Annotated in this window: 95 protein-coding genes; 49 read left to right on the top strand and 46 right to left on the bottom strand. The window is 47.6% G+C overall.

Annotated features, from left to right (window positions below):
• Nucleotides 1-95: 95 nt before the first annotated feature.
• From OXN25_09605 to OXN25_09590, 4 genes are all read right to left on the bottom strand, one after another.
• A complete protein-coding gene (locus tag OXN25_09605) occupies nucleotides 96-2,186 on the bottom strand; it encodes a dockerin type I domain-containing protein (GenBank protein MDE0425112.1) in 2,091 nt (696 codons plus the stop codon).
• Between the two features lie 188 nt (nucleotides 2,187-2,374).
• Nucleotides 2,375-3,091: a hypothetical protein gene (locus OXN25_09600; protein MDE0425111.1), complete on the bottom strand. Its 717-nt coding sequence runs from the start codon at nucleotides 3,089-3,091 to the stop codon at nucleotides 2,375-2,377.
• Between the two features lie 56 nt (nucleotides 3,092-3,147).
• Nucleotides 3,148-3,390 carry a DUF4926 domain-containing protein gene (locus OXN25_09595; protein MDE0425110.1) on the bottom strand — a complete coding sequence of 81 codons (243 nt, stop codon included), beginning with the start codon at nucleotides 3,388-3,390 and terminating at the stop codon, nucleotides 3,148-3,150.
• 103 nt (nucleotides 3,391-3,493) lie between these two features.
• Nucleotides 3,494-3,826 (bottom strand): hypothetical protein, encoded by a 333-nt coding sequence (locus tag OXN25_09590; protein MDE0425109.1) that lies wholly within the window; start codon nucleotides 3,824-3,826, stop codon nucleotides 3,494-3,496.
• 153 nt (nucleotides 3,827-3,979) lie between these two features.
• Here OXN25_09590 and OXN25_09585 point away from each other — a divergent pair, with 153 nt between their 5' ends.
• From OXN25_09585 to OXN25_09565, 5 genes are all read left to right on the top strand, one after another.
• Complete coding sequence (locus OXN25_09585) at nucleotides 3,980-5,050, top strand: M42 family metallopeptidase (GenBank protein MDE0425108.1); 1,071 nt, start codon at nucleotides 3,980-3,982, stop codon at nucleotides 5,048-5,050.
• 40 nt (nucleotides 5,051-5,090) lie between these two features.
• On the top strand, nucleotides 5,091-5,927 hold the full coding sequence (locus OXN25_09580) for a hypothetical protein (protein ID MDE0425107.1): 837 nt from the start codon (nucleotides 5,091-5,093) through the stop codon (nucleotides 5,925-5,927).
• 64 nt (nucleotides 5,928-5,991) lie between these two features.
• Nucleotides 5,992-6,975, top strand: coding sequence for an aldo/keto reductase (locus tag OXN25_09575; protein MDE0425106.1), 984 nt, complete (start codon nucleotides 5,992-5,994; stop codon nucleotides 6,973-6,975).
• Nucleotides 6,976-7,093: 118 nt separating this feature from the next.
• Nucleotides 7,094-7,966 (top strand): phytanoyl-CoA dioxygenase family protein, encoded by an 873-nt coding sequence (locus tag OXN25_09570; protein MDE0425105.1) that lies wholly within the window; start codon nucleotides 7,094-7,096, stop codon nucleotides 7,964-7,966.
• 150 nt (nucleotides 7,967-8,116) lie between these two features.
• Complete coding sequence (locus OXN25_09565) at nucleotides 8,117-8,941, top strand: phytanoyl-CoA dioxygenase family protein (GenBank protein MDE0425104.1); 825 nt, start codon at nucleotides 8,117-8,119, stop codon at nucleotides 8,939-8,941.
• Between the two features lie 100 nt (nucleotides 8,942-9,041).
• Here the strand turns inward: OXN25_09565 and OXN25_09560 are convergent, their stop codons facing one another.
• Nucleotides 9,042-10,649, bottom strand: coding sequence for an AAA-like domain-containing protein (locus OXN25_09560; GenBank protein MDE0425103.1), 1,608 nt, complete (start codon nucleotides 10,647-10,649; stop codon nucleotides 9,042-9,044).
• Nucleotides 10,650-10,937: 288 nt separating this feature from the next.
• Between OXN25_09560 and OXN25_09555 the strand changes: the two genes are divergently transcribed.
• The 4 genes from OXN25_09555 to OXN25_09540 all read left to right on the top strand — a co-directional run bounded on the left by OXN25_09555 (nucleotide 10,938) and on the right by OXN25_09540 (nucleotide 13,787).
• Entirely contained in the window at nucleotides 10,938-11,120 is a 183-nt protein-coding gene (locus OXN25_09555) for a DUF433 domain-containing protein (GenBank protein MDE0425102.1), read from the top strand.
• Nucleotides 11,117-11,617 (top strand): serine protease, encoded by a 501-nt coding sequence (locus OXN25_09550; GenBank protein ID MDE0425101.1) that lies wholly within the window; start codon nucleotides 11,117-11,119, stop codon nucleotides 11,615-11,617. The genes OXN25_09555 and OXN25_09550 overlap by 4 nt, the downstream gene beginning before the upstream one ends.
• 172 nt (nucleotides 11,618-11,789) lie before the next feature.
• Entirely contained in the window at nucleotides 11,790-12,734 is a 945-nt protein-coding gene (locus OXN25_09545; GenBank protein ID MDE0425100.1) for a tetratricopeptide repeat protein, read from the top strand.
• Between the two features lie 363 nt (nucleotides 12,735-13,097).
• A complete protein-coding gene (locus OXN25_09540; protein MDE0425099.1) occupies nucleotides 13,098-13,787 on the top strand; it encodes a sugar phosphate nucleotidyltransferase in 690 nt (229 codons plus the stop codon).
• On the opposite strand, the gene rsgA is transcribed toward OXN25_09540, so the two are convergent.
• The 4 genes from rsgA to uppS are packed head-to-tail and all read right to left on the bottom strand — an operon-like array spanning nucleotide 13,784 to nucleotide 17,536.
• Entirely contained in the window at nucleotides 13,784-14,740 is a 957-nt protein-coding gene (gene rsgA, locus OXN25_09535) for a ribosome small subunit-dependent GTPase A (GenBank protein ID MDE0425098.1), read from the bottom strand. The genes OXN25_09540 and rsgA overlap by 4 nt on opposite strands.
• Before the next feature lie 44 nt (nucleotides 14,741-14,784).
• Entirely contained in the window at nucleotides 14,785-15,552 is a 768-nt protein-coding gene (locus OXN25_09530) for a sugar phosphate isomerase/epimerase (GenBank protein ID MDE0425097.1), read from the bottom strand.
• Nucleotides 15,553-15,576: 24 nt separating this feature from the next.
• Entirely contained in the window at nucleotides 15,577-16,710 is a 1,134-nt protein-coding gene (locus tag OXN25_09525) for a trypsin-like peptidase domain-containing protein (protein MDE0425096.1), read from the bottom strand.
• A gap of 22 nt (nucleotides 16,711-16,732) precedes the next feature.
• Nucleotides 16,733-17,536 carry a polyprenyl diphosphate synthase gene (gene uppS, locus OXN25_09520; GenBank protein ID MDE0425095.1) on the bottom strand — a complete coding sequence of 268 codons (804 nt, stop codon included), beginning with the start codon at nucleotides 17,534-17,536 and terminating at the stop codon, nucleotides 16,733-16,735.
• A 323-nt stretch (nucleotides 17,537-17,859) separates the two neighbouring features.
• Here uppS and OXN25_09515 point away from each other — a divergent pair, with 323 nt between their 5' ends.
• Nucleotides 17,860-19,839 carry a hypothetical protein gene (locus OXN25_09515; protein MDE0425094.1) on the top strand — a complete coding sequence of 660 codons (1,980 nt, stop codon included), beginning with the start codon at nucleotides 17,860-17,862 and terminating at the stop codon, nucleotides 19,837-19,839.
• Nucleotides 19,840-19,871: 32 nt separating this feature from the next.
• Here OXN25_09515 and OXN25_09510 read toward each other — a convergent pair whose 3' ends face one another.
• The 9 genes from OXN25_09510 to OXN25_09470 form a co-directional block, all read right to left on the bottom strand.
• A complete protein-coding gene (locus OXN25_09510) occupies nucleotides 19,872-22,742 on the bottom strand; it encodes a cation transporting ATPase C-terminal domain-containing protein (GenBank protein MDE0425093.1) in 2,871 nt (956 codons plus the stop codon).
• Between the two features lie 132 nt (nucleotides 22,743-22,874).
• Nucleotides 22,875-23,828 carry a homoserine kinase gene (thrB, locus tag OXN25_09505; protein ID MDE0425092.1) on the bottom strand — a complete coding sequence of 318 codons (954 nt, stop codon included), beginning with the start codon at nucleotides 23,826-23,828 and terminating at the stop codon, nucleotides 22,875-22,877.
• A gap of 43 nt (nucleotides 23,829-23,871) precedes the next feature.
• Nucleotides 23,872-25,017 carry a pyridoxal phosphate-dependent aminotransferase gene (locus tag OXN25_09500; GenBank protein ID MDE0425091.1) on the bottom strand — a complete coding sequence of 382 codons (1,146 nt, stop codon included), beginning with the start codon at nucleotides 25,015-25,017 and terminating at the stop codon, nucleotides 23,872-23,874.
• A gap of 176 nt (nucleotides 25,018-25,193) precedes the next feature.
• On the bottom strand, nucleotides 25,194-26,291 hold the full coding sequence (locus OXN25_09495; protein ID MDE0425090.1) for a YCF48-related protein: 1,098 nt from the start codon (nucleotides 26,289-26,291) through the stop codon (nucleotides 25,194-25,196).
• A 331-nt stretch (nucleotides 26,292-26,622) separates the two neighbouring features.
• The gene (locus OXN25_09490) at nucleotides 26,623-27,984 is read right to left on the bottom strand and encodes a hypothetical protein (GenBank protein MDE0425089.1); all 1,362 of its coding nucleotides are present in this window, start codon (nucleotides 27,982-27,984) and stop codon (nucleotides 26,623-26,625) included.
• A 16-nt stretch (nucleotides 27,985-28,000) separates the two neighbouring features.
• Nucleotides 28,001-28,948, bottom strand: a complete 948-nt coding sequence (locus tag OXN25_09485) for a hypothetical protein (protein MDE0425088.1) — start codon at nucleotides 28,946-28,948, stop codon at nucleotides 28,001-28,003.
• A gap of 107 nt (nucleotides 28,949-29,055) precedes the next feature.
• The gene (locus OXN25_09480; GenBank protein MDE0425087.1) at nucleotides 29,056-29,718 is read right to left on the bottom strand and encodes a protein-L-isoaspartate(D-aspartate) O-methyltransferase; all 663 of its coding nucleotides are present in this window, start codon (nucleotides 29,716-29,718) and stop codon (nucleotides 29,056-29,058) included.
• A gap of 83 nt (nucleotides 29,719-29,801) precedes the next feature.
• Nucleotides 29,802-32,252 carry a signal peptide peptidase SppA gene (sppA, locus tag OXN25_09475; protein ID MDE0425086.1) on the bottom strand — a complete coding sequence of 817 codons (2,451 nt, stop codon included), beginning with the start codon at nucleotides 32,250-32,252 and terminating at the stop codon, nucleotides 29,802-29,804.
• Between the two features lie 231 nt (nucleotides 32,253-32,483).
• On the bottom strand, nucleotides 32,484-33,299 hold the full coding sequence (locus OXN25_09470; GenBank protein MDE0425085.1) for a phytanoyl-CoA dioxygenase family protein: 816 nt from the start codon (nucleotides 33,297-33,299) through the stop codon (nucleotides 32,484-32,486).
• A 252-nt stretch (nucleotides 33,300-33,551) separates the two neighbouring features.
• Between OXN25_09470 and OXN25_09465 the strand changes: the two genes are divergently transcribed.
• Nucleotides 33,552-34,580: a DUF3179 domain-containing protein gene (locus OXN25_09465; GenBank protein MDE0425084.1), complete on the top strand. Its 1,029-nt coding sequence runs from the start codon at nucleotides 33,552-33,554 to the stop codon at nucleotides 34,578-34,580.
• A 194-nt stretch (nucleotides 34,581-34,774) separates the two neighbouring features.
• On the opposite strand, the gene OXN25_09460 is transcribed toward OXN25_09465, so the two are convergent.
• The 6 genes from OXN25_09460 to OXN25_09435 form a co-directional block, all read right to left on the bottom strand.
• The gene (locus tag OXN25_09460) at nucleotides 34,775-35,536 is read right to left on the bottom strand and encodes an SDR family NAD(P)-dependent oxidoreductase (GenBank protein ID MDE0425083.1); all 762 of its coding nucleotides are present in this window, start codon (nucleotides 35,534-35,536) and stop codon (nucleotides 34,775-34,777) included.
• Between the two features lie 101 nt (nucleotides 35,537-35,637).
• Nucleotides 35,638-36,246, bottom strand: a complete 609-nt coding sequence (locus tag OXN25_09455; GenBank protein ID MDE0425082.1) for a hypothetical protein — start codon at nucleotides 36,244-36,246, stop codon at nucleotides 35,638-35,640.
• Between the two features lie 548 nt (nucleotides 36,247-36,794).
• Entirely contained in the window at nucleotides 36,795-37,553 is a 759-nt protein-coding gene (locus OXN25_09450) for an SDR family NAD(P)-dependent oxidoreductase (GenBank protein ID MDE0425081.1), read from the bottom strand.
• A 121-nt stretch (nucleotides 37,554-37,674) separates the two neighbouring features.
• Nucleotides 37,675-38,280 (bottom strand): hypothetical protein, encoded by a 606-nt coding sequence (locus OXN25_09445; GenBank protein ID MDE0425080.1) that lies wholly within the window; start codon nucleotides 38,278-38,280, stop codon nucleotides 37,675-37,677.
• A gap of 415 nt (nucleotides 38,281-38,695) precedes the next feature.
• Entirely contained in the window at nucleotides 38,696-39,436 is a 741-nt protein-coding gene (locus tag OXN25_09440) for a hypothetical protein (GenBank protein MDE0425079.1), read from the bottom strand.
• Nucleotides 39,437-39,449: 13 nt separating this feature from the next.
• The gene (locus tag OXN25_09435; protein ID MDE0425078.1) at nucleotides 39,450-40,097 is read right to left on the bottom strand and encodes a hypothetical protein; all 648 of its coding nucleotides are present in this window, start codon (nucleotides 40,095-40,097) and stop codon (nucleotides 39,450-39,452) included.
• A 358-nt stretch (nucleotides 40,098-40,455) separates the two neighbouring features.
• Between OXN25_09435 and OXN25_09430 the strand changes: the two genes are divergently transcribed.
• The 18 genes from OXN25_09430 to OXN25_09345 all read left to right on the top strand — a co-directional run bounded on the left by OXN25_09430 (nucleotide 40,456) and on the right by OXN25_09345 (nucleotide 57,436).
• Entirely contained in the window at nucleotides 40,456-41,526 is a 1,071-nt protein-coding gene (locus OXN25_09430; GenBank protein ID MDE0425077.1) for a sigma-54 dependent transcriptional regulator, read from the top strand.
• A gap of 168 nt (nucleotides 41,527-41,694) precedes the next feature.
• On the top strand, nucleotides 41,695-42,360 hold the full coding sequence (locus OXN25_09425) for an aldolase/citrate lyase family protein (GenBank protein MDE0425076.1): 666 nt from the start codon (nucleotides 41,695-41,697) through the stop codon (nucleotides 42,358-42,360).
• An 86-nt stretch (nucleotides 42,361-42,446) separates the two neighbouring features.
• Nucleotides 42,447-43,691 (top strand): Gfo/Idh/MocA family oxidoreductase, encoded by a 1,245-nt coding sequence (locus OXN25_09420; protein ID MDE0425075.1) that lies wholly within the window; start codon nucleotides 42,447-42,449, stop codon nucleotides 43,689-43,691.
• Nucleotides 43,692-43,825: 134 nt separating this feature from the next.
• Nucleotides 43,826-44,674, top strand: coding sequence for a xanthine dehydrogenase family protein subunit M (locus OXN25_09415; protein ID MDE0425074.1), 849 nt, complete (start codon nucleotides 43,826-43,828; stop codon nucleotides 44,672-44,674).
• A gap of 93 nt (nucleotides 44,675-44,767) precedes the next feature.
• Nucleotides 44,768-45,247, top strand: coding sequence for a (2Fe-2S)-binding protein (locus OXN25_09410; protein MDE0425073.1), 480 nt, complete (start codon nucleotides 44,768-44,770; stop codon nucleotides 45,245-45,247).
• A gap of 153 nt (nucleotides 45,248-45,400) precedes the next feature.
• Nucleotides 45,401-47,698 (top strand): xanthine dehydrogenase family protein molybdopterin-binding subunit, encoded by a 2,298-nt coding sequence (locus OXN25_09405; protein MDE0425072.1) that lies wholly within the window; start codon nucleotides 45,401-45,403, stop codon nucleotides 47,696-47,698.
• A gap of 235 nt (nucleotides 47,699-47,933) precedes the next feature.
• Nucleotides 47,934-49,046: an RNA-guided endonuclease TnpB family protein gene (locus OXN25_09400; GenBank protein ID MDE0425071.1), complete on the top strand. Its 1,113-nt coding sequence runs from the start codon at nucleotides 47,934-47,936 to the stop codon at nucleotides 49,044-49,046.
• A 294-nt stretch (nucleotides 49,047-49,340) separates the two neighbouring features.
• A complete protein-coding gene (locus OXN25_09395) occupies nucleotides 49,341-50,057 on the top strand; it encodes an alpha/beta fold hydrolase (protein ID MDE0425070.1) in 717 nt (238 codons plus the stop codon).
• Nucleotides 50,058-50,075: 18 nt separating this feature from the next.
• The gene (locus tag OXN25_09390) at nucleotides 50,076-51,206 is read left to right on the top strand and encodes an N-6 DNA methylase (protein ID MDE0425069.1); all 1,131 of its coding nucleotides are present in this window, start codon (nucleotides 50,076-50,078) and stop codon (nucleotides 51,204-51,206) included.
• 29 nt (nucleotides 51,207-51,235) lie between these two features.
• On the top strand, nucleotides 51,236-52,060 hold the full coding sequence (locus tag OXN25_09385) for a TIM barrel protein (GenBank protein ID MDE0425068.1): 825 nt from the start codon (nucleotides 51,236-51,238) through the stop codon (nucleotides 52,058-52,060).
• Between the two features lie 18 nt (nucleotides 52,061-52,078).
• On the top strand, nucleotides 52,079-52,309 hold the full coding sequence (locus OXN25_09380) for a hypothetical protein (protein MDE0425067.1): 231 nt from the start codon (nucleotides 52,079-52,081) through the stop codon (nucleotides 52,307-52,309).
• Nucleotides 52,306-52,569, top strand: a complete 264-nt coding sequence (locus OXN25_09375) for a hypothetical protein (GenBank protein ID MDE0425066.1) — start codon at nucleotides 52,306-52,308, stop codon at nucleotides 52,567-52,569. Before OXN25_09380 ends, OXN25_09375 begins: the two co-directional genes overlap by 4 nt.
• A gap of 83 nt (nucleotides 52,570-52,652) precedes the next feature.
• Nucleotides 52,653-53,450 (top strand): HEPN domain-containing protein, encoded by a 798-nt coding sequence (locus OXN25_09370; protein MDE0425065.1) that lies wholly within the window; start codon nucleotides 52,653-52,655, stop codon nucleotides 53,448-53,450.
• A gap of 24 nt (nucleotides 53,451-53,474) precedes the next feature.
• Nucleotides 53,475-54,317, top strand: a complete 843-nt coding sequence (locus tag OXN25_09365; protein MDE0425064.1) for a PmoA family protein — start codon at nucleotides 53,475-53,477, stop codon at nucleotides 54,315-54,317.
• A 284-nt stretch (nucleotides 54,318-54,601) separates the two neighbouring features.
• A complete protein-coding gene (locus OXN25_09360) occupies nucleotides 54,602-54,964 on the top strand; it encodes a hypothetical protein (GenBank protein ID MDE0425063.1) in 363 nt (120 codons plus the stop codon).
• Nucleotides 54,965-55,276: 312 nt separating this feature from the next.
• A complete protein-coding gene (locus OXN25_09355) occupies nucleotides 55,277-56,551 on the top strand; it encodes a sulfite oxidase (protein ID MDE0425062.1) in 1,275 nt (424 codons plus the stop codon).
• 90 nt (nucleotides 56,552-56,641) lie between these two features.
• A complete protein-coding gene (locus OXN25_09350; protein MDE0425061.1) occupies nucleotides 56,642-57,127 on the top strand; it encodes a metallophosphoesterase in 486 nt (161 codons plus the stop codon).
• Nucleotides 57,128-57,136: 9 nt separating this feature from the next.
• The gene (locus OXN25_09345; protein MDE0425060.1) at nucleotides 57,137-57,436 is read left to right on the top strand and encodes a hypothetical protein; all 300 of its coding nucleotides are present in this window, start codon (nucleotides 57,137-57,139) and stop codon (nucleotides 57,434-57,436) included.
• 17 nt (nucleotides 57,437-57,453) lie between these two features.
• Here OXN25_09345 and OXN25_09340 read toward each other — a convergent pair whose 3' ends face one another.
• The 8 genes from OXN25_09340 to OXN25_09305 form a co-directional block, all read right to left on the bottom strand.
• A complete protein-coding gene (locus OXN25_09340) occupies nucleotides 57,454-58,263 on the bottom strand; it encodes a hypothetical protein (protein MDE0425059.1) in 810 nt (269 codons plus the stop codon).
• 141 nt (nucleotides 58,264-58,404) lie between these two features.
• Complete coding sequence (locus OXN25_09335) at nucleotides 58,405-59,670, bottom strand: sulfatase-like hydrolase/transferase (GenBank protein ID MDE0425058.1); 1,266 nt, start codon at nucleotides 59,668-59,670, stop codon at nucleotides 58,405-58,407.
• A gap of 5 nt (nucleotides 59,671-59,675) precedes the next feature.
• Entirely contained in the window at nucleotides 59,676-61,031 is a 1,356-nt protein-coding gene (locus OXN25_09330) for a hypothetical protein (protein MDE0425057.1), read from the bottom strand.
• A 36-nt stretch (nucleotides 61,032-61,067) separates the two neighbouring features.
• Nucleotides 61,068-61,835: a sugar phosphate isomerase/epimerase gene (locus tag OXN25_09325; GenBank protein MDE0425056.1), complete on the bottom strand. Its 768-nt coding sequence runs from the start codon at nucleotides 61,833-61,835 to the stop codon at nucleotides 61,068-61,070.
• Between the two features lie 45 nt (nucleotides 61,836-61,880).
• Nucleotides 61,881-62,948, bottom strand: coding sequence for a VWA domain-containing protein (locus OXN25_09320; GenBank protein MDE0425055.1), 1,068 nt, complete (start codon nucleotides 62,946-62,948; stop codon nucleotides 61,881-61,883).
• Nucleotides 62,949-62,962: 14 nt separating this feature from the next.
• Entirely contained in the window at nucleotides 62,963-65,554 is a 2,592-nt protein-coding gene (locus OXN25_09315; protein MDE0425054.1) for a PEP-utilizing enzyme, read from the bottom strand.
• 185 nt (nucleotides 65,555-65,739) lie between these two features.
• Nucleotides 65,740-66,303 carry a hypothetical protein gene (locus OXN25_09310; GenBank protein ID MDE0425053.1) on the bottom strand — a complete coding sequence of 188 codons (564 nt, stop codon included), beginning with the start codon at nucleotides 66,301-66,303 and terminating at the stop codon, nucleotides 65,740-65,742.
• A gap of 496 nt (nucleotides 66,304-66,799) precedes the next feature.
• Entirely contained in the window at nucleotides 66,800-68,185 is a 1,386-nt protein-coding gene (locus OXN25_09305) for a hypothetical protein (GenBank protein MDE0425052.1), read from the bottom strand.
• Nucleotides 68,186-68,728: 543 nt separating this feature from the next.
• Here OXN25_09305 and OXN25_09300 point away from each other — a divergent pair.
• The 6 genes from OXN25_09300 to OXN25_09275 all read left to right on the top strand — a co-directional run bounded on the left by OXN25_09300 (nucleotide 68,729) and on the right by OXN25_09275 (nucleotide 77,411).
• Nucleotides 68,729-69,868 carry an aminotransferase class I/II-fold pyridoxal phosphate-dependent enzyme gene (locus OXN25_09300; protein ID MDE0425051.1) on the top strand — a complete coding sequence of 380 codons (1,140 nt, stop codon included), beginning with the start codon at nucleotides 68,729-68,731 and terminating at the stop codon, nucleotides 69,866-69,868.
• Nucleotides 69,869-69,940: 72 nt separating this feature from the next.
• Nucleotides 69,941-71,074, top strand: a complete 1,134-nt coding sequence (gene waaF, locus OXN25_09295) for a lipopolysaccharide heptosyltransferase II (protein MDE0425050.1) — start codon at nucleotides 69,941-69,943, stop codon at nucleotides 71,072-71,074.
• Between the two features lie 140 nt (nucleotides 71,075-71,214).
• Nucleotides 71,215-71,892 carry a hypothetical protein gene (locus OXN25_09290; GenBank protein ID MDE0425049.1) on the top strand — a complete coding sequence of 226 codons (678 nt, stop codon included), beginning with the start codon at nucleotides 71,215-71,217 and terminating at the stop codon, nucleotides 71,890-71,892.
• A 215-nt stretch (nucleotides 71,893-72,107) separates the two neighbouring features.
• Entirely contained in the window at nucleotides 72,108-73,586 is a 1,479-nt protein-coding gene (locus OXN25_09285) for a DUF4159 domain-containing protein (GenBank protein MDE0425048.1), read from the top strand.
• Nucleotides 73,587-73,754: 168 nt separating this feature from the next.
• Entirely contained in the window at nucleotides 73,755-74,579 is an 825-nt protein-coding gene (locus OXN25_09280) for a sugar phosphate isomerase/epimerase (protein ID MDE0425047.1), read from the top strand.
• 123 nt (nucleotides 74,580-74,702) lie between these two features.
• A complete protein-coding gene (locus OXN25_09275) occupies nucleotides 74,703-77,411 on the top strand; it encodes a PIG-L family deacetylase (protein ID MDE0425046.1) in 2,709 nt (902 codons plus the stop codon).
• Between the two features lie 35 nt (nucleotides 77,412-77,446).
• Here the strand turns inward: OXN25_09275 and OXN25_09270 are convergent, their stop codons facing one another.
• The 3 genes from OXN25_09270 to OXN25_09260 are packed head-to-tail and all read right to left on the bottom strand — an operon-like array spanning nucleotide 77,447 to nucleotide 80,594.
• Nucleotides 77,447-78,547 (bottom strand): Gfo/Idh/MocA family oxidoreductase, encoded by a 1,101-nt coding sequence (locus OXN25_09270; GenBank protein MDE0425045.1) that lies wholly within the window; start codon nucleotides 78,545-78,547, stop codon nucleotides 77,447-77,449.
• 41 nt (nucleotides 78,548-78,588) lie between these two features.
• Nucleotides 78,589-79,080, bottom strand: a complete 492-nt coding sequence (locus tag OXN25_09265) for a hypothetical protein (GenBank protein ID MDE0425044.1) — start codon at nucleotides 79,078-79,080, stop codon at nucleotides 78,589-78,591.
• Nucleotides 79,077-80,594, bottom strand: a complete 1,518-nt coding sequence (locus tag OXN25_09260) for an AAA family ATPase (protein MDE0425043.1) — start codon at nucleotides 80,592-80,594, stop codon at nucleotides 79,077-79,079. Before OXN25_09260 ends, OXN25_09265 begins: the two co-directional genes overlap by 4 nt.
• A gap of 552 nt (nucleotides 80,595-81,146) precedes the next feature.
• Between OXN25_09260 and OXN25_09255 the strand changes: the two genes are divergently transcribed.
• Nucleotides 81,147-85,949: a DEAD/DEAH box helicase family protein gene (locus tag OXN25_09255; GenBank protein ID MDE0425042.1), complete on the top strand. Its 4,803-nt coding sequence runs from the start codon at nucleotides 81,147-81,149 to the stop codon at nucleotides 85,947-85,949.
• A 104-nt stretch (nucleotides 85,950-86,053) separates the two neighbouring features.
• Here the strand turns inward: OXN25_09255 and OXN25_09250 are convergent, their stop codons facing one another.
• Nucleotides 86,054-86,983, bottom strand: a complete 930-nt coding sequence (locus OXN25_09250; GenBank protein MDE0425041.1) for a hypothetical protein — start codon at nucleotides 86,981-86,983, stop codon at nucleotides 86,054-86,056.
• A 273-nt stretch (nucleotides 86,984-87,256) separates the two neighbouring features.
• Nucleotides 87,257-87,964, bottom strand: a complete 708-nt coding sequence (locus OXN25_09245) for a hypothetical protein (GenBank protein ID MDE0425040.1) — start codon at nucleotides 87,962-87,964, stop codon at nucleotides 87,257-87,259.
• A 124-nt stretch (nucleotides 87,965-88,088) separates the two neighbouring features.
• On the opposite strand from OXN25_09245, the gene OXN25_09240 reads away from it, so the two are divergent.
• From OXN25_09240 to OXN25_09185, 12 genes are all read left to right on the top strand, one after another.
• On the top strand, nucleotides 88,089-88,511 hold the full coding sequence (locus OXN25_09240) for a hypothetical protein (protein MDE0425039.1): 423 nt from the start codon (nucleotides 88,089-88,091) through the stop codon (nucleotides 88,509-88,511).
• A 111-nt stretch (nucleotides 88,512-88,622) separates the two neighbouring features.
• Nucleotides 88,623-89,087, top strand: coding sequence for a hypothetical protein (locus OXN25_09235; GenBank protein MDE0425038.1), 465 nt, complete (start codon nucleotides 88,623-88,625; stop codon nucleotides 89,085-89,087).
• A 309-nt stretch (nucleotides 89,088-89,396) separates the two neighbouring features.
• Nucleotides 89,397-89,624 (top strand): hypothetical protein, encoded by a 228-nt coding sequence (locus tag OXN25_09230; GenBank protein ID MDE0425037.1) that lies wholly within the window; start codon nucleotides 89,397-89,399, stop codon nucleotides 89,622-89,624.
• A 932-nt stretch (nucleotides 89,625-90,556) separates the two neighbouring features.
• On the top strand, nucleotides 90,557-90,979 hold the full coding sequence (locus OXN25_09225) for a tetratricopeptide repeat protein (GenBank protein MDE0425036.1): 423 nt from the start codon (nucleotides 90,557-90,559) through the stop codon (nucleotides 90,977-90,979).
• 19 nt (nucleotides 90,980-90,998) lie between these two features.
• Complete coding sequence (locus OXN25_09220; protein ID MDE0425035.1) at nucleotides 90,999-91,709, top strand: hypothetical protein; 711 nt, start codon at nucleotides 90,999-91,001, stop codon at nucleotides 91,707-91,709.
• A 119-nt stretch (nucleotides 91,710-91,828) separates the two neighbouring features.
• Nucleotides 91,829-94,885, top strand: a complete 3,057-nt coding sequence (locus OXN25_09215) for a BamA/TamA family outer membrane protein (protein MDE0425034.1) — start codon at nucleotides 91,829-91,831, stop codon at nucleotides 94,883-94,885.
• Nucleotides 94,886-95,021: 136 nt separating this feature from the next.
• Complete coding sequence (locus OXN25_09210) at nucleotides 95,022-98,186, top strand: UPF0182 family protein (GenBank protein ID MDE0425033.1); 3,165 nt, start codon at nucleotides 95,022-95,024, stop codon at nucleotides 98,184-98,186.
• 89 nt (nucleotides 98,187-98,275) lie between these two features.
• Nucleotides 98,276-98,401, top strand: a complete 126-nt coding sequence (locus OXN25_09205) for a hypothetical protein (protein ID MDE0425032.1) — start codon at nucleotides 98,276-98,278, stop codon at nucleotides 98,399-98,401.
• Nucleotides 98,402-98,611: 210 nt separating this feature from the next.
• Nucleotides 98,612-99,679 carry a prephenate dehydratase gene (gene pheA, locus OXN25_09200; GenBank protein MDE0425031.1) on the top strand — a complete coding sequence of 356 codons (1,068 nt, stop codon included), beginning with the start codon at nucleotides 98,612-98,614 and terminating at the stop codon, nucleotides 99,677-99,679.
• Nucleotides 99,679-100,839: a tRNA epoxyqueuosine(34) reductase QueG gene (gene queG, locus OXN25_09195; GenBank protein MDE0425030.1), complete on the top strand. Its 1,161-nt coding sequence runs from the start codon at nucleotides 99,679-99,681 to the stop codon at nucleotides 100,837-100,839. The genes pheA and queG overlap by 1 nt, the downstream gene beginning before the upstream one ends.
• Nucleotides 100,832-101,452: a hypothetical protein gene (locus OXN25_09190; GenBank protein MDE0425029.1), complete on the top strand. Its 621-nt coding sequence runs from the start codon at nucleotides 100,832-100,834 to the stop codon at nucleotides 101,450-101,452. The genes queG and OXN25_09190 overlap by 8 nt, the downstream gene beginning before the upstream one ends.
• A gap of 179 nt (nucleotides 101,453-101,631) precedes the next feature.
• Nucleotides 101,632-104,409 (top strand): T9SS type A sorting domain-containing protein, encoded by a 2,778-nt coding sequence (locus tag OXN25_09185; protein ID MDE0425028.1) that lies wholly within the window; start codon nucleotides 101,632-101,634, stop codon nucleotides 104,407-104,409.
• Between the two features lie 71 nt (nucleotides 104,410-104,480).
• Here OXN25_09185 and OXN25_09180 read toward each other — a convergent pair whose 3' ends face one another.
• From OXN25_09180 to OXN25_09165, 4 genes are read right to left on the bottom strand one after another with little or no spacing between them, the layout of a single operon-like run.
• The gene (locus OXN25_09180; protein MDE0425027.1) at nucleotides 104,481-105,344 is read right to left on the bottom strand and encodes a phytanoyl-CoA dioxygenase family protein; all 864 of its coding nucleotides are present in this window, start codon (nucleotides 105,342-105,344) and stop codon (nucleotides 104,481-104,483) included.
• Between the two features lie 46 nt (nucleotides 105,345-105,390).
• The gene (locus OXN25_09175; GenBank protein ID MDE0425026.1) at nucleotides 105,391-106,494 is read right to left on the bottom strand and encodes a discoidin domain-containing protein; all 1,104 of its coding nucleotides are present in this window, start codon (nucleotides 106,492-106,494) and stop codon (nucleotides 105,391-105,393) included.
• A gap of 19 nt (nucleotides 106,495-106,513) precedes the next feature.
• Complete coding sequence (locus OXN25_09170; protein MDE0425025.1) at nucleotides 106,514-109,021, bottom strand: alpha-glucuronidase family glycosyl hydrolase; 2,508 nt, start codon at nucleotides 109,019-109,021, stop codon at nucleotides 106,514-106,516.
• Nucleotides 109,022-109,047: 26 nt separating this feature from the next.
• Nucleotides 109,048-109,782, bottom strand: coding sequence for a hypothetical protein (locus OXN25_09165; protein ID MDE0425024.1), 735 nt, complete (start codon nucleotides 109,780-109,782; stop codon nucleotides 109,048-109,050).
• Nucleotides 109,783-110,303: 521 nt separating this feature from the next.
• On the opposite strand from OXN25_09165, the gene OXN25_09160 reads away from it, so the two are divergent.
• Nucleotides 110,304-110,747, top strand: a complete 444-nt coding sequence (locus OXN25_09160) for a hypothetical protein (GenBank protein MDE0425023.1) — start codon at nucleotides 110,304-110,306, stop codon at nucleotides 110,745-110,747.
• 37 nt (nucleotides 110,748-110,784) lie between these two features.
• On the opposite strand, the gene OXN25_09155 is transcribed toward OXN25_09160, so the two are convergent.
• From OXN25_09155 to OXN25_09135, 5 genes are all read right to left on the bottom strand, one after another.
• The gene (locus OXN25_09155; protein MDE0425022.1) at nucleotides 110,785-111,525 is read right to left on the bottom strand and encodes a phage Gp37/Gp68 family protein; all 741 of its coding nucleotides are present in this window, start codon (nucleotides 111,523-111,525) and stop codon (nucleotides 110,785-110,787) included.
• Nucleotides 111,526-111,536: 11 nt separating this feature from the next.
• A complete protein-coding gene (locus OXN25_09150) occupies nucleotides 111,537-112,616 on the bottom strand; it encodes an amidohydrolase family protein (protein MDE0425021.1) in 1,080 nt (359 codons plus the stop codon).
• Between the two features lie 63 nt (nucleotides 112,617-112,679).
• On the bottom strand, nucleotides 112,680-113,732 hold the full coding sequence (locus tag OXN25_09145) for a hypothetical protein (protein ID MDE0425020.1): 1,053 nt from the start codon (nucleotides 113,730-113,732) through the stop codon (nucleotides 112,680-112,682).
• A gap of 110 nt (nucleotides 113,733-113,842) precedes the next feature.
• Complete coding sequence (locus tag OXN25_09140) at nucleotides 113,843-114,043, bottom strand: hypothetical protein (GenBank protein MDE0425019.1); 201 nt, start codon at nucleotides 114,041-114,043, stop codon at nucleotides 113,843-113,845.
• Between the two features lie 323 nt (nucleotides 114,044-114,366).
• Nucleotides 114,367-115,296 (bottom strand): serine hydrolase, encoded by a 930-nt coding sequence (locus OXN25_09135; protein ID MDE0425018.1) that lies wholly within the window; start codon nucleotides 115,294-115,296, stop codon nucleotides 114,367-114,369.
• Nucleotides 115,297-115,343: the final 47 nt, after the last annotated feature.

Below are 115,343 nucleotides of genomic sequence, written 5' to 3'. Positions count from 1 at the left end.
GTTTCGACCCCCGTGGGGCGTTGACCAGAGCGAAACTCAATCTGTTCGCCTACAGACCACCCTCCTCTTGTAGGAGCGAGCTGTGCTCGCGATTCTTAGAAACCACCGGCAACGCTCACGAGGTCTAAGATGTTGATAACACGATCACCATTAACATCTGCATGAATAGGATACCCAGATTTACCAATCGCTTCGGCAACGCTCACGAGGTCTAAGATGTTGATGACACCATCATCATTGACATCTCTGGGGTCATCAGGGTGCGTTGTGAAGCTCAGCGGATCGTATTCCCATAGCAGCACGATATCGTCAGCAGCACTCGCGAGGGTGTTGCCATCCGGCGAGAACGCTAAATCGACCACACGATTTCTATATGCATAAAGTCTCTGTAAATGCGCACCACTCTCGACATCCCAAAAGTCGATGTGACCGGAGAGATCCCCACTCACCAACACAGTGCCATCCGGCGAAAACGCCAGGCTCGCCACATCATTGAGATAGACATTTGGAATCGAACGTAACTCTGAAGGTGTATTGTCCCATGCATCGGTAGATGCCTTGCGTTTATCGAGAATCGTGCGTCGGAGTGTTCCACTTGTTGTCTCCCATAAACGTATGATGCTTTTATTGTCACCACTTGCGAGTATACGTCCATCGGGTGAAAAAGCGAGACTGAGAAGTTGAACTCCACTAGATCCAGTATCTAGGAAATGTAATTGTTCACCTGTTTGAACATCATAGATAAATATTGAGGTGAAACCTCCACCTGCCAGCATCCGACTATCTGGACTAAACGCCATCACTGAAATATGTACTGGGTGACCACTCGTTGGTGTCAGCGGCGTACTGAGTTCATGTACAAACCTACCAGTGTCAGTGTCCACAAGATGTATCCGACCGTCTCGGATGTCTGCGTAGATTTTCATGTCGGGAGAAAAGAGCACATCATAACCCGCATGAATCGTTCGCACCGGCAGCCGGGTATTGACATCCATAAAACTCACAGTGCCTCTCTTGCCGGGGAGTGCCAGGAGTCCATCGGGTGAAAATGCTATGCTCCCCAGCCCGTCCCCGCCAGGGAGTCGCCATAACAGTGTCTGTGTGTCAACATCCCATAATGTTGCCATCGTGGAATCCGTTGCAAGCGTTTCGCCATCCGGCGAAAATGCGATACTCGTAACATTGCGGGTATGTCCATCAATGACGGCGACAGGACGGGGGAAGGGAGAAACTGTGATGTGTGTAGGCCCTTCTTCAATGACGGTATTTCTATTGTGAATATCAAAAATACGGACCGTCCCCTCTTCACCAGCGATCGCAACGTGTCGTCCATCCGGCGAAAATGCGACATCACTAAATACATAAAGTGTGTCATAATCTCGACCCGGGTAGTTGATTAAACAACATATTACCTCGTAGCGGAATTCACCTGTATTGACGTTAAAAAAACGAAGCGAAACGGCCGGGTCTCCGTACGGGTTTTCCCACGCCGCAATCATATCGCTATTCGGAACGCGACGCCAGAGGGTCTCATCGGCATCCGCAAATGTGGGTGAATGGAAACTCGGTGTAGGGTATGCTATCATCTGATTTGTGCCATCCGCCTCTAAAAATGGGGGAGGAGCAGGCATAGGCGGGATTAACGGTTCGGCTGCGGCTATCGGGATATTTTCGAGATGCGCGCCGGTTTCTATATCATAGACATCTACAGACTTATCAAACCAATTCTGCATCATGACAGCTGTCTCATCAGCACTGAACCACAACCCTCCCTGAATACTAAAAGGCCTATCTGAAGTTGTACGGAATGTATACAAAAGTTGCCACGTCTGTGTATCCCACAGATAGGCAAGCCCTTCGTTGTCTACCCCTGAAAGCATCCGTTTGCTATCCGAACTGAATGCTACATCGTAAACTTGCCCTGGATGTCCTTCTAAAACGGAGACAGGTTCATGCGTTTCGGTTTCATAAATCCAGACAATGCCTGACCGTGTCGCAACAGCAAGATGCTTGTTATCCGGTGAGTATTGCATGCGGCTAACACCGCCTTTACCCAAATGCGCTTTCGCACCGATGGGCAGAGACAATTGTCCCGAACTTTGAGGTGTCGAAAATTGCGCAAATGCTGCTGTTGTGAAGTACACGCAGAAAGTTAGAACCAAACCTAAAATAAAAAAACGCTTCATAAGTTTTCCTTACGCAATAATAAGAATTTTCGTTTTACAATTCCTCTGTTTTTATGTGTCCGCCAAATATCTCACGCAGCACATTCGGCTCCGATATAAATGCCTCATCGATTATGTCATTAAACGTCTCGTCAGTGATTACCCACTCACGATCAGGATGCGTCCGCTCTAATTAGATTTGATACAAGTCATTCGCCAAGTGTGTTTTCATGTGCCTCGCCAAGAGCTGCGTTAAGTTCGCGTAGTTTCACGGCTACAGATGTTATTAAGGCATCAGGATCAGATCTATTCCACTTTAAATAGACGAAGAGGGTTTCAAGGCATATTTGCGTCAACTGACATCCTAATCTTGGATCGGGTTTACCGGGACTCAAGTCCGGTGCGTAGGAGTCGCCTTTTTGCGTAAGATAATATGAGCGGATATCATGCCACTCTCTATGAATGCAATCGGGGCCTTCCGGTGTGAGTAGATGCTTTTTAACTTTACCTTCCAGTTCTCGAAACATCTTTTGCTCGGATGGATACGAATCCGAAATGGAACTATAGTCGAACTGCTCGCTTGACATGATAAGAGCCTCCATGTTTCGCGCAACTTCAAGGATAGGAGCGGAAAAGAGGCGGGTGAGTTCAGGTTGGCCCCCACAAATCTGGATAAGCGCGCCTTCATATAATTTCGTGAGTTGCACCATATATCCCACAATTATTGCCTGGGGCTTGGCGTACCCTGTGTTAGCTGTTTCTGCATCCGGTGCTGCAGCAACACCTACCCTGAGCAGGTACAAACACCGGTTCATAACTTCTACAACGAATCTCATGAGCTCAGCGTTCGTCTTGGATTCAGCCGGCGGCGAATTGAACTCAATCCACGCTTCCATATTTGTAAGTTTCCGAATGATTTTATCCATATAATCCTCTACGATAGTTGATTTCAATCTGTGTGAGGCATTGACCAGAGCAAAACTCAATCCGCGATGAGTTGTGCAGGCGTAGAGTCGACCTGTGCCTGCATCGGTTCATGATGGAGAACCATCAGTTGTGAGGCACGAAACCCGAGGGATTCGTAGGTGCGACCGTCACGATCACTAAATTCAACTTCAAAAGCATCACCGTTTGACAGTATCTCAACGACTGTACCAACTTGCCCACGCCGCAGATTGAGTTCGGGCAAATCATGCGTGAGTGCTACGACATCAAAAAGTTTAATTTTCTTTTTAACGTTTTCTTGTTTTAGATGGTACTCAGGCAAATTTCCTATGTTCACAGCGTCCGCAAAAAATTTGGTTTTCACAGTCTATTTCCTCCGGGTGTTACAATGGATAAGCGGTTAGCAATCTGGGAGCATCTGAATCTGGATCAATAATCCAGCCACTCCGAATTATCGCGTGTCTATTTTTCCAAGTCAGTGGAAAATCAATTCTATAGCGTTGCCCATAGATGTCCTGTCGTCCTACTTGCGCCTCGCTTGTTTTGACTGCTTGTAACAAGATGTCGCGTAGGGCATCAGCATCATCAACAGTTATACCGAGTGCTAGATAAAATAGATGTGCTTTATGTTTACCCGTATCATTCTGAGAGTTGAGACAGTAATCCCGCAATTTACGAATGTCCACGATAGCACGTTCTGCATTCGGTATTTTCATGAAATTTGTTGTATAATGCCTACTAATTTCGTGTGAATATTAGAGTCTTTCTATATCTATTGTGCTTTCCGTAAGGCATTAAAAGTTGTCACAAAACATTAACCCTGCTATAATATTACGAAATTATAGCACAATTGCCAAAGGAATGCAATAATGGCTGAAACCTCAATTGAACTACTCAAATCATTGACACAGGCGGACGGAATCCCTGGTTACGAAACAGAAGTACGCGAGATTTTTCGAGAGGCGGTTTCCGATGTCGGTCCAATCGAAACCGACAAATTAGGAAGTATCTTCTGCACGCACACAGGCAATGCGGAACACCCTCGAATTCTGCTGGATTCTCATTTAGACGAGATCGGCTTTGTTGTGCAAAGCGTTACAGATGACGGATTCGTCAAGTTTCTACCACTCGGCGGATGGTGGGCACATACACTTTTAGCGCAACGCGTCACTATTACAACGAAGGTGGGTAAAGTGCCGGGAGTGGTCGGGTCTACACCACCGCATTTACTCTCAGGGTCGCGCGATAAAGTCTTAGACATGAAAGACCTTTTTATTGATATAGGGGCGGAGAATGAAGAGCAAGCGGCTGAAGAGTTTGGGGTGCTACCGGGCTGTCCGATCGCACCTTACGGACCTTTTATGCCCTTGAAAAATAGCAAATTGTTTTCTGCGAAAGCGTTTGATAATCGCGTCGGTGTTGCGATCGTTATTGAAGCACTTTTGAGGCTTGATGAACATCCGAACACCGTTATTGGCGCAGGAAGTGTGCAAGAAGAAGTCGGCTTGCGAGGGGCAAGGACGGTCGCGGCAAGTGTGGAACCCGATCTCGCAATCGTTCTTGAAGGCCCTCCTGCTGACGATACCCCGGGATTAAGCGTCGGTGCCTCACAAGGGAAACTCGGTGGTGGTGTGCAAATTCGGATCATTGATTCTTCAATGATTGTTAATCCGAAGTTGGCAGATTTTGTGATTGAGACGGCAAAGCGACACGAAATCCCGTATCAACTTGGGGTGCGTCAGTCCGGTGGGACAGACGGTGGCGCGATCCATCAATCCGGCAGAGGTGTACCATCCGTCGTGCTCGGTGTGCCGTCACGTTATATCCATAGCCATGTCTCGATTATTAACATCGATGACTACACCGCAGCGTTGGAATTGACGATGCATCTTGTACGTGAAATTGATACATCCGTTTCGGAGGGATTTCTGTTCGGTTAGGCGTGTTTTGTAAAGTGTTTTTTACTTGGAGGGCAAACCAGTGACAACCTTACCAAAAATCTCGTTTTGTAATCATCAAATCAGTAAATTAGTGATAGGGGATAATCCAATTTACGGTTATTCTCACTTCAATCAACTCCTTTCACAGCATCAGAAGGAATACCATACGCCAGAACGGGTCGTCGCAACGCTCAAACGCGCAGAGGAAGCGGGGATTAACGGTTGGCAGAATAGTTTGACCGAGCGTTCGCTTTCTGATCTGCAGCGTTACCGAAACGAAGGCGGTACGATAAACTGGTTCTGCCTCAGCCCGGGAGGGCTTTGGTATGATGAACCCGATGCTGTCTTTGAAGCAGCGAAACACGATCCATTTGGTATGGCACCCCACGGTGGTGGTGTTGGACAGAGATGTTTGCGCGAGAATAGGCTTGATCACCTACAAGACATCCTCAAACGGATTCGCGATACCGGAGTTTTGGTGGGTTTATCTGTACATAACCCCAAACTCCTGCATATCGCTGAAGATGAAGGGTGGGATATAGACTATTACATGACCGGACTCTATAATCTCCACGGCGGTGCTGAGAAGTTTAGGGAGAAATTCGGCTACGCTGCCTTGGGCGAGATTTACGCCCGAGAGGACCGCGACGAAATGTGTAAGGCGATACAGAGGACGGATAAGCCGTGTCTCGTCTTCAAAGTCTTGGCGGCAGGTAGAACAATCGGGAGTCCGCAGCAGATTCGCGAAGAGATTAAGTTTGCTTTAGAACACATTAAGCCGATTGATCCGTTATTGCTCGGTATGTATCAGCAGTTCGGGGACCAGATTGGTCAGAATGCTCAATTAATTACGGAACTCTGTGAAGAATTAGGATAGATTGTGTTGTACGCCTCTCAAGTGAGGTATAATTACCTCATTTACACGTCATGGAGGTTAAGAAATGGAAAAACGGACATGTGGAAAATCCGGGATTGAGATTTCAGTGATGGGTATCGGTTGTTGGTCGTACGGTGGTGGTGACTATTGGGGACCACAGGCACAATCAGATGTCACCGAGGTTGTAAACGCCGCGTTAGATGCCGGTATAAACTTCTTTGATACGGCAGAGGGATATAATTCTGGACGCAGTGAAGAGGCACTCGCTGTCGCGCTGAAGGGCAGACGACACGAGGCAATCATTGGCACGAAGGTAAGTAGACCCGATCCAGCTACGATACGGGAGCATTGCGAAGGAAGCCTCCAGAGATTGCAAACGGATTATGTTGACATCTATATGATTCACTGGCCCCATGACGAGTTCGCTATTGAAGAGAGCATGGCTGAATTGATGCGGTTGCAGGAAGATGGACTTATCCGCGCTATCGGTGTAAGCAACTTTGGCGTGGATCAACTCACAGCCGCTCTTAACACAGGCGCGACTCTTGCCGTAAATCAGGTCTGCTATAATCTCTTGTCACGAGCGATAGAGCCAAAAGTATTACCATTTTGTAAGGAGCAAAATGTCGGTATTTTAGGATATATGCCCCTGTTACAAGGAATTTTGACTGGGCAATATAAAAGCGCAGATGAGATACCTCCAGTGCATGCCCGGTTTCGCCATTTTCGCGATGAACGTCCCGAGGCTTCGCACGGTGAAGAAGGTGCCGAAGAAGAGATGTTTGAGACGCTTGAAGGTATCCGAGAGGTCGCAGAATCCGAAGGAATTCCGATGAGTCGGCTTGCTATTGCGTGGTCAATGGCGAGACCCGGTATTACATGTATGCTCGTCGGTACCCGGAACGTAAGTGAATTGGAACGAAACTTGCATGTTGCTGGCTATTCTCCATCTGCTGACGTAATTGAAAGCCTTGACAAATTAACCGCACCGCTGCTGGAGAAACTCGGGGAGGATCCAGACTATTTCGCAGGTGGACGTATCCGTTAGTTGCGCATTGGGACGGATCCTCAATGCGTGCGTCTTCTTGTAGGAGCGAGCTGTGCTCGCGACTTCTATATCTATCAACTTCGACGTGACAAAACACGAATTATAGAGGAGTGGAGTGATGAAATTCAACAAGGACTTAGGCAGCCCGTTAGCAACGGCACCCGATGATCTTACACAGACTAACGCCGACGGCAAACCTGTCGTTCCGCTAACCCAAGAGCAGAAATATCTCTTTGACAAAAACGGTTGGCTCTTGGTTCCAGGGGTCCTGACGGACTCGGAGGTTGAGGAGATGCGCGATTTCTGTTACCAGTTGAAGCATTCTCCTGAAACAATTCCGCAACACCACCGTTCCACTTATGGCGGTCCCTTGGAACAACTGACAGACCATCCCGTTGTAGTGGCATTTGGGAACGAATTCCTGGCTTCTTCTTATCTTGCTTCGGATGTATGTTACGGCTTCCGTATGGAGATGAGTTTTCTGGCGTTACGTTCTACGACGGACGAGGTGCCTTTTACATTCCACCCACACAACGGCAACGGTCTGTGGCGGATGCCCGGAGATTGCCATCAGTACGCGTGTCTACCCGGTCAGGCGTATAGCGGTTTAACGCGCGTCGTCTGGGAGCTTAATCCTGTGGAGAGAGGCGACGGTGGCACGATGTTCATTACGGGCAGCCACAAGGCGGCGTACACTGCACCAGACGGTGCCCACACACAAGAATGGGAGTACTGGGACACCTATTCTTGTCCGGCTGGGTCGGTCATTATTTTTACGGAAGCAATTACGCATAGCGGACAACCGTGGCAAAACTCGGATACCGACCGCGTGGCGATTTTCAACGCCTATAATTCAGTAGATAAACGGTGGAGTTTATCGAAACCGCCCCAGGCATTGCTTGAGGCGATGCCTCCTAAACGCCAAACGCTCTTCCGCGATGCCTATGTAAAAGGCAACGTAACCGGCACAGACTTTAACATGGCATTATAAATAGTTGTCAGCGGCCACTTATAGGAGCACGGTTTGCGATTCTTTGGATTAAAATGGGGTGTAGCTTGAAACGAAGTGGAAAGCGGATCTACGGAGAGGAACGTGAAGACTACCAATTTGCCTGACCGAACCGCAAGGAAAGTTAAAAATATGACACCAAAACAACGTTACCTGTTTGATGTAACCGGATACCTTCACTTAGAAAATGTCATCACCGGTGATGCATTAGCGGAGGCTTCTGAAGCCGTTGATAGATATATCACAACTCCACCTAACAAGTTGCCAACGGGCTTTGAAATCCAAGGACTTCATCAACACGGGTTCGCTTTTGATAAATCACTTGAGTGTTTAACCTCCCACGCCGCGCTGTGGCCGATTATCAAAGAGTTGACAGATAATCAACCACGATTTGGCAGGGGTTCGCTGAAGCACGATAAGCACGATTTGTGGGAAGCTGGCGAACGTGCGAAAGTGAATCCGGGAGGTCTTCACTGCGCACGTGATGATTACGGGTGGTATAGCACGCGCTATGAAGTTGACAATGGACGTATCTACTGCGACAACTTCGTCTGCTTTCCCTATTTCACGGATGTCTATCCCGGTGACGGTGGACTCATCGTGATTCCGGGTTCACATAAAAGCGAGTTCGATCGTCCGAAAGAACTGCTGACGCTGAATGAAGCCGATGGCATTGATCCGCTTGACGATCCGGTTTTCGTCAATATCACCCCGAAGGCAGGGGATATTGTGATTATCTCGGAATTACTAACACACGGTGTATTGCGATGGAAGCCGAAAGATCGGGATCGCCGCTTTCTCGTTTTACGGTATTTCCCACAGTTCTCAGGGGCACATAGTTTCCCACAGCCTATCTTGGATCGGTTGTCGCCGGAGACCTTGGAATTAGTGGAATCTGCACCGTATGGGCATATCAAGGAGATTGTCAAACAGGATGCGGTTACGTTGACGGTTTAAGGGTAGTCAGGTGCGTTTACAAAGTACTAAATCAACACCAAATGACACATAGCGTTCGGCGGGATTTATAACACTGTGGTAGCCAACAACCCAAGGGCGTTCACATAGCCGATGAAGGTCGCGCCTGCATCACCGGAATCACATAACTCCGAATTGTGAGTCCTTCAAGTATCTCTGTTTCTACACGCGGTTCAGGATTGACGCGGTGATCAAATATGATGTAAAATCCTTCTACTGCCTTTTCTAACTTGAGATACGTCGCGAGCTGCTTCTTGCCCGACTGATAACGCCGCTCGCCTTCCCAAATCTTTGTCTCAACGATATATTTTCGGCCGTTGTGCAGAATGATGAGGTCCATCCTGCCGCGTCCGGTTGGCACTTCAAGGTAAATGTTACCGCCTACGATGCGGATAAATTGCTCCAGATAGGTGTAAAGCAGATACTGCCCAATAAACTCTTGTGGGGTATCAGGGACTTGCAGGATACGGAAACCGGCGCGGGCTATGAAGTCTTTGAAGTTATCAAGTAGAGGTCCCATCAAAAGCAGTCCAGTAGGGGTGAGATAATCTATAAAGTCGGTGTCACTATTTTCTGAGAAATAGTCCCCCTCAAGTCCGTTAATAAGTGGCTGGAACGCCTGTATGATGCAATGCTGATAAATCGGATTGACGATCTCACATAAGCCATCTGCCCCTCTTGCGATAACCCCGTAAGTGGTGAGTTCACTAATAATTTCATTACGCAGCGTGAATTGCACACCCCTCTCATAAGAGACGATTCGCATCAAGAGGTTCTCAAAGCGGGGGTCCCTTCGGATGTTCGTCAGTAGATGTGTTAAGTTGACGTTTTCTTCTTCAAGGAGCAGTGTGTGTGCCTTCACAAAGTGCGCCATTGTAATGGTCTGAGTTTTTGGGATATCCAACGCCTCTGTGAGAATCTGTGCAAGTCGGTTGACCAAAAAGGGTTGGCCCGCTGTCTGTCTATGGAAGGCTTCAATAACTTCAGGTGTGAAGGCTTGTCCGACTTCATCTGTATACTGAGCGAGGAGTTCTTGCACCTGTTGGTGGGTAAAGTTGGGCAAGTGAAACTCGTCCTGGATATTGAATGGGGAAATAGATCTATCGTAGTTAAGTTGTGTAATGCTCTTGACCCCCACGATGCCGACGCTGTGCGGACATCGGCTTTCATCAGAAAGGTAGATGTCACGAAGCGAATGAAGAAAATCATTTAGAGCCACTTGAGGAATTCCATCAAATTCGTCTATGATGAGGACGACCTTCCCGGCCTTATATTGACACTCCAGAAAACCGGCAAACTCTTCAAAGAATTCCATCATTGAAATGTGATTGTTGAATTTCGTGTTATTTAGAAAACGCGTGAGTGCCTCAGCAGGCACGTACCCCCGTTTTCGGCAAACCTGCTCAATTTCCTTACGAACCCTTTTGTAAAGGGCTTCATAGAAATCGGACGTGGACAGATTTTTATATATTTCAAAATTCAGTTGAATCGGGAAATAGGTTGATGATTTAGCGGTAAGCGTATCTAATGCGAATCGGAAAAACGTGGTTTTGCCGGTTTGGCGTGGGGCGAAAAGAACGACGTAACGGCCCTCTTCGATGCGGGCGATAAAGTCGGCTATCTCCTCGGTACGCGAGACAACGTAGTGACGCTCAGGATACACGCGGCCTTGGGTGCCAAAACGTCTCATTTTTTTTCTCCAAGTTTGCGTTAAAATTCTTAGCGATTTATTGTATCATACCCAGTTATGAAAGTCCACACTTAATTGCCTGTTGGCCAACAACCACCTTGATATTTTCCCAAGAACATGTTACCCTATAGATAGTCTAAGTTGCCATTTGTAGCATAATCTGTTAGATTGTGTGAGTTATTGTAGCATGGTTTCTTGTTAGGCTGTGCCTGTGTGTTCACAAACTCACCTTTGTAGCATAATCTGTTAGATTGTGCCTGTGAGTAGGCAAACTGATAGGAAAAACCGGTGGTGAATAAAGAACAAATTGTCTCCCAAGATCCACGCGTAATGCACGGCACCTTAGTTTTTGCTGGCACTCGCGTACCAGTTGAGAGCCTCATTCAACACCTTGTGGCAGGCGACTCGCTTGATATATTCCTTGACGATTTTCCGACAGTCTCACGTGAGCAGGCAGCGGCTTTTTTGTGAAGCCGAATCTTATTGCTACCAACTACCACGTGATTGAAGGCGCAGCACGCGGCACCGCGAAGTTAGTCGAAAAGCATACCACATACAATATTGAAGGCACCACGGCAACTGACAAGATGAACGATCTTGCCATTCTAAAGGTAACAGCGTATGGTATCAAACCGCTTTCGCTCGGAGATAGCGATACCGTTCGGATTGGTGAGACGGTTTATGTTGCAGGTAATCCTAAAGGTTTGGAAGGTACATTTTCGGATGGTATTATTAGCAGCCGCCGAGATAAGGACACGAAGGAACGCTTGCAGATGACTGCGCCGATTTCTCCCGGAAGCAGTGGTGGACCTGTGCTAAACCGTAAAGGTGAAGTTATTGGCGTATCGCTATCATGGTACCGTAATTCGGGCGATCCGTTGGATGTCCAACCCCTTAATATCCTTATTCCCTCAAACTGTGTTAAGACGCTGCTTACCCATTCTAGTAGTCTGTCACATCTAAACTGACAGGTCGTTCGTAGTAGGGCAATTCATTGCCCGTTTCTGACGTGCGATAAATCGCACTACTACGAACTGGGGTTTCCCATCATTTGAAAGTTGACAGAACACTAGCACTGCAAAACCTTTGGGACAGGACAACGTCTATATATCTCCCGATACCTACTTTAGGTGGGGATATATGAAGTTAGAGCTGGAGGACTATAATGGTGCTATTGCTGATCTTACTGAAACTATTCGACTTGCCCCAAAGAATACCTATGCTTACTACAACCGAGGAATAGCAAAGTCCCACCTCGGACAGTATACTAATGCTATTGCTGATTGGAGCGAGGCAATCCGACTTGACCCTAACTTTGTCTCTGCCTATGTCAACCGAGGATTTCTGAAGGGTGAACTTGGACAATACATTGCTGCTATTGCGGATTATGACACTGCCATTCTCCTAAAACCCAACTTTGCCGTTGTCTACTATTATCGAGGGCAGATGAAGGGCAAAATTGGAAAGAACGCCGCTGCTATTGTGGATTATGATGCTGCAATCCAACTAAAACTTGACGATGTTGAGATATATTTTTATCGGGGAGTCGCAAAGTCCAATCTTGGGCAATACACCGCTGCTATCGTAGATTTTGATACAGCAATCCGACTTAAACCTGGGTACGCCTTGGCATACTCTAATCGAGGGAGTGCAAACACCAAACTCGGAGATTACAGTGCTGCTATAGCGGATTATGGCACAGCTATTCACCTAAAACCCGATCTAGCTGAGGCATACAACAGTCGCGGAGGTCTGAGACATAAACTCGGACAATACGCCGCTGCTATTACCGACTATGACAATGTAATCCGACTCAAACCCAACGATGCCTTATTGTTCTACAATCGAGGAAGCGTGAAGTGTCAACTAGGGCAATATACCTCTGCTGTTTTAGATTTTGACAATGCAATCCGACTTAAACCCGATTTCTCCATAGCCTTCCATAATCGAGGAGTTGCGAAGGGTATACTGGGTCACACGCGTGAAGCAAAGCAAGATCTCCAAGCAGCGTTGAAACTCGCGGAAAAGTCAGGCGATGTACGCCTTAAAACTCAGATTATAGAGGCACTTCGACTTATGGAATAGGAATCAAAAATAATAGAATGTCCGCTGTTGCAGTTAGTTTCCCGGCTCTGGCAAGCAGCTTCCTTGTGCCCACTATTAGAAAATGTTGTGCTAAGATATAAAGTTAAAATATAAAACATGTTAGGTTTAGTAGAAATAATGATGAACCTATAATTGTTTCTGATTCATTCAAACTGAAAACTGAACTGAATGAGTGCTTAAAGAAGTATAGAATCAAGTATATCAAAAAGGCTACGAAGACAATTGATAGATGGAAAATCAAAAATCGGTATCCTACATAAAACCAAATATCTATCCATAATTGTGAATTGGTGCTGTGTATAATTTTATCAGGATGTATTCTCTAATTGAGGACATGTAAAAGTGCAAGCTATCATTCTATGCGGGGGTCTCGCGACGCGGCTCGGTGAGACCGTAAAAACACTCCCGAAAATCTTATTAAAAATCAATGGAAAAACAGTTTTGGAGTGGCAAATCCAGTTGTTGAAGGAAGCCGGTGTTACCGAGGTCGTCCTTGCATCCGGACATCTGCACGATGTGCTTTATGAACGCGTCGGTGAAACTTATGCTGGTATGCGTATCCACTATGCCAAAGAGGAGAGGCGACTCGGCACTGGCGGCGCAGTTCAAAACGCCATGAAGCAGGTTAATACATCGCCTTTTTTTGTGCTGAACGGCGATATTCTACTCGCAAACTTTTCACTCCGAGAGATGTTAGCTCGGTTTTGTGAAGAAGTGACTGGTGTGCTGCTGAGTGTACACGTTCCCGATATTCGTCCGTACGGCGAGATCGTAACAGACAGTAATGGGAAAATTACAGCCTTCCGCGAGAAACAACCTACCTATCGCCCCGGATATGTCAACGGGGCAATATATCTCTTCAATCAAAGTATTGCTAACACCTTTCCGAAGGGACAAGAGGTCTTTTCGCTGGAGCGGGACGTTTTTCCGTCTGTTTCTAATCTTTATGCATTACAGACAGATGCAGATTGGATTGATATCGGTGTGCCAGAACGGTTGGCTTATGCGCGTGAACATTTTTCGTCGTTTTAGATCTCTGTCATATCTCCTGTGCGCAACACAACGTAGCTCCGATACCGTTCAGCGTGTATCTCGCCAATTTCAACTGCATCTTGGACGGCACAATCGGGTTCCGCGACGTGAGCACAATCGTTATATTTGCAATTACCGAGATAAGGTTCCATCTCCGGGAAATAGTATTCTAAATTTTCAGTGTCAACACCCCACAATCCGACCTCTCGGATACCGGGTGTATCCGCAACTTCGCCGCCGAAGTCAAAAGAAAAAAGTTCCACAAGCGTTGTTGTATGCCGACCCTTCTGTGTTTTAACCCCGACTTCACCGACGCGTAGCCCTAAGTTGGGTTGTAATGTGTTCAAGAGGCTCGACTTCCCGACACCAGATGCCCCGACGATCACACTAAATTTATCCTGTAGCACATGCCGAAGCGGTTTGAGACTCTCAAGGTCATTGATGCTGGTATAGAGTACCCGGTATCCCAATTTCTCGTAATTGGTAAAAGCATCGGAGAATTCTTCTCGTTGCGTTGCATCCACTAAATCCATCTTGTTCAGACATATAACCGCTTCCATGTCGCCTGCCTCCGCTAAAATTAGGAATCTGTCGAGGGTCCTGAAATTAAGCGGTGGCATTAGGGTTGAAACAACAGCCACGATTTGGTGGGCATTGGCAACGATAACCTGTTCGATGTCCCCGTGTTTGCCTGCGTATTGCCGCGAGAATTTCGTCTCGCGAGGCAGAATATCCTCTACCACGCCTTCCTCTTCATCAAGTTGCGTGAAAACAACCCTGTCACCGACAGCAACCGGGTCGGCGTATAATCTACGTCCAGTTTCGGAACGACGTTTCCGTTTGAGGGTGCCGCGGAGTGTGCATCGCAGGATAAGATCCCCATGTTGGACATCATAAAATCCTGTTCGTGCTCGGATAACTCTGCCTTGTTCGTGTGTAAGGATAAATTCCACCCCCTAAAAGCGTGGAAGAGGTTGATACTACAATTAGAAATCTTTTAGATATAAGCCTTCATGGTTTTCAAAGCTACCTCAATATCTTCGTCAAAGTTGTCAAACTTACACTCACACGAGACGCGACCATCATATCCGGCTTCTCGTAGTGCCGCGAAGAAGTCCGTAAAGTCAAAATCGTCATTTCCCGGGTAAGAACGTTTGACAGGTTCTGCAATATGGACATGCGCAAGCCATTCGGCAGCATCAACGATGTTTTGCATCGGTTCTTCTTCCTGCCAGATGTGATAGAGATCCGCCAGTGCTCTGATACCTTTGCGATTGACCCGTTTTGCCATAGCGAGTCCGTCTGCGACTGTTTTGAGGATATTACCCTCGCGCTGGCAAATTGGCTCGATGACAATAATCATGTTGTGCGCTTCGGCGTGGTCTGCCGCCATATCGAGGAATTCAGCGATTTGCGCTAACCCCCGTTCGCGTGAATAGCCTTCCGCTATATTCCGGGAACCGCTACTTCCGTAGACGATAATCTCGCCTCCAATCTCATTGGCTCTACGACAGGCGGTTTCCACATAGCGGGACAGACGGGGAAAATCCACCGTATCGCCTACCACCCGCAGATTCCCTGGGATGAATCCTGCGTACGATTCTGGCTTCAAGGGTGCGTTCGCTGCCTGCTCACGAATCTTTTGAAATTCGGCTTCATTCGCTTCAGGTATTAACGCCGTTTGAACACCTAATTCGATATAGTCATACCCAACTTCTGCAAGTCGATTAACATTCTCTAAACCTGTACAGACCCCAAATCTCATCAGTGCTGTCTCCTTATCTGTGTGCTAAAGCCTCGGAATGAAAGCATGCAAAACATTTTCAATGACAACAATTACCAATGCTATCAAGTATGTATTAAAAAACCCGTTAAGTTCAAATCTGGGGGTTACCTTGTTAGCGATTGCGAGTAGAAAAGCGGCGATCGTAATGTAAGTGGGCGGTTTCGCCAGATAGAACAATAGTTTTGGAAAACAGTTGACACAATCTAAGGCATGAACAATATCGTCAGGCGGCGGTGCTGTCATCAAGAGTTCTATCCCTTGGGGTAGTGCTGGGTTTGTGAGAATTCCGATGCCTATGACTTTTAGAACCCCCATGCCGACTGCGATCCCCGCTGCTGTTTGCCACCCATCAACTTTCACGATTGGTAAGAAATAGACGACTCCGAAAACCGTGATGCTCAAGATAATCAGATTTAGCAGCTTTGAGAGCACACTGTTTCCGGCAGTTGTAGTGCTGCCTTCTGCCGTGAGTGGTCTTACAGGGCCGGCTTGAGCCCATAATTCCTTAAGGGCGTTGACAGGGATAGCGAAATTGAGGTTTTGCCCATCCTTTCGGGTACTCGCGGCGACCCCGATAACTTCTCCTTGACTGTTTAGTACCGCGCCGCCACTGCTGCCTTCGGAAATGGGAGCGGTGATCTGGATGACTTTACCGCGTATGCCTGAATTTCCATCAGGTTGGATATTACTGATGATACCATCAGAGAAAGTCCCTTCTAATCCGCGCGGATTCCCTACCGTATAGACAATTTCACCGATTTGAATAGTATCGCTATCGCCAAGTGGCAAGGGTGGTGCGAATAAGTTTGATACCATGAGTATAGCGAGGTCGCGATCCTTGTCAATTGCAACGTAGCCATCAACATCGTATGCTCGTTCAGTGCCTGCAAGTTTGGTGATGCCTTTCGTTGCATTTTCAATCACATGATAGTTCGTTACAACCAAGTTATCTGTAATCAAGAATCCGCTGCCTTGGGAGTTATTGCTCCCCTTGGATTCCATGTTCAAAACGACTGTGGAACGCAAAGCGTTTTGTGCGATTTCCTCGCGGGTCTGGGCATTTATCGCGATGGTTTCGCAGCATAGTAACAGTATTAAGCCGATAAAGTAGCTTATTTTTTTTCTTCGGTTTTGCATAATGTCTCTCATGTTGTCCTCCCTATTTCCCGAATCTGCGCTTGCGTTGACTATAGGCGCGCAAGGCGCGTAGGAAGTCGATCTTCCGAAACGAGGGCCAGTACGTGTCGCAAAAATAAAATTCTGAATAAACGCTTTGCCAAAGCAAAAATCCCGATAGTCGTACCTCTCCACTGGTGCGAATGATTAATTCGGGGTCGGGGAGGTTTGAGGTGTATAAATAGGGCGTTATCTTGTCCACAGTGAGTTCGTCCGCAATTTGGCGAACTGTTTTTCCGCTTTCACTTTCGGCTTTCAGATGTCCTCGAAAAGCCTCTATAATTTCTTCGCGGCCACCATAAGCGACAGCGACATTTAGGATGAACTTGTCGTAATTTTGAGTTGCTTCCTCTGCGTGACGAATCGCTTCTTGAAGACTCGGTGGAAGTAACTCTATTTGTCCCATTGCCCGGACTTTGATCTGATTCGCATGGAGTCCTTCGATTGTGACGAGTTCGCGCATTTTTCCTTCAATCAGTCCGAGAATGCCTTCGACTTCGTGCGATGCGCGTTTAAAGTTGTCAAGCGAGAAAATCCAGATTGAGAAGATCTCAACGCCTAATTCGTCACACCAATGAAGCACCTCTTCCAACTTATTCGCACCTTCATGGTGTCCTTTGATGATATTATCAAGTCCACTCGCTTTGGCGTAACGGCGATTTCCATCAAGGATTACCCCGATGTGACGTGGAATCTTCCATTTATTCGCTTCAGATTCCAGACGCTTTTGATAAGCGTTGTAGAAAAATCTTTCGATTCGGTTTTTGATGGCGTGGAATGGATTCATATTCGGATCCTGATTTGTTGGGACAAGTTGCAGATTAGGGCACCTTGCAAGCCGGTTTTACAAATTCTATTATAACATGAGGAAATTATAAAAAAAAGTCTATTTTGCTCCACAGCAGCTCCTTCAGATTGCTACTTTTTCATAACTTCACGACATTGTTCTGGTTAACAACTTTAAAGGGTTGACAGGTTGTGGCGCGTGTGATAAATTTGTCTAAAATGTGCATAGAGACCACTGTAGAACGTACCCTTAAACAAACCACGCCTACCACCACCCATTGAACGGGTCAAAATCATTTCGCATTCACTGGAGCCGTATTCTATATGGAAGTTGAAACTTCCCGTTCGTTAGTAGCATCCCAAGTTCCTGCCCACGGTGTCACACTCAAATCTATACTTATTGCTGTTATCCTAATACCGATTAACTGCTATTGGATTATTGAGATGGAAGTTATCCGGTATTCAGGACATCCTGTGACGATTTCCCTCTTTTTTAATGTAATCTTTAGTCTCTTCGTGATAATCGGTGTGAACCAATTGTTACGGCGTTTCCTGCCAAGCTTGACCTTAGCACAGAGCGAATTGGTGGTCGTTTACCTAATGCTTTCTATCGCTTCGGGTATTGCTGGACACGATATGCTTGAAATTTTAGTGCCAATGCTCGGACATGCCTTCCGCTTTGCAACGCCAGAAAATGAATGGCAGCAGCTGTTTGTCCCGTTTCTCCCGCAGTGGCTCACCGTTAGTGACACAACGCTTTTATACGGCTACTATGAAGGCGAACTACCCCTTTATACGGTGAGAACATTACTCGGATGGGCAACCCCTGTACTCTGGTGGACAGCCTTTATTACTGTGTTGATTTTTGGCATGCTTTGCATCAACGTAATTGTCCGAAAACAGTGGATCGAACACGAAAAGCTCAGTTATCCAATAATTCAGCTTCCACTCCAGTTGACGGAAACACCACAAAATAGCCTTTTTCAAAATAAATTGATGTGGCTCGGTTTTGGACTTGCGGGGGCACTCGCGCTCTGGAATGGTATTAACTTTCTGTATCCAATTTTGCCTGAACTCCGGACGCGTGTGCGGAGTTTTCAAATTTTTACAGAGAGTCCTTGGAATGCTATGGGTAGAATCCCATTTTCACTCTATCCATTTGCTATCGGACTCGGTTTCTTTATTCCCTTGGATCTTTCGTTTTCATGTTGGTTTTTCTTCTGGTATTGGCGATTTATGCGCGTCCTCGGTGCCGCTCTCGGACTTCGTAGTCTGCCGCGCTTTCCATACATGAGTGAGCAGGCATCCGGCGGTTATCTCGCGCTGTGTGTTTTAGCACTTTGGGCAAGTCGGCGACATCTTTTACACGTCGCAAGAGCCGTTCTCGGACTGAATACCCAACGGGGAAATACAGAGGGGACCGCCTCGGAGCGGGATACATCTGAACCCATGTCTTACCGAGCCGCGACAGTCGGTCTTATTTTGGTGATGGTGTTTCTTGTGGTCTTCTGTTACTATGGCGGCGCAGAGTTGTGGGTGATGTTTGCATTTTTCGTAATATACTATATGATTTCTATCGCTATAACTCGGATGCGCGCCGAGTTAGGCACGCCCGTCCATGATTTACACTATTCGGGACCAGACGAAATATTGACTCGAACTGTTGGCACACGCCGGTTAGGGAGAGGCAACCTTATTATGTTCTCCATGTTTTGGTTCATCAATCGTGCGTATCGGAGCCATCCAATGCCGCACCAGTTGGAAGGTTTCAAAATCATGGAGCGTACAAACATGACCATGCGTCGCATCATCTTTGCCTTAACTCTGGCAACTGTTTTAGGGTCATTGGCAGGATTTTGGGCATTAATTGACCGTGGCTATCGACTCGGCATGGAGGTACGCGCCTATTGGCCTTCTCTGAGTGCTTTCGGCATAGAGCCGTATCGCCGTCTTTCAGGATGGATGCAGGCACCCGAAGAAACGCTTATACCTGAAAGTGGGTTTATGGGAATCGGCTTTCTGTTGACGACAGTGCTAATGTTTTTTAGGATGCGGTTTGTCTGGTGGCCGTTCCACCCCGCTGGGTTTGCTATCTCTACGAGTTGGGGCATGAACGTTACATGGAGCTGTCTTTTCATGAGTTGGTTAGTCAAATGGCTTATTCTTCAGTATGGTGGTGTGGTGAGGCATCGAAAAATAGCCCCGTTCTTTTTAGGATTAATCTTGGGAGAGTTTACAATCGGTAGTCTTTGGACGATCCTCGGGATTATTGTGGGGATTCCTACCTATGGATTTTGGGTCTAACTTCCGCCTGCTAACATGTATTGTATCAAGCACTAATAATCGTCATCGGGATTTGCATTAATTGCTAAGTTTAGTGGTAAGAAGAACAAAGTCAAACTAAACAGAAGTGCCCATTGCCATTCCCATTTGAGATGTGCCATCCCCAGAAATTCGCGGATAGGTTCGACGTAGACAGCAATCAGGTGAAGCCCTATGACGATGAGGAGCATAATGAGGAGCCGTGTGTTCGCAAACATCCTGTGAAAAAGTGATTCCCATGGATACCGCAACGTTTGCCAGCAGGTCGTCAATTGTGTAAAAATCAGTGTGGTGCATGCTACGGTTCGGGCTACCGAAATGTCTGAGGCGTTTGGATCTGTTGAATTTGAAATCGAGAATACATCTCTCAGTAAGGTAGAGACCCCAAGCGGATCGGATAGAGCCGGAGACTGCCAAAGAAGAAAGAAAAAAGGAATAATCGTCATTAGACTGGTGGTTACAGAACGACAAATGATATCCACCGGCGTTGTTTTAGAGAAGAAGCGTGAGCCTGAAAATAGTGTTGGACGGTGATGTTTTTCATCGGCGAATATCTTTTCAGTACCGACACCTAATGAAGGCAGCAAGGTTAAGAGAAATTGCACCCAAATTACCTGGGTCAACGTCAAAGGCATAGGAAGTTTATAGAGGTAATGTAAAACTGTTCCAAAAGTAAGGGTCAGCAGCAAGGAGAGTGTACACGAGAAACTCCACCTTAAAAAGCCTGCGATATTGTGATATGCCTCGCGTACATAAAGCAATCCATCCCTTACGGCTTGGAAACCTTTTTTGTCAATCAATCCGTCGGCAAATGCTTGTACAACGTGGGGTGCCTTACTGCTATCTGCAAGGGTGATATTTGAGACGTTCATTGCTCGCAAATCGTTTCTGTCTTCACCCAAAAACCCGACAGAATGTCCTTGACGTTTCAAACTGAGAACAATGTTCCGACGTTGCTCCCATGTCGGTTCGGAGTAAGCGAGCCATTTTGAGACCTGGGCATCGAATTGTTCACGTGGGACGGCATCTAATTCTTCGCTTGATACAACAGACTTTCGATTGTGAATCAGCCCGAGATCCTTCGCGAAGTCAATAGTCTGCTGCTTCTTATTTTCAGCCATGAGGATTACTTTGAGTCCCGTGTCAAGGCTGGATTTCAGCACCTCCTTTGTTTCTTCACCGCTGCTGACGGAGAGGGCAATAAATCCTAAAAAGATCGCATTATCTTCTACCTCTTGTGGTTTCAAAATGACATCGGAAGAGTGAAAGGCAACACCATAAATCTCGGCTCTGGTGGTAAGTAGATAGTCAATAACCTCACAGTACCTCTCGTAACGATCGTCTTGCATCGGGACAATTTCACCTTCGATGAGTACATAAGCACAGGTATCAAGCACCGTTTGCCCCTCTCCGAAGATGACGTTGAGATAGTTTTCTGGACCCGACTCAAACACTTGCGTTTGATATCCGTAGTTGCGTGTGGCTGGATATGAATCTACCAACGGAAGTTGGGCACTCAAGGCATTTGGTTGATAACCGAGTTGTTCCATCGCTTTCTGGATAGCTGCTTGTACTGAGGATACACCAGCAGATTGTTCTGTTGACCAGTCTTCTTCCGTATTCGACATCTCGGTATTATCTAACTGCTGTCCATTAGAAGTGCCAAGACCGGCTGTGAACACCAAGTGGGGAGCACCTTGTGGGATTTTTCCACCCGTCGGCATTGACGCAATTGTCTCTTGTCGCTCTTTCGGTGTGAAATTTTGCAAGGAATCTAACCACGATTGCCACGTATTGCTATCAATGAGTTGTTCATCCACGAAAAGGTTGGAGATCGTCAGCGCGCGTGTCGTCGAGAGACCGTTTTCATTTGCACAGAAGGCAGTAATACGGCTCAATTTTTCAAGCGTCCGTGAGTGTCGCAGAATAACACCTTTTTCCAGCAATTTTTGGGTGTGTTGCGAAAATGAGAGTCGGAGCAACGAAATAACGTCATGTGGAGCAGATGCAAGAACAAAAAGTACGCCAAGATATATCAGGGCATACCAATCAGTTGACTGATTCTGATATTCAAACCACCATGCGATACCCACAGCTACACCCGCAACTATCACGCCAGCCACTTTTATGACAGTATGCAGACTTTGGGTCTCGTTCTCGGCTAATGTGTTCGCGATGCCAGGCGCATGGACATCGCGACGTTGCCTCCGGATTTCTAAGTCTTTCCCGGTCTGCACGACAATCGCAAAGCCGTGTCCGGCTGTGACATACGTCCCGGCAAATGCCATGTTTTTTTGTCGTTGTGGTGGCACATTTGTCTCTGAAATATCTGTGCTTGTCTTCGCAATAGGTTCCTCAGTCCCAAAGAGTGCTGATTCGTCAATCATTAGACCTTCAGATTCAATAATTCTCGCATCAGCTGGAACATAGTCACCAGGACTAAAAGGAAGTAGATCACCCGGCACGATGTCTTCCGGTGGACAGTGATCAATTTTCCCTTGTCGGATAACTTTGATACTGTGTACCATCAGTTGATGTCTATTGTTATCACGATTCTGGCTGCGGTGATCTGTCAGATATGCCCATCCGATATGCATAGCCAAAACAGTGCCAACGAGGCCTATTGTGTGGAGACTGATGCCGCTTGCCCCATTAGCAAAGCAGACGATTAGAGTGAGTGTTGCTAACGTCAAGATGAGAATGCGCCATGTGAAGAGGGGTCCTAAAAACGTCTTAAGCGAAAAGGCAGTTTCCACTGGATCCAGCTCGTTCTTGCCGTACTGTGCTTTCGCTGCTTGAAAAGCATCTGTACTCAACCCCTGGTCCATGTTGGCATTGAATTTATTCAATATGGATGCAATGTTTTCCGTATGAAAATTGGACATCGTGTTTTTATGGGTGTCAGGCGTTTAGAAATTCGGAAAACTCCTATCATTTATAGAATTGCGAAGTCGGCAATTCTCATTTTTTGATATCTTTAAACCAAAAATGCCTGCCAAGAGAAATTCTACGCTTATCTATCCGCTCCGACAGAGAGCACCAGTTTGTACATTCGCTCCGGCAGCATCTGCTTTCAGAATCTTAATATCACAAGCGATCTGATGTTTATTGAAGGCAGTTTGCATCTGTTTCGCGACCTGTTCGGCGTGTTCCAGACAATAGGCAGCTACAGTCGGTCCCGCACCACTCAGCGCAACACTGAGTGCGCCATTAGCAATAGCAGCTTCAGCGACATCGTTAAATCCAGGAATTAGTGAGGTGCGGTATGGTTGGTGCAGCTTATCCTTCATGGCTACTTTCAACATCTCAAATTGCCCCGTCGCAATACTGGCAATTAGTAATGTGCTACGACTCGTATTGTAGATTGCGTCCGCGAAATCAACCGATTTTGGTAGAACTTCTCGCGCTTGTTTGGTTGAAAGCGGAAAATTCGGGATTGCAAGCACAATGGAGAGTTCCGGGGGAAACGTCAGCCGAATGGTATGCACATGTCCATCTTCTTGTGCTGAAACGACAATACCACCGTATAGTGAGGCCGCCACATTATCTGGGTGTCCTTCCATCTCTGTCGCGAAGTTGAGAAGTTCGGCATCAGAAAATGGCAGCCCACATAAGATGTTCGCTGTTAACAATCCACCAAGAATGGCTGTACCACTGCCACCTAACCCACGGATTGCAGGTATTCCATTGTCAATGCGTAGTTTAAAACCGTTGGGACGTTTTGTTCCGCTTCGCTTGAAAACTAATTCGACTGCTTGAAACGCTACATGTTCTGGCGTATTCGGTATCTTATCGGCATCTACGCCGCTTACAACGACTTCGGTTGCGGTGTCGGATGGTTCCAATGTGACTGTGCTGTAGAGTTGTAAAGCGAGTCCTAAGACATCAAAGCCAGGACCCAAATTCGTCGTGCTTGCTGGGATACGAGCGGTGACTTTCTCGTTTAACGCACTATTGAAAGTTTGAGGCATACAAGAAATTCCTATTATTAATGGCTATCGGAAACCGTCAGGTCTACAATTTCATGATTGCAGTTTCCATTCTGCCTAATGCCTCTTGGATATTTTCCAATGAATTAGCATACGAGAGTCGGAGGTAACCGTCACCGTATTTGCCGAAGGAGGTACCGGGCAATAGCGCGATGTCTGCCTCATTCATCAGATAATCAGCGAGTGCTTCACACGAGAGAGGGAGTTGCGTGACGTTGGGAAACACATAGAAGGCACCGAGCGGTTTGATACAGCTCACGCCTTCAATAGCATTGAGTCCACCCACAATCGCATCACGGCGTTTCTGAAACTCGTCTACCATCTCTGTAACAGAGGTTTGCTGACCTGTCAATGCTTCTATTCCAGCGATTTGTGTGAAAGTCGCAGTACAAGAATTAGAATTGATTGTGAGCTGTGTAATCTTGTCTGCGATTTCTTGTGGGGCAATACCGTATCCGAGTCGCCACCCTGTCATTGCGTAGGTTTTAGAATGTCCCTCGATGAGAATTGTTCGTTCTTTCATACCGGGGAGGTTGATGACACTATGATGTTTGCCTTCGTAGAGGATGCGAGAGTACACTTCATCTGTCAGCACATAAAAGTTGTGTTTCTGTGCCAGTTCAGCGATTGCTTTGAGGTCTTCTGGCGTTAGGGTCCCGCCTGTCGGGTTTTGCGGTGAGTTGAGAATAAGCAGCTTCGTTCGGTCAGAGATTGAATCAACGAGATCTTCGAGCCGGAATCGGAAATCTACCTCTTCGCGAAGGGGCAGCGGAACGGCTTTTCCACCGATGAAGTCGATAACTGATTCATAGACCGGAAAACCGGGTTCGGGATAAATCACTTCGTCACCATCATCGATTAGAGCCAAGATAGTAAAGAAAATAATTGGCTTCGCACCGGGTGTCACGGTGACCTCATCTGGGTGGACGCTGATCCCGCGCGTCTCCGTTATGTGGTGCGCGACAACTTCACGAAACTCCGGCACGCCAGCGGATGGACAGTAGCCGGTATGTCCGTCCTTCATTGCTTTATATGCTGCCTCAATAATATTAATCGGTGTTGGGAAATCCGGTTGCCCTATTTCTAAATGGATGATGTTTCTACCTTGTGCCTCTAATTGTTTCGCTTTCGCAAGCACTTCAAATGCCGATTCTGTCCCCAATCGATCCATTCGCGCCGCGAACGTGGATATTTCCAAAATTATACCTCCGATTCCACAAAAAACGATTTGTTCAGGGTTGTGTGGCAGGGAGACGTTCCCATTGCCCTACAACATTGTCTTGATGTAAAATATGGACGTAGGGAGTAGCCGTATTCGGAATTGCTGCTACTCCCTTATGTTTCCTTTTATTCTGCGCGCATGACGGCTCCCGTGGAACTTGCTAACCACACATTTTTTCCATCAAGCACGAAAACTTTAACTAATTTCTCCGTAGAATCTTCAAGCTCCCAGGTTGTGCCACCATCAGTGGTATGTAGAATGGCACCGACCCCAAAGTCACCACCGATAGCCCAGCCGTTATTCTCGTCCGCAAACCCAACACTTCGTAGTGTTTCTTGTGTGCCACTGGCTTGCTCTGTCCAGCTTTCGCCACCGTTATTGGTATGAAGGATTACACCATTTTCACCGACTGCCCAACCCATTGAAGCGTTAAGGAAAAAGAGGTCTTCGAGAATGTCTTCTTTACCAGTCTCTTGCGTAACCCAACTCTGTCCTCCGTCCGTGGTTTTTTGAATTAAGGCACTCTGTCCCTGTGTGCTCGGGCTCACGCGAACCCCCGCAAGCCAACCCGTCTCTTCGTCAAGGAACTGGACAGCGTTGTACATATTCGCATCGTCGTCGCCAACAGCACCGAGTTGGCCACCTTGAAGCACCTTCCAAGAGCGTCCACCGTTTTTCGTGGAGAGGATTGTATCGCTCTCTCCTACGGCGAGGCCGACATCTTTATTTACGAAATAGATGCCCTTAAGTCCGTTGCCAACTTTGCTGGTTTGTAATTCCCAGTCTTGACCGTTATCAGTTGCTACAATCGTGCCATTCGCACCAACTGCCCAACCATGTTTATCGTCTAAAAAGTAGACCTCAGCTAAATCGGCAGGGATTTGAACTTCCGATTTTTGCCAGGATGCACCACCGTCTGTCGTGTAACCGATGAAGCCCGGATTTTCAAAATCCTCAAACGACGCTGCACCCACTACCCAGCCGGTATTTTTGCTTGTGAAAGTGATAGACATGTAATCCCGAACGTTTGGGTCGCGTTCTTGCACGACTGTCCATCCTTCCGCCGTCGGTAAAGCAACAAAAACAGAACAGGCGATTGCCACTGTTACGAGAATCGCTAAATGCAATGTAAGTTTTAAACTTTCCTGCCTGAGACAAATTTTGTCCACACGGACAAAATTTGTCTTTGCTTTACATTGTCCGTGTGACTTCAATTTATTCATCTTTATCCTTCTCCTTTATTCTAATTTTCTGTAACAAGTTTTCAGTTCGTGAGGCACACTGAGAGTGTTGTGTTAGCAGCGCGCCTTGAGTGTGAGGGATGTGAATCAGATGTGACTTTGAATCCCTCCAGAAATTAGCGTCTAAACGCCAATCAGAAAGGCATACTACGTCGACAAAAGTCGTTTTTATAATATAACTCTGAAGGAAGAATTAAGTCAAGACATTTTTTCGTGTCGTGCCCGTTGCGTCTCTGCTTATGTACTGCGCTGAAACGGATTCCGCAATATGCGTAAGCACACCTTGGCATTATTGCCACCTACGAATTGTCATCTATTTGGCAACAATCAAAGTGCCAGTCTTAAAACTCTCCCCTACTTGAAGTTGGTAGACATAAACGCCACTTTCTACAATCTCACCGGCTTCATCGCGCCCATCCCACGTCAACTCTGTTTCTCCGGGCAGTGCGGTTAAGGTTTTGACGCGCATTCCGTCGATGTCATAGATAAGTACTGAAAATTCACCCGAAGCGTCTTCAAGTGTCCGTGCAGGGAACACAACCTGATTGAAATCTTCACTTGGAGAAAGCGGCGTGAATGGATTTGGATAGGGTTCGTCAAGTATGCGAAGCCTTTTCTCTATCTTTTCGGATTTGTTATCTGCTTCATCAAAGGCAATAACGGCATAGGTAAAACTACCTGTAGTTAAACGGCGTCTATCAATAAATTTGTATTCTGTTTTTGACTCGCTTATTTCTCCGAGTTGGGTATCCCCCTCAAAAATTTGATATTTTATTACGTCGCGACTACTGCTTGGTTTCCAGAGAACTTCGACCCCATCACTTGAAGTGATGATACTCAGCATCATCGGAGGCTCCGGTGCAGCTGTGTCGACAGATACTTCAACTGTTTGAATCGCAGAGCGTTCTGATTGTAAGAAGAGCGTCTTGTAAGCGGTTATCTGATACGTATGACTTCCCGGTGGCACATTTATCTCTCGGAACGTCGTTGATGAACGGTTTTCAACATTGATTGGTGCTTCCTTATTCCTATAGATGAGATAGCCGCTAACATCGAGGTCTTCTGATTTCTGCCAACGGAGTGTCACATCGTTTTCACCAGTTCCGTCGGCTTCAGCCGTGAAACCTATAACCGGATCAGGGGGTATGTTCGGGATGACCTCTAAAGTAAAATCGTCGTTGTTGAGTTTGCCATCCGCCTGTCCAGATCGGATAAATTCGCCGATGGGGCCGTCTTGGAGGTTGCGGAGCCGTGTTCTAAAAACTGACTCTAATATAACCGTGTTTGGGGTTCGAGCGTCAAATGTAATTTCATATATGGAATTTTGAAAGTCGACGACGGCATCTGCTAACTCGACGCGTAGAATGGTTCCGCCGGAGACGACGGCTCGCGCGACAATGGGATTCCCGTCGCGTTTGATGCCTTTGAAATCGGAGGATCGCGTCGAAAATCCAGGCGGCATTATGACTTCAATCGTCTTAATTTCCTCACCGGGCTCTGCTAATGATCGGTCAACAACGAGCGTTACAATGAGTGGCACCGTTGAACTGGCGGGGACAACGCCTTTCGTTTCGCCTTGGACGTTTATCTCGCCTACGGAAGTAACCGCACCATGACTGATTATCGGAACAAATACACCAACAGTAAGTATTAAAATAATCGCTGTGTTTTTCATTGGAGAAACTCTTTTCTTAAAGTATCAGGTTGAGCGAGAATCGCTGTGTCGTATTATTTTCGAAATCCCCACTCAGTAGTTGGATTCCGTAGTCGAGTTGGAGGTTCGTGTTACTAATCGGGATTTTGGCACTTCCGCCGAAGTTGAGGGTTGTTGCAGTGCTTGCTCCATTTTTTGCCCCGTATCCACCGCGGATAGCAATAGCTGTGTTAAGCCAAATTTCTATGCCTGTTCGGATATAAATTTCACCGTTACGGGATGCAATCTCCACTGTTCCTAAACTTCCTTTTAGAAAGTTACTAACCGCTTCACCTTGCGCGCTCATTTCTGCTATAGAGGCAAGTCTATATACCAAACCGGCACGGATATTCAGCGGCACTGCGTCTGTGTGTGTATCAGAGATACTCATGTTTGCAGGGAGTAAATTCTCAACAGACGCTCCAAGGCTCAGACTCTGGAACGGTTTGGTAATCACGCCGAGATCGAATGAAATAGCGGAACTGGAGGTCTGCGCAAAGTACGGGTTCTCAGCGACAAATTCGTTTGCTGCGTCGAAAGAGGTACCAAGAAATTTAAAGTTTGCCCCGATTGCCAACTGTTTGAAGAGCGCATTTCCATAGGAGATACGCACCACTTGTTCCTGATAGATTTCGGAGTCTTCTGCGAGGATGCCGAGACTCGCGCCAAGTGAACCTATTCTCCCGAACGGAATAATACCGCTGACACTGTTATAGGTGATGAGTCCATTGAAGCGTTGTGCCCGCGTGGCACCAATCTGGATTGCATCGATATAGCCTAATCCTGCAGCGTTGTAACTTGCGGCGTTGCTATCGTCGGCGAGCGCAACGAAGGCACCACCTAAACCCAGCGGTCTTGCCCCAACGCCAATATCGTTAAATGTCGCGGATGCAGTCGTCGGGAAAAATAGGGCTATCAGTAGAATTATATGGCGTGTGTGTTTCAATCTATTGTTTCCTTTTAGCAATATTTATTTTATGCGTTTGTGGGTCTCATACTCGGTAGGTCTACTTTGTGAGTTGCTGATATTTCTCTGAATCTTCAGTTAAAAACTTAATTCGGTGATCCTGTCATCGGCACGAAACTGACCCCTGTAACCTCTGTCGTTTCCAGAAACGGCTCGGAACCCTCTTCAATTTGGGGCTTCTTCTGAATTAAAAGGAGATTTTGCTCACTATCACCGACTGGAATAACCATTCTTCCGCCTTCGCCGAGTTGCTGAACCAAGTGCTCTGGGACGACCTTAGGCGCGGCTGCCACAAGCACGGCATCATAAGGCGCATATTCCTGCCAACCGTGATGACCATTGCCTTCTTTGAAGGATATATTCCGGTAGTTGAGACGTTCTAACCGAGCCTTCGCGCTTTTGGCGAGTGTCGGCAGAATTTCGACTGAGTAGACTGCCCCTGCCAATTCTGCTAAGATAGCTGTTTGATAGCCACATCCCGTTCCAATTTCAAGTACTTTTGAAGTCGGGGTGAGTCTTAGCAGGTCCGTCATTAATGCAACGATATACGGTTGCGAAACTGTTTGTTGGCAATGGATGGGGAGCGGACCGTCCCGATACGCTATGTTGAGATATTCTGGCTTTACGAACAGGTGCCGTTCTACCTTTTGCATGACAGCGAGTGTTCTCGGATCGCGGATGCCACGAGCTTCGATTTGATCCTTAACCATCTTCTTGCGTAGGGTCTCATAGTTTTTAGCAAGTAGCATTTTAATGTTAACTCCCGGACATCATTTTTTCCTTTGATGATCATACGGAAATTTCAATCAGAGACTTCTAAGACAGTCTGGTTCTATTGACCCATGGCTATGTGGTAGGGCATGAGAAGAAAAAGTCTGTGTTGCCTAAGGATATTTATAAGTTTCAAAGTGTCGCTGAAACCTCCATATCGCGCGATAAGTGGTAGTTCTATAATCTTACGCTCACCACCGATACCTTCAGGTGCAGCCTGATATAGCGGGGCAGATGAGAATCGAAGATTATTGACAAGTTGGGAGGACCATGTCTGTTTAGGGAAACGAATGATCTCAACCGTTTTTTCTTGCAATCCCGCATATTCTTGCGCGATGGCGAGTGCAAGGTTTAAACCGCCGAGTTCATCTACCAATCCGTTTTCTTTTGCCTGTCTGCCTGACCAGATACGTCCACGTCCGAGTTTATCTACCTCGGGTGTTGTTAACTCGCTGCGTCCAGCAGCTACCTTTGTAATGAATTCGTTATAGACTTCCTTAATCTGTTTCCGAATGATTTCCTGTGCTGAGGGCGGGTAATCGCTATAATCTGAGTAAAAATCAGCATGTTCGCCCCGTTTAAGAATTTCCTTTTGGATTCCCAGTTTTTCGTAGAGTCCTTTCAAGCTATACTTACCGCCAATCACACCGATCGAACCCGTAATTGTTCCGGGTTCAGCGACGATAACATTTGCCGGTGCAGCAATATAGTAGCCTCCTGATGCTGCCACATCTCCCATTGACACCACCACCGGTTTGATCTTGGTAAGTGGAACCAAGGCTTGCCATATAATATCAGCAGCGACAACAAGTCCGCCCCCGCTATCAATCCGCAAGACGACTGCCTTTATAGCATCGTCATCTTTTGCTTCCCGAATCGCTCGCACGATCGTATCCGCACCCATGACTTGTGTCCCCGTAAGCAGATCAGTGAAACTATCACCTGTTACCATCAATCCTTTCGCTTCAATAATTGCAATTTTCGGCTGTGGGACCCGCCAATCCTGCGTATACAACCTGCTTTTTGCGTATTCATTAAGGGATACCAAGTCTGTGTGTTTATCGGTGAGTTCGGTTACAGCATTTTTCAGGTGCCCTTCAGTGGAGATCCGGTCAACAAGTTCGATACGGAAAGCTTGCAGTGCTGTGTAGGGTCCCTCGTCAATGCGTTTTTTGACATCTTCGGGAGTCCATCCACGTCCCTTTGCAATCGCATCTACGAGCTGTTCATAGAGATCGTCCAGAATGATGTTCTGGATTTCGCGTTGTGCTTCGGACATCTCTTTTCTTGTGAAGGCTTCGGCGGCAGATTTATATTTCCCAATATGTTCGAGATTCGCTCTGATACCGAGCATGTCCAAGGTTCCTTTATAAAAGGAACGTTCTGCGCGCAGCCCAATCAACCGTACTTCGGCGAACGGATGTATTAAGATACCATCACAGACAGATGCGACAATATAATCTCCAGTGGAGCATTTAGTGGTGATGTAGCAGAGGACAACGCGGCCGGATTCCCTGAAATTCAAGATGGCATCTGCCATTTCCTGAAGTTGTGCCATGCCGTAGTCATCTCCATTGATACGAACGAGAATGCCAGCAACATCTTCATCCGATTTTGCTATGGACAAGACATCTTTCAGGGAGTGCATCTGCAAGTCAAGAAACATGCGGCGGCGAGGGAGCTGCTTCGTTGTAGGAGTGTTGGAAAAGTGAAAATAACCGACACCGGTTTGTGATTCTCGATTTTTGTCGAAAGTGTTTCCTGTCCCTAATCCCCAATTCCCGATATTAATACCAAAACGGACATCAAAACTCAGATCGCTGTTTAGTGTGCCGCGAAGCAGCAGCTCGCGAATCGGGCGTACCTCTAAAGCATAGCGGAGGTCAACGCCTTCAATGCCTTGTGTTTTCTGCATATCAAGTGAAAGAGTGGTTCGCCAGGTTCCTGGACGGATCGCTAATCCCAAATCGTAGGTGCGTCCAAGTTTCTCACCGAGTAATTTGGGCTGGTTAAGATCCCGCGCCATCGCACCGATTGAGAAGTATCGCCGTCGGTACATGAGTCCAAGAGAAAGGGAGCGGAATGTATCATAGGTTTTATCGTCTGAATTTATCCAGCTGTAGCTTGTTCCGGCGTAGAGCGAATGCCCCAGGTGTCGTCCGCTGGAGAGCGTATAGCGTGTAAAGGGCGTGTCAGCGTCAGCGGTCGCGAATTCGATCCCAAATCCCCCATTGGGGACAGCGAGGAAAAAAGCGTCATCGCCTGCCCAATTGCTCTGATATGTGCGGAGATAGTACAGGTTTAAGCCCCGGCCTGTACCCAACCCAGACGGATTAAAAAATGTGGCTAAGGCATCATCGCTAACGGCGATGGAGCTGGAGGGTAAGTGTGTCCCCGCCTTTGGTGACGCAGCAGCAGCAGAAAGTGTACTCATCCCGTAAATCAGTGCTGCCGAGACAATGGTTTTACCAACATACTGTAAGCAATGGTTAAATAGTAGAGGCGGAGCCATAAGATGAGTTTCAGTAGGAATTTATGAGCTGCAACACGCAATATAGTTCGTATGATAGACAAATAATATATACTTAAAATACTACAAAATAACGAAGATTGCAACAAAAATACTATTATAGCTTTAAATTATCAAAATACGTGGGTTTTTCAGTGAACTGTGGACATAAAATACTTCATTTTAGTAGGTGCTGGTTCGCAATGGATCAGTAATTGTGGAATCTACTGGACCCTAAGAACGCCGAGCGTATTGAGGAAACAATTCGTCATGGATATCAGAACATTGTTGCAAATGGGTTCGGCGTATTGCGTCAGCAGTGTCAACCAGCGTTGGGAAGAACATGCCGGCGCCTGTGTCAATTTGATACCCACCTGCTGAGTGGACGCTTAGATACTGATGTAGGGTCTCTAAATCTGGTTCGGTTGTGCAATGTCGCGTGCAATTCATTGTGAACATCCGCCGCCGGGTCCCACCGCCAAACGCTGCGTGATAAGTGTCATGATTAAAAATTACCACATCGCCGGGTGTATTTTCCAGTGCGATGTTTGTTGGAAAGTCGCGCGGTGGAATGCCGTACAGTGCTTCTGATTGATTCGGATCGATTTTCTCGGCTCTGACAAAGTGAGATGGATTTTGGCTCCCCGGAATAACGCGCAGACATCCCGTGTCTTTCGTCAATGAATCGAGGTAAAACGCTACCTTACAAGCGAAGAGTTGTCCCCAGTTGCCGTCGGGATGCCAACCGGTGTCTCCAGCGTAATAGTTTCCATCCCCGCCAGCATAGTTGAAGTCCTCACCGATGACACCACCAACCAGTCCCTTGATACGTTCATCATCAAGCAAGGTGCAAAGCCGAGGACGATGCTCAATCGGACCTCCGAACATTGTGCGGTGTGTCCCATCATGGTCTTTGCCACCACCGAATTCCTGAATCGTCATCTCGAATTCTTCGATAACCCATTCCATCTCGCTCGAAGAAAACAGGTTCGGTATTGCCAAGTAGCCGAAGGTGTTGAAAAAGTTCACTTGGTGTTCTGTTAGTTTCATGGGAGTGCCCTCAGTACTGAAACCCAAAGTCCAACTACCTGTTATATAGCAGGAAGTAGATCCATTCAGCAGTTTTTGCGGCTTTCTATTAGAGATTTGTTGGATTTATATTAACATGGTCAACATAATTTGTCAAGGCAATCACTAAATGCCCCTAAAAGATTGGTAAAACGGTTTTGTCTGTGCTACAATTTGTATAAATAACAGATTCGCACACTCAAAAAACACTAATCTTTTCATAGGATTTTAATCATGAAAAATTACATCCTCACGCTCTCACTGCTACTTTTCGTTATCTCCTGCGCGGTTACTGCAGATTATGCCGATGACGCAATCCGAACGCTATTACCTTTTGATGCTATTCCGGCTATTACAGACCCGCAGTTTGTGCCTGCCAACGAGGCGAAACTTGATCCCGACACCCTTGTTATCGGTGTAACCTTCAATGGCGAAAGCCGGGCGTATTCACTCTATCTACTCAATGGACACGAGATCGTCAATGACGTTGTCGGTGGACAGAAGATTGCCACTACATGGTGACCGCTCTGCAAAACGGCTATCGTGTATAGCCGGGAACTTGACGGTGAGACCTATACCTTCGGTGTCAGCGGCAAATTATGGCGGGATGCCCTGTTGATGTACGACCATCAGACCCGTACCCTCTGGTCGCATATTACTGGGGAAGCGATAAAGGGACCCCTAAAGGGCAAGCAGTTGAAACCACTGGTCTCCACACCGCAGATTGCATGGAAAACATGGCAGATGAACTATCCAGAAACCCATGTCCTGTCTGTACCTACCAGAGGCGTGATGCGTGAGAGTATAAATCAAGATGTCTACGCCGACTATCACGCCAGCGAGCGCGCAGGTGTGAGTGGAATGGAATACACCGATGATAGGTTACCCAATAAATCCCTCGTGATTGGGGTTCAAGTGCCAGCCAAAGATGGCACCACCCAGTTCCGCGCTTACCCCTTAACTCACTTCGCAAAAAATGCCGTAATTAACGACACACTTGGCGAAGTCCCACTGTTGATCTTTCACGACAAGAGGTCATTTGCGACAGCCGTCTTTACGCGGAACGTGGCGGGAGATGTACGCACCTTTAGCGCACCAGACAAGCATTTTGTACAAGATAATACCGGCACACGCTGGAATCTCATTACAGGTGAGGCGACCTCTGGAAAAGAAAAAGGAACACGGCTGGAGCGTCTACCTGCTATCAATATTTACTGGTTCGCATGGGCACGGTACTATCCTGAGACCTCTATCTATCGTTAGTCCGACCCCTCTTCCTGTAGAAGCGATCTGTGCTCGCGACCATAACTTCCTGTAGAAGCGATCTGTGCTCGCGATCATAACTTCCTGTAGGAGCGAGCTGTGCTCACGATCATAACTTCCTGTAGAAGCGATCTGTGCTCACGATGCCTTGACTTTCTATCTATCGTTAGTTCGACGCACCAAGCACATAAAAATTAGTCATCTAATTCAACAATCTCGCCTGTCATGTTACGATGCATCGTTGGACGAATGACTAATTCCGGGATGTTGCTCCGTTGCGGTAGCGTTGCGATCAGTAGAATTGCTGCTGAGGTTTCGTCAACATCTACCATCGTCGCGCGCGCATCGGCATCCGGTGGAATTGGACGATTATCCAGAATCGGTGTTGCGACTTCGCCAGGGACCACCACGCTCGCGCGGATACCCGTGTTCCGTAAATCCGCATTGAGAAATTCTGTGAAATTGATGACACCCGCCTTCGCAGCACCGTAAGCGAAGCCGCTAAACGGACCCGGCGTAACCGCCGCAAGCGACGATATATTGATGATCGTTCCCGATTTCGCCGCCAACATCGCGGGTACGACTGCTTTCGTGCAGAAAAACGTGCCAATCAGATTTGAATCAATAACCGAGCGCATCTCTTCAGGGGATGTGTTCAGAATCCGTCGGTGATGGGAACTGTGTCCGGCGTTGTTCACAAGCACATCAATGCGTCCGAATTTATCAAGCACATCTGCAACCATCTGTTCAACAGCGTCGTAATCCGCTACCTCGAGTACGTAGCTGACTGCAGTCCCTCCGGCTGCCGTGACTTCAGCCTTAACGGATTCTAATTTCGATGCCGTTCTACCGATGATAACAACTGTCGCGCCTTCTTCTGCCATCATGAGGGCAGCACCGCGACCAATACCGCTGCCGCCCCCTGTAATGATACATACCTGATCCTTTAAACGCATGCTTCACCTCTGCGATTTCTATATGTGTTTAAAGATACAGATTACCAGAATTCCGCAAAACTTTCAAGCGTTTCATTGAGCGGCCTTTGACAAAAACGTAATTAGTACTTGTCTACATGCCACCCATTTTCTTGCCAAGATTTAAACCTCCTATAAGAGGCTATATTTTCTTCTGTAGGCCATAGGACGCTCATAGCTCTTGCATGCTCTACAATCTCATCTCCGGTGAGTGTATAAGATTCTCCGAGCAAATGAGAAACTGTCGTGTACTTATTGATGATTTGTACCTCTGGCGTATTGCCAAACTTCTCAATGAGTCGTTGTTTCCGACGCTCGACTTCCGCTTCAACCTCTTGCAAGGTCATCTCTTCAATCGGCTCAAGCCACGGTTTCTGTGAGTAAACGACTTGTTTTTCGTCCGGGGACAAACTATCCATCCACGCAGCCAATGACATCCCAGGCGGTGGACGTAGATCTACCGACACGATGTCCAGCATTTCAGAAGTGTCTTCATCTGAGTCTCCATTCTCAATGTCTATAGACTCGGATATTTCCCGTAGGTACATCTTTTCTGAATTGGAACTTTCGTTTGGTGTGGTGAGATGTTCAGCCTCTGGGAGTGAAACCATCTCTTCTGACGAATCGATTTCTGAAAAATCCTCTTTTTTAGAATCATCAGGTATGAGGTCTTTCTCCCTATGAGAAGACACATTATGTGATGGTTTGCGGAGATTTTCTACAAAGCGTCTGTTACCATACTCTAGTGTTCTGTCAACTTTCAAATGATGGGAAACCCCAGTTCGTAGTAGTGCGATTTATCGCACGTCAGAAACGGGCAATGAATTGCCCTACTACGAACGACCTGTCAGTTTAGATGTGACAGACTACTAGGAATAACACCCAAGCCACGCCTATAACGACTAAAAAAGTTACCATGAAAGCGACTGTTTTCATTGAAGGTGCCTCCTATCCGGGCCCGCAAAAATAACACTGAGAGGGGAACCTGCAGGACAATTCCAGGTTCCCGCTTTGATATTGTGAGTATCAGTTGTATGTTGGTGACTCCCTTGGCTCTCGTGGTCCTCGTAGGTTATATCCTCCTTGACAACGTGGCCGGTTACATCACCGTCTATATGTATCGGGTATGCCCACGTGCGTTCGCTGTGCTCGCGATCATAACTTCCTGTAGGAGCGAGCTGTGCTCGCGATGCCTTGACCTTCTATCTATCGTTAGTTCGACGCACCAAGCACATAAAAATCAGCCATCTAATTCAACAATCTCGCCTGTCATATTGCGATGCATTGTTGGACGAATGACTAATTCCGGGATGTTGCTCCGCTGCGGCAGCGTCGCAATTAGCAGAATCGCCGCTGAGGTTTCGTCAACATCTACCATCGTCGCGCGCGCATCGGCATCCGGTGGAATTGGACGATTATCCAGAATCGGTGTTGCGACTTCGCCAGGGACCACCACGCTCGCGCGGATACCCGTGTTCCGTAAATCCGCATTGAGAAATTCTGTGAAATTGATGACACCCGCCTTCGCAGCACCGTAAGCGAAGCCGCTAAACGGACCCGGCGTAACCGCCGCAAGCGACGATATATTGATGATCGTTCCCGATTTCGCCGCCAACATCGCGGGTACGACTGCTTTCGTGCAGAAAAACGTGCCAATCAGATTTGAATCAATAACCGAGCGCATCTCTTCAGGGGATGTGTTCAGAATCCGTCGGTGATGGGAACTGTGTCCGGCGTTGTTCACAAGCACATCAATGCGTCCGAATTTATCAAGCACATCTGCAACCATCTGTTCAACAGCGTCGTAATCCGCTACCTCGAGTACGTAGCTGACTGCAGTCCCTCCGGCTGCCGTGACTTCAGCCTTAACGGATTCTAATTTCGATGCCGTTCTACCGATGATAACAACTGTCGCGCCTTCTTCTGCCATCATGAGGGCAGCACCGCGACCAATACCGCTGCCGCCCCCTGTAATGATACATACCTGATCCTTTCGCACGCTTCACCTCTGCAGTCTTTATAGTTGTATTAAGAGGGCAGATTAGCAGAATTCCGCAAAACTTTCAAGAATTTCGTTCAACATTAGGGAAAGGAATTTTGATTAAAACAGATAACAGGCCTTAGCTATGGTCCCAGTCTATGTCATTGAATGAAATCCCTTTTGCTCTTGCGTCTCGGTATTTTTTGAGTCTTTCCGGTGTATTTCCTACAAACTGTCTGAGCTGATCTCTTGCTTCAAGCATAGCATAGAATTCATAAGTTGAGGCAGTCGTCGTATGATCGTAGAGAGTACCGTACACCTTAAGATAAGAACGACATTCCTTGTCTGTTCTGGGTAGGTGGTGTTCTAATTTTCGCAAAAAATTGATGATAGAACCAACTTCCGGGATGTTTCCATGCCGCTTGATGAGTGCAGCGTGCATCCGTTCTACCCAAACTCCAGGATCTTTTGTTCTCAGTTCCTCCAAAAATCGAAATTCTTCTACGAAATTGAAAGAAGGGATGCGGTGTGACCATATCCCTTCTTTTTTAACGTCTATCAGCCTTGAGGATATGTTTAACCTTAGACACATCTGTCTAACGGCACGCTTCCTCACTGGCACTGCGAGTGTATGTAACCTCATTTGAATTGTAGACATACGTTGTGCCATGAGATGTATGCTCATATATTGTAACATCTTCGCATACCCATACCTTGGGGCCCGGGTATCCGTATGGCCAGTCATACCCACACACCTCAATAGTTTTCTCAGTATCAGGAGGATGGTCGACCGATGTTGAATTGGTGGTTGTCCCAGTAGTTGTATAGAGAAGCGTGCCATCCGGACAGTAATAGTAAGCCGTATAAGGTTGAGAATACTAGTAGTTGGCATCGGCTATAACTTGGTTTGTCGGAAACAATAAAGGCACAGCGGCTGTAAAGACAAATACCAGAAGGCTAAAGCCCGTAAAACATTTTTTTAACATTTTGTTCTCCTTCGTAGGGATGAGAAGAGAAACGTGGCTTGCACATCCACTTGATATGCAGTTTCCCTTCGTGTGCCTTAAAATTCTGGCAACTGCCAGATATCCAATTAGGCAACTCGCCTTTGGATCCTATGATGAGTATAGTACTCACATTCCGTGATAAAATAGAAAGTTTTATTCTTCATTATCGACATCTTCATCACCCAGTGCCTTTCGGAATTCTTCGAGTTTGATACGGTTTTCTTCAGTCGGGAAAAGAAAGAAATATGCTTCGAGGGCAGCAAGGCGTTCAGCATCTGTGATGCGGATTCGGAGCAAGACTTTTCGCAAAAAGTCAATATAAATATGCACTTGTGGAATATCGCCGTGATTTTTGATGAACCGTTCTTTTTGGATTTTGATGTATAACTCGGGATCTTCCTCCCTGAGTTTACCCTCGTCCACAGTCTCTGGACCTGGCTGATTTGGGATATTCCAGGCTTCTTCAAGGGCACGCCGATTGTTTTCATTTGGGAAGAGACGGTAGTGTGCTTCAAAGTAAGCAACGTACAACTGATGCGATATCTCAAAACCCGGGTTCCGTTGAAACTCTATAATGTAGCGAACTTCAGGGATGTCTCCGAACTGTTTGAAGAGGGTGGCGTGGTTATATTTTTGTTGCCACTCTTGAGAGATGTCCATATTGTGCCAGTTCGGAAGAATCTCCAGGTTCAGAAGTTTTTCGATATCTTTGTCTGTCAATTTCACCCACCCGTCAGGATAGTCAGAAGGTGATATGTTTTCCTCCAGCGGAAACAGGGATGCGTATGTTTCAGTTTCGTTTGCCATTGGGTTGTCCGTCTCTGCACATCCGAAAAAGAGGAGAAAAAAAGATAAACAGAGGAGGCTTACAAATAAAGTATGGTAAACTTTCATTTCATATCTCCTATTATTCAAAGATAATTTTGTGTCCGGATGCGATTGCTTTTCGTAAGTTGTTTAGCGTCTGTTGGTTCTGTTTATTCGGGAAAAGATGATAGTGTGCTTCAAGATAGACGGTATATTCTTCAAGTGTTGGAGGTATACCTTGCGCTGCCTTTAGTTCATACTCACCAATGGCTTGAACCTCGGGAGTATCTCCGAATTGTTTGATGAGCTGAGCATAAAGATATTCAGCGCGCAACTCAGGATCTTTCGTTTTGTACCAGTCTCGGTGCGGATAGGTATCATCATCAGTTTCGATAGTTCCGTGCTCCGGCAGGGTCTGTTCCCAAGGATCCACTTTGGGTGATGAACTATCAAATACACCATCGTCTTGCCAGTCATACTCACTCCCGTTGATTGTCGTTTTCTGTGCTTGAAAGTATGGTGCAGTCTCATGGAGATGCTCGTGGCCGTGGGCATAGATGGGCGGCGTGGCCATGGTTGTTTCCTCCATGTTTGGTTTTGGCAGACTCTGTTTCGGGTCTGGTATTACTGCCTTATAGACTTTTATCGGTTCTTGGATTTCAGTTTTTGACTGTAGAAAGAAGGCAATGCTGCCGATACATACAACGATAACTGCAGAACAAGTCCAGTGCCATTTTCGTTTGAACATTAGAAAACTCCTTGTGGAAAGTTAACCGAAAAGTTTCATACCAATTGCGTCTGTATAACATAACATATAGCAATTATCGTGCCAATTTGAGAAACCTATACGGTCACGGCATCCGGCTATTTTCTTACCCTACAAATTTTGGAATATATCCCACTCAACTGCTTCGCGAAGCTTTACGTCCGCAATATTGCGCTTGACACGTTCTAAAAATGTGTTAGTATAGAGAGCACGAAACTTTCGAAATGCCTTGTTTATTTTTTATCGGGATACACGGTCTTCTAACAGGAAACCATGGTGCAGTCTTGTGAGTACCTCGATACACTATGGATGATCAAGAAGTATGACGGAGGTAGGTAGGATGCCTATGATAGGGAAAGATTCAGCAAAGCGTGATAGCGGAACAACTGAGATGGAAAGCAGCCCAACGCGTTCTACATTACACGGGGATTATACGAACATCCTCGGCAAAAGCCCAGAGATTATTGAGGTCCTTGAAAAAATAGAGAGTGTTGCAAGGGCGAATGCGACAGTGCTTATCCAAGGAGAGACCGGCACAGGAAAAGAGTTGGTAGCATACGCCTTACACCGAAACAGTCCGCGTTCAGCAGAGGAGATAGTGGTCGTCAATTGCCCAGCAATACCGGAAAACCTATTGGAGAGTGAACTCTTTGGGCATGAAGAGGGGGCATTTACCGGTGCCACGAAGCAAAAAATCGGTAGGTTTGAAAAGGCTCACCGAAGCACGTTGTTTCTTGATGAAATCGGGGAGATGCCTCTGTCTCTTCAACCGAAGCTGTTACGAGCACTTCAGGAACGGAAAATTGAACGTATTGGCCGGACGAAGCCTATTCCAGTGGATTTTCGAGTTGTCGCAGCCACCAACCGCGATCTTCAGCAAGCGGTTAAAGATGGCACCTTGCGCGAAGACCTCTATTATCGATTGCGGGTCGTTTCGTTATCGCTGCCGCCATTGAGAGAACGGCGGGGAGACATTCGCTTGTTGGCAGTGCACTTCGTCCAAAAACACTGTCAGTATCGAGGGAACACCCCACTTACAATAGCATCAAGGACCCTGGATTTCCTCTACACCTATCCCTGGCCTGGGAATGTCCGCGAATTGGAAAATGCCATTTTTCATGCCTGCGTTTTCGTTGAGGGGGAGGTTATCTTGCCGGAACACCTACCCAGGGAGATTCAGGTATCCGCTGGACATAGGCTGTGTTCAAATGGGGAGAGGTCTGGCTCTAAAAGGGCAGGTATAATCAGTATCCCCCTCGGCACAAAGTGGAAGGACGCGGAGAAGGCATTCATTTTGCGAACTTTAGCTTACTTGGATGGAAATCGGACGCAAACGGCCAAGGTTTTGGGGATCAGTTTGAGTTCTTTGTATAACAAATTAAACGGTTACGCAGCGGAACCGAAATTATAGGCAAAGGGGCTCATAAGTCCTATAAGTAGAGCGTCAGTTTGTTCCGCTATACTCCTATGACGGTATTTCTCGAACCTCTTCGCGATCTCAAAAATCGCTTGACGAAAACCTGCAAACACCTATAATAGACATCAGAACCTGATCGAACCTTAAGGAGGTCATCCCTCAGTGTCTTTAAAGCAACGTATTCATAGTAAAGAAGCCATTAACATCGCCTCTGGTGTCCCTTTCGGTTGCACCCGAGACGAGATGGCAGCCGTTCTCAGTCAAGGCAACTACGATTTAGTCAGTGTTGACCATCAACATGGACCCGCAAATGAAGACAAACTCGTCGAATATTGTGCCATGGCGAGCGAATTTGATGTCGGTGTCCAACTGCGCATCAAGCATACCCGCCACACCTATCTCATAGGCAATCTTTTAGATCTCGGTCCCCTTGCCATTGTCGTGCCACAAGTGGAAACGGTAGAGACGGTGGACGAAGCAATTGATTTCTTCTACTATGCCCAGACGGGAAAACGGAGTTGGGGGCCCAGCAGTGCTTACGGCATAAAACAGGGCATGGACCGCCTTGAATACGCCGAGTGGTGGAACAACACCGGTATCCTAATCTTACAAATTGAGTCTGTGGATGCCGTGATTAACGTCAGCAAGTTCGCCAAGCCCGGCGTAGATATGGTAACCTTTGGCGAAAATGACCTTAATTTCAGTATAGAGTCGTATCCCAGTTCACCTTTCCAGAACCTTCAAGAGTGCATCGCCCACGTACAAACCCAGTTAGCAGATACGCACGTCAAGGTTGGCGCGGGGCATACGCCATCAGGACGGTTGTAAGACTGGACGGTCAATTCTCTGTAGGAGGGGTTTCCAACTCCGATTGTACAAATCTCAGTCGTCCCTCGCTAATAAGGAGCGTCAGAATGTCAAAACGGATTAGAATTGGACTTATCGGGTGCGGTATGATAGCCGGCTCACATATCAACGGGTACCTCGCACATCCACAGCACGCCGAACTCGTTGCCGTCTGCGATACAGTGGAGGCCAATGTGAAACGGAGAGCGGCAGATTTTCTCTCCGTTGCAACATCAGGCGCAGAATCCGCAACCGCCGAGGCAGAAAAGGCGGAAACCGCAGAAGCGCGCGAGCAGTTGAACGCAGATGCTGCGCTTTTATCGGAATATGCCGACAACGGTGTTAAAATCTTTAACGACTACAACGAGATGATAAAGCAATGTGATTTAGATGCCGTCAGCCTTGCATTACCGCCGTTTGTCCACGAGGCTGCAACAGCCACGGCTGCGAAAGCAGGACTGCACGTTTTCTGTGAAAAGCCGATGGCGCGTACGGCAACAGAGGCACGCAATATGCGGGATGCCTGTGATGCCGCTGGCGTTAAACTCGCATACCAGAGCGGCGGCACATGCCTTGATCCAACAAGTTATGCTATTCGCGACGCCGTCACCTCTGGAAAAATTGGGGATGTCTACTACGGCAGACTTACAAGTTTCCGGGTTCGCGGCAGACCGAATATAGATATGTTCGGTTTCGGTAGGTGGTTCCTTAATTCTGCTTTCAGCGGCGGAGGGACGATATACGACACCGGGGTCTACGACATTAACCGTTCTCTTTATCTGCTCGGTTCTCCACAACCCGCCACTATCAGTGGTATCGCCTATCGCGGGATGCTTCCTGAATATACAGGCGAAGAGATTAACGATGTCGAGGAACACGCCTCTGTCTTTGTACGATTCACTAACGGTATGTCTTTTACTTTTGAACACGGTTGGGCAGGTAATCTGGCAGAGCATCCACAAGGCATTTTCATCTTCGGATCTAAAGGTTCGTTTAGCAACAATAAACTCTTTCTTGAGAAGGGGAAATGGGATACCGATGATCAGGGCAATCGCCGACGTTACCAAGGGAATCTCGTTGAAACATCATTAGAACTGCCAGAGAGATCCTTCCCCGATAAGTTCCGTGATTTCCTTGATGCCTGTAACAGCGATGCCCAACCTGTCAGCAATGGCGATATCGGCTTGAATGTTACAGAGATTATGAGCGGCTCGCTCTTATCCGCAAAACTCGGTCGCGAAATCACTGTCGAGGAGCTTTATGAAATAGAAGCACTCCGCACTGAACCGACACCCGGTTGGCCGATTCCATAACCCAATTTTAGTCAATTTAAGGTTGACAGATTCTCTCTCATCAGATATGCTTTAATATGTCGTCAGGTTTCACGATTAAAATAAAATACAAGTGAAAATGTTACCCTGAACAGACATGAAATGGAGGATTGAATTTGAAAAATTTTGAGTTTCATGAACCTACCACCCTCGCCGAAGCATCGCGTCTGTTTACACAGGAACATGCACAACTCCTTGCAGGCGGGACGGATATTATTATCGGGATGAAGGCACTCACCGAAGCACCACAATCCGTGATTAGCCTGCAGAAAATTCCCGGATTGGCTGGCATCAGTGCTGAAGCCGACGGCAGCATTAGCGTCGGCGCGATGGCAAAAGTGCGAGAGGTTGAGTTGTCCCCAGATATTCAACAACACCACACCGCGCTGGCAGAAGGTGCCGCAGAAATCGGCTCTATCCAAATCCGAAACCTCGCAACGATCGGTGGAAACATCGCACACGCCTCTCCCGCAGCAGACACTGTTGCTGGCTTACTCGTTGCTGACGCACAGGTTGACATTGCGGGTGAAAATGGCAATCGGACTGTGCCGATCAATGAACTCTTCACAGGACCCGGACAGACTGTCTTGGCACCCGGCGAAATCATCACCCGCTTTCGGCTACCGAGTCCGACATCGGGTTCCCACTATATCAAACATAAAATTCGGGAAGTGATGGACCTGGCGTTTATCGGTGTTGCTGCTTCTGTCAACCTTGATAATGGGGTCATTACAAGTGCTCGAATTGGACTCGCAGCCGTGGCACCTACGCCAATTCGCGCAACTGAAGCAGAGAATCTGTTGGCGGGAAATGAACCTACGGCAGAACTGCTGACACAAGCCGGTGAAGCCGCAGCTGCTGCAGCCAGCCCGATATCGGATTTACGCTGCTCCGCGGAACATCGCAGAGAGATGGTTGATGTACTCACACGGCGCACGCTACAAGAGGCTGTCGCAAGGGGATAAGTCCCAAAATTTGTTTGAAAAATCACTGAGGCACAAGTAATTCCGCCTCGCTTTGGACTAAGGAATCATGAATTTGCATAAAGGAGACCAAATATGGCAAAACACCATGTCAACCTGAAGGTTAACGGTGACGAACACGATTTACTCATTGAGCCGCGTAAAACCTTGCTGGCGGTACTTCGCGATACCGTCGGCTTGACAGGAACGAAAGAGGGATGCAGCACTGGAGACTGCGGTGCCTGCACCGTTATTGTTGATGGCAAGGCTGTTACATCTTGTATGGTGCTCGCTGTCACTGCTTCTGGAAAAGAGATTACCACTATTGAGGGATTAGCCAGTGATGGTGAACTCCATCCCGTTCAACAGGCGTTTATTAACACCGGTGGGTATCAATGTGGCTTCTGCACACCCGGTTTTATTATGGCATCGAAGGCACTTATTGATGAAAATCCAGACCGCAGCGAAGAGGAATTCAGGCACGCCCTCGGCGGGAATATCTGTCGCTGCACGGGATACACAAAAATTCTTGAAGCGGTCTTGAAAGCCGCAGAAGAGGTCCGCACGACCGCTTAACCAACAACTAACAGCCAACAACTATGGGGGATCCTAAAAATAAATACACACTTTCGCCCCGGGCCCGGTAGGTGCGGTTTCTAACCGCACCGGTGCAGAGTGTCCAATTAATTCTAAGATCTACCATAATAACGAATAAGAAAGGAGAATTAGATGTCAAAACATACTGTCGTTGGACAAACAGTGGCACGCGTTGATGCCGTCGAAAAAGTGACGGGTGCCGCCCAATACGGCGCAGATGTGCATCCGCCGGGGATGCTCTACGGGAAAATCGTCCGTAGCAAACATGCGCACGCGAATATACGTGGTATTGACACCACCGAAGCCGAAAAACTCCCAGGAGTTAAGGCGATTATTACGCAAGACGATGTGCCGAGTGGTCGTAGAGTTTTCGCAACTGATAAAGTGTTGTATCTCGGTGAACCTCTCGCTGCTGTCGCTGCAACGGATCCTGATATTGCTGAGGAAGCCGCTGAACTCATTAAGATTGACTATGAAGTGCTACCCGTTGTTCAGGACGTTATGGAAGCAATTCAACCCTCGGCGCCACGCCTGCACGGCGATGACACAAAGGATGGACCCAACCGACGGGAGATTGCCACACAAATCCGAAGACTTTCTCGTGATAAAGAGAACGACCACAGCGACGAAATCAGTAAACTTGAGTCGGAATTAGACAACTATCCGGATGAGGTCTACTACAACATTTCTGCTGAAAGCCATTCCGAGGCTGGCGATATTGAAAAAGGGTTTGCTGAATCCGATGTCGTTGTTGAAGATACTTATGTGATTCCGCGTGTCCATCAGACCTACATGGAACCGCATGTCTCCGTCGCGAGTGCTGATTCGTCTGGTAAAATCACCGTCTGGGCATCGACCCAAGGCCCCTTCGCCATCCGTTCCGGTATTGCCGGAACGTTGGGCATTCCGTTGACACAGATTAACGTCATCGGAACAACAATGGGCGGCGGTTTTGGTGGACGTTTCGGGGTTATCATTACGCACGTCCCAGCCGTATTGCTTTCACAAAAAACCGGGCGTCCGGTTCGTGTGCAGATGACACGTGAAGAGGAATTCACGGATGGCAGACCGGCACCCGGTTGTGTTATCAAACTGAAAACGGGGGCAACCAAGGACGGACATATCGTCGCACGGCAGGCACTCGCTTTTTGGGATTCCGGATCCGTCTCTGGGGCATCTATCGGTAGCACAATCCGCGTCCGTGGGGTCTACAAGATTCCCAATCTCAAGGTAGACGCTTACGGTGTTCACACCAACAAATCGGGTACCGCTGCGTACAGGGCACCCGGCGCACCACAAGCCATTTTTGCTGGTGAATCCCAACTCGACGAAATTGCTGAACGCATCGGTATGGATCCCGTGGAATTCCGTCTGATGAACATGCGCGAAGAAGGGGATCCCGTTCCAGCAGGTGCAAGTGAACCGAAAGTCGGTTACAAAGAGACTTTACAAGCTGTTGCTGATGCCGCCGGATGGTGGAATCGGGAAGCCAGTGAGAACCAGGGTTGGGGCGTTGCTGTTGGGGATTGGACGAATGGATGTGGACCCGGCGGGGTCTATGTCTCTGTTCACGAGGACGGAAGTGTCCGTATCTTCCACGGCTCTATGGACATCACGGGAACAGATACGGCGATTTCACAGATTATCGCTGAAATCCTGACTGTGCCTTATGAGAGCGTCACAATTCGGCGCGGTGATACGGATTCCGCACCCTATTCAACGGGTTCAGGTGGAAGTGTTGTCACCTTCACGATGGGGAACACTGCCAAATTAGCCGCTGAAGATGCGCACCAGCGCGTTCTCGAACTCGCATCGGAACGGCTCAACATGAATGTTGACAACCTCGAACTCAGAGATGGTGCTGTTCATGTTGTGAGTGCCGATCCGCCGAAGTCTATCTCGTTGGGTGAACTCGCTGCGTATAGCCTCTCCACAACGGGTGGTCCCATCGTCGGAAAAGGCTCCTTTGCACGCCAACCCAGCACACCCGCACTCGCTGCGCAGATTGCCAAAGTTGAGGTAGATCCCGATACCGGTAGAACCCGAGTTCTCAAGCTTGTCGCTTCGCAGGATGTCGGTTTCGCTATCAATCCGATGGCTGTTGAAGGACAAATTGAGGGCGGAACGGTACAGGGTTACGCATGGGCAATGATGGAAGAGATGCAGTATGGCGATGACGGCAATATTAATCCGGGTTTCGTCGATTACCGCGTCCCGACCTCGGCAGACCTCCCGACAGTGGAATCTGTTATTGTTGAAGTGCCTGCACCCAACGGTCCTTATGGTGCCAAAGGTGTGGGTGAACCGCCAATCACGCCGACGTTGGCAACAATGGCAAATGCCGTCAAAGATGCGGTCGGTGTACGGATTACCGAATTGCCAATCAAACCTGAGAGGGTGATTGAGGCGTTAAAAAGCAATGGACACTAATCCTGTGTCTGTTTTGAGAGGGATCAAAGTTAGCATAATCTTCGGTGTCAAACCCCCGTCCTTTAGGGCGGGGATGTAGACACCGCCTATAGTTGTGTCAAGAAAAAACTTGACAAACAAGATGGAAATATTGTATAATTAACATATCAGGTTAGCGGACATACAGAGCATAGCCGCAAGGTTATGTGTCCGCTTCCCACTCTGTAGGGGATAAACACCTGATACCTGATAATCCATGAGAAAATCCTATAAATACAAACTTCAGTCTCAATCGAACGTTATCAAGATAGGCAATATGCTTGACGATATGTGGCGGATCCATGTGCATATCCTGCGTTTGTCTCGTCGGTATCACCGCATATTCGGCAAGAACCTGTCTGTCTACCGGATAAAAGCACACGTTACCAAGCTCAAAAAACGGACGCAACCGCATTGGGCAGACTTGCCGAGTCAAGTTGTCCAAGACGTTGTATTGCGTTATGGCAAGTCTCAAGACGCTTTTCTTGAAAATATCAAAGACCGCAAAGCAGGCAAAACCAAACGTAAAGTCGGTAGACCGAAAATCAAACCGCGTGAGAAATACAACTCTATGACCTTCACACAAGCGGGTTACAGACTTGAAGACAATCGTATCAAAATCAACTGTATAGGGACGTGGTTTTCTTTCCACAAACACCGCGAAATAATAGGAACTCTCAAGACGATCACACTCAAACGCGACAGGTGCGGCGACTATTGGATATGCTTTTCGTGCGATGCTGTTGAGGATTCCGAACGCAAACCCATGACGGGTAAGAGTGCAGGGTTTGATTACGGAAACAAAACCTTCCTCACCAGCGACGCAGGTGATAAAATAGCATCTCCGCAGTTTCTCAAACAATCGCTGAAGATGTTGCGTTCTCTGAACAAGGCACTTTCGCGTAAAGTCAAAGGTTCGGGCAATTGGTATCGTGCGTGTCGTGCTTTGGCAAGGCAGCATCGAAAAGTTAGCAGACAACGTTTGGATTGGCAATGGAAACTTGCTACCGAACTTTGCACAGAGTTTGACGTGCTTTGCTTTGAGACGCTGAACCTTGAGGGTATGAAACGGCTTTGGGGACGCAAGGTCTCTGATCATGCCTTCTACCAGTTTCTTGAAATACTGAAAAAGAAGTGCGCAAAGCACGATAAAACCTTGGTGCAAATCAGTCGGTGGACGGCTACAACGAAACCTATCAGTGATTGTGGATACCATAACAAAGCACTCTCTCTTTCAGATAGGCAGTGGATATGTCCTGAATGTGGGTCTCACCATGATAGAGACGTAAACGCTGCTATGAATATCAAACGGGCAGGTTTGGCTGCCTAAAGTGGAGCAGACGTAAGACGACTTTTCTCTTAGAGAAAAACGCAGTTTGCGAGGAAACACAAGCCCCACGCTTTAGCGTGTGGGTACCTATGACAGAGGGCTGTTTTGGCAGATTAGTCCACTTTCTGTTAGAGTTTGTCAGGAAAATCTTAACTGAAAATCTGCCTGAAACGAAGTAGAGGGGTTTTTGCGAATCAACACGGAATGCGCGTAAGTCAACGGTATGAATGCCGTGTGGCATTCCCCGGGCATTCCGTGGGGTGTTTCTTTACCCCAGGAGCCATAAATTAAAAAATGTTTGGTGAAATTAGAAACGAACACGGTGAACGCCTCGATTATACCTTTCACAAAGGCGCGGGCAACAGAGTTGTCGTGATTGGACATGGGGTCACCGGCAATAAAGATCGACCCGCCCTTATCGCTTTAGCAGAAGGTCTCGCGGCTGCGGGTATCTCTGCATTGCGTTTTTCTTTTTCTGGCAACGGAGAATCAGAAGGCGCATTTACGGATTCCACTATCACAAAAGAGGTGGCAGACCTCGGTAGCGTTATTGACGCGCTTGAGGGATATAATGTCTGCTACGTCGGACATAGCATGGGGGGTGCTGTCGGCGTGCTACGAATTGCCACTGATGAACGCATCCGAGCCTTAGTCTCGCTTGCCGGGATGGTGCATACCAAAGCGTTTGCGGAACGTGAATTCGGCGATGCCACCCCCAATGAAGGTTTTATGTGGGACGAACCCGACTGTCCGCTCTCACAAGCCTATATAGATGACATGACAACGATTGATAGCGTCGCAAAACGCGCAAGTGACTTTGACGTGCCATGGCTACTCGTTCACGGCACAGAAGACGATATCGTGCCAATCGAAGATAGCCACGACATCCTTCAGCACGCCAACGAACAAACGGATCTCCTTGAGCTCCCCGGCGTAGACCACGTCTTTTCTGACGATGGCACGGCGATTATGGTCGAAAAAGTTGTGGCGTGGATCAATGAGAACTTATAGGAGACGTTTCCCCTAAAAATGAGTCAAGCGCACTTGGGATATGATAGCAGAGTGAATTTGGGCAGCTACTATACTCCCGCTGAAATTGTAAATGTAGCGTGGGAGACAATCGCGCCTTATGTGCATTCACAAACAACTGTCATTGATACCGCGTGTGGATACGGGGATTTTCTGAGAAATTGTGGGCAGGCTACCACAATCGGTTCTGATATTGACGAAACCGCAATTGAAGTCGCAAGAGAGAACAATAAGAAGGTTCGGTTCCTTCAAACGAACGCTCTATCCAATGTATCAAGGGTAAAATTCGGTATCCCTGAGCAATCCCACTTGATAGTCGTTGGGAACCCACCCTATAATGATAGAACGTCTCTGATTCGACACAGTATCAAGAGTGTCAATTTTGATATTGATGAAGATATAGCAAGCCGCGACTTAGGCATATCATTTCTCCGTTCCTACAATAAACTTGAAGCAGACCTTATTTGTGTCTTGCATCCACTGTCTTATTTAATTAAGCCTACCAATTTTAGACTGCTGAAGGAATTCACTGCAAATTACAAATTAATAGACGGTCTACTCATCAGCAGTGGCGAATTTCCTGAGTCAACGAAACACACGCCTTTCCCAATTGTCCTTGCGCTTTACCAGAGAGACGCGCAAGGGATGACATACAGTTTTATCCGTTCTTTTCGTTTCCGTGTAACGGGTAAAAATGGTTTTTGCCTTGATGAGTTTGATTATATTACAAGTTATCTTGATAAATATCCAAAAAAAAAGAATCAACCGAGATATAATGATTCTCTATTTTTTTGGACAATGCGAGACATCAACGCGCTAAAAAGAAATCGGACTTTTATTGAAAGTTATAGCGCAAATACAATTGTCCTTGACAAGCGAAAATTAGATTACTATGTCTATGTAGATGTGTTCAAACGGAATCTGCATAGACTCCCTTTCTATTTCGGGAATTGTGATGTGCTTATAGATAACGACCTATTCAGACAATATAAGCCTTTTTTTATCAGTGATGCTATTAGACATCATCCTTATCTGAAAAAGCATTTTCAGATAAAACCGATAGAGAAGCAACAGGTAGCGTCTGAATTAGATACCTATTTCAAATTGTTGTTAGGTGAACATCAGATTTGATTAGTCGCAGATCTTGGAGGATTTAAATTATGTCAGCACCTCGACTCTCAGTCTCAACATGGAGTTTGCATCGACAGCTCGGGAAACCCGGATTTACCGGACCCGGACACGATATGCAGATCCCCGTCGAAACTCACAATAAAGGACCCATTTCGCTTCTTGAACTCCCCGCACGCATTGCCGAATTCGGCATTCACACCTTAGAGATTTGTCACTTCCATCTCCCATCTGTTGAGAAGTCTTACCTCTCCGAACTCCGCACCGCACTCGCAGATGCGGACGTAGAACTTTTCTCTCTGCTAATTGACGATGGGGACATCACCCATGCATCGGAGGCGGAACGCGATATCGCGTGGATTGAAAAATGGATTGACATTGCCGGTGAACTCGGTGCAAGCTGTGCACGTGTCATCGGCGGAAAAGCAGAACCCTCTGAAGAAACACTTGCACAGAGCCGTGATGTTCTCAGTCAACTCACCAAACGCGCCGACACCGCAGGCATCCGATTGATGAGCGAAAACTGGTTCTCTATTTTCTCGACGCCTGAAAATGTTAACACCATTTTAGGCGGGTTAGACAACAAAGTGGGACTCTGTCTCGACTTTGGTAACTGGCGCGGTGATACAAAATACGAAAACCTCGCTGCAATCGCGCCGCGGGCAGAATCGTGTCACACGAAAGCACATTTCGCAGCACCACGAGAGATGGACAAGGAAGATTACGTGCAATGCCTCGAACTCACCCAGAAAGCCGGTTTTGCCGGACCGCATACCTTAATCTACGACGGACCTGGTGACGATGAATGGGAAGGCTTGGCACTGGAACGTGAGGTCGTCAACCCATACCTCAACTAAGATTTGGAGGATCTAAAGATGGCTTCTAACGCTGTTACCACGATTACCCAGATGATGGAGGCACTACCTGAAACGTTACAAGATCAGGTTGTAGAACATTTGCGTGAGTATATTGCGGAGTTGCAGGACGAACTTCGTTGGGAAATTTCCTTCAACAATACGCAAGACCAACTTATTGAGGCTGCCCGCCGTGCTAAAAAGGAAATTGCTGCAGGAAAAGCTGAACCAATGGATTTGGATCGGTTATGAAATCGGTAACACTGCCTTCGTTCTGGCGAGCTTATCAAACTCTTGATGAAACACTCAGAAGTCAAACCAAGAAGGCTTATCGCTTATGGATTTCTAACCCTTTTCACAGATCTTTACGTTTCAAATGTATTAATAACAGAGAAAATATTTGGTCTGTAAGGATCACTCAGGGTTATCGGGCAGTTGGCATCCTAAATGATGATACGGTAACATGGTTCTGGATAGGGCACCATGATGATTATGAACGCTTTTTTGGATGATGTTAACCTATTCAATGACAATCACAAAACCGGAAATTTTCCGATTTGTGTTTTCCAAAAAACGCAAATAAAAGGAGCGGGCAATGAATAGCGATTTTATTTCAATCATGACAGACCGCATTGTACGTGAGTTTGACCCACTCCAGATTATCCTCTTCGGTTCACAAGCACGGGGCGACGCAGATCGGGGTAGCGACATAGATCTCCTCGTGGTTTTCGCAGAACTCACGGATAAACGGAAAACCGCCATTGACATTGGGCGTGCGCTCTCTGATGTGCCTGTGGCAAAGGACATCCTTGTATCAACGCCCGAAGAGTTGGCACGCAGCCGCACGCGGATCGGATCGGTGCTGCGGTATGCTCAACAAGAGGGTAAAATCCTATGGAAGAATTTGAATGCAGCCGCACGCGGATCGGATCAGTGTTGCGGCGTATCCAACGCGGAGGTAAAGTCTTCTATGCAAACAGCCGATAGACTCGCAGACACCGCCCGCTGGCTCCGCCATGCAGAAGAAGACTTGATAACTGCTGAAACCCTTTTAAGGCAATTACACGTACCGCCTCGCCAATCCTGTTGGCACGCGCAACAAGCTGCTGAAAAGGCGTTAAAAGCAGCATTAATTTTCTTACAGATCGATTTTCGGAGAACACATAATTTGAATGTTCTACGGGATTTGTTGCCTGAGAGTTGGCAACTCAAAACCACGCATCCAGACCTCTCGGATTTGACCCGATGGGCAGTTGAAGCCCGTTATCCAGAGGACATACAAGGAGCCACCAAAGCAGAGGCGACCGAGGCTGTTGAACAAGCACGATCCATCTGGACATCTGTATCTACCGCGCTCGCAGAACACGGTTATCATATAGAGAAAGACCTATGATTTCTTAACCTTAGAGATAAAGATATGTTTTCATTATCACACACACAAAACAGTTTAACAGTTGCTTGGGACGGACAACACGTCCTCGGTTATAACTTCCCAGAAGACGGCAACCGTCCGTTCTGCCACCCCTTAAACCTGCCCGGCGCGCCACCGCTCACAATGAACGAACCCGGCGACCACGTACATCACCAAGGGCTATGGGTCGCGTGGAAAAAGGTGAACGAAGTCAACTTTTGGGAACAACCGGGACCCGGTAGCGATCCAACTGGATTCGGCAAAATCGTCCATCAGCGGATTGTTGCACAGAGCGCGGATGCCGAGAGCGCGAGTCTAACAACAGAAAACGCATGGATAGATTGGCAAGGCACAACACATCTAACAGAGCGGCGACAGATAACCGTCTATCCACCGACAACGGATACAATGCGGATATCTGTGTCCTTAACGCTTCAACCGAACCAACGTGAAGTCGTCTTAGATTTACGACGCGGTGAACCCGGTGCAGACGGCAGATTCTACAGCGGCATGGCAATCCGATTCGATAATATCATCACACCCGGTAAATTGTTGGATGCCGATGGGCGTACCGAACCGATGGACATCTTCGGCAAACAGAGCCGTTGGTGCAGTTTCACTTCCCAACATCCCAGTGACAACGAAACCTACGGCGTTGCCATCGTCGATCATCCCGATAATCCACGTTATCCAACGACGTGGTGGGTCCGCAACCATGAGAACTACTGCTTAATCCATCCCTCGCTCGTTTACTACGAACCGCTTCACCTCGCCTCGGACGAAACCTTGAAACTACAGTATAATGTCGTCCTCTATCGCGGTCAACCCGACGCGGCATTATTTGCGTAGGTTATTGTTGTAGCATAACCTTTTAGGTTGTGCGTATGTTTATTGCTTGACCCTTGCATTTTTGCCCGTTTATATGATAGTCTATTTGAAACCATTCACGGAGCACTGCAAAGCATATTGCACGATGTGTCTGCCATCTTCCTACCTTCACAGACAACTAAAAAAACTGGAACTGGGAAAGCCAGACAGGAATGATAAGAAAGAATCAGAACTTTTTCACGGAAAGTCTGGGGATACATACAAATTTAAAGTTTACTCTTTTGCCATATACAGGAGAGGTAACCATGGAAGTTAAGTTTGAGGAGAAATTTAAAGAAGTTTTGATAAAAGAATCAAAAGGCTTTGACATAGATTGGCCATTAGTGGACATCAAATCTATATGCTATCAGTCCACACTACTGACTGACCTCCCTATGACGCTTGATAAATACAAGGTGAGAATGAGGGTGGTAGAAACTGAAATTCCTGATATGGATAATATAGATGATTGGTTCAGATCTCATAAGTTCATATATGCCATGATGTCCAAAAGTGTTAAGACTAAATTTGAAAAGACTGATATGATGACTCTTGATCTTGGAACTATTGAATCTATAGCCATGAAAACCCGTGATGCATTCAAAGATTTTCATGGCAGTAGAGACTGACACATTATTTCTATAAGAGAACACCTTTTAAGTATGAACACGAAGTACGTGCGATCATTGATGTTGAACCATTTTTACATGATGATCCTTATGAATTCGGCAAATCTTTTGAAATCAATGTTAAAACGCTGATTGATGAAAATAGTGAAGTAATTGTATCACCACACGCTGAAAAATGGGTTGCAGGCACGCTTAAATTGATAGTTAAGAGGTATGGATTCCAATTTCCTGTCAACCAATCAAAACTTTTGGATCCACCAGATTAAATTGGTACAGTCGCATCGGTGCGAATTATGAGAATCTAAACCTTTAATGCAAAAAATGAGGTATGAACTCAACTTTACAAATAGCCTTAAAACTGTCCCAAACCCATCAAGGCGAGACTTCCTTGCCAAGATAGGCAAAGGCGCATTACTCGCCAGTTTAGGAATGTTCGGCGCAGGCTGCCAAGCCGTCGATCAAGGACTACTGGGCAGAGGGCTCATGCCCGTTGCCCTGTTAGATGCCCAAGAAGCAGGACTCCCAAAACCCGGCATGCTCGTCCATTCCGAAAACCCTTTTAACGGTGAGTTTGCCCCACACCTACTCAACGACGACGTTACCCCCACTGACCGACACTTCGTCCGTAATAACAGTGGGGTACCAGAACGAGCCGTAAAAAAAGATCTCCATGGCTGGAAACTGATCATAGACGGCGAAGTCCATAAAGCACTTGCGCTGTCAATGGACGACTTATTGAATTTTCCGCAGGTCACCATGGAAGTGGTGTTAGAATGCGCAGGCAACGGGAGAAGCCTGTTCTCGCCAGAGGTCAGCGGTACACCTTGGCAACGCGGTGCCGTCGCCTGTAGTGAATGGACGGGTGTCCGTTTACGCGATGTCTTGCAAGCCGCCGGTTTAAAGCCGAGTGCCATCTATACCGGAAACTACGGGGAAGATGTCCCCGATGACGGCAGTGAGCCTTTCTCACGTGGAATTCCGATTGAAAAAGCGATGGACGAGCACACGCTCATCGCACTTAAAATAAATGGAGAGGTGTTGCCCGCAGCACACGGGTTTCCAGCGAGGTTAATCGTTCCCGGATGGATCGGTAGTGCGATGCAAAAATGGCTCAACCGTATTTGGGTAAGGGATACGGTTCACGATTCCGAGAAAATGAGTGGATATGCCTATCGCATTCCGACTTACCCGATAGCACCCGGAGATACACCACCGGTCGAGGATATGCAGATTGCGACAGCATGGCAGGTTAAATCCCTCATCACCCGGCCCGAACCCTATCTTGAACGCAGCGAAGGTATGCCTATAAAGGTCCGTGGACACGCCTGGGCAGGAGAAAATCAAATTGAGAAAGTGCTTATCTCCACAGACTTCGGTATCCAGTGGCAAGAAACGGAGTTGATTCCGCCGTCAAACAGATACGCATGGTCCCATTGGGAGACCGAACTCACCTTTGCAAACAGAGGCTATTATGAAATCTGGGCACGCGCTTATGATGATACAGGTGCCGCACAGCCCTTCACACAACCGTGGAATCCGAAAGGCTACCTTGGAAACGTCATTCACAGGGTGCCTATCTCAATATAATAAATCCGAAAAATATGTCAGGGTCATTCAGTAATGTATAGGTAATTATGGGATTTACTATAGTCCCCTGAATAGAAAGGACTTAAAAATATGAAACTCGGTGTTATGTCTGACAGCCACGACAATATCCCAAACGTCAAACGCGCTGTCGCATTGTTCAACGAAATCGGCGTAGACCTCGTCGGCCACGCCGGTGATTTTATCGCACCGTTTGCGATTGACCCGTTAGGGGATTTAAACTGCCGCGTCGTCGGTGTTTTTGGAAACAATGACGGCGAACGCGTGGTCGTCGCAAAACGATTTGAAACCATCGGCGGCGAGGTACACCCGAATCTTGCGGAGGTCTCCCTCGGTGACAAAAAAATTGCCGTCATGCACTATCCTGAACTTGCTATCCCAATTGCTAAAAGCGGCGATTACGATATTGTTATCTACGGGCACACCCACCAGATAGATATCCAGAAGGGTCAATCTCTACTCCTCAATCCCGGTGAAACAGGCGGTTGGACGACAGGAAAGGCAACTGTTGCCGTTGTGGATCTCGCAACACTTGAGGCAACGATTCATGAACTATAGAGACAGGTGATGAAATATAGCGACCTATTCACACCACCAGACACAGGGGTAGGAAAACTCAAACAGAAATGCCTGATCTGGTCTGAAAACCACGAACACGCTGTTGCCTCCATAGGCGACGAGATTCACCTACAGGCGAAATGCGTCTGGTTGGAGTTTGAAGGTCTTGATGTCATCTACGCCTACGAAAAGCACTGGAAAACAGACAAGTGGGAGCTCGTTGAAAAAAAGAAAGGGAGCATTCCGTTAGTAAACAACAACCCTTTCAAACCTGAAAGCGAAAGCGTCTTTCCGGTCAATCAGGATTGAGAAACATTGCAGTTGCACTAATCGTCAGCAATACCCGTCGTAATCTCGACCAATTCTCCTTCTGTCACGATTCTTTCAACGTAGAGTGTAAACGTATACGTCTGATGATTCTTGTATTTTTCGAGGTTTGAAGGAAAAAGCCCATCTCCTGCAACATCATCTACAATCCAAAAGGTCACATTTCTATTATCTGTGGCAAGCATCATTGTACCCGAATAAGTCTTTACCAATTCCGGGTCTACACCCGCTTGAATCCCCAGCATCTCATTGAGTCTATCAAGTAAAACAGCCGCTTGAAGGCGCACCGTTTTTCCTGCATACCTTTGATCACCAGCCACGATCTGTTCAAGTGTCGTATCAATGACTTCAATATCAGCCTTGACGGTGTGTTCAGGGACGTCCGCCCAAATAATGAAGAAACGCTCTCCGTATGTGGTTGTGTCTTCGGAGATGTCTTTTATAAGAAGTGTGAAGGTGTAAGTTGTGTGACCCCGAATGCCTGCCAAATCACTCTCCATGTAGTTCAAATAGTAGTGATTGAGCGCAGACGTAGCGTCCGAGTCCCTTATGAAAAAATAAACGTTATGGTGGTGGGTAAATATTTCTAACGTCGCAGGGTCCCCATCAGCACTCGGATGGATTCTGCCAGCAGCGGTAATCGTGACCTGCTGTCCTTTGTATACTGAGTGGGTGCCGTTTATTTCGACATCATTGACAATGTCGGCAAGCGAAATCGGGTTGGCAGTGACGGGTTTTAAACCGAATCTTGCACAACCGCCAAAGACAATGATAGCAAAGCAGACAATTAAGAGTGCAAAAAGTCTCATCACAAAACACCGCAGGTGCTTAAAATCCGGGACCGTATTAATTTTCGCTTGTAGAAGAAAACTCCGATTCCCAACCGCTGACTGCTGACTGCTCGGGGAATGCCATACGGCATTCATACCGTTGATTAGCTGACCGCTAATTTATTCAACGTACCCCAAATCCCGCAACCTGCCTTCCAAAATCTCTGTCTCCTCAGCCGTAGATTCTCGCGCTTGCAAGTGCTGATAGTTGGAATTCATCAGGATGTCGTCGTAAGCGTCCCGGAAACGGTCTGGATCTTCGCAGGTGAGGTCTTCACCGCTCAGCACGTCCCGATACACAAACTCACCCGTCTCCTCATCTTCACGATAGAGATATTCACCGTCTGTGAGTGACCAGAGCCTCACACCTTCCGAATACCTGTTGATTTCTACGTTGTCAACCGTTGTCCGAGAGGTCACGCGATGGTGTGGCATCTCTAAATTGTTTTTACTCAGAAACCCGATGCCGTAGAGACTGTCCAACTCCGACAGAACCAATCGGTTTGCATCAATCTCCGATGGAGAAAGTAAATCTTGCCCATATCCGTGATAATCCACATCAATACCCGCAAGGTTCGTAATCGTTGGAAACAAATCTATCGCTGAAATCGGTGGGTTCGGGAATTCAAGGTCTGACACACCCGGAATATGTGCCAATAGTGGCACGTGTAGCACGTTCTGATTAAGCGTGCCACCGTGATCGGTAATCTCCTTACAGATACCCTCGCCGTGGTCTCCGAAAATAAAGACTGCCCAATCCGAGAGTTGGAGTTGTTTGAGAATTTCAACCAACTTGAATTCCAATATATGCGTCGCAGCGGCGTAGTAAATACGCAACGCCTCATCTATCCTACCGTTATCAACGAGCCACTTAAGACTCGGCGCGCCCGGAATCCCGCTCATGCCGTAGCCACCGTGCGTGTACCAGAAGTGCAGGAAGCAGAATTGTGGCACGTTTGCGGGCTGCTTCAGCTGGCGCATCAAATCTTCAAGCGAACCGAGATGTTGTGCTTCCGCATTCGGGTCAATTGCTGTGATAAACGGTTCAAAGTCGAGGAATCGGAACACCTCTGGACGTTCGGAACGTCCCGTAATATGGTAGCCAGCATCGTCAAATACCTGAAACAGATTTGGAATATCCTCGAACATCTTGAGATAGGTCTGCCCATAAACACCGTGTTCAAACGCATAGAGTCCGGTAAAGTAGGAAGTATGAGATGGACGCGTCGCCGGTGCCGGCACGAAGAACTTTTCAGCAAGCGAAAAGTCCTGCGTCAACAGATCGAACTTCGGGGTGTTAAAGAGCGAGTTCGTCCGACTGAGTGCATCAAACCGCCAACAATCAATTGAGATAAGCAAAAACTTATTGACAGGAGGTGTTGTCATTTTTCCTAATCCATTAGGCGTGTGTTGTATTGTCGTTCGGTGTGCTGATACCCGCCAAACAGGTCGGGTTGAAAAGGCGTAGACGTATAGATATAGACGGCATCGCTATAAGGATCGTAAAGGATAACCTCATCACGTTCGTCGCTACAGACATCCGCAGGGAAGCAGTGATACCACCCCATCTTGCCGCCAGTAGGCGGGGGCAGTTCAGGAAATGTGACGACCTTGTTGCCAGCACTATCGTAGAGCGCAGCGGGACTGTAAATCAATTCAGTGGTTTCCCCACCGCGCCAGCGGATAACCTCTAAGCCTGTATTGTTCGGCGTTTCATCAACGCGAAACCGATTTCTAATCTGTCCATCGTTGTCTACCACCATCAGATCTGGGTGGTGGCCGTTATAGCGAATAACCAAGGCGTTCGCGGATATATCTGACAGCAATTTACCGCATCGGATCTCTTGCCCGTGTGGAACAGTATCAAAACCGAGTGAAAGCAATGGACTCCCTTCAGCATCAACGACCTGTCCACCACCAGAAAGGATAGCGCGCTTAGTGCCATCCCACTCCGAAACTAAGACCGAGTCCATGTTCGCGCCGAAGTAGCGATTCCAGAGCACCGCGCCGTCGGCAGCGATCCCAAAATTACCACCGTTAACTTCATCAAGTCCATCGCCATTAAAATCGCCAACTGCCGGAATATATGCGGAATGCTCTGGATAGCGAAACCACTTATCCGTGTATTGCCAGAGCAGCTCCAGTTTGTGATTAAACGCAAGCACGTCCACGCCGACCTTCACCACGAAATCTTGAGGGCGCGCGTTGCCAGAGAAGTTGGCAATCATCAATCGTTGATGGACATAATTAGGAATATGAAGTTCACCTTCAGCGTACGCATTACACCGGCACAACGCTTCCGGCGCGAGCGTGTGTTTAACAGCACCCGTAGCACCGTCTAAAATCATCAAACGAATTGCCGACAAATCCCACTTACTCACCTCAGAAGCGTCTGGATCTACCCAGAAACAGATAACCTCTGCTTGTCCATCTGCATCAATGTCGTGAATAGCAACAGGACCCGGTCGGTCAGGCGAGAGAGTTGTTAGCGATGTGTCCTTCACATCTGCGTCTCTGATTTCGAGGTGCTTATCACCAAGCGACCAGATAGGTTCACCTTCGAGTGTGAATGCACCGAGGAAACACGGGTGAATGCCGCCGAGCGACTTGTACACCAATAAATCAACGGTCCCATCACTCGTTAAATCGCCGATGCGGATATCGCCACCCCACGTCCTTCCGTCCGTCTCGTTTAGGAACGCTTCTGGAATTGCGACCCGTTTATAAAGATGTGCGGATTGTGACATGTTGGCACCCTACATTATGCCTCATTTTTCAGTCTTCTAAGAAACAAACGCTTTGAAGAGTCCAACGTAGAGCGCAAGCACCTTCTCCGGGTCAGGTCCCGTATACGCACATTCGTTGGAGATGTAACCTGAAAAACCGATCCGATCCAGCCACTGGAACATCTGACGGTAGAGCTCGAAGGTCTCTGGTTCCTCTGCCCGATGTGTGTGCACTGCTGTAATGTGAGACCCTACACGTGAAAAAAGCGGTTCAATACTTCCCGCATCACAACCGACGAATTGCGAGTTGAAGACAAAACCGACGTTTGGAAGATTTACACCTTCTATGACCGACATCGCCGAATCTGGATCTGTGAAAGAGCCGTGCATCTCAATAGAGACAGTGATATCCTTCTCGCCGGCATAGGTCCCCAAAGTTTTCAGTCCCTCTGTGACGTAACCGACAATCGCATCACGGTTCTCTTCGGTATACCGGTCCCCGAGGACTCGAACGTGATCGCAGTCCATGAACTCTGCCATATCAATCACGCGCGTAACGCGCCGGACGGTTTCCTCGCGGTCAGCGGCGTTTTCAGAGTGGAAATTTTGGCAGCTTGTGAGTGAGGAGATAACAACGCCACTCGCATCTACTTGTGCTTTTAACCCGTCCCAGGCTTCTCTTGGCGTATCCCACTCAAAGCCGTGCTTCTGCTCGTAATCCATTAACAATTCGACACCGTGATAGCCGGTAGCCTCCGCGGTGTTAAGTATCCGTCCTAATTCCCATTCTTGGCAGATTTGATAGGTGTTCAATGACCATTTCATTCTTTTAGTTTTCCTTTCTGATCGCTGATCGCTGACCGCTAATCGTTATTGTTGTATTGGGATGGGAAACCAAAGTCCACCAGTTTTCGTCGTGAGTGCTCTATGCGTGGTGTGGTTAATCCCGATGACATCCACGGTGATATTATTCTGAAAACACTGCTTCAAGACTTCCGGTAGTGTATAAGAACCTTTGCTCGCCTCATCGGTAACCAGAACAAATCGACGCTCCACACCTTCTCGGAAATTGACACGACGAATTGTTTTTATGATGGCGTTGTGTGCCCGTTCATCACCTGCAGCAGCGACAACGTGTGAGGTCAGCAACCGTTTGTACCTCTCACTGTCCCGTGTTTGTGGATGGATAATTGTATCGTCTTCAAGATACCTAAAGATAACGATGCCGAGTGTGAAATCAATACCCTTCTCTTCAAAGACTTCTACCATCCGATTCAGCTGTCTACCGACTGCACGGATATTATCTATCATACTCCCACTGATGTCAAGGAGAAAAACAATGTCAACCGCCTCCTCGTTTTTCCCATCAGCAACGCTTTCTGCAATGCCTTCGAGTGCTTCCCCCATCTGTCCATCTCTGTCAATCGGGGGTGCTGGACTGTTTCTATCTCCCTCCGTTTGGCTTCTATTTTCACCCTGCACAGTTTTAGGTTTCGGCGCAATTGTGGGAGCTTGCGCGTGTGCTGTCGCAATCGTTTTCCACAAGGGTGTTTCTGTTGTTTGTTCCTGTAAAGTCGTTTCAGCCATCGGTAAGCGCGCCGACGTTTTTGGTACCGACATTGACATATAGGGTGCCGGGGTTGCGCGCGCCAGTTTGGCAACAGTTTGATTAGGGGTCGGTGAGGCCTTGACAGGCGTTGAACGCCGAGTCGGCATTGTGCGCTTGCGCATACTGTTTATGTGAAAACGTTGGAGGGCGGTTACCGAAATCGCTTCCGAAACGAGCGGTTCCGAAGGCAGCTGCGGACGATACCACCGAATATAACCAAGACCCATGATCGTTATCGTAATAGCATGCAGAATCAACGAAAGCAGAAACGCTTTCTGAGTTTTCCTGCGTTTTTGTTGGCGTGTGTATGAATAGGTTTCGAGCAGCATATTGGATCTCTCCGCTACAACGTTTCGGTTAAAATTGAGACCGTTCCTGTATTTCCATCAATTTGGAGCATCTGTCCATCAGTGATATGCCGAGTTGCATTCGGGATATTCGCAACAGCAGGAACACCATACTCTCTTGCAACGACTGCACCGTGCGACAAAATTCCACCACGCTCCATCACCAGTCCCGCTGCATGTAGGAAAAGCGGTGTCCACGCTGGATCCGTTGATGGACAGACCAGAATATAATCTCGGTCGGATAGGCGCGACTCCGACGGCTTCAGAAGCACACGTGCTTTGCCCGACGCGATGCCGGCGGAAACGCCTACACCCCTGTATGTTTCCGCTGCCTCGATTACCATCGGCGCACCGATCTGTTCCAAGGCGTCACTGAAAATAACATCCGGCACCTCAATCTGTAGCATAAGGTCTCGTTCCATCTTACGTTTGGCGATAACATCACTAAAAGTTTCCTTCCCATCAATCAGGTGTTGTAATTCATCTGGTACCAAGTAGAAAATACCACCATCAAGTCCATAACGACAATCCAATTCGAGCAAGGCGCGTCGCATCTGTTCGTAGCCGAGCATGAGATAAAATTTTGCTGTCTCCCTGAAAGGCATGTAACGTCTTGTGAAATCCAATTCACTCTCAATCTGTTTTCGTAAACTACCTTTGCTTTTTACCAACTCGATGAGTTCCGCTTCTGCCGAGTAGCGGTCAGCAGTCGGGTCGTTCCGCTGCACTTCACTCTCAGCAATCAGTGAAGAGAGGACCTGTTCGAGATAGGTCGTATCTTCACGCCAACGCGGTGCTGCTAACTCAAACTCGTTGACTGCGCGATGCCCATAATCTTTCAGGAAGTCGCTAAGTACTAAATCGCCAGCCGCTATCTCCTGTAGTTTCTCATTGGTTTCGACAGTAAGGTTGCCAGAAAGTCCGCTGATAAGCCTGCTTACAATGGATTTTGTTCCTGCTTCATCCATACATTTCTGGAGTGCTGCCTCTAATCTTTGGAGCGAAAACCCCGCAAGAAGCGTGGCAGTGAGTGCCTTCGGCGCGAAGTCGTCCAATGTTTTGATGCACCATGTCTGAAATTTCTCGACTAATTCCGCATCCGATAAATCCGAATATGAAATATCGCGCGCCACCTCAACTTCTGACCGGAACGCTGGGAATACTTCTGCTGTCAGAATTTGGTCAAAATCGGATCGGCACTGTCTTAGCCGCATCTCTGCTTTACTCATACGGACGATGTGGAGCGGGAGTTTCAGCCAAAACGACGCACGGCTTCGGGTAATATCAGGTGCCGCTTGCGCATACATCGCCTGCTGTGGGTTCTGCTTTAAAGCGTTAAAGTCGTGTGCAAACGGGAAACCCTCAAAGTGGAGTTCCGCTTCTCGGTTCAAATTAACGTAAATGCGTCCGCAGATTAAGTCCAGGATCCCCTCGCTATCTACCCGCGCGCTCGGATAAAATCCAAGACTTCGGTACGCCTCACCTAATCCACCTACACCCGACATAAATTTGCTAATAATCGACCAGGTCATCGGCAGCGGTGCAGGCAACACTTCAGCGATGTTATAATGACACCAGACACTACCCTGTTTATCAATACATGCCTTCAACCGTTGGATCTCTTCGTGACGGAGTTTCTCGACTCTCGGCTCCTGACTTTCAGCACTTGGCTGGAAGGGCGGAAGGGCGGAAGATTGGGTGTCCCTCCTTCCAGTCTTCCTCGCTTCCATTCCCTGGTTAACTGATGTCGTAATGTGGCGCGCCTGCAACAGGATAAACTCCCCATCCGCCAGTGCCCACTCAATATCCATCGGCTGTCCGTAGTGATTTTCGATGCCTAAACCGAGTGCCGTAAGTTCTTTCAATTCCGCGTCCGTCAAACTCGGAACATCCTGCTGCGCAGCAGATACTGCGTTGACACCCGCAGCGGTTACCATTTCCCGTTTTGTAGCAATCGTCTTTTCCAAAATCTCGCCTGTCTCTCGTGATACCTGAAAACTATCAGGCGTGATAGCACCCGATACAACCGATTCACCCAGTCCCCAATTCGATTCAATAACAGAGATACTTTGATTAAAGGGACTCACAGTGAAAAGCACACCAGAGACATCCGAATTACACATCTCCTGAATTACAACCGCCATTGCCAATCCATCATCCACAATGCCTTGTGCTTCTCGATAGGCGATAGCCCGTTCCGACCAGAGCGATGCCCAGCACGCCTTGAGAGCATCTAACAATTCATCAGACTGGACATTCAAAAACGTGTCCTGCTGCCCGGCGAAACTCGCCTCTGCTAAATCCTCAGCGGTCGCACTGGAACGTACAGCGACCGTGGCTGTTTGGAGCTTTTTATGCGCTGCACGGATTTCTGAAACAAGTTCTGGTGCCAACATAAGGTCTTTAATGTTGTCTGCATTCTGTCCCGACAGACTCTGAACCGAAAAGAGATAGGCATCCGTCGTAACACAAAAACCTTGCGGCACCCGAAATCCAGCCCGTGTCAACTTGCCAAGATTTAGACCTTTTCCACCGACACGCGAAAGATCGCCATCATTAATTTCTGAGAAATGTTTGATAAATTGCATAAGTCCAGATTGGTCTGCGAAGGGTAGAAGCGATTGAAGATAGTATAGCAGCATCTATCTGCTGAATGCAAATACGTTTGGGATTGCTTGTTAGAGAAGAGAAAGAAGGTGGGTTTAAAGCATAGAGGCTGGTATGAAACCAACCTCTACAATATTCTGAAATAACGAAGATATTGGAATTGCTGTTAGTTATCATCGTTATCGTCAGCATGATTATCGTGATTATTGTGATTATTGTGATTATTGTGATTATTGTGATTATCGTCATCGTCGTCATGATCATCAACCATGTGATCGTGGACATCATGACCATCGTCAGGCAGGATAGTATCACCATGTGCCTCTTGCTGATTAATCCAATCAACAAAAAGTTGAATCTCGGCATCCGTCAGTGGTGGCCCCCCAGGAGGCATATTACCTGAAACAATTTGTTCAACAACTTCACTCTCTTCAGCATTTCCAGCGATGAATGCAGGATGTTCTCCACCCGCTATGAAGGATTCGTAGGTCCTGAAATCTAAACCGTGAGGGCCATCAGCAACGTGACATCCAGCAAGCGCACATCTCGCCGTGAGGATAGGCAAAAGGTTCTGTTCAAAGGAAAACTCAGCATCAACAGTTTCGTGGACTTCTGTAGGTGGTGAAATATGGTCAGGTATTAGCACATTATCGCGATCGCGGTTACATCCGAGCATACAAAACAGCAATCCGATAACCAGTAAGAAAAACCTTTGACTATTTACAAACATAATAATTCCTTTCTAATGAGGTTTCCTAACCTCACCGGTGGTAATGTCTAATTTTTTTATCTTAAAATCTACGATAAACAGCCTTGTAGGACAGGCAGAAGCATTGGAAAAATAGTATAGCAGCATCTGCCGATTAACGCAAAAGTATTTGGCCTCACGATCATTCAGTTCTTCTTGTAGGAGCGAGCTCCCGCTCGCGACTTTCCGCTCCAGAGGCGCAAAAAGCCTAAAACTATGGTAAACGTGAAAAATAAATAGACCTTTGACCCTCCCCTGGTAGGGTTTTTGCTGGGGTGTTTCTTCAAGGTTTCTAACCTCGCCGGTGTAGAGTGTCCAATTACTTCTAAAGTTTACCATAAATAGCCCTGATTTGGACCTGCTTGAGAATGATACGAAGGCGAGAACACAAGCATAGAGGCTGGTATCAAACCAACCTCTATAGGATCCGAGATAACGAAGACATTGGAATCGCTATTGATCATGAGCGTCACTGTCGTCAATCATCATCGTCATCATCGTCGTCATCATCGTCATCGTCATCATCGTCGTCATCATCGTCATCGTCATCATCGTCGTCATCGTCATCATCGTCGTCATCGTCGTCATCATAACGGATGTTAGGAAAATCGGCAGGGTCTTGCTGATTAATCCAATCTCTGAAGAGTTGAATTTGAGCGTTACTTAACCGGGGACCACCAAGGGGCATCCTCCCCGAAACAATTTCCTCAATAATATCACTACTTCGGGCATTTCCAGGGATGAAAACGGATTCGCCTTCGTAGTCACCCCTGATAAAAGACTGATATGTTCTGAAATCGAGACCATCGTATCCATTGGCATCGTGACACCCCGAATACGCACATCTCGCTCTCAAAATCGGTAAGAGATTTTGATTAAAGGATGTTTCGGGTTCTGTTGTATTGCCGGGGTGCTGCGGTTGTTGTGTAGAGGGTTGCTGTGGTCGCATCGGTGGTGATGTCGAGGGCTGTTGATTGATCCAATCTCGGAAAAGTTGGACTTGAGAATCCGTCAACGGTGGCCCTCCGGGTGGCATTCTCCCGGAAACAATCTCTTCTATAATATCGCTACTTGCAGCATCCCCCGCAACGAAGACGGAACCTGTATCGCCACCATTGAGGAAACTTTGGTATGTGCTGAAATCCAAGTTTTTTGGGCCCCCAGCAACGTGACAACCAGCAAAAGCACACCGGCTTCTCAGAATAGGCAAAAGATCGCGTTCAAAGGAGACACCCTGGGGCGTAGTGAGTTGTTGCACTGATGGTTGTTGGCGGGCTTCTTGTTCCCCAACTTCTTTTGAGTCGATCTTCAACGAAGTACCATCCAGGACAATACCGAGGACATTTACAGAAAATTCTGTGAAATCAGAAACAGGAAGCGTGTACTTGCATACAAATACTTTTGTGCCCTCCAAAGGCCGGCAGTCGGCACTTAAAAAGTCGTCAGCAGCACCGCGCGCGACAACATTATAACGCCTCTCCACTTTGCTTCCGTCAGTTCTCGATAATACGTATCTAATGTCCGGACGCGCAGTGGAATCATCGGCAACAACATAAGGCGCGTCTTTAATAAATACCACTTTTGTGAATACCGTTATTCCTTCACGCACCTCTGAGGCTATTTGTTTTGTGAGTTTCTGATCGCTGTAGTGGGTGATTTCAACTGCATCGGGCGTATCCAGCGAAACGGAGACCTGGCTCTCAGGCTTATCGTCAGTGGACTCTTTCGTTTCCCCAAGCAAGGTCTGTGTGAGATCGAGTATGTCAGAGGAGCGTAGGATATCACTCCCATCAGGCCCACAACCGAGGGCAAGAAAGAGTAAGCCAAGAGTGAATAAGAAGTATATACTTGTGTTTGTTTTCATGTGTAATTGTCCTTTATTGTTTGATAGGTCTGTCGGGTCAAGACTTTAGCGTTTGCTCAACTGAGAATTGCCAGAGCCATTTCACACTCAATACGCTTTAGTCTTTAGAATCCTCCCTAATCTTAACTTCAAGATAGATAGCAAGTACAATGCCAATGCTAAAAATCGCAGAATATGCCTTATTTTCTGGGTTAATTCCGATTTTTCTGAAAAAATATGGACAGACCTGTTCAAAAAATGGACAAAATGACGGAATTTGTGATGGATTTGGGAGAAAGTTTAGAAAACGCGTCAATCTCCCGCTCTTGATTTTTCAATCAAGATCTCTGAAAAGTCGAGAGTGAAAGAAAAGAGTCCTCAACATCGCAGAAAAGTGATATAATACCATTTCTAAAAGTTTATCTCGCATTACCCGAACCCACTCACACCACACCCGGTAGGTGCGGTTTCTAACCGCACCGAGCATCGCTGAAAAATAGTCAACCTTTTAAGAGGAATTATCAATTAGAATTGGTATAATATACCTGAAGGAGATCAACTTTGATGCAGACAACAAACCGGCATATTTCCCAATCGCCCCAATCAGATCCGTCTCTTATCCCAGATGTTTCGCCAGACAATACCGTTATCTTTCGCGGCGATGGAGAACCGAAAACGCCTTCAATGATGCTACAGCGACTTGCTGAATTCGACCAAGAATTTACACTTGAGGCTGACAGTTATTCTCTCGGTGGCAATCTCGAGCAGCTGGAGAAAAAATGTGCCGAAATGTTGGGCAAAGAGGCGGCAGTCTTTATGCCGACGGGGACACTCGCCAATCATCTTGCCATCCGAAAACTCTGTGGAGTCAAACCGCGCGCAATCGTTCAGGAGCAAAGCCATCTCTACAAGGACAGTGGGGATTGCGCAACGCGACTCAGCAATATAAATCTCATACCCTTAGCAAAGGAATGTCCCTATTTCACACTCGAAGCATTGAAAACCGCAGTAGAGCAGTCAGAAAGCGGAAGGGTCATCAATCCGGTGGGTACAGTGATGATTGAAAGTCCTGTCCGCCGCCAATTCGGCAAAATTATGCCGTTTGATGAGATGAAGGCAGTAACGGACTACTGCCGAGACAAACAGATTAGGACTCACCTTGACGGTGCACGCCTCTACATGATGTCAGGTGCGACCGGCATCCCACCTGCTGATTATGCTGCGTTGTTTGATACGGTCTATGTATCGTTGTACAAGTATTTTGGAGCACCCTTCGGAGCAGTATTGGCAGGCACGGCTGAGTTCACGGAGGGGTTGTATCACGACCGTCGTATGTTTGGCGGAGGATTGGCATCTGCAAACTTTGCGGCAGCGTTAGCACTTCAGGGCATAGATGGGTTTGAGGCGCGTTTCAATCGGGCTATGGCACACGCAACAGCACTTTTTAATAAAATCAACGCCCTGGAGGGTATCAAGGTTGAACCTTTTGAGCACGGTTCTAATATATTCCCACTGAAATTAGGATCAAGTATTGATAGTAAGTGTTTTGTCAAGACGCTTGAGGCGCATGCAGTAGCTGTATCCTCACCAGATGGCGATCACGATCGACGTATCATGCTTACTGTTAACCCAACGGTATTACGTCAGGATATCCCAGATCTATTCTGTGCCTTTCAACGCGCTATCCAAGAGAGTCAACGATAAACCCATAGGGCACTGTATGTTCTTTTTCCTATATCTCTTGACAAATCTCGCCAACGTGATTAAACTGGAGATATGTTTCAGAACGCAACCGAAATCCTCACTTTAATCGCTTCTGCCCTTGTGCAGTGGCTCTTTTACCCAAAACACTTACCCAAGGACTTCGTTCCAAAACGCATTCTCGTCGTCAAACTCGACCACCTCGGTGATGTCATATTAGCAACGCCAGTCTTCTCCAATCTCCGTCAAGCGTATCCAAACGCCGAACTGCACGCACTCACAGGGACGTGGAGTCGCGTCATTTTAGAGAGACATCCTGATGTCAGTACCATTTTCGACTATAATTCTCCCGCTTTTTCTCGGACGGGGCAATCGACTACACTAAAGCAGGCATTCCAGCTTTACCGAGAATTGCATCGTCAAAAATACGACCTGATAATAGAACTCCGCGGAGATTGGCGAACAACTTGGTTCTCGCTTCTGCAACTCACACCGCATCGTCTCAGTCGTGCCGCTTTACAAATTGAAAACAAGTTAGGGCGTTCGCGGTTCAACGGAACGCATGAAACGATCCGCAACCTTGATGTTTTAAGACATGCTGGCATTCCAACATCCATCCAGACTGCTACTTTCTCAGTGACAACAGCGGATGGAAAGTGGGCATCCGATTTTTTGGCAACCTATAAGATCGATAAACAATGCCCACTGATTGCAATCCATCCAGGGTCCCCAATCCCGCTAAAGCGGTGGCTCCCTGAACGGTACGCAGAATTAGCAGATTGGCTAATTGCACGAAAAAGAACGCAAGTTCTATTTGTTGGCGTGAAGGATGAAGTCCCAATAATCACCGAAATCCAACAACTTATGCAGCGAAAGGCGATTAATACTGCTGGTAAAACGACCTTGACGCAATTGGCATCAATCTTGCATAATTGTAATGTGTTTATCGGGAACGATAGCGGTCCAATGCATCTCGCTGCAGCAGTTGGCACGCCGACAATCGGACTTTACGGACCTGGAGACCCAACCCGTTTTGCCCCAATCGGAATACAATGTCAAACGATTCGACGCAAACTGGATTGTCCGCCTTGTTTGGGGACGACCTGTCGATTCGGAAAAAATGGATGCATGTCCGAAATCCAGGTTACCGATGTAATCCAGGTGCTTGAGGATGCACAGTATTTGCCATCGGAAAATCGCAACGGATAACATTAGACAAATTAACTTGACATATTTTTGAAAAGTGGTTATAATGTCTTAAACAGTATTAAAACGTGATTTTTGGACGTGAGTGGCTTGCGATCTTTATTTGCAAGCGATGTGATGAACCTAAAGGAGGAATTTAGAAAATGCAATCGAGATTAATGTGGCTCGTGTTTGCCCTCTTCGCAGTGAGCATCATGAGTATCGGCATTGTGGGTTGCGGTAGCGATTCTGAAGATGAAGGCTCTGCTGAAAAGCCGACGGAAAGTTCTTCAACAACGTCTACGACTGACGAACCCGTAGTTGCCGCGAAACCCCCTATTGACTTTGCCGCAGAGAAAGCAGCGATTCAAAAGGTGTATAGTGACTTCTACGAAGCCTTTAACGATAACGATATGAGAGCCATTGGGGAGACCTTTCGGACGAGTGACAACAAAGTTGCCTTCGGGACAATCTTTGCAGGAAATGAACCGGTGCCAATCGCCTTCGGGTGGCGGAATGTTGAAATCGCTATCGAAGGTTTATGGATCGGTATTGGTACGAAAGGTTCCAGATGGGGACAAAACGATCAGTTGTCAGATTTTTGGATTCGCTATAAAGGCAGCAAAATTGAAGCCAGTGCCATAGGCTACAATTGTTACAAAGGCGCGTTCCCCGGGGAAACCCACCTCTATTTAATGAAAGAGGAGAAGGATGGGTGGAAGATTCACGAACTGGACAGCAGCACGGAAAACAACCTCGGAATCTTTGGTTTCCATAAAGGCAAACCGCGGCTTAAGGAGGCAGGCCGCTTCTTTAGCACAGATGCCGACAAAGCCCCATAAGTCCAATTTCGGTGCACACGGTTGCTAAAAACTGCCCGTTTTTGTGCAGCTTTGAAAAACAAATTGCCCGTTTTTGTGCAGCTTAACTCGTTTGATGCAGAGATTAACCGCAAATTCAGACCTTTTCGCATTGGCACGGAAATTGCATATATCCTTGCATCAACAACTTTTGTTTTTTAGTAGGATACAGAAATACCCTTTGGAGGTAATAACGAATGAGTGCAAAACGAACCTCAGGTGCCTTTATGACTTCTTTGGTACTCCACGCGGTCATTGCGTTCATTGCTGGCATTTATCTTGTCACGCAAACCGAACAGTTCAAGGATCTCGTCGGTGCCGAAGTGCTCCAACCCAAGGAGCCACCGAAGCCTAAGGTACGGAAACCCGTCGTCAAGCCGGTTATTAAGCCGACTGTCCCGACACAGAACACCGTCGTTGTTGAACAGGTGCAAGTACAACCTCGTGTAACAACCGCGTTTGTCGCTAAGTCGAACTTCCAACCGCAGACGGTTCTTGAGTTTTCTAACCAAAATGTTAAAGTAGAAGCACCGATTAATCCGAACGTTCCGCGAGTCGTTACGCCTAACGCACCCGTGCCAACGGTCGTAACACACGCCGATCTCCCCGTCTCGGACGCACCCGGTGCCTTGGCATTCTCAGCCCCTGTCGCAACTGCCCCCTCCGCGGGACCGGCTAACATCGGTCGTGGTGTCGCAGGCGGTGCCGTACAGGTCAAAGTCGCTTTTGAACGTCCACCCGGACTCGCAATGGTTGAGAACGTCGGTGCCGCACGCGACGCACTCGGCGATGTCGTTGAAAACATTACCCTCGGTAACGTTGAAGTGCCACCCCTGCCCAGAGGCGAACCCGGTGGACGTGTTATCGGTAAAGGTAAGGACATCCGCGGCGTATTCCGTTTCACACGGATCCGTCACTCCCTCTCTGACTGGTGGGCTGATGCTTCTTCCCTCAACGCATTGACAAAGTGGCTCAACGAGCGTACGAAAATTAAAACCGACATGAACGTTGAAGGTGGCGCCCTGAAGTTTACGGATGCCAACCTCTTCAAAACACCGTTCGTCTTTATGACAGGACACGATCCGTCACTCACCCGTTCGCGTAACTTGCTCGGACGGCAGTATGGTGGCGGTAAAATGGATAGCCGTCTCACCGAGACTGAAGCCGCCGGTATGCGTCGCTACCTCGTCGAAAGAGGCGGATTCCTCGTCTTTGACGACTGTGGTGTGAACGCTCCCGCACAGGCGATGATTCGTCTCTTCCTCGCACAGATGCGCTACGTCATGCCTGAATATCAGATTGAGCGGATCGCGAACGATCACGAGATTTACGATAACTTCTATGAAATGGGTGGTCCCCCTGTCGGATACGACATCTTCTGGTGGGGCACACGTCCGCCGAAACGGAACTTCCTCGAAGGTATCTCCGTCGGTGAAAGGTTGTCGGTTATCATGGTCCGTCGTGATTACATGTGCGCAATGGAGTCTGTCAGTCTCCCAACCCGTAGTGTCCACTATTCACCCGGCGTCTATCGTTTCATGACAAACGTTGTGGTGTATGCGTTGACCCACGGCTCGATTTCCGACTACTCCGGTTATGTGCCTGAAGACACGTTAGCCAAGAAGGAACTCCCGACAAGCGCACCTGAAGCCGCAAAAGTCAGCGGTTTTGAATAGAACTTACATCATACTTAAGTATAGGGCTGTTTGGTTACCTCCAAGGGCAACTGAACAGCCCTATTTTTATTTCTCCCGCGTCTCTTTACAAAACACTGAGAAAAAACTGGATTTCACATCCGAGTTATGTTATCATACCGCAATAAACGCTCTATTTGAGGTGATAAATTGAAACTCGGTGTATCCACTTATTCTTACTGGCATTTCAAACCCGAACGCATACCGATTGAGCACGTCATCGAAGAAGCCGCACGGCTGGAACTCGATGGGGTCGAAATCTTACACCAACAGATGGCATCCGAAGCGAACCCCTATCTCCAAAAACTAAAACGGCACGCCTTCATTCACGGACTTGATCTCTACGCACTCTCCATCCATCAAGGCTTCGTGTCACCAGATGAAGCGACGCGACAAAAAAATATCAATCACACCGTTCACTGCATCCGATTGGCACACGAACTCGGCATCCCTTCAATTCGTCTCAACTCAGGGAGATGGGGGACTGTCCCCTCTTTCACTGAATTGATGGAAGTCGAGGGACAAGAACCGGCACTCCCCGGACACACAGAAGATGAGGCGTTTGAGTGGGTCATCGCTGCCATTGAAAAGTGTCTCCCAGACGCTGAAAAATACGGGGTCGTCCTCGGACTCGAAAATCATTGGGGATTAACATGCACACCGGAGGGAGTCAATCGCATCGTCTCGGCTATTGACTCGGAATGGTTGAAAGTGACGATGGATTGTGGTAATTTCCTCTCGAATCCTTATGAAAAATTGACGCAGATTGCAGATGAGGCGGTACTCGTTCATGCCAAAACCTACTACGGGGGCGGCGAATGGTATACATTGGATCTCGATTATGCTAAAATCGGCGATATTCTAAAAAATGCCGGATTTCAGGGATACGTGTCCATTGAATTTGAGGGCAAAGCGGACGCACACATCGGTGTCCCACAGAGCGTCCAAATGCTCCGTGACGCACTCTTTTTGTAGCATAGACTGTTAGTCTGTGCAATTCTATAGTCTGTGCAATTCTAAAGGCAAGATTTCCAATCCTGACCGCTGACCGCTGATGGCTGACGGCTGACTGCCATCTGTAGACTCTTGGAGGACCTAATGCTAAAAAAAATCACAATATCAATTTTGGCTTTCGCACTGCTCACAACAATAGGAGGTAGCACGACAATGGCAGAGACCGGAGAAATGGCGGGAGCAACGAACGCTTCCGAGGTGTGGCGCGCCTTACAGCGCATACAGACAACTGCCACCGTTCTACATACTGTCGCACACCCTGACGATGAAAACGGTGCCTTGCTAACGTGGCTCAGTCGAGGACGCGGGGTCAGAACCGGATTATACTCCACCACACGCGGAGAAGGCGGCGCAAATCTTATCGGACCCGAATTGTTTGACGCACTCGGTATTGTCCGCACCGAAGAACACCTCGCTGCTGTCCGCTACTACGGCATAGACCTCTTTTTTTCCAGTGCCGTCGATTTCGGCTATTCCAAACGACTCGACGAGACATTAGAAAAATGGGATTACCAAATGCTCCTTGAGGATATGGTGCGTATCATCCGACGCTACCGACCCGATGTCATCATCTCCCGATTTCAGGGAAATCGTCAAGATGGACACGGACACCATCAAGTATCGGGGGTCGTAACATTAGAGGCATTTCGTGCTGCCGGCGACCCAAGTCAATTCCCAGAACACCTCGCAGACGGATTACAGCCTTGGCAACCCAAGAAACTCTATATCTCGCGTTCCAGATGGCGACGCAGTGAGACCCAAACCGGCGATGCACCCCTGCTGAAAATTGATATGGGTGAATACAACGCCTTATTAGGGCTTTCTTATGCACAAATCGCACGTCAAGGACTCAGTTACCAACGTTCGCAGGGCGTTGGGCAGACCCGTGCGTCTAAGGGTTCTTCGCTCACCGAATTGCGGTTAGTCGATACAACACTTCCCAAGCAAGCGGAACCCGAACAGAGCCTTTTTGATGGGCTGGATACCACGATTATGGGGATGGCAGGGCTCGCCAACGCACCTGATTTGAATGCAGCCTTTGCACAATTTCAGGAGAGTGTCGACGCTGCGCGCCATGACTATGATGCCCGGTACCCTTGGGCAATTGTGCCTCACCTTGCTGCCGCTTTAAAAACTGCTCGCAGCCTCATTGAGGATGTCCAAAGCATAGACCTTGAGGACGCGACGCGCGCACATCTGCTTTTCCTGCTTCAAAACAAAGAACAGGAGTTGATGGGTGCTGCGAACGCCGCACTCGGGTGTTCACTGGAGGTGCTCGTCCAACCCGAAGGCGCACAAGAGGGATTCTTCCGATCCCCTGAAACTTTTACTGTCGCAATTCCGGGGCAAACGTTCTCAATCGGAATGCGGATGGTGAACCCCTCACCCGTTGCTGCTAAACTTGTTGATGCATCGCTCCGCACGCCAGAAGGCTGGAACGTACGTCAAACGCCAACAAACTCAGACCAGAAAGAGGGAATCATCATAAATGCAAACGAACCTGTCTCTCTCACGTTTGAGGTGGAGGTGCCACAGGATGCCGCATATACCCAACCCTATTGGACGCGCGCCTCTGAATATCACGACGCTGTCTATACACTAAAACGTCCAGAATTCCGATTCTTGCCCTTCGCACCGCCTGAAGTGCACGGTGTTATAACCTATCGCGTGGATGGCGTAGACTTCACACTGGCGCGACCGGCACAAACCGTTTCAATCAACCGACCATGGGGTGAAAGACGGCGGCTACTATCGGTGGCTCCCGCTATCAGTCTATCTATGTCGCCGCGTATCGGTGTTGTTCCGATATCTCAATCTGCGACAGCAGATGAGGAAACCACATTTACTGCCACAGTCGAGGTGCTAAATAATGTGAAAGGTGAAGCGGAAGGCACGCTTGCGCTCACGTTACCCGATGGGTGGCATTCGTCGCCTGAAAGCGCGTCTTTTGATTTCACACACGAAGGTGCCAGCAAGACCTTTACTTTCGATGTGTCTGCTGCGGGTGTAGAGGCAGGCGGAGATTACACAATTCAAGCCGTTGCTACTTATAATGGCGAGGAATATACCACCGGTTATCAAGCGATTGACCATACAGATCTCGAACCCCGCCACCTATACCGTCCTGCTACGATGACACTTCACGGCATTTCAATTGAACTGCCAGGGGAGATGGAAGTCGGTTACATCATGGGGGTCGGTGATAGGGTGCCTGAGGCACTCCAACAGATTGGGATCGACGTTCAAATGCTGGATCGTGAAGAACTCCGCACCGGTGATCTGAGTCGATACGATACCATCTTGATCGGCATCCGGGCGTACGCCGTGCGACAGGATCTCATCTCCTATAACGGGCGACTTCTCGATTATGTCTATAACGGAGGCAACCTCATCGTCCAATATCAGACCCCAGAATTTGATGCAGCCCCCTTTGGTCCCTATCCCTATACAATGGGTAGGCGACCGGAGGAGGTCTCCGAAGAGGACGCACAAGTGAGCATTTTGATGCCAGAAAATCCGATTTTCCAGCATCCCAATCAAATTACGGAGGCTGATTTCAACGGGTGGGTTGAGGAGCGCGGTTCAAAGTTCCTCACTGAGTGGGACGCAAACTATCAGGCACTCCTCACGTGTAACGACCGCGAACAAGAACCGCAACACGGTGGGTTCCTCTATGCCAAGTACGGACAAGGCACCTATACCTACGCCGCTTATGCGTTCTATAGACAACTCCCCGCAGGCGTCGCAGGCGCATACAGGCTTTTCATCAACATGCTCACCCTTAAACCCTAACTTGGTAGGCGAGGTTTCTAACCTCGCCGATCCACTTACTCCGCTTCCCACGGTGCCACTTCCCCAACAGGCGGTGGTGCCGGGAAGCGACTCACAACATCAATAGGTCTACCCACATCGGACGATTCAATGATCCGCTCGCACACCTCTAACGCATGCCGTGCCTGCGCACCATTACAACGCGGGTTTCGATCGGATCTAATCGCATCTGCAAAATCGGCGACACCTTTCCCCCAATCTAATCCGGTAAAGGATTTCGACGGCGAAGGTTCGTCCTGCCACCCGTCCTGCGGCGTAAATTTTTGGATGCCGCGTCCATCATCGTGCGCTTGCAGAGAGAACCCACCCGCTGTGCCGTGGATCTCGTAAGGCGGAATCCCAGAAGCAACCGTAAAACTGTGATAGATAAGTCCGTGTGCATTGTTCTCGAACTCCAGTACACCAAATCCGTGATCCTTCTCATTCACCTCAAACTCGGTGCCTTTCCGTGGTCCTTGGGTTAGCGTTCGTTTCGGAACAGCGAGCCGTGCGAAACCGTGTACCGTCTTAACGGGGGCAATCATCGTCGTCATCGCAGTGAGTGGATAAGGCGCGACATCGCGGAAGGGACCCGCATGCATCAAAAACGCATCAGCGTTGGGATGCCAGTGTTCCAACGGACCGCCGAAATTACCAATCGCAGAGATAACATCGCCGATTTCGCCTTCCCGTATCCGTTGCCAGACGTTCTGTTGAACGTAACCGAGGATTGCAGACGGCGCACACGCCAATTTCAGACCCATCGCTTCCGCAGTTTCGACGAGTTCATTCGCTTCGTCGGTTCGGATAGAGATCGGTTTCTCAGAGTAGACATGTTTTTCCGCTTTCAGTGCCGCCAACGAAACGGGATAGTGAGAGATGTGAATCGTCAAATTCACAATCGCTTCTACATTCGGATCGTTCAGCACCTCCTCAAGCGACTTGTAGACGCGACCCCCATCTTTTTCTGCCAATGCCGAGGCACGCGCCTCATCTTGATCGTAGTAACCAACAAGTTCAATCCGATGTGGATATGCCTGACAGCGCGGCTGGTAACCCCCCGCTGCGATCATCCCACACCCAACAATCACCGTCCGAACTGGGGTTGTATTAGACATTCAGTATGCTCCTTCTTATACTGTTTCCGAGACGCGCAAAGTCAACGTTGCGTCGATTTCGACAAAGCCTGTGCTAAGTTTCCTTCATAACTGCATCGCGTTGTATTAATTGGAAATTCCTCGCCTCGGAATGTCACTCTGGAAGTTTTAAGCTTTTTGAGCTGTGCTTTGTGAATCTTTCTGCGGTGAAATGCGATAGGAATGCAAACCGTTTTGACAGTGTTTGAAGCCAACCTATCAATGATGCGTGCCCCCTCTTGCAATTGCTGAATTATTTTTGAGGCATCAGTGCTGCCTTTAAGTTCCATTGGAACCCCGACGAGACATTCTTTGGAAGTGTCAATGTAAAAAAGAACAAAGTCACATTGATTTGTATCTGCTCTGTCTGTTGGAAAAGCAAGGTCTACATCCAATACAACACGTTCAGACGGTATACTTGCCATGGAAACGCGACAGCCTTCTTTGGTATAGGATGTTGCTCTTCTGTGCCCTATCCATCGACGAATCTCCTCAAGATGTCTATGCAGATTCACGCGCGCTTACCTTTCTTTTTTTCAAATCTCTGTTGGAGATTCACCGATCGGTTGTAGAGTCCTTCAGCAACATCCTCGTAATCTTTTGGAGAAATACCTTCTCTGGGTTTAAAAGGAATTTCCTTGACAGGTTCGTCTCTTTGGAAGTGCCATGCTCCGACTTCTTCTGGTAACAACCAGCTCGCTGACGCGTCGGTTTGCTCCGCTAATAGCCCTTCAAGAATCAGGTTTCCTATTTCTTCAAGCAACCAGTCGCTATGTGTTGTTGCAATCACGCTCACACCTGCACGAACTAAACTCGCCAGAATAACTGCCATATCTGCTTGGGCACCGGGATGTAGATGTGCTTCGGGTTCTTCAATGATGAGCATGTCTCCAGGTTTAACACCACTCCGCAGAAATAAAACCAACGAAGCAAGCTCGGATACCATTGCGGAAGATTGGCTCAGATGGAGTTCGGTCGCTGCACCATTTGGCGCATAACGGAAGTCTGGATAACCGCTGAGGGAAGGTTCTAAACGGACTTGCCCACCAAGCACGTTGCTCTCTAAACTTTCAGCGATCTTTTGCATTTCCGGGTTCCCATTTCCCTTTTCAGTGTACTGGATGATTTTTTGCATGAAATCCGCGACGGCACCAGATAGTGTTGGCATTTCAGGTAACCGTTCTAATCCAACCCGGGTGGCGCGCGTGATAAGTGAACTTGCTATGATGCGGTGACTTTGCATAATGCCACTCCGAGATGCCGGTAGATAGTACCTATCTCGGATCGTATAGCCGATACTTCCCATCGTGACGGTATTATCATCCAATCTACCATATACGGACCACCCTGAGGGTAGAAGCACTAAAGAATCTGGCATCGGATCGTCGAAAAAATGTGAAACATCCATATCAATTGCTGCTGATTCGGCGTGTGTCATCCGGATATCCCAATATTTATCCGTTTTGCTACCTATTTTGAGTCCGATGTTAAATTGATTCGATTGTTCGTCAGTCAATCGGTTTAGCTCTGCGATAGAACCGAGATCAAAGCAATTTTTGAGTTCATCCTGAAGTTGCTGCAGCACGCCTTTAAAAAGCCCTGTATCCTCCTTGAGCAGCGAAAACAGATGCTCGCGCATCTCTACTGGCATATCCGACAGTTTAAAAGGCTGTTCATGCTTTCCTAATCTGTTGAGCATTTCTTGAATTTCCGCTGTCGCTGCTGTCGTGCTGTTCATCATAAGTTTCAGTAGATCCATAACTTTTCCTGACCCCAGCGGCGAAAGGAGACTCGGATGCGTCAAACTGTTAAAAGCACCGTGCAAAGCATATACCAAAGTTGCAAGATAGGTTTTCCCCGTATTGCTAGGACCGACAAACACTGTCAGTGGTCGTAAATCCACACAACTCGCTTTAATAGGTCCAAAATTTGCAACGTTAATTTCGGCACTGAACGGTTGTTTGGCAACGGTGTCCCTATGTGGATTATCGCGAATCGTAACTTTAAGTGGTACTTCTATTCTGTTCATCGTATTTTCATCCGGATATAGATGACTAAAGTTTGGACAATTTTATAAATAGGACTTACGCACACCCCTGGTAGGTGCGGTTTCTAACCGCACCGAATCACGTGATAGGTAGCAGAATTCCGTCATTTTGCGTAAGTCCTGATGAATTAAGATAACCAAAAGGAAAAAAATAGGCATCCTGTAAAATGGCACTCCTTTTCTGCCTTAGGACTTACGGATGCTGCTCTTTTGTAGCACAAACTTCCCAGTTTGTGGCATGAGAACACTGTGTTTTCCGAAAATTCGCATCAAACAGAACGGGCTGCAGTCAAAATTGCGTAAGTCCTATGCCTGAGAGATATTCTATCAGATTTTCGGCATTTATTCAACGCACAAAACTTTTTTTTGCGTTTTTGACCCACTGCCCAATAGGGTGTTGCTTAGGCGTTTCTTCACAGTTTTCCAACCGCAACAAAAAACTTGACTTTTCCCTCACCATCAGATATCCTATGTAGCATAGGCTGTTAGCCTGTGCATCCAACCGAAGGAATCTGCCTAGTGGAGAAAACCAATATGTCAGAAACAACACAAACCTATCTCGCCTTGGGAACCGAAACCGAAAAAACAGATAACGGATTCTACACCGCCCTCAATTACATCCGAGAAAACGCCAATACACACTACGGAAAAGGCAAACTTTTCGAGCGACTCATCAGAACATATTTCCTTGAAGATCCTTTCTACCAAAAACGATTCTCCGAAGTCTACCTCTGGTCGGAATGGGCAGCACTCCGTCCAGAATTCGACGGCGTTGATATAGGCATCGATCTCGTCGCAGCAGAACGCGATGGCGGCTACTGCGCGATTCAGTGTAAGTGCTATGCCGAGACCACACGCATTTCAAAAAAAGACTTGGATACATTCATCTCCGCTTCGGCACGTGAACCCTTCACCTCCCGAATGTTCGTAGACACGGCACACGACTGGAGTGCCAACCTCCACAGAACCCTTGACGGATTGCAACCGCCATGCCAACGTATCAGTGCCGCCGACCTCGCCAGCCGACCGGTAGCATGGCCCGATCTCAGCATTCAAGAGGCCGAGCAACTCGACTACCAACAAGAGACCTTCAGCCTACGCGAACATCAGAGAGAGGCGTTTAACGACGTTATTAACGGCTTCAAAGAATCCGATCGCGGCAAACTGATTATGGCATGCGGCACGGGTAAGACCTTCGCAGCACTCCGAATCGCTGAGTATCTTGCGGGTGTTGGGGGTAGGGTGCTGTATCTTGTCCCTTCCATCGGACTCTTTGCACAGGCAATGCGTGAATGGTCAGAACAACAAAGTGTGCCACACCGCTATATCGGTATCTGCTCGGATACAAAAGCAGGTAAAACCGCTGAAGACGCATCTATTTTGGAACTCGAAATTCCTGTTACCACTGACCCCGCCGACATCTCCAAAGCACTCCAGAAAACCGACGCTAACAATATGAAGGTCGTTTTCTGCACCTACCACTCTCTCCCGATTGTCGAGGCAGCACAAGACGCAGGCGCGCCCCCGTTTGATCTCATTCTGTGTGATGAAGCACACAGAACCACCGGTATTGAAGACAACGGAGACAAAACATCACCCTTCGTTCTCGTCCACAATGCCGATCGTGTCCGTGCCAAGAAACGTCTCTATATGACGGCTACCGCACGACTCTATACGGAAGGCGCGAAGGCAAAAGCAGCACGCCACGACATCGAAGTCTTCTCTATGGACGATCCCGAAACCTACGGACCCGAATTCCATCGACTCCCCTTCTCCAGAGCCGTCGAGCAAGACCTGCTTTCTGACTACAAGGTTGTCGTACTCGCTATGTCGGAACAGAGCACGGACGCGGCACTACAGACCTATCGCACCGCCGGTGGAAAAGAAATCAACATCAACGATGCCACAAAGATTGTCGGCTGCTGGCGTGCCCTCCAAAATCCTGAAAGGAAATCCGCTGACGATCCAGAGATAAAACCGTTGACCCGCGCCATCGCATTCACGAATACCATCGCCGCCTCAAAGAATCTTGTGCATCACTGGAACGGCGTTATTGAAAGTGCGATTGAACGCATGCCGGAAGACCAACGGCCCGCTGATTTCACATGCGAAACCGATCACGTGGATGGGAAGACAAACGCACTCCAGCGAAAGAAACGGATTGAATGGTTGAAGGGCACTTCTAACGGTGTGTGTCGTATCCTCTCCAATGCACGCTGCCTCTCGGAAGGGATTGATGTGCCAGCACTCGATGCCGTGCTTTTCATGAGTCCGCGCAACTCACACGTTGACATCGTTCAGGCAGTCGGCCGCGTCATGCGGAAAGCGGAAGGCAAGCAGTACGGCTATATCGTCCTCCCAGTTGCAATCCCCTCAGGTGCCGACCCCGCCGATATTCTCAATGATAATGAACGTTTTGCTTCCGTGTGGAATGTCCTCCGCGCCCTCCGTTCTCACGACGACAGACTCAACGCCGAAATCAACAGAATCGACCTGAACACCGCAACACCCGATCGGATTATCTTTACAGGACTCAACGAGGACGGGGAGGGTATCGGATCTTATGCTGCAAACGGTCAACAACTCTTTCTACCCATGGATCTCCCACCCGATGCGATATTCGCTAAAATCGTGGAAAAGTGCGGAGACCGAAAATACTGGGAGAGCTGGGCAAAGGATGTCGCCGATATTTTCCTTCGGGTCGTCGGACGCATTGAGAGCCTACTGGACACCCCCGAAAACGATGCACTCCGTGAATGGTTTGACGATTTCCATTCGGAATTGAAAAGTGCTATAAACGACGCAATCACGCGGAGCAATGCCATTGATATGATGGCGCAGCATATCTTGACCCGTCCGGTCTTTGAAGCACTCTTCGAGAATTACGACTTCGCTTCCGGCAACCCTGTCGCAATTGCCCTTGACAGACTCCGCAACGATTTTGCGGAATTCGGTCTTGAGGACGAGACGCGGGATTTGGAGAAGTTCTACGAAAGCGTCCGAATACGCGCCCGTGGTATTGACAATAGTGAAGGCAGACAACGCGTCTTGTTAGAACTCTACGAGAAATTCTTTGCCACCGCACTGAAAAAGGACGCGGAACGCCTCGGTATCGTCTATACCCCCGTTGAAGTCGTGGACTTTATCTTGCATAGTGCAAACGAAGTTTTACAAGACGAATTCGGAAAAAGCCTTAGCGATGAAGGCGTTCATATTCTGGATCCGTTCACCGGTGCCGGTATTTTCCTTGCACGTCTTATTCAATCCGGACTTATTAAACCTGATGACCGCGAACGCAAATACCGCGCCGAACTCCACGCCAACGAGATCGTCCTCCTCGCCTACTACATTGCCGCTGTCAATATTGAGGAAGCCTTCCGAGGACAGCGCGGACAAGACAGTACCTACGAGCCCTTCAACGGCATCGTCTTAACCGATACGTTCAACCTAAACAAAAACAGAACCCTTTTCCCAAGAGACTGGCTACCTGATAACAACGAGCGCGCCGAGCGTCAACAGCAGCTTCCTATCGGCGTTATCGTCGGTAATCCGCCATGGTCTGCAGGACAACGAAGTGCAGCGGACGACAATCCGAATGTAGAGTATCCTGAGCTTGAAGAACACATCAGTAAAACTTACACTGAATACTCTACGGTGACAAACAAAAATAGTCTCTATGACACCTACAAGATGGCAATCCGATGGGCATCCGACAGAATTGAAAAACAGGGAATCATTGCATTTGTCACCAACGGTTCATGGATTGACGGGAACGTTGATTCAGGAGTCCGGGCATGTTTAGCAGAGGAGTTCAGTTCAATCCATGTCCTGAACCTGAGAGGAAATCAACGTACTCAAGGAGAGGTGTCACGTCGTGAGGGCGGAAAGGTGTTTGGGAGCGGTTCCCGCGCCCCTGTCGCTATTACAATTCTCGTTAAGAACCCAAATGCGACACACAAGGGGTGTAAAATTCAATATCGCGATATTGGCGACTATCTCACACGCGAGGAGAAATTGGATACACTGCACGAAGCAATATCCATGAAAGGTTTCAGCGATTGGCAAATAATCATCCCTAATGAATACCACGACTGGATAGGACAACGCAGTAAGGTTTTCCAAAAATTCTACCCGATGGGATCAATGGAGGCGAGGGCAGGCAAAGCAGACAACGCGATATTTGGGTTGTACTCAAGAGGATTAGCAACAGGTAAAGACACATACATCTATAACTTTTCGCGTGATACCTGTACTGAGAATGCGGAGCGAATGACGGAGGGTTATCTCAATGCTCTACAAGAGCGAGAGAATAATCCTATAATCACAGTGGAGGAAGTAGTTCGCCGGCATACCTCAGGTATTAAGTGGGATCGTGAACTTGAAAACAATCTACGCAGAAGGAAAATGCCTCGATTTGAAAGCGGCTATATCCGAAAAGTCGCGTATCGGCCGTTTGTAGCAACGAACTGTTATGCCGACTATACATTTGTGCAGATGAAATATCAGCTGGATCGAATTTTTCCTGACAATTCCAGCGAAAATCATGTGATATGTGTCCCCGGACTCGGCAGCAAAAAGCCGTTTTCTGCCCTTATAACCGACACGATGCCAGATCTCGGGTTCAATAATGCCTCACAGTGTTTCCCACGCTACCAATACCCGAAACCTGTAGATACATCAGACGCAACAGGTACATTTGACGGTATTGACGAGGCACCTGATCGTATTGACAATATCTCTAACACCGCACTGCACGCCTTCCGTGAACATTATCGCGATGATGTTATCACCAAAGACGACATCTTCGATTACGTCTATGGGGTTCTACACGCCCCGAGTTATCGAGAACAGTTCGCAAATGATTTATCCAAAATGATACCGCGCATCCCTTATGCCCCAGATTTTCACGCCTTTGCAGAAGCAGGCGTTGCCCTTGCAGAACTCCATCTCAATTACGAAACCTGCGAACAATACCCCTTGGAATGCATCTTCTCCCATCAAGGCGAACCGCAACCGATCCATTTTCGGTTGACCGAAAAAGCAATGCGTTTCACCGATAAAGAGACCAAGACAACCCTCGTCATCAATGAGCATGTTCGTCTATCTGGCATCCCAGAAGCAGCGCACCGGTATGTCGTCAACGGCAGAACCCCTTTGGAGTGGTTTATTGACCGCTACAAAATCACAACGGACAAAGACAGCGGTATCGTCAACGACCCCAATGGCTGGTTTGCAGATCCCCGCGATCTCGTTGCGGCGATTGAACGGATTGTTTATGTAAGTGTGGAGTCTGCGCTGATTATTGATAATTTGTCTACAGAAATAACTACAGGCTAATATCCTCACTTGCCCTGTCATATTGGCACAATTTAATTCTGACCTTTGTTTAACGATTCGCTAAATATTTTCGCAATAAGTAGTTTTGGGCTTGAGAATTTTCGTTATACGATTTTCTCTGTTTTCATATTTCTGCCAAATATTCTCTTCAGTTCATCAGGATCCGATATAAATGACTTATCAATCATCTCATTAAACACCTCGTCAATTTTTACCCATTCACGACGAGGGAGCGTCCGTCCTAGTCCGTCTAGGATATAGTTCTGAACGGCTATGGCGTGTGCTTTATGCTTACACTTTCGGATACCAATCAATACCGGATCACCTGTAGGATAATACGTTACAGGCATCCGAGTATGCAACAAGTGCTTTGTACTTTCACCGATTTTAGCGAACTTTTTATTATCAGAATATCTCCACGCATACACCAAATCATAGTCTTCACCTTTAGGCATAGGAGGTGGTGGAGACGATGAGTTGTTTGATTTCGGGTTAGTCGGAGTCCAATTGGAATCGTAGTTGGTGAGGTCAGGATTGAACCCTGGTTTCACTTTGATAGTTTCTTTCTGATCTGTCTCTACCTTTTTCTCATCATTAGGCTTATCCTCAGGCTCATCTGACGCGTTAGGTACTTCAGCAGACGAAGGGTCAGGAACTGGTTCTGATTCCTTTTTATTTTCTGACTCATCTTCAATCTTATCAGCAGGATCTTCTCCCGCGTCAGGCACTTCAGCAGACGAAGGGTCAGGAACTGGTTCTGATTCTTTTTCGTCTTTAGGTTCGTCAACAGGTCCATCAACGGGGACATTTTCCGTAGGCACTTCAATAGGGGCTCGTTTTGATTCCTTTTCAGGTTTGGCATCCTCAGACTCTTCCACGACTGCTTCTACCTCTGTAACTTCGTTGGTATTCCCTCTAACTATGCCTGATGTCCTAAGTCCAAATTTATCCTTTAAGGCTTTAATCAGTTTACAAAGTTCCAGAACGGTCAGTTTGCTAATTTTTTCAACCATTGCTTTTATGTCTGCAGCCATGTTTACCTTTTCCTTTGATTTTCGCAATGAGTAGTTTTAATTTTAGAAAATTTCGGTAGCAATGAGTGATCCATCTGGAATTCTCTCGATATTTATTGGAACTTTTTCACGCCTTGGGCTTTCATCAGCATTTCTAAAGTTTTTCGCAACAAGTCGTTTTGGGATCGGTTAAATTCATTTTCACAGTAAATAGTATAGCATTTTCATCGCTATAGTCAAGAAAAAACCGCGACATCTATTGAGGTATCGCGGTTTTTTCTTCCTTGAAACTACCTATTCTGTTGATTTATCTGCTGGAGGCGGTTCTGGCTTCGGTGCTTCCGGTTGAGGATTAGGATTTGGGGCTGGTTGTTCTGTTGGCTGCTCTGGTGGAGGTGTAGTATCAGGGTTACTTATCTCTGGTACTATAGGTTGAGTAACAACCCCTTCATCTATAGTATTAGGTTCTGGGGCTACGGGCACTATAGGTCTACTAACAATGCCTCCTTTGTGAGTGTCAGTTCGAGGGGGTATAACTTTCGTTATTTTGGACTTTGTATCGTTTGCTGACATGAAAGTACCTCCTGTGGTAAATGTGAGTAAAATACACAAAGAAATTGAGGTTATACACACGCGGCGCGTGTACTTACTAAGTCGATCATACCTCTTTTTATCCGCAGGCATTACCTCCAATTGCTTGTCAGGAGGCAAATTCTGATTTTTAGCGGAGATATCCAGCAATTGTTCATTGACAGAATTGGAAGATTCCAATAGGTAATAAAGAAGGATATAGGTTATGAGTGAGCATATTATAGCCCCCAATGATAATACCCCAATACCCCAATGCCAGTTGTCTTTGACGAAAACGTTATAGAGACTGGATATAGCAATAATAGCTGTAGGTATTTGCCCAATCAGTCGGTATTTAACTTCATAGTTAGAGCGATTTTGAGCATTGACTGTATTATGATAAGTTACATAATCGTCATGTTGACTGGACATTGGTTAATTCCTATTAACCTGAATTACTTGAGGGTGTTTCAGAAATAATAGTTGCGAAAAGTCAGGATAGTACTCTTTGAATTAATTTTTTTATCCCTAAGAAATTAGATTCGCGGAGATACCCATGAAATATCCTGACATGCAAGAGTATATCAGATTTCTTTTTTTCCTGTTAGATGAGTTTTCAACACCTGCGGAAAAAGTTTCAAAAAGCGGGAGACCCCAGACGTATTCGGATGCTTCGCTGATCGTCTTTTACACCGTGATGACGCTGAAGGGGATCACTTCTATGCGTGCCCAGCAAACTTACTTATTTCATCACCCCCTCTACCTTGAAGCCTGTCGGTTGCCGGGGTGTCCGTCTCATGTGACCTTGGGTCGGAGATATAAAACCTTGACCCCGAAACTCCAAGCCTTCACCGAACACATCGCCGCTTCAGGGTTTACCAGGGCAGCCGGGTTTCGGCAAGCCGTCGTTTATGAAGATAAAAGTTTGTTCAAAGCCGCGGGGGCCCGTCTAGCATCAGAAGGACCGCCACAACAATGAGATACCCAAAGGCTTACGCGGTGTTGATACAACTGCCACGTGGTCTCAGAGCGGGTATCACGGGTGGGTCTATGGCTACGGGCTCCATTTCACGAGTATCCGCGCTTTCCCGTGATGTTTGATCTCCTGCCTGCCAACGTCAATGAACGCAAGGTCTTGGATACGAAAAAAGACCGATTGCTTGAAAAAGGCGTGCGGTGTATCGTCGCAGATAACGGAAACCATGTGGATAAAAAACGCCAAGCCGCTTTTGCGGAAGCCGATGTGCTTTTGCTCACCCCACAAACGACTTATGCCCAAGCCAACCCGCTCTTAGGGGCAGACCCCTTGTATACCGCAACACAGATCAACTCGTGGCAAAAAGCACGAAAAACCGCAATCGAACCCGTCTTTGATTTGCTGAGCAAACTCCTATCTATCACAGGGGCACATAAACCTTTACCCATACGAGGACTCGCTTATGTTTCCACCTTTTTGGGCATTGGCATCCTATTGTTGCAACTCGCAATGCTAATGAACGTCAGATACGGGCTACCCATACGAAACGTTACCCATATCAAAACCGTCTTTCGATAACAAATTAACGATTTATGAAACGCCCTCTACTACTTAAAATTATACTATATCCATTTAGCCGTGTCAAGAAAATCTGCAAACCGCGACACCCCAACTGGTGTTGCGGTTTTTGTTGACTATGAAGCCTAAAGATACTACAATTTTATTGCTGATTATGCCATAGGTAAGGCTTGCCACAATCCTTACAACGCTGGAAACTCTGAATATTTGAGACGCTATATGGACTTTCTAATACCTTACTACATGAGGGATATTGACTAAGTATTTCTGACCCACATTTAGCACAATATGTAATTAAAGGAAATGATGGTGCAAGAACACGACACAACATCACATCTAATGCTATTCTTTCGCAGAGATGAAGACGAAGACGATAGGGACGATGAACTCATGCAGCATTTACGGAATAGAGAACCGTCCGAAACAGAACCAGCAGTCTTTACTAACACAGGCAGACCAAGATGCAGCGATCTCGTGGATATTTTTTCAGTAACCTACCTAAAAATCAGGGTAAATCCGCGATCCAGACAGATTTAACAAAAAGCGTTATTGAGAAGAGCATCTAATCCGCGTCAATCCGCCGAATCCGTGAAAATCCGCGATTCAGACAATTAACCACTAACCGCGAACTGCGATCCAGCACCGCATCAGAACAAAAAAAATCAATATTTTCCTTGACTTTCCGATTTATATATGCTATACTTAAAATAATTATTTTCAGAGATGGTAGAAAATCAACAATCAGGACATTGAAAATGTTACACTTTTGGCATTTTTTTTCATAACGGAGACGCATAAAAAAACGCCCACAAACCCTTACAGTGACTGGGTTTGTCCAACGTTACACACTTACACAAAATGTTACACCAGTGTAACATTTTTAACGAAAATTACTTAAAACATACCATTAAGTTAAAATAATACTCGCGCTTGTATGTCCACAGAGAATGCGTTTATCTGCAAACCCTGATTCTGAAAAACAGATGCGCACCACTTTCATAGTAACCCGCCCAAATGTACTAAAAGTACAAAGCCGTCTAAACCCACGCCACCATTGGCGTTACAGCGATAATTCCGAGAGGCGAAAAATTCGGATTCATAGTAACAGAAAAAAACACACCTTTCATAGATAGCCTACGAACCCACGTCACACCTGACTTCATGAGGGTTTTAAAGGCACAATCTTCAAAACGTTACTATGAATCACTATGAATCACTATGAAAACTATGAATCCGTACAAAATCGCACACCAACCAAGCACCTAAAAAATCCGCGCCATCCGCCGAATCCGTTATTCAGACAATTACCCGCGAACCGTAAACCACATACCGCGAATAACGAATAGCGATTAACGATAAGCGAATAGCGATTAACGATCGGCATTTTTCCCTTGACACGAAAGGCGGATACAATGTAGTATATATGCGTAGTTTAGCGACCCAATATTATAAATTCTGAGGTGATAAACGTGCGAAGGACCAATCAACTCGCGGCTATTGCTATACTTATCTGCCTGATTCTGTCCGGATGTACTTTATCGCGCGATGTTGACCAGATTGAGGCTTACAACCAATTCGCGATAAAAGCAGCACAAGCGCAACTCTGGAACGAGGCAGTTTTCCGATGGAAACAAGTGATTGCGGTTGACCCAGAGAACGCTAAAGCGTATAATAACCTCGGTGTCGCTTACGAAGCACTCGGAAACACCGATGAGGCTGTCGCTGCCTATGAGCGCGCAACCGGATTAGAACCCGGTAACAAATACTATCGACTCAACTATCGTCGGTGCCGTATACACATTCGGCGGAGTGGGGCTGATGATGAGGACGCACCGCTCCTTGATGAAGATGCACTACACTTGGAAGAAGGGGAACCTCCACACAGGGAGTAATGGAAATAGAGGTGCACAGATGCCGAAAAAAATAGTAATTCTCTTAGTAATCCTAACGTGTTGTGGGTGTGGTAGCACGGTCACGCGGGTCTCTATTCCCGTGAAGATCCAATCTGAAATCGACGTTAGCCGGTATTCCAACTTCGCCGTTTTGCCGTTTATCAGTGAAAAGCAGGCGGAGCGCAACGAAGAACTGCCACCGGAGGTCGGTGAGGATATCGCCGCCATACTCCGTAGAGGGTTAGCACGCCAAAAAAGTTTCAAGGTCGTCAGTACACAAGAAACCACAAGACTCCTTACCGGCGAAACCCTCGGAGAAGAGTGGCTCTCTGATACAAAGCATCTCAGTCAACTCGGCGAGTACTTTGAAGTGAAAGGTGTTATCGTCGGGAGTTTCCGATTTTATTCAGATAGCCGTCCAAGACGCTATTATGGGGAGCGATATTCCATACAGCGCCAACGTTACGTGATGGACTATCAGGACTATATGCAGAAGACTTATCTGCTCGCGCTGCGTGTGATGATTATTGATGTTGAAACCGAGCAGATTATTTGGGATGAGTCCTACCGGCGGAGCACTGCAGAGGCACATACCATCGGTTCTTTTATTTTTTCGCAGGTCGGTCCCAGGGAGAACACTATTAGGGAACTCGGCAAGCGTGCAGTATCAGAGTTTACACGTCAAATTTCCCCACACTATGAGCGCGAAGATAGATATCTGGTAAAATAACTCAAGTTGCTTAACGAATTTTAAACGTTCTAACAAAGTGTTTTCAGAACTTTCCTCACCCCAGCGGGGTGATATGTCTATAGAAAACTTGTGGAAAAATAAATAAATAGGAAAAAAAGATGAGTGGTAAGAAAAAAACTCAAATTAACAATTGGCAGTCAGCAGTCAGCAGTTGGCGGTTAGCAGTTTGCTATTTGCTATTTGCTATTTGCGGTCTGCTATTCGCTATTCCGTGTGTCACGTGGGCACAAAGTTTCGGAAAAAATAAAATTACGGCACAACGTTTCGAGTGGCACATCCATAAAACAGAGCATTTTGATATCTACTATTATCCGAGTGAAGCAAAACTTGTTCCGATCATGGCCGCGATTGCTGAGGAGGCTTACGAGCAACACAGTGCTGATTTTGAACATGAGCTCCGAGACAGAACGCCTCTGATCCTTTACAAATCCCACAAAGATTTTCAGGAAACCAACATAATCCTCCAAGAACTCCACGAAGGCATCGGCGGATTCGCTGAACTCTTTAAACATCGCATCGTTATACCTTTCACCGGTTCGCTTGAAGCGTTTCGAGAAGTGATCTTCCACGAACTCATCCATATTTTCCAGTACGACATCATCTATCAGAAACCGCATGCCCGTATCTATAGCGGCGAGTTTCTCTATTCCGCACCGATCTGGTTCATAGAAGGAATGGCAGACTACTTTGCCGAAGATAACGATGCCATCGGCGAAATGGTGATTCGCGACGCAAGTATGAATAACAATATTGTACCCTTGCCGCAGCTCCACAACTTCAATCGACTCAGCTCACCGTTTGTTGGATATAAGTTGGGGCAATTGGCGGTAGCGTATCTCACGGAGACCTATGGACGAGAAAAAATCGCTGAAATTTTGCAAGGCTTACGACAAAGTCGGACAAAGGATATCAACCAGGTTTTCATAGAAGTACTCGGTATAGAACTTGAGGAATTTGATAAGGCGTGGAGACAGACGGTACGAAAGCGCTACTGGCCCCTTATTGAGGATAGGGAGTTGCCAGACCTCGTCTCGAAGAATTTGACCGAGAAATCGAAATACTCGCATAATATTAAACCCATCTGGTCCCCAAGCGGCGATATTATCGCTTATGTCACAGGAAATGAAGGATTCCTTGAGATTGTCCTCATGTCTGCAAAAACCGGTGAACGCATCAAACGGGTCACCAAGCGACTTTTCCGCGAGAAGTATGAGGAGATCCGTACGGATTTCGGGGGGTTTGGCAGAAGCCTCGCATGGGCACCCGATGGGGACAAAATTGCCTTCATCGCTAAATATCACGATGCAAACTATCTCCTTGAAGTCAACATTTTGACAGAGGAGCTGACGCAATACTTTGAACTCGATTTTGATAACGCTACGTCTCCAGACTATGATGGGAGCGGGGAGCGTATCATCTTTGCTGCACTCAAAGACGGACAGACAGACCTCTATATTATTGAATTGTTGACCGGTGAAATCAGGCGGCTCACTTTCGATCCTTTCAACGACACACACCCCTCATGGCATCCAACAGCTGATAAGATCCTCTACGCCTCTGAGCGCGGCGGGAAAAATAGGCTCGTCCTTATAGACCTTAATAGCGAAACCGAACGCGTCCTGACCGATAATACCTATAACGCTATCAGTCCAACGTGGACACCAGGGACGGAATCAATCCTTTTCTGCTCGGATGCCCAAGGGATTTACGATGTCTATGAACTTAAGATTGTGGAGAAAACCAGCGCACAGGAAAACACGGATACCACACAAGAAACGCACGATGTCCAGCAGACTGATAGTCCCGCAGATGCCGAGTTACTCGTATCCCCAGAGGAAACGCAGAAATCTGCAGACGCATCTTTAAAGGCTGAACTTACACGTCTTACCAACATCATGACGGGCTGTTTTAATCCGAGTCTGTCACCGGATAGAGACCACCTGCTCTTTAGTGCATACCAGAACGGAAAATATGACGTCTGTCTCATGGACACGTCCAAAACCATTGAGGAGAAAATTGAAGTCGCAGATGTCGAGGAACCCTCCGCGATTTTGACGGCTGAAGAACCAGAGAATTATAGGATTGCTAAGCGGAAGTACAGTACACGATCCTCTTTCGTTTTGGATGCAATCTTTCCAGATTTTACTTTCGGTGCCGACGGTATCCTGAGAAGCTCGGTACAAATCGTCGGTAGTGATATGCTCGGCAACCATCGCGTTGGGGTCAGTGTAATGAATCAGTCCAGCTATCTCGCACCGGATTTCATCGCACAGTACGGATTTCTGACACACCGAACCGATATTGGCGCGATGATTTATAACTATCATGAATACCATATTTTAGGCGGTATCCAGAGCAGACGCGGCATTTTACAGCGGATTACTGGGCTCGGCGCGTATCTCAACTATCCATTTGACAGATACCACCGCCTCGATTTGGCATTCTCGATGTACTCGAAACCGTTTTCCTTTAACTTCCAAACAAGGGAACCTCTCGATCCCTATGAGGACGATAGAGGGCTACTCACTGTTGGCTCTCTCGCCTTTGTTGGGGACACAACGATGTGGCGGGAGTGGGAACCTTATACCGGCTCACGCTACCGCATCGAACTTGAGCAATCCTTCCCCGCACTTGGAAGCGAACTCGCACTGACAAACGTTATTTTTGACGCACGCCGCTACTTCGGACTCGGAAGACGTTCCACTATTGCAGCGCGGTTATTGCTCGGCAGTAACTTTGGTGCTGACCAATCCTACTTCTATCTCGGCGGCATTGACACAATACGGGGTTATGATTATGAAGCCTTAGTCGGCACGCGCATCGGGCTCCTCAACTTGGAAGTCCGTATTCCCTTCATAGATATACTGCACTTCGGATGGCCCGTTCCATGGACCCTCGGCGGCATTCGCGGCATCCTCTTTGCCGATATGGGAGGCGCATGGTCGGATTGGCAGTACGGACCAGAGAACCCCTTCACGCTCTTTGTTTGGGAAAACAATCGACTGCGGCTTGACGATGTTAAAGCCTCCATCGGAATTGGGCTTCGACTGCAACTCGGTGTGTTTTCGGTAGATTTCGCCGCAGCACGATTGACCGATCTCACCGGATTAGAACCCGGTATCAAGTACCACCTCGGACTCGGACAAGCCTTTTAATGGTTGTCAGGACGTTCGCTACGCTCACTTTCAGTTATCGGTTGTCAGTAACTCGTTGTGGCAGGTGAGAACGTTTTTACTGCCACAAGATTCTCTCTAAAAACTGAAAACTAATAACCCTTAGAAAAGGAATACTATGGATTCACGAACCAAACGCTTGATTCCCACTGTCGTCGTCCTCGCAATTATCGGAGGACTCGTTGCTACCTGGGTGAACCTTTACCCGGATTACCTATGGTTTAAGGTAGTTGACTATTGGGGCGTTTACGCTAAAATTCTCACAACAAAAATCGGTGTCGGGGCAGTTGTTGGGCTCTGTTATTTGGTAATCCTCTTAACGAATCTTTTCATCATCTACCGATTCACACCCGCCTATCTCAGCCCGGCTTTTATGGGAGGCGCAGACTTCACAGACGGTGCCACAGACGATCCGGGTGCTACGCGAAGGTTAATTTATGGGGGGCTAACGCTTCTCGCAGTACTGTTTAGTATCTTGATGGGCTACACAGCCAGTGACCGATGGGAAATTTATCTACGTTTTCAAAACGCCGATGAACTCGTTTTTCCCGCTGCTACACCTATTATTGTAGAAGCAAATTTGGATTCTAACGAAATTCCCGTCACACCCTTGGAACTTCAAGCGAAAAATATAAAGGTTGGGGATCCGATAAATGTTCAGGTTGATGGCACAAATCAGGAAGCCCGCGTTGAGGCTGTGTTGAGCAGCGCGATTCGATTAAATACGTCCGTTCAGATAGAAGCCGGGCAAAAAGCGTTTTTCACTTCACCCGCACGCGACCCAATTTTCAACAAGGATGTCACCTACTACGTTTTTGAAATGCCGTTCTGGCGTTACATTTGTGGAACGCTTTTCGGGATTTTCTTGTTGGTGACCATATTCGCACTCGTCATCTACTTTTTCCACGGGCTAGTCACTGGGGATACCAGCCAGTTTCGATTCCGCCCACCTTTCAATGTCAAAGCGCATCTGTTCACGCTTGTCGGGATAACGCTCCTCTGTCGAGCGTGGAACTATCAATTTGTCATGTATGATCTGCTGTATACCTCTAATGACGTGGTACGGGGGGGCGGTGGATACGCCGCGATACAAGCACGGCTTCCAGTATTGTGGATTATGCTCGGTATCACAGTGCTTTGCGCATTGGTTTTTATTGTTAGCGTCTTTCTCAAAAGCAACACGCTTGCTTTCGGTGGGTTCGCTGTATTCCTAATTGCCGGTTTCCTTGGACAAGCCTACCCTGTCGCTATACAAAGATGGCAGGTAGAACCCAGAAAACAGGTGTTGGAAGCGGATTACATCAACTATAATATCAAAGCGACGCTTCAAGCTTACGGCTTGGCTGAAAACACCGTGACAGAACAGGAATATCCTCTCACGGAGCAACTCAGTTATGAGGACATAAGGAGTCAGGAGAACGCCCCTGTTTTTAACAGCATCCGTCTCTGGGATTGGCGACCCTTACGCAGAACTTTCCGTCAACTCCAAGAATTAAGATCGCAATACGACTTCAATGATGTGGATATCGATCGTTATACCGTTGATGGTGAAATTCGACAGGTGATGCTCGCCGGACGGGAACTCAACATCAACGAACTCCCCGTGGAAATCAGAAATGATTGGTATAAGCAAACCTATACCTATACACACGGATACGGCGCAGTCGTCAGCCCTGTTAACGAAATTGTTGACGGGAAACCGCACATGTATATTCAAGGCTTGCCGCCTATTGACTACGATGAACAGTGGCAACACCGGTTTGGTGAAACCCCAGGACCCCGTATCTATTATGGTGAACGCACGAATCGTTACGTTATCGTACACCCAAATCGGAACCAAGGGCTTGAATTTGATTATCCCCAAGAGGGACAGCAGTATGCCGAATATGCCTATCAAGGGCAAGGCGGCGTGCCGCTAAGTTCTTTCTGGCGAAAACTCGTGTATATGCTCAAATTCAATAACGAGATTAACTTCGTCTTACCGGGTGAAATTTCATCAACAAGTAAAATTCTCTATGATCGGAATATCAGGGAACGCGTACAGAAAATCGCACCCTTCTTGCGCTATGACGGTGATCCCTACGTCATTATCTATAAGGGACGGCTTGTTTGGCTAATTGATGCCTATACCATTACACATCGCTATCCCTATGCCGTTTCTATGGAAGAATTCGTTAGCGAAAGAAGACGACAGATTGCAAATACGCAGCGAAATGCTGAACCCTGGGGTAACTATATCCGAAATTCTGTTAAAGTCGTTGTAGACGCTTACGACGGTTCTGTCGATTTTTACGTCATGGAACGAGAACAAGACCCTATTGCAGAATGTTATCGCAGAATCTTCCCAGACCTTTTCAAATCCTTTGAAGACATGCCGGAGGAACTCAAAACGCATATCCGCTATCCGACCTCTATGTTCCTCATCCAAGCGCGCGTCTACCAAGATTATCACATGAAAGACCCTGTAACCTTTTATGCGGGTGAAGATAAATGGGAGATCGGCAGGGAACTCTATGACAATACAGACGCACAGACGCGGCAAGTTGTCCAACCGCAGCAAAGGAACCCGTTTCTACCACAACAGGTACCACAAAGTTCCGGCGTAAATGGGCAACCCGTTGAGCCTTACTATGTGGTTATCAGACTGCCCGGGCAAGAGAGAGCCGAATTCATGTTGATGTTGCCCTACACGCCACTCAATAAACCGAATTTGACAGCATGGCTCGCCGCTCGGTGTGATCTGCCCCAATACGGACAACTCCTCGTTTACCGCTTCCCGAAGGGAAAACAGGTCGCTGGACCTATGCAAGTTGAGAACTTTATTAGCCAAGAACCCGATATTTCTCAACAGATTAGTCTCTGGAATACGCAAGGCTCCCGGGTTTTACGCGGTAATCTCCTGATTCTTCCAATGAATGACTCTCTGCTTTATGTTGAGCCTATCTACATACAATCTGAAGATGAGAAAACCGCTATTCCCGAATTGCGGAGAGTCGTTATTGGATACGGCAATGAAGTCGTCTGGGGTGAGAGTCTGGAGGAAGCACTCGTCAAGATGTTCGGACAGAGAACGACGCTTCAAGCCACTACTACGACACCAATGACTGAAATCGCAACTGACACCGGTACAAATCAGACTTCACTGATAGGTCTTATTCAACAAGCCAGTCGCTATTTTAATCAAGCACAAGACGCACAACGCGCTGGCGACTGGGCAGAATATGGACGCGTCCTTCAACTTTTAGAGGACACTTTACGTCAACTTGAGGGAAATACACAGTAAATGTCTATCGGAAACCATCGGCCGTCGGTAAAGTTACACACTCTTGCTGACTGCTGACTGCTAATTGCTAAAAAAAGGAGGTGAAACTCATGGCTCTTGATTGGAAACCACGGCACCGGGATATGATTATCGGGGATATCCCGTGGTTAGCCAGAATTGCCGATAAAGCCAATGCGAAGCTGCAGGGCATTATCGGTGAGTATATCTATCCGTGACCCCAAGATAAGTTGTTCCTGGAGGAACACAAGGTAAGTGCTGAGGAGTTCGTTGAGATGGTGCAAAATAACCCCTCAGACGATGAGATGATCGCTGCTATGAAAAAATTGGATCGTTAGTTGGCTTTTCGCGAACCGCTGACCGCAAACCGCTCTTCGCGAACCGCGGTCAGCGATTAGTGATTAGCGATAACACGGAGACCCATTTCTTTGGAATTGACAAAGTACCGTGACCAGATTAACGAGATTGACGACCAGATTTTACGCCTTCTACAGAAACGGGCTAAAATTTCCAAGCAGGTCGGCGCGGCGAAAGCGGAAACAGGAGGCGCGCAAGTCTACGTTCCGAATCGGCAGAAGATGATTATTGAACGTTTGAAAGCGCAGAATCAAGGTGAGTTTCCTGAAACCGCGCTGGAAGCAATCTGGACGGAGATTTTATCTGCTTCCCGTTCTTTGCAGGAATCAGAGCGTGTCGCTTTCCTCGGTCCCGTCGGCAGTTTCGGACACGTGGCAGCACTCTCTCATTTCGGGGCATCAACTGAGTTGGTCCCGGTCCGTCCACAGGCTGACATTTTCACAGAGGTCGAAACCGGTAGAGCCGACTACGGTGTAGTGGCTATTGAAAATTCAGTACAAGGGACCGTTCGCGATGTTTTGGAACGTTTCCAACGCACGCCGTTGTGGATTTGTGCAGAGACATTCCAGCCCATAAAACAGCACCTTTTGTCGAAGGCATCCCTCACAGAAATTCGGTGCGTCTACTCACACCCCCAACCTTTCGCACAGTGTAAGACATGGCTGAGTCGCTATCTCAGTAACGCTGAACAGGTCGAGGTGGTGAGTACGTCTGAGGCGGCGCGACGGGCTGCACAAGAACCCGCCGCTGCTGCAATCGCAAGTGAACTCGCAAGCGAAATTTATCAGGTCCCAATCGTTGCAAACTCCATTATGGATGAACCTGATAACACAACCCGATTCTTCGTCATCGGAAAGTGTATGCCAGACCCAAGTGGCTATGATCGGACATCGCTCTTTTTCGCAATTCCTGACAAGATTGGGGCACTACACCAAGCCCTCGGTATTTTAGACCAAGCACAGTTGAATCTGAGTTATCTGGAATCTCTGCCATCGCGAACCAAACCTTGGGAGTATATCTTCTTTGCTGAGATGGAAGGGCATATTGCCGATGAACGCGTCATCGTCGCACTTGCGCAGCTTAAAGAATTGTGTCGGGAGGTCAATGTTCTCGGCTCTTATCCGCGCGGGACTCTGTAATGGCAACGCTAACGGAACAAATTCGAGTGCGCGCACATGAACTCGGATTTGAACTCGTCGGAATTATACCCGCAGCACACAGTGAAACAATCGCACGCTACCAGCAGTGGGTGAAAAACGGATATGCCGGGGAGATGCACTATCTTGAGAAGCATCTTCCTCTCAAAACGGATGTCCGTCAACTCCTTGCAGAGGCAAAATCTGTTATTAGTCTCGCAATGAACTATTATACGTTGGATCCACCAAAAGCACTTGCTGAGGATCCCGGACGCGGGCAGATTTCTCGGTATGCTTGGGGCGATGACTATCACGAACTTATTCGTGAACGGCTTGTAGAACTCGTTGAATTTATTAAGCAGGCTGCTGAAGGTGAATTAAAGACCCGGGTCTGTGTGGATACCGCTCCCGTTATCGAAAGAGAGTATGCCCAAAAGGCAGGTATCGGTTGGATTGGTAAGAATACGAACCTGATTCATTGGCGGTCGGGTTCGTGGTATTTTCTCTCTGAGATTCTTGTGGGTGCTGTCTTGGAATCAGAGGGACCGGCGCTCCGCGGAAGTTGCGGCACTTGTACACGCTGTATTGAGGAATGCCCGACAGATGCAATTGTTGAGCCGAACCTGCTTGATTCTCGGCTCTGTATCTCCTACCTCACCATCGAACTAAAGGAGAGCATTCCGAAGCAGCTTCGTCCTAAAATGGGGAACCTGATTTTTGGGTGCGACATCTGCCAAGAGGTTTGTCCATGGAACAGTAAAGCTGTTCCGACAACCGAGCCAGGGTTCCATCCACGCGACGGAAACCTTGCCCCGAAGCTGCTGTCGCTTATTGGCATGACGCAGCAAGAGTTTAGCAGTCGTTTCAAAGGGAGTCCTATCAAACGCGCCAAACGCCGTGGGTTCTTGCGAAACGTACTTGTTGCCATCGGTAATTGGGGAGAACGGCGTGCTATTCCGGCACTCAAAGGCGCATTAGCCGATGACGAACCACTAATCCGAAGCCATGCCGCATGGGCGTTAGGGAAAATCGGAGGCGATACTGCCAGACGAATATTACGGACGCGATTAACTGTTGAGACGCAAACAGAGGTTATGACTGAAATTCAGGACGCACTTTTAGAAACAGAACGATCATCGCGGAGAAACGAAAAAAATGCGTGAAGTAACATCTGAACATCAAATACCGGCTCCCGGTGCTGGCACAAATGGGCTCGCATGGCAGGGAACGTCACTTTGGAGTGTTGAAGGTCCCGGTCCTATTCACAAAATTCACCCTCAGACAGGGGAAGTTGAATTAACACTTTCACCCTCTTTCCCGGGTTCTTCTGGTTTAGAGGCGGATGGTGAGTATCTCTGGTATAATAGCATCTGGCAGCAGACTTTCTACAAACTCACGGTGCCAACACTTGAAGTCGTTACACAATTTTCATCGCCAGGTGAAGGACCACACGGATTGGCGTGGGATGGTGAACACCTCTGGAGTGTTGACATGAACACCAGTCGTTTCGTGAAGCAGTGTCCCGAAACCGGTGAAATCCTTGCTGAAATGCCGACACCCGGTGGTCGCGCCCACGGACTCGCTTGGGATGGAGAGGCACTTTGGAACGCTGATACAAATGACTGTATCATTTACCGAATCCACCCTGAATCTGGTGAGGTTCTTAGGACTGTCACATGTCCCGGCGAACCGCATGGGCTTACGTGGGATGGCACTGCACTCTGGTACGGCGATGACGCGGCGAAAACAATCTGTAGACTCAGTGTAGCCGAATGAGGTTGAGCGTAGAGCGTAGCGTTTTCAGAATTCCGCTAAAATAATGCACCCTTTTCGCCCGAAAATTGTGTCATTAATAAATAGAGTCTTTGTTAGCAAACGGGAAAAAGAAATTTCCGAGCAAATTATCTGTTTTTTATTTTGGGGAACCTGAAGGAACATTAAATGGGAGAAAAAAAGTGAGAAAATTGCAAGTAATCATGCTAACCTTATTCCTTGGAATTGGGGTGGTCATGCAGAGCAGTGCTGATCGGGTGCAGCTCAACACAACGGCTGCTGTCCTCCAGGACAATCTCGGCGCAAGTGTCGGGATCAGCGGTAATTATGCCTTGATAGGTGTTCCCAAGGATGACACCGATGTCGGTACAAATACGGGTTCGCTTCAAATCTTTCTTCGTACTGAAACGGGGTGGGTGCAACATCAAAAACTGACTGCCAGCGACGCAACAAGTGGCGATCAACTCGGCACAACACTCGCGGTAAGTGGCGATTACGTCATTGTGGGTGTTCCGGGGAAAGATGGAGTCGGGACGAACTCAGGTGCTGCCTATATCTTTACACGGCAGGGGACGGAATGGGTGGAACAGGCGAAACTCGTTGCATCTGACGAAACGGAGGGTGATTATTTTGGTATCTCCGTAGCAATTGATGGGGATACTGCGCTTGTTGGAGCGCATCGTGGGAATGAAGCATTTGCAGATGGGGGTGCCGTCTATGTTTTTGAACGGATCGGAGCCAGCTGGTATCAAACAGCCAAGATCCTCGCACCAGATGGTGCTAACTTCTCATACTTCGGCTTTTCCGTCGCATTTAATGGGAATACCGCCATCATCGGAGCGACTCGCGATGATGAAGCCGGTAATGATGCTGGTGCCGCCTACGTCTTTGTACGCGACCAATTTGGATGGACCCAACAGGCGAAACTTATTGGCAACAATACGAAGGCAGAAGATAACTTCGGATATGCTGTCGCTATACATGGGGATTTCGCTGTCGTGACCTCGCCTCGCAATAGGGGAACCGGCGCGGCTTACATTTATGAACGCGAGGGCACCCGATGGGAGCAGAAAAGAAATCGCATTCGGATCCGTATGATACCTATTGACCATGACGGTGCTACCTCTTTCGGTATTTCTGTGGCTATCAGTGGTGAAACCGCTGTCATCGGAGCCACTGGGGCTATAGTGGGTGAGGAGGAGGTTGGTGCTGCCTATGTCTTTACACGAAATGAACCGCCGTTTTGGAACCAACATACGAAGTTAGTCGCAGGTGATAGACAGGGCGGTGATCAGCTGGGATTTGCTGTCGCGATTGCAGGGAACGAAATTATCGCCGGAGCACCGAGGCATAGTGCCGGTGGACCCAGTTCGGGTGCTGCGTATATTTTCCAGCAGAATGAAGAGGCTGCTTGGATGGAGACTGCTAAGTTGAGTGACGGCGAAACTGCCTCTGATGATGAGTTTGGAACGGCTGTCGCTATCAGTGCTAATATTGCTGTCTCGGGCGCACAACAAAACGATGACCTCGCACCGAATGCCGGGGCTGCCTATGTTTTTGAGCGGAGCGGCCCGCTTTGGCTACAAGAAGCAAAACTCACTGCTGAAGACGGAAAAGCTGGAGATCTCTTCGGGAATGCTGCTGCGATTAGTGGTGAAACCATAGTTATCGGTGCGCCGGGTGTTGATGATGCCGGACCGGAGGCTGGGGCAGCTTATGTTTTCGTCCGGGCGGTCGAGGAGTGGGTACAGCAGGCGAAATTAATCGGAACAGATATCGGAATGTTCGATAAGTTCGGAGCAACTGTTGCTGTGCATGAGAATACGGTTATAATCGGTGCGTACGGAAAAGATGAGGTCGGGACGGATTCCGGGGCTGCCTACATTTTTGTCCGAAGTGGGACTTCTTGGACACAACAAGCAAAACTGACGCACCAAAACGCGGTATTGGGAGATGAATTTGGATCCGCTGTCGCTGTTTATGGCGATAACGCGCTTGTGGGTGCACATCTCAGCGACGCAGCGGGACCCGACTCAGGGGCTGCCTATCTCTTTATACGTAACGGTAACAACTGGACGGAAGAGGTCCTACTGCTGCCGAACGATATCGGTGTTGGTGATGAATTCGGCTATTCAGTGGATCTTAGCGAAAGAACCGCGCTTATCGGATCGCCTAAAGAGAATCGAAGTCTGGAAAACATGGGTGCGGCTTATATTTTTGTTGAGACGCAAGAGGATTGGGTCCAACAGGCAAAACTCACTGCAACTGATGCGGCAGCGGGCGACGAGTTCGGCGCAGCGGTCGCACTACACGAAGATACGGCAATCATCGGCGCATGGAAGGACGATCATCCACTCGTTGACCCCGACGAAGACCCTTCGGTACAAGCCGACAAAGGTTCCGCTTACTCTTTTCTACGCGATGGATTGTCTTGGGTGGAAAAACGCCGAATCGTCTCGGCGGGTACAAACCAATCCGACCTATTTGGGGGATCGGTTGCAATCGGCGGCGCGTTCGCTATCATCGGTGCTAAAGGTAATGATAGTGCAGGAGGGAACTCCGGATCCGCTTTTATCTATAATCCAATTGATCTCGGATTCCGCTCTGCTGATGTCCCTTTTTCTATTGACCCGACATCGAAGACGCTTACGACATTCGGACATATTAAACAGACGACGATTTTCCAGAACTATCCGAATCCGTTTAATCCCGAAACTTGGTTCCCCTATAACTTGGCGGAGCAGGCGGGGGTCACGGTGAAAATCTACGATGTCCATGGAAGACTGGTGCGCCACTTAGATTTCGGGACGCAGCAACCCGGCAGCTACCGCAGCCGAGAAAAAGCGGCATACTGGGATGGTAGGGATGGTACTGGAGAAATTGTCGCAAGCGGCGTCTATTTCTATACATTCACCGCTGGTGATTATCAACGCACCCGCCGCATGGTAATCTTGAAGTAGCCATCAGTGCTTGGTGTTTAAATGGAAGACTGGAAGGGTAGATACCCCCAGTCTTCCAACCTTCCGTTCTCTTATTCCCATCGCGCCCATACATTCGGCGCGACATACCCCTCATCGATATATGGGTCCTCTCCTGCAACGGTGATGACACCCCGATAATTCCGCTCTCCTTTCCAGCCTAACCACGATGCCGTCGAACAGTAGTGACTCACAAGTATACGCCGAAATTTATCGCTACGGTTCTTTTTAGAGCGGTGTAAAAGGTAGCCGTTGAAAAACAGAACACTACCGGCTGGCATCTCAATCGGGATTTCGTCTGTGTCATCAAAACCCGAAGCTTCGTGACAACTATCAAATTCATGGCGTTTATCGTGTGGAAACCGATCATAAATGACACCAGAGCGATGGCTATTCGGTAAGACCCAGAGACATCCATTTTCAACTGTCGCATCGTCTAACGTGATCCATACGCCAATGAGTGATCTATCCCGGGTCGGAATCGGGTGTTCATCTTGATGCCACGGGTTACCCGTATGTCCCGGGACTTTGCTTAACATCATCGACTGCATACACTTCACACCACCATCCCAAAATGGAATGTGTGCGCCCACAATTACGCGAAGCACTTCACAGATCTTTGGATGCTCAATGTAACGTCGTACCAACGGACTGAAAACATGTGGTTCACCAACGCACATGATTCTATCCAATACTTCCATGTCGCTCGCCGTCTCTGGCATCGGTGGAATTGCTTCGCACGGGTAATCCCCGCGAAAGATTTTCAACATCTCTGTTTTCAACGCGTCGCATTCTTCTGATGTGATGACTTCTGGAAGCATTAAATAGCCGTCGTTGATATAGGACTTTGCCCAAACGCTGCCTGCGTCGGCAGAATTTGACTTTGCTTTACATGGGTTAGACTGATCTTGTGCCATTTTCAAACCTTTTTTAAATACCCTTCAAATTCCGAATGCCATGCCTTTATTCTGCGCGAATAATCCGCCACGTTTCCGCTTCATTCGCGAAAACCAACGTCAGTTTGCCCGATGTCTGTTCGACTCTCCCGTTCGCCTTCGGGCTGTATTGTAATGTGTACCCACCCGTTACAATTGCCGTATCGTCGGCAATATTCGGGTGGATGTCAATATTAGACAACGTCATGTCAATCTGATGATAAACCTCAAAGAACTGTGATGCCTTTGTTTCGACATCTTGATATGTACGTCCATTGGACAAGTATGCCTCTGAGAAACAGGACATAACCTGTGCCAAATCCGCCATATCGTATCCCAGTTCATATCGGTCTAAGACCCCTTGGATAATCTCCTTAATCGTCGGTTCGCCTTGCTCTTTGCTTACCTGCGCCTCTGTCGGGATAGGACGCGCCATCGCTTCTGGCGGTATACCCTGTGCGATTTGCTTGAGCGTATGCACTTCTGGTGCTGCATACCCCCAGACCTCTAATTCTATCACACGCGCGATACCGTCCACTTCATACACCGGACGACTGCCCGCCATGTGTTGGTAGTTGCGCACCGTATCATTTGAAGAGACTGGCACCAGTCGTATTTTGCTGGCAATGAGACGTTGACGGACCTCATGAACGCGTTTACCTTTGGTGTTATCTCGTGCTGTATACTGCTTATCTTTCGTGTCACCTGAAGGGATAAGTCCCCAACCCGTACCGTGCCAATACTCAATCCGATAGTCCTTCAACCCGAATTGCGGTGCCGGATATTGCTCAGAGTCAATTGTCCACATGACAATTTTGCGAATGTCAACCGGTTTGGCAAGCGTCACGGAGATATAAGGACGCTTGTTCAGATCCGAAGTCCGTAGATGTTCTAAACTGCTGCCCCAACCGCTGCCTTCATCCCAGGTCTCAGAAGTGGTATCGCCATCAATCACCTCTTCTGGACGGTGATTTGGAACAGATTGCGAGGCTTCCGCAGTTGCCCCATTCCGACTCAGTGCGAAATTCGTGAGAGGCTGGGGCGGTTCTAAAAGGTGTTCCTGCAAAGTCTGTGATTGACAACCCATTATTAAAAGTAAAACCGTCAGGCATAGAATACATACACGAAGCATCGTTAGCCTCCTTTACTAACTATCTTAACACTGCTAAACGTCCAAGTGTTTGCGTTGTCTGTTCTCCAGCAACCGCCCGTATTCTGTAAAAATAGACCCCATTGGCAAGCAACATGCCATCAGCATCTCGTGCGTCCCACATTATTTCATTGTAGCCTTCGTTCCCTGAAACCTCTCTCAGCACATTTACGACTCGTCCTGATGTCGTATAAATTGTGATAGAAACTTCGTCTGCATCCAATGATAACTGATAGGTAAAGGTCGTTTCTCGCTTCAAGGGGTTCGGATAGTTGTGAACGTCCCAGATGCTGAAGGGGGTTTCCTCTGGTGAGAAATCCGCATCGTATTTCTGAAGCGTCTGGGAATCGAAATTCGTCAACCAAGCGACTTCCGCGTTTAAAGTACTTAACAGTTCCGCTTCAATCGTCCGATGTGAGTATCCGAAAAGCGGAACGAACTCCTCAATCCCTTTTATGTGCGGTTGTATCGATTTTGAAAACTCTATTGCACTCGTAAGTTTCGCACGGACTGTCTCTTCCGTCCCCGGTTCGTAGCCGAGTGCGATCGCCTCTACTAATTTAGCACGACTCTCAAAAAGTAGCACCCATAACTCCATCAAATGAACGGCATCGCGTAGGTCCTCAGTGGCTTCCGAGTCAAACGGTTCTGCGATCTCACGTGCTGCCCGTATCTCGTTGGCGGCTTGTTGTTGTGGTGCCAAAAGTGCCGTAAACCGGTTCACCGCAACTTTTGCGATCTCTAATTCAGGAATAGCCAACGTATCCTCAACCGCCCGCGGTCCTATCAGATTCCAAAATCGTGTTGCGAGTCCAGCCGAACCGCTGCCGTAAGTACCACCTATGGTCAAAGACCCAGCGTAATCCGAAAAGTAACTCGCCATGTTCCATCCGTTTACCCGCAAGGCGTTCAGAATGTTGGATCCCGCTTCGCGACCATATCGGGCTGTCAATTCGTTTTGAAGGAGTTGAAAATGGTCGAGTTCGATATCCCAGTTGAGACGGGCACTGACCAGTCGATCAAGATATCCCAACCCTTGTGTGGCACCTTGAACAGTGAATCCACTTAAACCGATAACTTCTGGATTATTGGCGAGTTGCCGAACGCCTTGCACAAACAGATCGCTTTCCAGCATCCAGAGCGGCATCACTTCTTCCACTTCGTGTGAGAGGATGATGAAGCGATGTCCCATTTCACCCAGTGCTCTGATTTGCGGGATAGGCACACCTGCATCAGCGACCGGTTCGCCATCCGCACCCCATTTCCGCGAGAAAATCGTACCTTTCGGTAACTGCCGGGCGTAAATACCCGCTGCGTCCTTAAGCCAGCTGCTGTCATATCCAGAGATATAGAATTTGAAATCCGGGCGTATCTGCCGCGCAGCGTTAATGATTGTGAAATAGACCTGCCAGAGTTTTGCTTGTCCTTGTTCTGTTCTGTCGCCACAATCTGGGCAATCGCATGCCCGCGTCTCGTGTCCCCAAGAACGGAGATGGAAGCCACCAAGCGCAGGATAGGTACGCACAATCGCCTGAATGAGTTCCCTCGCAAGCGTATGAAATTCAGGTTTCGACCAGCAAAACGGACGATAAGACACTTCGTTCCGAGATGCCCCATAGGCTACCGCAGGTCCCAGAACATCGGGACGTTGTTGAATCAATGCCTCTGTCGGTTCACCCGTTACATACATAAAGAGATAGGCATCAATTCCGCGCCGCTTCAGGGCATCGAACCGATCTTGTAGGATCGCAATACGTTCTCGGCGTTGTTCTATCGGTTCATCTTGCAACGCCTCAAATGCAGGCGTGTCAACATATTTGAACGCCGTTCCAAACCCGTCTTCAATACCAGTACCCGTCCATACGCCTTCGCCACCACTCATATTGACGCGATGACGCGCCAGCCAGTCCGGGTCCTCTATCTCTAACACAGCGCGCACAGGGTAAAACGGAGCCGATGTCTCATCTATAAACGGCACAAGTAGGGCTCGCGCCTCGGCAACCGCTACCTCTGGATGCACCGGTATCAAACCCGTCAACGCTGTAATACAGTTTTCGATGAAACCGTACGCACCGTAGAGGACCCCTCTTTCCGTATGTGCAGTGACAACGATAACGATTTCAGTCCCGACTTCTATTGTTTTGATATGATAACCTTCATCTCCAAGTGCTGCCCCTAATGAAAGTCCTGTGTCTGCCTGTAATTGTGCAATTGTCGGGTTCGATTTTGGGGTGCCTAACACAATCACCGTCGGGGTTTCTGTCTGTTGTCGATTGGTGCGGATGTCGAGTTTAGCACCCGCGAATTGCTCGATAAAGGTTTGGATCTCCTCAGCCGCGAAAACCTCTTGTGCCGAAGCGTTCGCCCCAATCTGAAGCGTTGCCCTCGGTTGCCCTGATACTGCAATCGGAATCTCGTTGCTTCTCACGGGCGCGGCGAATATCAGGAGGCAGAGCGCAGCGATGAAAACAGGAACGCCGCTTTTATATGCTGTTTTGTTTTCAGACATCAGGCGTTTTATCCTTTTAGCACCTTTTAGTGAACATGTCCACTCTCAAATTCCTGCAAAAAATAGATCGCGCAAAAGGTCAGGACGAAGCCGATGACAAACAGAACTTTCGCAATGCGACTCAAATCAGTACTTTCGGCGGTATACTTCCCGCGAAACCCGTCCATTACAACGTGCAAGAGCGTCCCCGCAGCGAATGCTGTCAGATAGTGGATCAGTGCTTCAAAAGTACCTTGAAGCAATTGTTCGCCGAGTAGCGCACCGACAACCGGTCCAAATATCAGCGGACTCAATTGCACAAATACCTTACCAACACTCTGGTTTCGGAGAAGCGCGACAGTGATAAGTGTCCCGACTGGCAAGCGATGCATTAATATACCGAATGCAAGCGCACCACCGAGTATCTCTTCTCTTGCTGCGATAACCAAATTGAAACCGTCTGCAAGCGAGTGGAGCGATAAACCCAGCACTGTTAGGTTGATGCCCCATCTACTGTTAGTATTCTGCTCGTTTTCATCGCCTCGGTGTGTTAGGTGTTCGATCGCTGAAATTAGAAAGAATCCACCCCACATCACGAGGATTGTAACGTATCCTACTTCAGTGTAGAGGTGCAGCATCATTACCAAAACGACACCGAGTACTGAACCGGCGATTACCCCGAAAACATTTCCAAAGTGTTTTTGTTGCCCCTGGGATACAAAAGCGATACCGGCACCGAGTGGGACTGTCACCACCGCAATTGCCAGATAAAATATAAGCATAGTATAACTATAGCAGAATTCGGATTGGAGTGCAATCGAAATTCGGGGAAAGCGTATTTATAAGGCATCGTTAAAATAGACTCTCTGTCTATGTTCTTTACTAAAATAACGGTTTACGCACGCTACTGGTAGGTGCGGTTTCTAACCGCACGGATCGTATCGCGGTCAGTACTTGTGTTATCCAAAGATAGGAGTCTCGCCTCAATTTTACATGAGTTCTGTAAAATTTAATTTTCTGGTTGACGGATTTGCACATTAATGTTAGAATTGGTATCCACAAAAATGAAAATTCGCACGAATTGGGTCCCCAATCGGATATTGCGTTTATAATTTCTTATACAACGTGAGTTTGAAAATAAAATCGTAGGTCGGGTAGAGCGGTAGATACACATGAAAAACCCTATAATTTGGACAAATATGTCGTTTTTTTAAAGGCATTTTCTGCCTAAATAGCGGTAGCGAAACCCGACATTCCACTTTTATCAAACTCATGTTATACAGTAAAGGACAAACGAAAACGAATGAAAGCAGTAGACAAAATTTTTGATGTTGTTATCGGATTTATGCTCAACCGAGATCTGGAAAGGGAGATGGGAGTTCAGCGTAAATTTCTTAAAGGACGCCTCACTGAGATTCCCGCAAAGATTATTGACAGACTGGTTGATTTTGTAATGGGGGCTCGCTATGCCTACTACTTAGAGATGCGGCGAAATATGCTTGAAGGTGGGGTAGTTGAGATGCCCTCAAACCTTTTTGATTGGAAAGCACTTGAGCGTGCCAGTGCTTATCTGCGAGTCTATATGGAAGAGTTCCATGATCGGTTCAAAGAAGAGTATGAAGGCAATTTCCTCTCCGAAGATTTCAAAGATTGGTTCCGTTATTTTCATGTTGAGCGTCCAGAACGCGAATCAACAAAAAAATCTGTCTCTGAGGCATTACTTTCTGATGATTTGCCAAGAGTCTAAGATGATGCTGTCCTGAAGTGCCGGATTTTGGGATAACTCAAACCGGCATTTCGTCATAAGTTTGTCCGTCTAATTCCCGTCCTGTTTTCGATTTGCGTTTGCCGCCCCACTGCTTAAAGAAGAATGCCACTTTAGCATCTGCACATTGTTCACGGATATCGATCACCCAATCTTTTTTCATGTCACGTGCGCCGGGACCTGATTCTCCACCTACAATCACCCAATCTATTCCGTCCAACGCTAAATTTGGAAGTGCGCCAAGCAGTGGTTCCAGTGAGAGAAATTTGATATAGGCATCGGTTTGGCTGAGAGCATCAATCCGATGTGTTACGCGACTGTCTTCGACGCTAACTCCCATCCAAACATTTGACGGCCACGGCAGCTTCGGACTGAATTCCAGCAAGCGTTCCGCCCGTTTTGTTAAAACTTGGAATTCATGCCAATGTGCCTGTTCCATGACGGAGAAGACTTTTTGAATGTAGGACAATTCAATTTTTTCATGAAACATATCGCTCATGGAATTGACGAAAATTCGCCGTGGTTTTTTCCATTTCAGCGGTTCGTTAAGCAGCTCCGGAACAGGGCGTACCTCGTTGGTCCACCGCGGTCCCGATTTAGTATTTTCTGCCAAACCTTCATAAGCCATACCTTTACCCGAAAATCGTGCCGCTATCCGTTCGGCGTAACAAAACCGGCAGCCATCTGATACACGTGTGCAGCCACGGATAGGATTCCATGTAGACTCGGTCCATTCAATTTTTGAGGATTGGGATGCCATTGGTTCGCCTCTTAAAATCGATAAAAGGCACGCGCATTTTCCGCCATGATTTTCCGTTTCAGAGACGGCGCAAGATTTTTCGGAAGTGCTTGTTCGGGTGAGTCAAAGTCCCAGTGTGGATAGTCAGTCGCAAACATCAACTTATCATCTAAGTCCAGCTGCGCGAGAAGTTGATCGAAGTATTCTTGTTTCGGAGGTTCTTCAATCGGCTGTGTCGTAATCCAAAAGTGATCGCGGATATACTCGGAGGGCAGCCGTTTCAGTTCAGGCACTTCGTCGTGTAGTTTTTTCCATGACCGATCGAGTCGCCACATCAGCGGTGGCAGCCAAGCGAAACCGCCTTCAATGAGGGCGACTTTTAACGTCGGAAATTCTTCAAAAACGCCTTCACAAACGAGACTGGTGACCTGTGTCTGAAACGCCTGTGTCATTCCTGCGTGGTCTTCGATATAGTGTGAGGGTCTACCGACAGCAGTAATCGGGCCCACACCGACACCCGTGAAGTGAATCCCGATGGGCAGGTCGTGTTCCACCGCCGCCTCGTACATCTTCCAGTACCTACGTCGTCCCAACGGTTCCATCGTTCGGGCAAGCAATAGTATTTGCACGAATCCCGGATGCTCTGCAAGTCGCTTGATCTCCGCAGTCGTGAATTCAGCGTCATCACACGCGACGATCATTGAGGCGCGGAGTCTCGGTTCTTTTTCAAGCCACTCTTCGATTTGCCAGTCGTTCACAGCTCTTGCCCATGCCGCTGCAAAAGCAAGGTTAGGCATCTCACAGACCGGTGTCAAGCAGTTAAGGATACCATATTCGATGTTGAATGCGTCCAGTAGCTGCTCACGCAAAAAGTCGAGATCAGATCCTGGACGGTGTCCAGAGGGAGTCCACGCGTCGTATCTCGCACCGAAGGGGTGAGCGCGAGGGATATATGCCCCGACGCGATCTGTTGTCCCTACCATCCCATGATGCTTCCGCCACCGTTCAGAGAGATACGGATACAACACCGTCTCAGAGGCAAGAGTGTTATGAATATCACAGTCGATAACGGACGGTTTCTGGTGATATTTAAAAGTTTCTGTTTGGGCCATCGTTATATTCCTCAGGGAGAGTGTGAATATAGGAAATAAACAAGGGTAATATGTCTGCCAATTTCATGATTTAGCAATTATTTCTACTGTCATGTTGCCCTCAAGTTTTTCGGCGATTTCTTTTAATTTATCTGCTAAAGTTTTTACACTACCATGTGTTGTTATGTAATACCTACCGCATTTAGACTTACGTTTCTGTAGTTTATATCCTTTTTCTTGCCAATCTCCTATAGGGGTTATGAGAGAAGCTGCACAAAGTCTGAGGTTAAAACTGCTTACGATCTCTATACCTATCTCTTCGATCACTTCACAGAAAGTATTACTTGCGTTACGATCCTCAATCTTGTGTCTATTGGGCATGGTAACAACAAGACGAGTCTGTTTTCTACGCGGCCTGGGTTGTGTCGGTTGCACAGATGGAGCGGAGGTTTCTCGCCTGTCCAGTTCGGTTTCTCTTTTTAGACTTTTCAGAAAATCCAACACTTGTTCATCGGTTGGTCTATACTTACATAGACTTTCAGTTTTTTCTGCTACGATATCTATCAGAAATTCATCTGTTTCCTCTACCAATTTGCTCCATGCCTCTGGTAATCGCGTTGTAACTTGTCTCTGGCGAACAACTTCCTCATAATCTGCCTTGATTGCCTCAACTCCTTCGCCCGTGCGTATTGACTCGTAGTTGAGGTATCTGTTAAGACGCTCTACACTTTCCTCAATGTTATTTTTTATCAGATCCAGTTCGTAAACTTTGCGTTCACGGTAATCCCCTTCTCCTATAGGGTGAAAAAATCTCCATTTTTGACCGTCAGTCAGAATAACGATTGGCACTCCTTCGTGAAAAGCGTATTCAAAGAGTTGTTTTTCCCCACCTTCCAATGTTTCTGGCTGCTTCACTTCAATAAAAATAAGAGGTTTTGATGATGGATGGCATAGGGCAAAGTCGACCCTCCCTCCGCCTACCGAATATTCAGGCATAATAACCTGTGGATTGAATGTCGGCCAATTTAGGGCATCAAGCAGTCTAAGTACAATCCCAGTAGAACGTGCTGCTTCACTTGTAAACAAACTTTTTTCCAGATTGTCGCGTATGTCGTCAATATGTTCCTGAAGTGTCATTGTTTAGCAAATCATTCCTTTCAATTCCAACGAAAAATTCGATTACGGTAGGGTTTACCAAAACCCGCGGCCTCAAATCCCCTCAAAGCGAAAGGATCGGTTTGGGGCATTCATTGAATGCTTTGAATCAGTTGCATATTACCGCGCAGCCATTCATTGACCAGTTCGCTAACGTCTTTACCCTTCTCATCAGCTAGTTTGCGCATGAACCCATCAACGTCTTTCTCTAAATAGATCGGGAGACTGAAAACGGCTTTGGGTTGGTGGAATTTACCGCGCTCTCCTTTTGAAAAATCATATTCTGCTTTCATGGGTTAAATTCCACATATCGTTTAATTTTTTCATTATATAACATTTTGTTCAGATGTCAAGAAAAAAGGAACCAAAGATGATTTGAAAGGCAATTTTGCCACTATATTTGAATATCCGCTAAATAACTATCAGGGCATTGTAGGACTTGAGTTGGGAATCATCTTGAGGTCTGGTCATAAATTGGTGTCACCCTTGAAAACCTTCTATTCTTGAAAACCTTCGGCTCATGTAAAAAGTACGTGCTATTGCTCTAACGAAGTCAGTAAACACGCTGGTTTAATTTTCCGTTCGCACTTAGTCTTGACATGAGCCAAACCTTCTATTAATGTGTCTTTTTCTCAAAGTATAAGTTTCTAACTCGGCCGCCAGTCAGCCTAAATCCCGCAACGCGTCCGGTATCATCCCGTGTAAAACGCACCTCTGGAAAAAACCACACATCCCCAACGAAATGATCGTCGGCATAAGTCAGCAATATATCATCATGCCGCCTGTGTTGTGCCACAAGTTGATTCCCACACACACGAATGGTATACGTTGTATCAAGTTCGTCGGTATAATAATCACCCTCGAATTCTACCAACTGTTCTGGTGCCAGCGGTTCAGACTTGGTATCTTCAGCAGATTCTTCCGTTTTATCTGACTCAGATGTTTCTATAGGGGCAAGGGCATCGGCAAGATAGATATCCGCAACCTGTTCTGCCAAACGGAGTGGGTTAAAGGTATCCAGATTGCATAAGATAACAACACCAAATTTCTGATCTGGAAAATGAATCAAATGACTCCGAAATCCGCGCCATGATCCGCTGTGTCCAACCGTTTTCAACCCTCTGTATTCGTCGATATTCAACCCAAAGGCGTAACTAATGTGTTTTCCATTGTTAAGCACACCGCGCTGATACATCTGCGCAAGCACTGTTCGTCCACCGATACTTGCAGTCTCAAGGTTCAAAATCCACTTCGCCAAGTCTTCCACTGTTGAGTAGAGGGAACTTGAACCGAGGGCAGTCGTATTGTTAACGGCGTGTTTAAACCCACCACTTTCAACGGCTTGATATGAATACGCTCGGTTCTTCAGAATCATTTCATAATCATCGTGAAAGTGACTGTGAATCATGCCGAGGGGTTTGAAGATATGAATGTCCGTCCACTCGCGAAACGAATCTCCCGTTACCCTTTCGACGATTTCTGCCAGTAGATTGTACCCTGTGTTGCTGTATAGATATTCTGTCCCCGGCTCAAAATTGAACGCAATAAGTAGTTTTGGGATTGGTTAAATCCTTGTTAGCGGCAAATTTGATA

The organism is Candidatus Poribacteria bacterium, from assembly GCA_028820845.1.
GTDB lineage: Bacteria > Poribacteria > WGA-4E > WGA-4E > WGA-3G > WGA-3G.
Note: the sequence above shows the minus strand (reverse complement) of the source record. Positions and strands in the feature narration are given on the sequence as shown.

Coding starts and splice junctions, on each gene's coding strand:
- OXN25_09360 (MDE0425063.1), top strand. CDS start 54,602: ATGGAAGTTAAGTTTGAGGAGAAATTTAAAGAAGTTTTGATAAAAGAA.
- OXN25_09560 (MDE0425103.1), bottom strand. CDS start 10,649: ATGAGACGTTTTGGCACCCAAGGCCGCGTGTATCCTGAGCGTCACTAC.
- OXN25_09585 (MDE0425108.1), top strand. CDS start 3,980: ATGGCTGAAACCTCAATTGAACTACTCAAATCATTGACACAGGCGGAC.
- OXN25_09255 (MDE0425042.1), top strand. CDS start 81,147: ATGTCAGAAACAACACAAACCTATCTCGCCTTGGGAACCGAAACCGAA.
- sppA (MDE0425086.1), bottom strand. CDS start 32,252: ATGGCTCCGCCTCTACTATTTAACCATTGCTTACAGTATGTTGGTAAA.
- OXN25_09390 (MDE0425069.1), top strand. CDS start 50,076: ATGAGTCAAGCGCACTTGGGATATGATAGCAGAGTGAATTTGGGCAGC.
- OXN25_09500 (MDE0425091.1), bottom strand. CDS start 25,017: ATGGATCGATTGGGGACAGAATCGGCATTTGAAGTGCTTGCGAAAGCG.
- OXN25_09380 (MDE0425067.1), top strand. CDS start 52,079: ATGGCTTCTAACGCTGTTACCACGATTACCCAGATGATGGAGGCACTA.
- OXN25_09260 (MDE0425043.1), bottom strand. CDS start 80,594: ATGAACAGAATAGAAGTACCACTTAAAGTTACGATTCGCGATAATCCA.
- OXN25_09290 (MDE0425049.1), top strand. CDS start 71,215: ATGCAATCGAGATTAATGTGGCTCGTGTTTGCCCTCTTCGCAGTGAGC.
- OXN25_09515 (MDE0425094.1), top strand. CDS start 17,860: ATGGAAGTTGAAACTTCCCGTTCGTTAGTAGCATCCCAAGTTCCTGCC.
- OXN25_09275 (MDE0425046.1), top strand. CDS start 74,703: ATGCTAAAAAAAATCACAATATCAATTTTGGCTTTCGCACTGCTCACA.
- OXN25_09605 (MDE0425112.1), bottom strand. CDS start 2,186: ATGAAGCGTTTTTTTATTTTAGGTTTGGTTCTAACTTTCTGCGTGTAC.
- OXN25_09365 (MDE0425064.1), top strand. CDS start 53,475: ATGTTTTCATTATCACACACACAAAACAGTTTAACAGTTGCTTGGGAC.
- OXN25_09385 (MDE0425068.1), top strand. CDS start 51,236: ATGTCAGCACCTCGACTCTCAGTCTCAACATGGAGTTTGCATCGACAG.
- OXN25_09570 (MDE0425105.1), top strand. CDS start 7,094: ATGAAATTCAACAAGGACTTAGGCAGCCCGTTAGCAACGGCACCCGAT.
- OXN25_09490 (MDE0425089.1), bottom strand. CDS start 27,984: ATGAAAAACACAGCGATTATTTTAATACTTACTGTTGGTGTATTTGTT.
- OXN25_09300 (MDE0425051.1), top strand. CDS start 68,729: ATGCAGACAACAAACCGGCATATTTCCCAATCGCCCCAATCAGATCCG.
- OXN25_09285 (MDE0425048.1), top strand. CDS start 72,108: ATGAGTGCAAAACGAACCTCAGGTGCCTTTATGACTTCTTTGGTACTC.
- OXN25_09345 (MDE0425060.1), top strand. CDS start 57,137: ATGAAATATAGCGACCTATTCACACCACCAGACACAGGGGTAGGAAAA.
- OXN25_09460 (MDE0425083.1), bottom strand. CDS start 35,536: ATGCGTTTAAAGGATCAGGTATGTATCATTACAGGGGGCGGCAGCGGT.
- OXN25_09210 (MDE0425033.1), top strand. CDS start 95,022: ATGGATTCACGAACCAAACGCTTGATTCCCACTGTCGTCGTCCTCGCA.
- OXN25_09190 (MDE0425029.1), top strand. CDS start 100,832: ATGCGTGAAGTAACATCTGAACATCAAATACCGGCTCCCGGTGCTGGC.
- OXN25_09590 (MDE0425109.1), bottom strand. CDS start 3,826: ATGAAAATACCGAATGCAGAACGTGCTATCGTGGACATTCGTAAATTG.
- queG (MDE0425030.1), top strand. CDS start 99,679: ATGGCAACGCTAACGGAACAAATTCGAGTGCGCGCACATGAACTCGGA.
- OXN25_09320 (MDE0425055.1), bottom strand. CDS start 62,948: ATGCTGCTCGAAACCTATTCATACACACGCCAACAAAAACGCAGGAAA.
- OXN25_09435 (MDE0425078.1), bottom strand. CDS start 40,097: ATGTTCAAACGAAAATGGCACTGGACTTGTTCTGCAGTTATCGTTGTA.
- OXN25_09445 (MDE0425080.1), bottom strand. CDS start 38,280: ATGACTGGCCATACGGATACCCGGGCCCCAAGGTATGGGTATGCGAAG.
- OXN25_09245 (MDE0425040.1), bottom strand. CDS start 87,964: ATGTCCAGTCAACATGACGATTATGTAACTTATCATAATACAGTCAAT.
- OXN25_09375 (MDE0425066.1), top strand. CDS start 52,306: ATGAAATCGGTAACACTGCCTTCGTTCTGGCGAGCTTATCAAACTCTT.
- OXN25_09510 (MDE0425093.1), bottom strand. CDS start 22,742: ATGTCCAATTTTCATACGGAAAACATTGCATCCATATTGAATAAATTC.
- OXN25_09310 (MDE0425053.1), bottom strand. CDS start 66,303: ATGTTTGTAAATAGTCAAAGGTTTTTCTTACTGGTTATCGGATTGCTG.
- OXN25_09250 (MDE0425041.1), bottom strand. CDS start 86,983: ATGGCTGCAGACATAAAAGCAATGGTTGAAAAAATTAGCAAACTGACC.
- OXN25_09340 (MDE0425059.1), bottom strand. CDS start 58,263: ATGAGACTTTTTGCACTCTTAATTGTCTGCTTTGCTATCATTGTCTTT.
- OXN25_09370 (MDE0425065.1), top strand. CDS start 52,653: ATGAATAGCGATTTTATTTCAATCATGACAGACCGCATTGTACGTGAG.
- OXN25_09305 (MDE0425052.1), bottom strand. CDS start 68,185: ATGAAAACAAACACAAGTATATACTTCTTATTCACTCTTGGCTTACTC.
- OXN25_09150 (MDE0425021.1), bottom strand. CDS start 112,616: ATGGCCCAAACAGAAACTTTTAAATATCACCAGAAACCGTCCGTTATC.
- OXN25_09180 (MDE0425027.1), bottom strand. CDS start 105,344: ATGGCACAAGATCAGTCTAACCCATGTAAAGCAAAGTCAAATTCTGCC.
- OXN25_09145 (MDE0425020.1), bottom strand. CDS start 113,732: ATGACACTTCAGGAACATATTGACGACATACGCGACAATCTGGAAAAA.
- OXN25_09405 (MDE0425072.1), top strand. CDS start 45,401: ATGTCAAAACATACTGTCGTTGGACAAACAGTGGCACGCGTTGATGCC.
- OXN25_09335 (MDE0425058.1), bottom strand. CDS start 59,670: ATGACAACACCTCCTGTCAATAAGTTTTTGCTTATCTCAATTGATTGT.
- OXN25_09240 (MDE0425039.1), top strand. CDS start 88,089: ATGAAATATCCTGACATGCAAGAGTATATCAGATTTCTTTTTTTCCTG.
- OXN25_09325 (MDE0425056.1), bottom strand. CDS start 61,835: ATGAAATGGTCATTGAACACCTATCAAATCTGCCAAGAATGGGAATTA.
- OXN25_09220 (MDE0425035.1), top strand. CDS start 90,999: ATGCCGAAAAAAATAGTAATTCTCTTAGTAATCCTAACGTGTTGTGGG.
- OXN25_09170 (MDE0425025.1), bottom strand. CDS start 109,021: ATGTCTGAAAACAAAACAGCATATAAAAGCGGCGTTCCTGTTTTCATC.
- OXN25_09430 (MDE0425077.1), top strand. CDS start 40,456: ATGCCTATGATAGGGAAAGATTCAGCAAAGCGTGATAGCGGAACAACT.
- OXN25_09330 (MDE0425057.1), bottom strand. CDS start 61,031: ATGTCACAATCCGCACATCTTTATAAACGGGTCGCAATTCCAGAAGCG.
- OXN25_09480 (MDE0425087.1), bottom strand. CDS start 29,718: ATGCTACTTGCTAAAAACTATGAGACCCTACGCAAGAAGATGGTTAAG.
- OXN25_09215 (MDE0425034.1), top strand. CDS start 91,829: ATGAGTGGTAAGAAAAAAACTCAAATTAACAATTGGCAGTCAGCAGTC.
- OXN25_09530 (MDE0425097.1), bottom strand. CDS start 15,552: ATGAGATTTGGGGTCTGTACAGGTTTAGAGAATGTTAATCGACTTGCA.
- OXN25_09495 (MDE0425090.1), bottom strand. CDS start 26,291: ATGAATAAATTGAAGTCACACGGACAATGTAAAGCAAAGACAAATTTT.
- waaF (MDE0425050.1), top strand. CDS start 69,941: ATGTTTCAGAACGCAACCGAAATCCTCACTTTAATCGCTTCTGCCCTT.
- OXN25_09410 (MDE0425073.1), top strand. CDS start 44,768: ATGGCAAAACACCATGTCAACCTGAAGGTTAACGGTGACGAACACGAT.
- OXN25_09400 (MDE0425071.1), top strand. CDS start 47,934: ATGAGAAAATCCTATAAATACAAACTTCAGTCTCAATCGAACGTTATC.
- OXN25_09205 (MDE0425032.1), top strand. CDS start 98,276: ATGGCTCTTGATTGGAAACCACGGCACCGGGATATGATTATCGGGGAT.
- OXN25_09420 (MDE0425075.1), top strand. CDS start 42,447: ATGTCAAAACGGATTAGAATTGGACTTATCGGGTGCGGTATGATAGCC.
- OXN25_09350 (MDE0425061.1), top strand. CDS start 56,642: ATGAAACTCGGTGTTATGTCTGACAGCCACGACAATATCCCAAACGTC.
- OXN25_09160 (MDE0425023.1), top strand. CDS start 110,304: ATGAAAGCAGTAGACAAAATTTTTGATGTTGTTATCGGATTTATGCTC.
- OXN25_09470 (MDE0425085.1), bottom strand. CDS start 33,299: ATGAAACTAACAGAACACCAAGTGAACTTTTTCAACACCTTCGGCTAC.
- OXN25_09440 (MDE0425079.1), bottom strand. CDS start 39,436: ATGAAAGTTTACCATACTTTATTTGTAAGCCTCCTCTGTTTATCTTTT.
- OXN25_09600 (MDE0425111.1), bottom strand. CDS start 3,091: ATGGATAAAATCATTCGGAAACTTACAAATATGGAAGCGTGGATTGAG.
- OXN25_09140 (MDE0425019.1), bottom strand. CDS start 114,043: ATGAAAGCAGAATATGATTTTTCAAAAGGAGAGCGCGGTAAATTCCAC.
- OXN25_09525 (MDE0425096.1), bottom strand. CDS start 16,710: ATGCAAAACCGAAGAAAAAAAATAAGCTACTTTATCGGCTTAATACTG.
- thrB (MDE0425092.1), bottom strand. CDS start 23,828: ATGCCTCAAACTTTCAATAGTGCGTTAAACGAGAAAGTCACCGCTCGT.
- OXN25_09545 (MDE0425100.1), top strand. CDS start 11,790: ATGAAGTTAGAGCTGGAGGACTATAATGGTGCTATTGCTGATCTTACT.
- OXN25_09175 (MDE0425026.1), bottom strand. CDS start 106,494: ATGCTTCGTGTATGTATTCTATGCCTGACGGTTTTACTTTTAATAATG.
- OXN25_09155 (MDE0425022.1), bottom strand. CDS start 111,525: ATGGCATCCCAATCCTCAAAAATTGAATGGACCGAGTCTACATGGAAT.
- OXN25_09165 (MDE0425024.1), bottom strand. CDS start 109,782: ATGCTTATATTTTATCTGGCAATTGCGGTGGTGACAGTCCCACTCGGT.
- OXN25_09315 (MDE0425054.1), bottom strand. CDS start 65,554: ATGCAATTTATCAAACATTTCTCAGAAATTAATGATGGCGATCTTTCG.
- OXN25_09270 (MDE0425045.1), bottom strand. CDS start 78,547: ATGTCTAATACAACCCCAGTTCGGACGGTGATTGTTGGGTGTGGGATG.
- OXN25_09565 (MDE0425104.1), top strand. CDS start 8,117: ATGACACCAAAACAACGTTACCTGTTTGATGTAACCGGATACCTTCAC.
- OXN25_09575 (MDE0425106.1), top strand. CDS start 5,992: ATGGAAAAACGGACATGTGGAAAATCCGGGATTGAGATTTCAGTGATG.
- OXN25_09395 (MDE0425070.1), top strand. CDS start 49,341: ATGTTTGGTGAAATTAGAAACGAACACGGTGAACGCCTCGATTATACC.
- uppS (MDE0425095.1), bottom strand. CDS start 17,536: ATGAATCCATTCCACGCCATCAAAAACCGAATCGAAAGATTTTTCTAC.
- OXN25_09355 (MDE0425062.1), top strand. CDS start 55,277: ATGCAAAAAATGAGGTATGAACTCAACTTTACAAATAGCCTTAAAACT.